This is a genomic window from Ruegeria sp. A5 (assembly GCF_056543005.1).
This window is the reverse complement of sequence record NZ_JBQGAV010000005.1, coordinates 113245-224332: the sequence shown is the minus strand read 5'-3', so window position 1 is coordinate 224332 and position 111088 is coordinate 113245. Positions and strand designations below refer to the sequence as shown.

Below are 111088 nucleotides of genomic sequence, written 5' to 3'. Positions count from 1 at the left end.
ATTATCGCGCCGGTCCCATAAATCCGCCACCCGCTTAAACAGTGCTTTGTTTGATGAGATGCGCGAGTAGTGTGCCGCCAGTTTGGGCGAAAATTCGCGTTGCAGTTCTTCACGCTTGGGGTTGCTGTCCGCACCTGCAACGGTGAAAAAGACCGACAGAACCTTATCCATCTGCTCGCCTGTAGCCTCCAGCGCTTCGATCGTATTGGCGAATGTGGGCGTGTCCGGACTCGCTGCTATCGCCTCAATCTCGGCATCATGTGCGTGCATCGCCTGATCCAGCGCAGGGGCAAAGTCATCATCCGTGATCGTTGCAAAGGGCGCGATTTCGAAGGGCGTGTTCCAGTCGGACAGGATCGGGTTGGTCATTGAGGTCTCCTTTGACCTCATAGCTAAGACCGTCCGTCGAAATGATCCAGAGCTACCCGAGAATTTGAGCCCGCCTTAATGAGATGCCCCGCAGATCGGGCAATCGGTGCGACGCGCCAGGGTGATCTTGCGGCTTTCGCCGTATAGCGCATCGTAGATCAACATCTCACCTCGCAATGCCTGCCCGGCGCCGGTGATCACCTTGATCGCCTCAACCGCCATCATCGAGCCGACCACACCCGGCAGTGGGCCGATTACTCCAGCCTCGGCGCAAGAAGGCGCAAGGCCGGCGGCAGGCGCTTCGGGGAAAATGCACTGATAGCACGGGCCGGTTGTGGCGGGATCGAACACACTCAGCTGCCCTTCCCATTGCGAAAGCGCCCCCGAGATCAGCGGTTTGCCCAACGCAACGGCCGTTCGGTTGGCCAGGTAGCGGGTATCGAAATTGTCAGTGCCATCAAGGATCAAATCGAAATCAGCAAACAGATCTGTTGCAATCTCTTCAGTCAGACGGCGATGATAAGGCAAGACAATCACATTGGGATTCTGCGCCAACATAGACTGCTGGGCTGAAAACACCTTGGGCATACCGATATCAGCATCGCGGTGAATAACCTGCCGCTGCAGGTTCGCGTTCTCGACTTCGTCATCGTCGATAACACCGATGGTGCCCACCCCTGCGGCGCCCAGATATTGCAGGGCCGGCGCGCCAAGGCCCCCGGCCCCGATCACAAGCACCCGCGCCTGTTTCATTCGCTTCTGGCCGGGACCGCCCAGTTCACGCAGAACGATGTGGCGGGCATAGCGTTCAAGCTCGGTCTCGCTGAACTGATCGGATGGCTTGGCGGGCTCCGGCGTCTGGCCGGGCGCGGCGCGATTTCGCAACGCCTTCAAACCCCGCCCATAAAGTAGCACCAGCACAGCCGCTCCAGCAAGGATCAGCCACATCGCTGCCGACCCACCGGTCGCCTGACGCAACGGGTTTCCCTCAGGCAGCAGAAGTTGAGCAATAATCACGCCTGTCAAGAGCGCGCCAACAGAAACCAGCCGCGCGCTGCGCGACACCCCGGCAATATAGCCAACACCCCAAAGCCCGGCAGCAAGGATCAGAACCAGCAGCATCAGCCGCGCCCGGTCGAGCCGAACCCGCCCGCGCCGCGATCAGTCTCGGTCAGTGCCTCAACGTCCTGGAACATGGCCTGCACCACCGGTGCAACGATCAGTTGCGCGATACGTTCGCCATGCGCAATCTCGAACGGTTCCTGACCCGCATTCATCACGATCACGCCCAATGGCCCGCGATAGTCGCTGTCGATTGTACCCGGAGTGTTGGGCAAGGTGATCCCGTGTTTCAAGGCAAGGCCCGATCGTGGACGCACCTGAACCTCGAACCCCTGCGGAATTTCGATCCTAAGGCCTGTCGGTATCAGCGCACGACGGCCCGGTTCCAGAATAATAGACGTACCATCCGGCAGATTGGCGCGCACATCCGCCCCGGCAGCACCCGCGGTTTCGTATGAAGGCAATGGCACCAACGGGTCAGCCCCCTCCTCTCGGATCACGCGAATTGCCACCATACCTGTACCTCTTGTCTTTATGGCTGCTATCTGGTCAACGCGCCAGCGATCTTGGCTGCCAACCGCTTTGCCACATCATCCTTGCCCATACGCGGCCATTCTTCGGCACCTTGCTCTGAGATCAGGATCACCGCATTCTCAGAACCGCCCATGATACCTGTCGCGGGGCTGACATCATTCGCAACGATCCAGTCACAGCCCTTGCGGGCACGTTTGGCTGTAGCATGTTCGATCACGTTGTCTGTTTCGGCGGCAAAACCCACCACCAAAACGGGCCTGCCACTTCCCATTCGCGCAATGCGCTTCAAAATGTCGGGATTCTCGGCAAACTCTAGCGCGGGCACCCCGTCGCGGCTTTTCTTCAGCTTCTGGTCCGAGGCACTGGATACCCGCCAATCGGCCACTGCAGCTGCAAATACCCCCGCATCCACCGGAAGCGCTGCGTCGACCGCATCCGACATTTGCAGCGCGGTCTCTACACGCACGACCTTCACGCCGTCTGGAGGAGGCACGTCAGCCGGACCCGTGATAAATGTAACATCGGCCCCCAGCGCAGATAGCGCGCGTGCGACAGCTGTCCCCTGCGCGCCCGACGATCGGTTGGCGATGTAACGTACCGGATCAATTGGTTCATGTGTCGGGCCCGAGGTCACCAGAATACGTTTGCCAGCCAAAGGCCCATCCCCGAACTGCGCCTCGATCGCAGCTACAATTTCAAGTGGCTCCGACATGCGGCCCGGACCGTATTCACCGCAAGCCATATCGCCTTCGTTGGGGCCGACAAAACGCACGCCGTCTGCTTCCAGTTGCGCATGGTTACGCCGGGTTGCGGGATGCTCCCACATGCGGACATTCATCGCAGGCGCACACAGAACCGGCGTATCGGTCGCCATCAATAGGGTCGAGGCCAGATCATTAGCTAACCCGCCTGCCATCTTACCCATCAGATCGGCCGTTGCCGGAGCAACCACGATCAGATCAGCCGAACGGGAAAGCTGAATATGACCCATCTCAGCTTCATCGGTCAGATCAAAGATATCTCGATAGACCTTTTCACCGGCGAGGGCAGACACGGATAACGGAGTTACGAATTCTTCGGCAGCACGCGTCAAAACCGGCGTGACCGCCGCACCACGTTCCCGCAACCGCCGGATCAGGTCCAGCGACTTGTAGGCCGCAATCCCACCGCCGATAATCAGCAGAATACGTTTCGATGACAGCATGGCTCGCCCTTCCCGTCCCGGTCGGCCCTGACATTAGGCAACGCTGGCGGGCAGTTCCAGCAGTTAATTCTGCACCTCAAAGGCTTTGCAGGGGTCTTCTCGCTCGACTGTGGGGCTATCGATAACAGCATCAAAATCCCCGCTCACGACCCCATCTTCGGATTGTCCAAGTACAAAGACCTTCAAACCGGGGCGCAGTCGCGACAGAAAAGTCGGAATTCCGCGATCCTTACGGGCATGGCCATTGCCAGTGATGACCGCGACAGGCCCACCAGTTTCGTCGGTGGCGCGCAGAATGGCTCGGGTCAACACAGCGTCCCTCAGACGTTGAATGGCTACCATTTGCGGTAGAACTTCAGCGGGCAATGCGTCGCAATGTGCCGCCAGTTGATCAGCCTCGCGTGCGGCTTGATCTTCATCCGACAGGGGTACAGTCAATCCATATCTGGCCGCATCAGCCCCCAACGCTGTGGCCGCCCCGCGTTCCATAGCAGCGCGGGCCGCTTCACGCGGAACCATCGCGCCATACACCGGCACATCCGCGGCCTGAAAAATGGGGTAGTACATTCTGAGAGGCGGCCAGCCGGATTCTGCCCAGCGCAGAATTCGGGACAGCTCCTCGGGATTGGTTGCCGCTTTTTGAGCCAACCGCTGAGCACCTTCTTCGGTCACCATTTCCCAGACAACCGCCGTGGGTGTGATTGCCTCAACTGCTTCGGCTTGGACCAGATGATGCTGAGGGTTGTCATGTATCTCGCCCAGAATGACGACATCCGCGGCCCGCATGTCGGCCAACACGTCCTGAGGGATAAATTCAGCAGCTCGAACCGTTTGAGGCAAAGTGGCGAGCAACACAAAAGCTGTAAGAATCGCAAGAGGTTTCATGCGAAGAAGTGTTGCACCTCGCGCGATTGCGCTTCAAGGTTCTTGCGCATCTTTGTGAACGCTGCCGCCTCGAGCTGGCGCACACGCTCTTTCGACAGGCCAAGCTCTTTCCCAAGACTTTCCAGCGTCCGGGCAGGCTCACGCAGTTTTCTTTCGCGAACGATAAACCGCTCGCGATCGTTCAAAGCTTGCATCGCCGCCACCAGCCATTCGCGCAGTTGCTGGTTGTCGTGGCTGTTCTCTACTACCTCGGCGGCTTGTTCGCTGTCATCTTCCAGCGCATCAATCCACTCGCGCCCGTCCTCATCTGCAGACTGCACCGCATTCAGCGAGAAATCGGACCCTGCCAGACGGCCTTCCATCATCTCGACATCACGCAGCGGGACTCCGATTTCGGCGGCAATCTTCTGATGCAACTGATGGCGATCCAGCTCCAGCCCCTCAGTCGCGGCTTCGCGCTCCAGACGCGCCTGTACCCGACGCATGTTGAAGAACAGCGATTTCTGGGAAGAGGTCGAACCAGTGCGCACCATCGACCAATTGCGCATCACGTAATCCTGAATGCTGGCCTTGATCCACCACACTGCATACGTTGAAAACCGCACACCCCGATCCGGATCGAACTTGTCGGCGGCTTTCATCAAGCCCAGTCCCGCCTCCTGAATCAGATCATTCATCGGCGCGCCGTAGCGTTTGAATTTCGCCGCCATTGATATCGCCAGCCGCATATAAGCCGTAATGAGGCGGTGCAGCGCCTGCTCATCGCGTTCGTCGCGCCAGGCATAGGCCAGTTTCAATTCAGTCTCCGCATCCAGCAGCTCGGCCTTCATTGCCTGCCGGGACATCGAAAAATCATGTGCGTTGTCGAGTGCCATGCAATTCTCCCCTTTTATCACAGGCGGTGGGCCGGGCTTGCCTTGCCGACTTGTGGTCGATACGCAGGACAAAACCGGGTGGATCACCAGAAAGGTAATAAAAGTGCATGCCGATTTAACCTTTATCTTGGGCGGAGCGGCATCCGGAAAATCTGCTTTTGCGGAGCAACTTGCTGTTTCAACTGGGAAAAGCCGCGTTTACCTTGCGACATCACAAGTGTTTGATGACGAGATGCGCCTAAAAATCAGGCAACATATTGCACAACGCGGCAGCGGGTGGACGACGATCGAAGCGCCATTTGATCTATTGCCGGAACTCGCCAAGCTGACAAATGATCAGATTTGCCTGATCGATTGTGCAACCATGTGGCTGACAAATCACCTGCTGGCAGAGAATAACCTAGAGGAAGCACAGGCCGGACTGCTTGAGGCGATGAAGACCTGTGCCGCCCAGATCGTCGTGGTATCAAACGAAGTCGGCCACGGGATCGTCCCCGACAACGCCTTGTCCCGTCGATTCCGCGAGGCGCAGGGACGGCTGAACATCGCTCTGGCTGCGCAGGCAGATCGGGTGGTGCAGGTTACGGCCGGGCTGCCGCTGGTTCTCAAAGGGCAACCCCTATGACGCGCCTGCATTTGGTACGGCACGGCCCCACCCATGCTAAAACTATGGTAGGCTGGTCCGACCTTCCTGCCGACTTGAGTGATAAGGCCGCGATTGCACGGCTTGATGCGCATCTGCCTCCCAATGCCGTCGTAATCTCATCAGACTTGTCACGCGCCAGCGATACGGCCAGCGCCATTCAAGGCACGCGACTCCGCCTTCCGCACCACCGCGATCTGCGCGAAATTAATTTCGGCAACTGGGAGATGCGCCCCTTCGCCGAGATCGAGGCGGAAGATCCCGAGCTTTGCTTTGCCTACTGGGATAATCCGGGCGAGGTCAGGCCTCCAAACGGGGAAAGCTGGAATGAGGTCCGCGCGCGTGTCGATAGGGTCGTCGACACCCTGATCGCGGCCCATACCGGATGTGACCTAGTCCTGGTCGCCCATTTCGGAGTGATCCTGACTCAGGTCCAACGCGCTCTGGACGTGGACGCCCAACACGCGTTTGGTCACCGCATCGACAACCTGTCCGTCACCGAGATCACGCGCCATAACGATGGTTGGACCGTAGGTCGGATTAATCACCGACCGTGATAAGTGTGCGCACAAATCTCTGATTTACCGACGCGTCTCTGTCCGACATCGTTGCTGTATGACATATGATCTCTTTATCGGTGACCGGTTGTTCTCCAGCTGGTCCATGCGCGGATGGCTAATGCTTGAGAAATTCGGCCTGCCATACCGCACCCACATGATTGGCCTTTATTCCGGCACCATGGCGGCGGATATGGAACCACTGGGCCCGGCGCGCCTTGTTCCTGCGCTGCGTCTACCAGATGGAACCGTGGTCGGCGAAAGCCTCGCGATGGCAGAGACATTGGCCGAACGCCACCCCGAAGCAGGGCTTTGGCCGTCAGACCCTGCCGCCCGCGCCACAGCCCGGTGGCTTTGCGCTGAAATGGTTGCCGGTTTCACAGCGCTGCGGGGGCAATGCCCCATGCAGTTGAAACGTTGCTGGGAAGGGTTCAAACCTTCACCTGAAACGATGACTGATTTGCAGCGGATCGAAACCCTCTGGGCCCATGCACGGAAGGTCTCTGGCGCCGCGTCGGGCCCGCTGTTTGGTGCCTATTCTCTGGCTGATGTTTTCTACACGCCGGTCGCTGCACGGATTGTCGGCTATGGCCTGCCCGTGACCGAGGTCAATCGTGCATACTGCATGCACCTGCTCTCTGATATCGCAGTTCGACAATGGCGCGCCATGGGCATGACGGTCGCGTATGAGCCCTTCCCGTATCCGCAAGACCTTCCCGCACACAGCTGGCCAATTGGCGGGGATTCAGGGGCATTGGCAGTCAGCACAGGCCCCTCGGTCAACACAGCTTGCCCCTATTCCGGCAAGCCTGTACAAGACTATCTGGAACTCGATGGCAAGATTTGGGGCTTTTGTAATCCGTTTTGCCGAGACAAGACCGTTTCTGACCCTGAGGCGTGGCCGAAATTTACGGCGATGGTTGCTGACGTTAACGATTCTTAAACTGCAGCCATGGCAGCAACGTCCTGTTAACCAAGGACAGGATTGCCATGGTCGCCCGTGCTCACACCGTTGCCTTTCAAGGGGTCGATGCCCGCCCGGTCGAGGTGCAATGCGCCGTCTCACCGGGCCTTCCGGCCTTTTCCATCGTGGGATTGCCGGACAAGGCAGTCTCCGAAGCACGGGACCGTGTTCGTAGTGCGCTAAGTTCGATGGCGATCGCGCTGCCGTCGAAACGGATCACGATTAACCTTTCGCCTGCCGATCTGCCCAAAGAGGGCAGCCATTTCGACCTGCCTATCGCCGTCGCTTTGTTGACTGCGTTGGAAATCATCCCAGCGGATGCTGCCGAGGGCGCTGTCGCGTTGGGCGAGTTGTCTTTGGATGGTTCTCTGGTACCCGTCGTCGGCGCGCTGCCCGCTGCCATGACAGCAGCCGCCGATGATCGCAGCTTGCTTTGTCCCAGCGCCTCTAGCGCCGAAGCCGCGTGGGTTGACGCCACTCAGGTGATCGGAGCGGGCTCGTTGGGGGATGTGGTGCGGCACTTTACCGGTCAGTCTGCGCTGCCCGCTGCGACACCGGGCGAAGTGAAACTATCACCCAACGCACGGGACCTGCGGGACGTGAAGGGGCAAGAGCGCGCCAAACGCGCCTTGGAAATCGCCGCAGCCGGGCGGCATCATTTGATCATGATCGGGACACCGGGTTCCGGCAAATCCATGCTGGCGGCGCGTCTGCCGGGTATTTTGCCGCCTCTGAGCCCGGTCGAAGCTTTAGAGACATCGATGATCCAGTCGCTTTGCGGCTTACTGGACGAAGGGGGCATCAGCCGCGCCAGACCGTTTCGCGAGCCGCACCATACCGCTTCGATGGCGGCGATCGTGGGCGGTGGCAAAGGTGCGAAACCCGGTGAGATATCACTGGCGCATAACGGCGTCCTGTTCATGGACGAGTTTCCCGAATTTCCGCGCACAGTTTTGGAAACCCTGCGCCAACCTATTGAAACCGGCGAGGTAATGGTCGCCCGCGCCAACGCCCATGTGAAATACCCATGCCGCTTTATGCTGGTAGCCGCCGCGAACCCGTGCAAATGCGGATACCTGACGGACCCGTCCCGCGCCTGTTCACGCGCACCGGTCTGTGGCGAGGATTACTTGGGGCGTATCTCAGGGCCGTTGATGGACCGGTTCGATTTGCGCATCGAAGTCCCTCCGGTCGGATTTACCGATCTCGACCTGCCGCCTACCGGCGACAGCTCTGCGACCGTCGCAGAGCGGGTTGAAGCGGCGCGCGCCATACAAGCAGATCGCTTTCGCGACACGCCAAATATCCGTCAAAACGCAGATGTCGAAGGCAATGTGCTGGAAGAAATCGCCGCCCCTGATGCCCAGGGCAAAGAACTATTACTGAAAGCCGCGGAACGCTTTGGCCTGTCGGCCCGCGCCTTTCACCGCATCCTACGCGTGGCCCGCACCATTGCCGACCTCGAAGGTGAGCCGGATGTACGCCGCCCCCATGTCGCCGAGGCGCTGAGCTTTCGCATCAGCGCCAAAGCAGGAGCTTAAAGTTTCGCCTCAATCGCTTGCCAGATTTTCTCGGCGATGTTCACGCCATTGAACCGCTCAAGCTCCTGAATACCAGTGGGTGAGGTCACGTTGATCTCGGTCAGGTAGTCGCCAATTACATCGATCCCCACAAAGATCTGACCACGTTCCTTCAATAACGGTCCGATCGCAGCGCAGATTTCCATATCTCGCTCGGACAGGCCGATTTTCTCGGGGCGCCCGCCCACATGCATGTTCGAGCGGGTCTCGCCCTCAGCCGGAACGCGGTTGATGGCGCCCACCGGCTCCCCATCGACAAGTATGACCCGCTTGTCGCCATTGCGCACATCGGGCAGGAATTTCTGCGCGATCAGAGGCTCACGAGAAAAGCCGGTGAACAGCTCATGCAGCGACGTCAGGTTGCGGTCATTCGCATCAAGACGGAATACGCCAGCACCTCCGTTGCCGTAAAGCGGCTTGAGGATGATATCGCCATGCTTTTCCTTGAACGCCTTGATGGTTCGCAAATCCCGCGCAATCGTGGTGGGCGGAGTCAGTTCAGGGAAATCCAGAACCAGCAGCTTTTCGGGATAGTTTCGCACCCAAAACGGATCGTTAACCACCAGGGCCTGCCCCTTTAGCCGGTCAAGCAAATGGGTCGAGGTGATGTAGTGCATGTCAAACGGGGGGTCTTGGCGCAGCCAGACGACATCAAATTCAGCAAGGTCCACTTCACGCTCAGGGCCCAACACTGCCGGGTTGCCAGCGACTCGTTGCACCGTCATGTCATGGCCGCGCGCCGTGATCTTGCCTTCCTGGTAAGCCAGTTGATCCGGGCCATAAAAAAACAGCTGGTGGCCGCGCACCTGAGCCTCTTCTGCCAGACGGAAAGAGCTGTCGGCGTTGATATCCACGGCCCCGATTGGGTCCATCTGAAAGGCGATCTTCATGGTGTATCCCTCAATTCCACGCTCGATACATGGCGCAGAGGCTTGACGGGTTCAATGGGGGTCAGTCCAAACCAAAGGCGTTTTCGATGATTTGAACAGTTCCAGTGTCATCAACCAGTGCCGCATCAAACCGAGTATTTGTCAGTTGACCAGCAGGCTCCTGTTCAAGAAACTGGGCAGCGGATGCGCAAATTCGATCCATCTGTCGGCGACTAATCCGAGCGGCTGCACGGTCAAAACTACGGCTTTTCTTAACTTCAATGAAGACCAACCCATCTGCGTTGCGCGCGATCAGATCTATTTCACCGCCAGCACCGCGCCACCTGCGTCCTGCGATTGAATAACCCCGTCGCGCGTATTCGGCGGCCACGCAAAGTTCGGCGGATTGTCCAGCGTGATAAGATACAGAACCCCGAACGGATCTCTGTGCCATATCATCCCTTTCCCAGCTTCAGAGCCATCTGATAGATCGGGCGGCGCGGCAGGCTGAACATCTCTGACACCAAATCTGCCGCATCCCGCACCGAATGCGTTTGCAATGCTTTTATCAATGCCTCTTCTACGTCAGAGTCCTTAACAGATTGCGAATGGGCGCGATCCACAAGCAGAACCACCTCGCCCTTAACCGATGCGCCCTCGTACTCTGCTGCCAGATCAGCGAGCGTGCCACGACGCGTTTCTTCGAACTTTTTGGTGAGTTCACGGCACAGGGCCGCCTGTCGGTCTCCACCCAAAATATCCGCGAGATCAGAGAGGCAGGCAGCCACACGCTTCGGCGATTCATAGAAGACAAGCGTTCCGGGGACGCTGCGCAGGGATTCGATTCGTGAACGCCGTGCGCCAGAGGCATTGGGCAAGAACCCGGCAAAGAAAAATGCATCCGTGGGAAGCCCCGCCAACGTCAGCGCCGTCAAAACAGCAGACGGTCCCGGTGCACATGTCACGTTGTGCCCAGCTTCAGCCGCCTGGCGGCCTAAATCATAGCCGGGATCGGCGATCAGCGGCATTCCCGCCTCGGACGCGTAAGCCACCGATTGCCCTTGTTCCAGCGCCTCAAGTATTTTGCCCCGCGCGCCCGCGCCGCTGTGATCGTGGTAGGCCAAAATGCGGCGCCCTTCGAGCGGCACGCCGTGGATTTCCATCAAACGTCGCAAGCTGCGCGTATCTTCGGCAGCAATCATGTCTGCCGAGGCCAAAACATCGAGCGCCCTGAGCGTAATATCGCGTGCCGTCCCGATTGGGGTGGCAATAAAGTACAGCCCAGTGGCCAATCTGATCTTTTGGAAATTCAAAGCTGGACCCTCACAGCGTGACGTTTATTATCGCGGTTCAATAGACCAAGGTGCCCTCAGACGCCGGATCAGGGAGTTTTCTTTTAGATGTTTACCGTTTGCAAGCCCGCACGCAAACTGGCGAAATCCGCCATTGTACTGGCCACGGCCGCTTTTCTGGCCGCCTGTGAAGTCGGCGGCATCAGCGGAGGCCCCTCGATCGACACCTCTGACCCGGTTCCGGTGGCCCTGTTGGTCCCAAGCGGATCACCTCAGTCTGGCGATGCGGCCCTTGCCCGTAGCCTTGAGAACGCAGCGCGGCTGGCTATAGCGGATTTGCCGAACGTCAAGATTGATCTGCGCGTCTACGACACGGCCGGCAATGCCGGAACGGCCTCGGCGGTTGCACAGCAAGCTGTAGCGGACGGGGCCAAGATCATTCTTGGGCCAGTGTACGCACAAGCCGCAAACGCGGCAGGACTTGCGGTGCTAAACAACAATGTGAACGTGCTGTCCTTCTCGAACAACACCAGCATTGCGGGCGGCAATGTCTATGTGCTTGGCCCCACTTTCCAGAACACGGCCAACAGGCTGGTGAACTACGCCGGACAGCAGGGTAAAAACAGTACTGTCATTGTGCACAGCAATGACTCAGCGGGCCAGCTAGGCCAGTCTGCCATCGCTGCCGCGCTCAGCAACAGCCGCGTCAACAATGCGGGCACAGTTGGATATGACCGGTCTCAGCAGGGCGTGATCGATTCTGTTTCGGCGATTAAAGCAACGGTCGATTTGACCGGCGCAGATTCGATTTTCCTGACCGCGACAACCGCAGGCGCGCTGCCGCTTTACAGCCAGTTGTTGCCCGAGGCTGGTGTGTCTCCTGCGACAACTCAGTATATCGGCCTGACACGTTGGGACATTCCAGCCCAAACGCTGGAATTGCCTGGCGTACAAGGTGGCTGGTTCGCACTTCCCGATCCGGCAAAGGCACAGGCGTATCGCCAGCGTTACAACAACACCTACGGTGAGGCACCACACCCGATCAGCGGGCTTGCCTATGACGGAATCGCTGCGATCGGAGCCTTGGTCAGCCAGGGCAAATCGAACGCGTTGACAGGTGCAGCATTAACCCAGAACGCCGGTTTTCAGGGTGTCGGCGGTATTTTCCGCCTGCGGCCGAACGGTACGAACGAACGCGGTCTGGCTGTTGCCACGATCCAGAACAAACAGGTGGTTGTGATTGACCCTGCCCCACAAAGCTTCTCTGGCGCCGGATTCTAATCGACCGGCGCAGGGCTCTGCGCCCGATGTCAATCTGATCTGCGCGGCTGACGAGATTTTTAACAACGCCGAGGTCAATGCCAACCTGTCCGCCGCTGTTGAAATCAGTTCGGACAACGCAGCCTTGCGCGCCGAGACGGTGCGCATTCTGCGAGAGGCGCAAAAGACAGGCCGCAAGGCGATTGCGGACGCCTTTGCCGAGCGCCCATTTGATGCACTGCCGCTGACGCATTCCTATACCTATCTGACGGATCAGATGGTCGGGACAGCAATGCGCATCGCCAGCGAGCATCTGCATCCGCTGGCAAATCCAACGCAAGGCGAGAAAATCGCTGTGCTGGCAGTGGGAGGTTATGGCCGGGGTGAGATGGCCCCGTCATCCGATGTAGATCTGCTTTTTCTGACGCCGTACAAAATTACCGCCTGGGCCGAGAGCGTGATCGAATCCATGCTCTATATTCTCTGGGATCTGCGGCTGAAGGTCGGTCACTCTTCACGCACGATCAAAGATTGCCTGCGTCTGGGGGCCGATGATTTCACCATCCGTACCGCCATGCTGGAACAACGGTATCTCGTCGGGGATCAGCCCCTTGCGCAAGAACTTGAAGCGCGCCTGAAGACCGATCTTTTCAAAGGCACCGAGCGGGAATTTATCGAAGCCAAGCTGAAAGAGCGCGATGAGCGGCACCTGAAGCAGGGTGAACGCTATATGGTCGAACCCAATGTCAAAGAGGGCAAGGGCGGCTTACGCGACCTGCAATCGCTCTACTGGATCGCAAAATACATCTATGGCGTAACGGACGTGGCCGAACTGGTCCCTATGGGCCTCTTTACGCCCGAAGAGTTTGACGAGTTCGCGCAAGCCGAAGAATTCCTCTGGGCCGTCAGGTCTCATTTGCATCTGGTGACGGGCCGCGCGACGGAACAACTGACCTTCGATCTGCAGGTCGAGGTGGCCGATCGTATGGGATATCAAGACCGCGCCGGTCGGCGCGCCGTCGAGGTGTTCATGCAACGCTATTTCCGCGAAGCCACCCGTGTGGGCGAATTGACACGGATTTTCCTGACCAAACTGGAAGCCTCGCACATGAAGGGCGCGGCCTTGCTGGAACGTATTTTCCGCCGTCGCCCCCGCGTCAAGGCCGGTTACCGCGTGGTCCATGGCCGTCTGGATATCGCGGACCCTGACACGTTCCTGTCAGACAAGGTCAACCTGTTACGGTTGTTCGAAGAGGGTTTGCGCACGGGTATGCTGATCCATCCCGACGCAATGCGGTTGGTAACGGCCAACCTGAACCTGATCGACGATGAGATGCGCAACGACAAAGAGGCGCGGCGCATCTTTCTTGATCTAATGCTGAAACACGGCAACCCCGAACGTGCCCTGCGACGCATGAACGAGTTGGGGGTTCTGTCAGCCTTTTTGCCCGAGTTTGAGCACATCGTGGCGATGATGCAGTTCAATATGTATCACAGCTATACGGTGGACGAGCATACGATCCAGTGCATCGTCAATTTGGCGCAGATCGAGCGAGGAGAGTTAATCGAGGAACTGCCCTTGGCGTCATCCATCCTGGAGGGTGGTGTTAGCCGAAAGGTTCTATACGTGGCTCTGTTGCTGCACGACATCGGCAAAGGACGCCCCGAAGATCATTCGATTCTGGGTGCGCAAATCGCGCGCAAAGTGGCGCCACGACTAGGGCTGAGCAAGGCGGATTCGGAAACCGTCGAATGGCTTGTACGCTATCACTTGCTGATGTCCGATATGGCGCAAAAACGCGACATCTCAGACCCGCGCACAATCCGCGATTTCGCGAAAGCTGTTGCAACCGTCAAACGGCTGGACTTGCTGACTGTGCTGACAGTCTGTGACATCCGCGGTGTCGGACCAACGACCTGGAACAACTGGAAGGCTACATTGCTGCGCGCTTTGCATGCTGACACCAAACACGCACTGGAATCCGGGATGGAGGCGCTTAACCGAGCCAATCGTGGAGATGGGGCGAAAAAGCGGTTGCGGGCCGAATTGGAAAACTGGTCCAAATCTGACCTGAAAACCGAAACCGGGCGGCATTATGATCCGTATTGGCAGGGACTGAACCTTTCGACACATGTCGAATTCGCGGAAATGTTGAAATCGCTGGAGGACAGCGGCGATCCGGGTGCCGTAGAAATCCGTCTGCATCCGGATGAGGATCGCGACGCCACCCGCGCGTGTTTTGCCATGGGTGATCATCCGGGTATTTTTTCTCGCATAGCGGGGGCACTTGCCCTTGTAGGAGCCAACGTGGTTGATGCCCGCAGCTATACGACGAAAGACGGATATGTAACTGATGCGTTCTGGGTTCAGGACGCCGAGGGCCATCCCTTCGAGGCCACGCGCCTGCCTCGGCTGACCCAGATGATTCACAAGACACTCAGGGGTGAGGTTGTCGCACGGGACGCATTGAAATCCCGCGACAAGATCAAGAAGCGCGAACGCGCCTTCAACGTCCCGACCCATATCACCTTCGACAACGAAGGTTCAGAGATTTACACGATCATCGAAGTCGACACCCGCGACCGGCCCGGACTGTTATATGATTTGACGCGCACGATGGCAGCCGCCAATGTCTATATCGCGAACGCAGTGATCGCCACCTATGGCGAACAGGTGGTCGACACGTTCTATGTCAAGGATATGTTCGGCCTGAAATACCACTCTGAGGCCAAGCAACGCGGGTTGGAAGCCAAGCTGCGTGCGGCCATCACCGAAGGTGCCGAGCGGGCTGCATCATGAAGCCGATCCGCCTGATTTCGGGCTTTTTCACCGTTGGGTTCTGGACCTTGGCAAGCCGCATTCTGGGCTTTTTGCGGGAAATCCTGCTGACCGCTTATATCGGGCCCGGACCGGTGATGGACGCTTTCGTCGCAGCCTTCCGACTACCCAATATGTTCCGCCGCTTCTTTGCCGAGGGCGCATTCAACGCAGCCTTTGTTCCAATGTTTTCAAAACGCCTTGAAGGCGGTGAAGACGCCGAAGGTTTCGCACAGGATGCGTTTAACCTGTTGGCAGTGGCGGTGCTGGCGCTAGTCGGTCTGGCGATGGTCTTCATGCCCGCGTTGGTTTGGATAACCGCCGAAGGATTCTATGGTGATGAACGCTTCGATCTGGCGGTGGATTATGGTTACGTCGTGTTCCCCTACATCCTGTTTATGTCCCTCGCTGCGCTGTTTTCCGGAGTATTGAACGCTACCGGGCGCTTCGCCGCTGCAGCCGCCGCTCCTGTGCTGCTGAACATATTCGCCTGCTCCGCGTTAATCTTTGGCGCGATATCTGGTGGAGAAATCATACGCTGGCTCATCGCGGTCATCCCAGTCGCAGGCATCGCGCAATTGGCGCTTGTCTGGATTGCGACCGAACGCGCGGGAATTCGCATTCGGCCCGGTTGGCCAAAGCTCAGCCCGGAAATGCGCCGCATGGTGCGGATCGCGGTTCCTGCGGCGTTGGCCATGGGCGTAACGCAAGTCAATCTTGTAGTCGGACAGCTTGTGGCATCAAAAACCGAAAAGGCAGTCAGTTGGTTGTTTGCCGCAGATCGTTTGTATCAACTGCCGCTCGGAGTGGTTGGCATTGCCGTCGGCATCGTGCTGTTACCCGACCTGTCGCGCCGCCTGCGCGCAGACGACAAAGATGGAGCACGCAACGCCTTTTCAAGAGCCGGAGAGTTTACTCTGCTGCTGACCTTGCCTTCGACAGTCGCCTTTATGATCATCCCCGGCCCGTTGGTCTCGGTCCTGTTCCAACGTGGCCAGTTCAGCGCCGAAGATACAGCGGCGACCGCCTTGGCCGTGGCCATCTATGGTATCGGGCTGCCCGCATTCATGCTGCAGAAGCTGCTGCAACCGTTGTTCTTCGCCCGCGAGGATACCAAATCACCGTTTCGATACGCTGTGGTTGCAATGGTGGTGAATGCCGGGCTTGCCTTTGGGCTTTATCCCATTTTCGGGTGGATTGCGCCCGCAATCGCAGCGTCGACTGCTGGCTGGGCCATGGTTGCGCTGCTTGCAATCGGCGCGCGCAGAATGGGCGACGAAGCCCGATTTGATGACCGGTTCAAACAGCGGATCTGGCGGGTCGTGGCGGCATCGGCTGGCATGGGGGTGGTGTTGTTTACGGCCATTAACCTCTTCGGCTGGACGTTCGGCGTACCAGGCTGGCGTTACCTTGCGCTGATCGTGCTCATTGTAACTGCGGCGGTGGCCTACTTCCTTTTGGGGCACCTCTTGGGGGCCTTCAGGATTTCGGAATTCCGAACAGCGCTGCGCCGTAGCTAAGGCGCATCAATCCCGCCGGGTTTTGCTGAGGATACGCGCCCATCCACCCGGAGCCAGAAAGAAAGACAAACCAAACCCGGTGGCAAAACCGCCCAGATCGGCGACCCAATCCGAGGTCCCACCGAAGATCAGACCGAACAGCAACTGAATGCCCATAAGAACCGCGATCAGGCTGAATGCGCGCGATTGGTTTTCACCCACCAGAGAAAGCTTGCGCCATAGCAACCACGTGAACGCACCGATTAGCCCGTAGACCGGAGGAAACCCACCAACCAGTGGATATGGCGGGTTCAACAGCACTGCATAGGCCAACGCTCCGCCGACACCGGACAAGACGAATATGATCAGCATGGCGACGCTGCCAAAGACCTCAGCCACCATCTTCCCCATCGCCAGAACAAACACGCAGACGAACACAGCTTGTGTGAAATTGGCCTGAACAAAGGGATATGTGACAAAGCGGATCGCGTGTTCGAACGGCCAGCGCCCGTTCTGGACCATCCAATCGAATATATCGGGCGAAAACGTATAATGCTGCAACGCATCCAAGCGCCAACCAACAGCAGTCGGCCCTCCGACCAAGCCCCTGCTGCCAAGCAAGAAGATCAGTTCAATCCCGATGATGAACAGAACCAGCGCCACCACGACCGGCGGCAGAGGGTTCACGGGCGGTGTATAATGCTCACTGCTCATTGGGCTGGCCTTTCGCGGCTGTTGACGTCCCTTGGCCTCATGGGTAAGCGACGGGGGCTGATTTTTCCAGATAGGAGTTTCCTTCGATGACCGAGACCCAATTCACGCCGCGCGTGTTTTCCGGCATCCAGCCTTCAGGAAACCTGCACTTGGGTAATTACCTGGGTGCACTCAAACGTTTCGTGGATATGCAGGGACCGGAATACGAGACCGTCTACTGCATGGTCGACCTCCATGCGATTACTGTCTGGCAAGATCCGGATCGTCTGCGTGAAAAGACCCGCGAAGTTTGCGCGGGGTTCATTGCCGCTGGTCTGGATCCCGAGAAATCCATCCTGTTCAATCAGAGCCAGGTGCCCGAGCACACACAGCTGGCCTGGATTTTCAACTGTATCGCCCGGATCGGCTGGATGCAGCGGATGACGCAATTCAAGGACAAGGCCGGTAAGAATGCGCAGAATGCTTCGCTGGGTCTGTTCGCCTATCCTGCCCTGATGGCGGCAGACATTCTGGTCTATCACGCGACCCATGTGCCTGTTGGTGAAGACCAGAAGCAACATCTGGAACTGACGCGCGACATCGCAATCAAGTTCAACCATGACTATGGCGTCGATTTCTTTCCGGTAACCGAACCGGTCATCGGTGGGCCTGCGCCCCGTGTGATGAACCTGCGTGACGGGTCCCGGAAGATGTCGTCGTCAGACCCGTCTGATATGACGCGGATCAACATGACCGATGATGCCGACGCCATCGCCAAGAAGATCCGTAAAGCCAAGACCGACCCGGACGCTTTGCCATCGGAGGTCGATGGCCTTGAAGACCGTCCTGAGGCGCGCAATCTGGTGAATATCTATGCCGCGCTTAGCGACCAGACGGCCGCACAAGTGCTGGCTGAGGTTGGCGGGAAGCAATTCGGTGAGTTCAAGCCAATGTTGGCAGAACTTGCGGTCTCGAAACTCTCACCCATTTCAACCGAAATGGCGCGCCTGATGGGCGAAGAGGCCGAGATTGATCAGATTCTCGCCCGAGGTGCTGAACGGGCACGTGCAATCGCGGCCCCGATTCTGCAGCAGACCTACGAGATTGTAGGGATGGTCGGCGCGGGCAAGTCCTGACCACGCGATCGCAATCCAAAAAAGAACGCCGCCCTTTCTCGGGCGGCGTTTTTCGTTCCGTCGGCTCTTATGCCGCCTGCAGGCTCAGCATCTCGTGCACGATGGATTCCGCAACTTCGTGCGGGCTGACCGCTTCGGCTTTGGCCCGTGTCAGGATGCGATCCATCGTCTGCTCCAGCGCCTGCAACCTGCCGGCGACCCAAGCTTCACGCTCTGCGACACGCAGGATTTCCGTCGCCACATTCACGATACCACCGCCATTGGCGACGAAGTCAGGGGCGTAAAGAATGCCACGCTCGTGGAGCAACTGCGCGTCCCGATCGCTGGACAACTGATTATTTGCCCCTCCGGCCACAGCGCCGACTTTCAGTAATGGAATACTCGTTTCGTTCAGGATGCCGCCGATCGCACAAGGCGCAAAGATATCCGCTTCAACGCCGTAGATCGCATCGGGTGCAACGACCCGTGCCGCAAACCGTTCGGCCACGCGGGCCGCTTGCCGGGTGTCGATGTCAGTTACGATTAACTGCGCACCAGAATCGTGCAACAACTGGCACAAATGCTCGCCTACATGGCCAAGCCCCTGAACCGATACAGTCAGGCCTTTCAGGCCAGAAAATCCAAACCGGTGCTGCGCTGTCACCCGGATAGCATTGAATATCCCGCGCGCCGTTATCGGAGACGGATCACCGCTGGCGAACTCACCTTCCGCCAGCCCAGCCACAAATTCGGTTTCAGATCCGATATGCGCCATATCTGCAGGCGTCATACCCATATCTTCTGCCGTCCAGTACAGACCGTTCAAACCTTGAATCACGCGCCCAAAGGCCTGCAAAAGTTCAGGTGATTTATCCTCATGAGGATCCCCGATGATGACAGCCTTGCCTCCCCCGAGCGGCAGATCTGCCGCGGCGTTCTTGAACGTCATGCCCCTTGCCAGTCGCAAAGCATCGTCCAGGGCCTCGGCTGGGTGGCCATAAGGGCGCATGCGCACACCACCCGCAGCGGGGCCACGTTGCGTTGAGTGGATCGCGATGTATCCCAATAGACCAAGCGAGTTATCTTTGAATTCGACCACGCGCTCGTGCTCTGGCGCGTCTACGATGGTGATGTCCATTCTTCTCCTCCGGAATGCTTCCGAGAGTTTGCCACCTATCGTCGAGTGATTTTCACCCTTTTGTCACTATATTAGGGAAATTTTTGGTGCTAACATCTAAAATTGAAAACTTTTGTGGAGTTTTTCGCCATGGATGATATCGATTCCAAGATAGTCCGCGCCCTTCAAAACGATGGCCGTATGACTGTCATCGATTTGGCGGAGCATGTCGGGCTGTCCCCGACACCCTGCGCACGGCGTCTGGATCGACTGCAGCGGGACGGGATTATCACCGGCTACGCCGCACAGGTCGACCCCGAGCGGCTTGGATTCGGCGTTACAATCTTTGTGTCTGTCGAGTTGGAGAAACAAGATCGCAACGCCATAGATTCCTTCGAAAAGGCCATTCGTCGCTGCGACGAGGTGATGGAATGCTACCTCATGACCGGATCACGCGACATTCTGCTGCGCGTGGTTGCCAAAGACCTCAATGCGTTTGATGCATTTCTGGAGAACCGGCTTATGAAAATTTCGGGCATTCGAAACCTACGATCAAACTTCGCTTTGCGCACCATGGTCAAACGCGAAGCGCTGCCTCAGCACCACGGATAATCTGCTGGACCTTGCGTCAGCCCCAACCTAGGTTTCCCCGAAGCTTGAGGGAGGGCGCAATGGCAGTCGGCAAAAACATCCGCACCTATTTCAACGGCCAATGGCATGACGGGGACGCACCGATCATGCGTGCTGCTGACCATGGCGCATGGCTGGGCTCATCGGTGTTTGACGGAGCCCGCTTCTTCGATGGAATGACCCCGGATCTTGATGCCCATTGCGCCCGCGTAAACCGATCGGCCGAGGCGCTTATGCTCACACCATCTGTGACGACCGAACAGATGGTCGATCTGGTTCACGAAGGGTTGCAGAGTTACGCACCTGACACCGCCGTTTACATTCGCCCCATGTATTGGGGCATCGACGGGGATCACACCGCCATCGTCCCTCAGGAAAACAGCACTGGCTTTGCCATCTGTCTTGAAGAAATCCCAATGGCACCCGAAACCGCCTCGGCGACGCTGACAACCACTCGGTTCCGCCGCCCTGTTCTGGAATCCGCTGTGGTCAACGCAAAGGCAGGGTGCCTGTATCCGAACAATGCCCGGATGTTGCAGGAGGCACGCAGCAAGAGCTTTTCAAACGCCCTTGTGGCCGACGCGATGGGGCATGTGGCCGAGACTGCGACCGCAAATATCTTCATGGCGCGCGATGGTGAGGTTTTTACTCCAATCCCCAATGGGACATTCTTGGCCGGGATTACACGCGCGCGGCATATTAAAAACCTGCGCGCCGACGGGGTAACCGTGCATGAAACCGTGCTGAGTTTCGATGACTTTCACGACGCGGACGAAGTGTTCATGAGCGGTAACATGAGCAAAGTGACGCCCATCACCGCGCTGGATGACACCCAGTATCAGGTGGGCCCAATCGCCCGTCGCACACGCGAGATGTACTGGGATTGGGCTGCAAGCAATTGCTGATCTGCTCCTTTTCTGTTTCAGTTGCCACTGCTTACCCTGTGGGGCATGATCCCGAAAACAAACGAGGACAAACATGCGCAAGTTCCTAGTCGTTCTGGACGACAGCCGTGAATGCCTGAACGCCATGCGCTTTGCCGCTATGCGTGCGGCACATACTGGCGGCGGGGTTACGGTTCTTTCGGTAATTCCACCGGACGAATTCAACCACTGGATCGGTGTTGCCGAGGTGATGCGCGAAGAAGCGCGTGAACGTATTCACGCCCATTTCGAGGTGTTCGCCAAATGGATGCGCGACAAACAGGGTGTCGAGCCCGAATTGGCAATCCGTGAAGGCGATCCGGTGGCCGAAATCATTGAACATGTCCAATCCGATCCCGAGATCGGGGTATTGGTTCTGGGTGCAGGTACTGACAAAAAAGGCCCCGGACCGTTGGTGACACAACTGACCCGGAACTCTGGAAGCTTGCCCATTCCTATTACTATCGTGCCCGGCGATCTGAGCAAAGAGAAGCTGGAAGCCATCACCTGAGGTGAATTTATGTCCGCGAAGCTGCAGTTCTGGTTCGACTTCGCATCGACCTATTCTTATCTCAGCGCGATGCGTATTCAGCAGGCGGCTTCGGAATATGGAGTTGCCGTAGAATGGCACCCATTCCTTCTGGGGCCGATCTTTGCTGAACAGGGATGGAACAACTCGCCGTTCAACCTCTACCCAGCAAAAGGTCGGTACATGTGGCGAGACATGGAACGGCTTTGCGCCGCGCGCGATTTACCTTTTCGGCGGCCTGAGCCATTTCCGCAAAACAGCTTGAAAGCAGCAAGGCTAGCGCTGGCGATCGAACCAGCTGATCAACGGGCAGCCTTTGTACGCACTGTCTATTCTGCGCAGTTTGGTTCCGGTCGTGATATATCGAATCCGGCGGTTCTGGTTGAGTGCCTTACCAAATCTGGCGTTTCGACTGATCTGATGGATCGGATAAGCGACCCCGCGATCAAGGCTGCCTTGTTCGAGCAAGTTACTCAGGCCAAGGCTAAACACATCTTTGGTGCGCCGAGTTTCGTTATTGGGGACGAGCTGTTCTGGGGTGATGATCGTCTGGATGATGCGATTTCTTACGCCGCCGCAATTTAGAACGGTTCCAAATCTTGACTTCCCCCGCACGGACGCGCATATCAGGTGCATCTTAGACGGAGCCGCGCCATGTTCATTCAAACCGAATCCACACCCAACCCGGCCACACTAAAATTCCTACCCGGCCAGACGGTTCTGGAAGCAGGCACCGCTGATTTTCCAAGCGCCGACGCTGCAGAAAAATCTCCGCTCGCCAAACGCATATTCGGTGTAAACGGCGTAACAGGCGTGTTCTTCGGCAACGATTTTGTCACGGTAACCAAATCTGATGACGTGCAGTGGGATCACATCAAGCCCGCAATTCTCGGCGCTGTGATGGAGCATTACCAGTCCGGCCAACCGGTTATGGGCGCAGGCGCAGAGACCGCCTCGGGCCACGCTGAACACACCGGCGAAGATGCAGAGATTGTCAACCAGATCAAAGATCTGCTGGATAGCCGCGTGCGTCCTGCTGTGGCTCAGGACGGCGGTGACATCACCTTCCACGGCTTCGACCGCGGCGTTGTTTATCTGCACATGCAGGGAGCCTGCGCGGGCTGTCCTTCCTCGACCCTAACGCTGAAAATGGGGATCGAGAACCTGTTGCGTCACTACATCCCCGAAGTGACCGAGGTTCGCCCTGTTGCCGTCTGAACCGACGATTTTGGCATTCGATACATCGGCCGCGCATTGCGCGGCCGCTTTGCTGCGAGAGGGCAAGATTATCGCATCGCACGCCGAGGCGATGACTCGTGGGCAGGCGGAACGGTTGATGCCCTTGCTTGAAGAAATCCTGACCCGGAACAATTGCACATGGCGGCACCTTGATGCGATCGCCGTCGGAATCGGCCCCGGGAATTTCACCGGCATCCGAATCTCGGTATCCGCAGCGCGCGGGTTGGCGCTTGGGCTTGGTGTGCCGGCGGTTGGGGTGTCGGGGTTTGATGCAGTTGCGGAAATTGCGCCCGACGGGCATCTCCTGGCGATAGCTGCACCGCGCGATCAGGTTTATGTGCAGCCTAAGGGGCGCGCGCCTTACCTGACCTTACGTCATGCCGCTGACGATATTGGTCCCTTGTATTTCTGCGAGGACCCAGAACAGCAGGCCCGTGCGATCGCCCAGGTGGCTGCTGGTCGTTGGACGACAGTTCAAGCGCCACCTGCTCCGCTTTATGTCCGCCCTGCAGATGCGGCTCCCTCCAGCGATGTACCACCGGTGCTTTTGGACGAATGACACCACAGGACATGGCAGAAACCCACGCCGCAGCCTTCACACAGTCACGCCCGTGGAGCGCTGAAGAATTCAGCAATCTGATCGCCAATCGCTTTACCCATGTAGTTGGTGACAAACGGTCTTTCGCTCTCATTCAAGTGATCGGCGAAGAGGCCGAGCTGCTCACGATTGCGACACGTCCAGACTATCAAAGACGCGGGCTGGCGCGGCGCATCATGGCAGACTGGCACGCCAAGGCACGAGAACTCGGTGCAATCCGTGCATTTCTGGACGTTGCCTCAGATAACCATTCGGCGATCTCTCTGTACCAAACCTGCGGATACACGCCATGCGGCAATCGCGCAGCCTATTATCATCGCAAAAGTGGCCCAAACGCCGATGCGATCGTCATGGAACGCCCCCTGAGCGAAAAATATTCGCTTTTTTAGACCATATGGTCAAAAATGTGTTGACCGAAGCTGTTGCAAACAGCTTCAATTCCCGCCATCACAACAGGTATGCTCGCTCTGAGTGGGTACCGGGCGATTAAGCCCCGGACCGATAACAGCCAACGGGAGTAACAAATGACATTTATGAAATCCTTGATGGGCGCAGCCGCTGCGGTTGCACTAACAGCAGGTGCTGCTATGGCAGAACCGGCCCTTATCTTTGATCTGGGTGGCAAGTTCGACAAATCGTTCAACGAAGCCGCGCATAATGGCGCTCAGCGTTGGGCGGAACAGACCGGCAAAAGCTATCGCGAGATCGAGCTTCAGTCGGAAGCGCAGCGCGAACAAGCGCTTCGCCGCTTTGCCGAAGCGGGCGCAAACCCGATTATCACAATGGGCTTCGCCATGGCCGATCCATTGGCTGCAGTGGCAGGTGACTATCCGGATACCAAATTCGTTGCGGTCGACGTGACCTGGCTGGAAGCCCCGAACATTCGCCAGATAGGATTTGCCGAACATGAAGGATCATACCTGGTCGGCATGATGGCGGCGATGGCGTCCCAATCCGGCACGGTGGGCTTTATCGGTGGTATGGATATCCCTCTGATCCGCCACTTTGGTTGTGGTTATGCACAAGGCGCGAAGTCCGTGAACCCGGACATCAACGTTGTTGCCAATATGACAGGCACCACCCCTGCAGCATGGAACGACCCGGTGAAGGGCTCGGAGTTGACCAAAGCACAGATCAGCCAGGGTGCTGACGTGATTTACGCCGCTGCGGGCGGTACCGGTGTTGGCGTTCTGCAAACCGCAGCCGACGAAGGCATCCTGTCAATCGGTGTCGATAGCAACCAGAACCACCTGCACCCGGGCAAGGTCCTGACCTCGATGCTCAAGCGTGTGGACGTTGCTGTATATGACGCCATGAAAGCTGGCGAAGACGTCCAGACCGGTGTTTACACCATGGGTCTTGCACAAGATGGCGTTGGCGTTGCGATGGATGAAAACAACGCGGAACTGGTGAGCGAAGAAATGAGCTCGGCCATTGAAAGTGCCCGTCGCGACATCATCGATGGCAACGTAAGCGTTGTCAGCTACTACGAGAACGACAGCTGCCCTGCACTGCAGTTCTGATGTAACTGGGGGCGGGGGCCATGGCCTCCGCTCTGCACCACTCTGCCGCATGCGGCCCTTTCGGCAACCCAAGGACAAGATATGACCGTCCCCGCCATTGAACTCAAAGGGATTTCCAAAGCCTTTGGGCCGGTTCAGGCTAATAAAGATATTTCCATCAGCGTCGCCCGCGGAGCGATCCACGGGATCATCGGTGAAAACGGAGCGGGCAAATCCACGCTGATGAGCATCCTCTACGGATTTTACAAAGCCGACAAAGGCGAAATCTGGATCAACGGCACCAAGACCGACATCCCTGACAGTCAGGCGGCGATCGCCTCTGGCATCGGGATGGTGTTTCAGCATTTCAAACTGGTCGAGAATTTCACCGTTCTGGAAAACATCGTTCTGGGTGCGGAAGACGGTGGGCTGTTGGCTCCGTCGCTGGCGAAAGCCCGGAAAGAGCTGAAAGATCTAGAGGAAGAATACGAACTGTTCGTCGACCCTGACAAACGCATCGATGAGATCGGTGTGGGCATGCAGCAGCGGGTTGAGATTCTCAAGGCGCTCTACCGCAAGGCCGAAATTCTGATTCTGGACGAACCCACGGGCGTTCTTACCCCTGCCGAGGCGGACCAGTTGTTTCGCATTCTCGACCGGCTGCGGTCCGAGGGTAAAACAATCATTGTGATCACGCACAAGCTGCGCGAAATCATGGAGAACACCGATACGGTTTCGGTTATGCGCCGTGGTGAGATGACCGCCACCGTCAAAACAGCTGACACCAATCCGCAGGCACTGGCCGAATTGATGGTTGGCCGCAAGGTCTTGCTACAGGTTGATAAGGTGCCTGCACAGCCGGGCAAACCGGTTCTGGAAATCGAAAACCTCAGTGTCACCGATTCGGCCGGTGTCGAGCGTGTCAAAGGCATCGACCTAACCGTTCGCGCGGGTGAGATCGTTGGCATCGCGGGCGTTGCTGGCAACGGGCAGTCCGAGCTGCTTGAAGTTTTGGGTGGTATGCGACCCGGGGTAGGCTCGATCAGACTGAACGGCGAACCTCTGGCGTTGCACGGCCCCGGATCGGACGGGCAAGCGCGGCGCGCCCGACATATCGCTCATGTCCCCGAGGATCGGCAGCGCGAAGGTCTGATCATGGATTTTCACGCGTGGGAGAACGTGGCGTTCGGCTACCACCGCGACCCTGCTTACAAACGCGGGCTGTTCATGGACAACGCCGCCCTGCGCGCTGACACCGAAGCCAAGATCGAGAAGTTCGACGTGCGCCCACCCAATGGCTGGCTGACGGCGAAAAGCTTCTCGGGCGGCAATCAACAGAAAATCGTCGTTGCACGAGAAATCGAGCGCAATCCCGATCTGCTGCTGGTGGGCCAACCCACGCGCGGCGTGGATATCGGTGCCATCGAGTTCATTCATAAACAGATCGTCGCCTTGAGGGATCAGGGCAAGGCGATACTGCTGGTTTCGGTCGAGCTAGAAGAGATCTTCTCACTCTCGGACCGGATCGCGGTTATGTTTGACGGACATATCATGGGCGAGCGTCTGCCCGCCGAGACGGATGAAAAAGAACTGGGCCTGCTGATGGCCGGTGTTGCAGGAGAGGCCGCCTGAACCATGGAAAAAATGCCCAAATGGGCCGATGTGGTACTGATCCCGCTAATCAGTCTGCTTCTAGCCACAATCCTTTCGGCAATCGTGATCCTGGCCATCGGGGAGGATCCGCTTGAGGCGGTAAATCTGATGGTCACTGGGGCCCTAGGGTCAACCTACGGCTGGGGCTATACACTTTATTATGCAACGAACTTCATCTTCACCGGACTCGCGGTTGCAGTTGCCTTTCACGCGCGCTTGTTCAACATCGGCGGCGAGGGTCAGGCCATGCTGGGCGGACTGGGCGTTGCCATCGTCTGTCTATCGGTCCCTTGGCCGCATTGGACAATAGCTTTGCTGGCCGCCTGTGCTGCTTCGATGATCTTCGGTGCAGCCTGGGCCGCGATCCCGGCCTATCTGCAGGCGAAGCGGGGCAGCCATATCGTGATCACCACGATCATGTTCAATTTCATCGCTGCCGCTTTCCTGAATTACATGCTGGTCAACGTCATGCGCCCGCAAGGGTCGCAAGACCCAGCAACGGCTCGTTTCCCCGAGGCAGTGCATCTCCCGACTTTCCAGTCGATGTTCTCGAGCGCCGAAAACATCGTTTTCCGAGGTGCGCCTGCCAACATCTCGTTTTTCGTCGCAATCCTTGCGTGTTTTGTTGTCTGGGCGCTGATCTGGCGAACTCGGTTGGGCTATGAAATCCGCGCCTACGGCCATTCGGAAACCGGTGCCGTCTACGCCGGTATCTCGCCTGTACGCATCACGATTATTGCCATGCTGATCTCGGGCGCTCTGGCGGGCCTGATGGCAGTCAACAACGTGATGGGCGAAGCCGAGCGGTTGGTGCTGAACGCAACCGAAGGCGCGGGTTTCATTGGAATTGCCGTGGCACTGATGGGTCGGTCGCATCCATTCGGGGTATTTCTAGCCGCTATTCTGTTTGGGTTTCTGTATCAGGGCGGGGCCGAACTGGCGCTTTGGACATCGATTCCGCGCGAACTGATCGTGGTCATCCAAGCGCTGGTCATTCTGTTTACCGGAGCACTGGACAACATGGTGCGCATGCCGCTTGAAAAGCTGTTCATGGCGCTTCGGAAGGGGTCGGCCTGATGGATTTCTTCCTGACACTCATCCAGGTTCTGGATTCGACCATCCGACTGGCTACGCCTCTGCTGCTTGCCTGTCTGGCCGGACTATACTCCGAGCGCGCGGGCATATTCGACATCGGCCTTGAAGGCAAGATGCTGATGTCAGCATTCTTCTCGGCTGCCGTCGCCGCCGTAACCGGTTCGGTGTGGCTGGGATTGCTGGCCGGGATCGCGGCATCTCTGGTCCTTTCGGCGCTACACGGGTTTGCGTCGATCACGTTCCGGGGCAATCAGCTGATCTCGGGGGTTGCGATCAACTTTCTTGCCTCAGGTATGACCGTTCTTGTCGCCCAAAGCTGGTTCAAGCAGGGTGGTCGTACGCCATCACTGTTCGGTGAAGGGCGGTTTGAATCTGCAGAATTCCCTTATGCGATCGGTCCGGCTGACGCCGAACTGACAGGCCGTCCGGTTTCCGAGCTGATGTCTGAAACCAATCCCCTGCATATGGCCTATTCCGAGCTTCTGTCTGGCCATTCCATTCTGGTGTACGTGGCTTTTCTTATGGTGCCACTGACTTGGTGGATTCTGTTCCGCACCCGGTTCGGGCTGCGTCTGCGCGCGGTCGGAGAGAATCCTGCGGCGGTGGATACTGCTGGAGTTTCGGTTGTAGGTCTCCGCTACGCAGCGGTTGCGATTTGCGGCGTACTTTGCGGCATCGCAGGTGCCTACCTGGCCACCGCGCTGCAAGCAGGCTTTGTGAAAGAGATGACGGCTGGGCGCGGATTTATCGCACTGGCTGCTCTGATCTTTGCAAAATGGCGTCCGTGGCACGCGATGTGGGCTTGCCTGTTGTTCGGGCTGTTGCAGGCCATTGCCTTGCGGTTCCAGAACATCGATCTGGGCGGGGTCGTGATCCCGGTGCAGGTCATGGACGCCCTGCCCTATATCCTGACCGTGGTGATTCTTGCCGGGTTCGTCGGCAAGGCCATACCGCCACGCGCAGGCGGCGAACCATATGTAAAGGAACGCTGATAGAGCCAGTTCAGGACTGCCCCTCAGTCCTGTTTGCTGCAAAGCGGCATACAGAGTTGATTTTGTATGCCGCAACCGCTCTAAGGGGGTATGGACGTGTCCCGCATCAGTTCCGCAGCCATGCTATCGACTATTTTCAGGTTGAGCCACGGAAACAACTAGATGGCCCCACCTGGCACGCGCGCTTCGTCTGTTGAGATTTATGTTACCAATGGCTTTGCCACACCGCGTGGTACGGCCTCTCCTGTCTAGAAGAAGCCATGCAGATTTACCTCCCGATTGCCGAAGTATCCGTAAACGCGTTTCTACTGTTTGGACTGGGTGGAATGGTGGGCATTCTGTCTGGAATGTTTGGCGTTGGCGGTGGGTTTTTGATGACCCCACTGCTGTTCTTCATCGGCATTCCGCCTGCAGTGGCGGTTGCAACCGAGGCAAACCAGATTGTTGCTTCATCATTTTCTGGGGTGCTGGCGCATTTCAGGCGCCGAACCGTGGACCTTAAAATGGGTACAGTCCTTTTGGTCGGAGGGCTGACAGGCGCTGCGTTGGGTGTTGTTGTCTTCAACTATCTCAAGAGCCTCGGACAGGTCGATCTGCTGGTCAAACTTTGCTATGTCGTATTTCTAGGCATCATCGGCAGTCTGATGTTTGTCGAAAGCCTGAACGCGATTAGAAAAACGCGGAAAGGCGGCACGCCGCCTCCGAAACGACGCCAGCGCGGTTGGGTGCACGCCATGCCGTTCAAGATGCGGTTTCGGACGTCGGGCCTGTACATCTCGGTCATTCCACCGCTTGTCGTAGGCCTGTTTGTCGGTGTCCTGTCTGCTATCATGGGTGTCGGCGGCGGGTTTATCATGGTGCCCGCGATGATCTACCTATTGGGCATGCCGACCAAGGTTGTTGTCGGAACTTCGCTGTTTCAGATCATCTTTGTAACCGCCTTTACCACTATGCTGCACGCCACCACCAACTATACAGTTGATGTCGTGTTGGCGGTTCTTCTACTCGTCGGTGGCGTAGTTGGTGCCCAAATCGGAACAGTCATCGGTGCCCGAATGCCGGCTGAACAACTGCGCGTTTTGTTGGCGGCTCTGGTGCTTGTCGTCTGCGGCAAGCTGGCGCTTGATCTTCTGCTTCAACCCGCCGAGTTGTATTCGCTTGGCGATGCAGGAGGGCACTAAGATGCTGCGTCTGATTGCTCTTCTTTGTCTGATCTGTCTGCCAGCCTACGCAGCCGAAGAACAGGTTGTTCTGGGCCTAAGTCAGGATCGGGTGTCGATTACCGCCAATTTTGACGGGTCCGAAATACTGGTTTTCGGCGCGGTAAAGCGCGAAGCTCCGATCCCGGACGGTCCACCGCTTGAGGTCATCGTATCGGTGGTCGGCCCATCCGAACCTGTCACCGTACGCCGCAAAGAGAAACGGTTCGGGATCTGGGTGAATACCGACAGCCTTGTTGTTGATCTGGCTCCAAGCTTTTACGCCGTTGCCACCAGCGCCCCGTTTTCCGAGGTTCTGACCCAGACCGAAGACCTACGCTATAAGGTTTCGATCGAGCGTGCCATCCGGTCGGTCGGTGCGGACATGAGCATTCAGGGCGCACAGGATTTTTCCGAGGCGGTCATCCGCATCCGCGAAGATGAAGGGCTGTATTCGATCCGGGAAAACACAGTGGCTGTGGACGAACAGACGTTGTTCCGCACATCAATCGATATGCCATCGGACCTGACCGAAGGCGACTACAGCGCCCGAATCTTCCTGACGCGAGACGGAAAGGTGGTCTCAACCTTTGAAACCTCGATCGGAGTACGCAAAGTCGGGCTTGAGCGTTTCTTGTACGCGATGTCGCGTGAACAACCCATTTGGTACGGGCTTATGTCACTGGCCATCGCGATTGCCGCCGGTTGGGGCGCTTCGACAGCCTTCCGCCTACTGCGCGAGAACTGATCGTCACCCGCGACCGATATAGGGCATGGTCGTGGCCATAACGGTCATGAACTGCACATTCGCCTCAAGCGGCAGTTCGGCCATATGCAGTACCGAGCGGGCGGCATCCCCGACATCCATGGTGGGATCAGGGTCGCGGCCTTCGGCAAGCGCCTCATCGACCAACCCTTGCACCATCGGGGTGCGCGCATTTCCGATGTCGATCTGACCACAGGCAATTCCAAAACTCCGCCCGTCCAGAGACAGGCTGCGCGTCAGACCGGTAATCGCGTGTTTCGTCGCAGAATAATGCACCGAGTTCGGGCGCGGCACATGAGCAGCGATTGAACCGTTGTTTATGATACGCCCCCCTTGCGGCGCCTGAGCCCGCATCGCAGCAAATGCAGCCCGTGCACACAGGAACATGCCGTTCAGGTTCACATTGACCGAGCCGTACCAATCCTCAAGCGCGATCTCGTCGATGGTGCCACCAGGGGCAAAAATCCCGGCATTGTTGAACAGCACGTCCAGTCGCCCGGTCTGTCGGGTGAATGCAGTAAAGGCGTTTGCAACGGCATCCGGGTCAGTCACATCGGCAACCAGCGGGATCGCCGAGGCGTTATGCTGTGCCATAGCATGAAGTTTGTCAGCGCTGCGGGCCAGAAGCCCGACAGTCCATCCTTCTGACAGAAACAGCTCGGCGGTGGCGCGGCCTATGCCCGAGCTTGCGCCGGTCACGATGATCGTCTTCATGTCTCTTCCGCCTCCAATGTCAGGGATGGTGCCGCAACCGCACGCAGGTCATCCACACGCAACGGGTGGGTCGGTTTCGACAAGCGGTTCCGCACTACCCAGATTAGCCTCTCCTGTGCGCGAGTTATGGCGACATAAGCTAGGCGCTTCCACAACGGCTGCCCGGCCTCAGTACGGCCCATGCGGGCGGCTGCGTAGATGTCTGGCGCAAAGACCTGAACCGTGTCCCATTGCGACCCTTGCGCCTTATGGATCGTCACAGCGGCACCATGCAGGAACGTTGCCCCCATACGGGCAGCATAGGGAATGAACGGCTCCTCCTCATCGGGCTTTTCAATCTGCACGATCGACGCCGCCGAGACCTGAGGGTCTTCGGCCCCCATCACATGCAACCGCGAAAAACCCGGTTTGCGACCAGGGCCAAGGTAAATGACCTGCGCGCCTTTGATCAGCCCGCGCGCCTCAAGGTCCAGCCGCTTTTTGCGGTGCTTCAACGGCAGCTCAATGCCGTCACAAATCAACGGTTCCCCTTCCAGTAGTTCAGTTTCCGGCGCGCCATGTACGGTGCGGAACGCCTGAATCAGCCGGATTCGGGTCGCATTGCGCCAGACAAGAACCGGGCTGCGCGCCATCAGATCAACTTCTACCCGCTGTCCCCAGACAACGCGGTCATCCTTTCGGGCAGTGTCCTCGATCAGACGTTCGAAATCCTCAAACCCCATGGCCGGATCGGACAGAGCATGGGCGAGGTCTAGGATCGGGTTATCCGCAGTTTGCCGATGTACTCGATGCAGGATTTGCTTGCGCGGCTCTGGCAACCCGTCAAACACCATCGAGCCCGATTGGTTAACCGGCGCCAACTGCGCCGGGTCACCAAATAGCAACAAGGTTGGAAAGATTTCCTTTAGATCCTCGAATTGTCGGTCGTCTAGCATCGAGGCTTCATCCACAAAACCGATATCCAGCGGCTCTTCCCGACGTTTCCAGCCGGTGATGAAATCCGAACCGCGCAACCCAGCAGCGGCCAGCGCACCAGGGATGGATTTGTTGTTGGCATAGAACGCGGCTGCGCGGTCCAGCGCTTCGTCTGTCAGCCCTTCGATCTCGGGCCGTTCGTCATTGCCCGCGAGCCATTCGGCGATCCGCTCGTATTCAGGGTCGTAAACAGGCGTATAAAGGATGCGATGGATCGTCGTCGCGGGCACCCCACGCAGCCGCAATACGCTGGCGGCCTTGTTCGTCGGCGCGAGGATCGCAAGGCTGCGCTTGTCGCGGGATTTGCGGCTTTCGAAATCGCCCGAGATCAGGTTGACCCCCGTCTCGGCCAAAGCTTTGTAAAGCTCTGCCAGCAACAGGGTTTTGCCCGATCCAGCCTTGCCAATAACGGCCATAACACCAGACTTTCCGCTGCCGGGCAGTTTCAGCAGAGCGTCGTCTTCAAGGTCTACTCCGGCACCTCGCAACATCTCGGCAATGTTGTCAAAAGCGGCAGCCTGATCTTCGGAAAATGTGACTTGGGGCAAGGACATGGCGCGACCCTACAGGGACGCGCCGCGCGCTGCCAGATGCCGATTGGTTTTTCCGTATGCTTATGCCGACAAAGCGAACCGGTGCTGTGCGCCATGGCCAAATGCTGTCTTGAACCACAGGCGCGACAACTCTCGCGGGATGCCTGCGCGGGCTGCTACACGGTTGCAATCATCCGCTGAATAAGGCCACAGGCCGACCGAGATCTGATCGCGCCCTTTCCCTTCGGTGCCCAAAACCACCGGAGACGATCCGATCATACGGTAGATCCGGATCATGCGGGCATCAAAAACGCCCGCTATGTGGGTCAGGCCAAACCCTTCCATCACCTCACCGCCGCTCAGCATGATGGCCCCGGCGGTATGAGCGCTGGCGTTGCGCGAGAGGCAAAAGCGAGTGACCTCCCAGATTAGTGGGCTTCGGATCGGACTGCCCCCGGTGAGATGTCCGAATATGTCGTTCACCATGACCGGACCGGTCGTCGGTAGGATCCGCATGGACCCGCCATGGCTGCCATCTGCCTCTTCCCAAATCACATAGAGCGGGTTCAGGTCATCGTACTGATCCCGCTCTTCCTCCTTTTCATTAACCTTAACATCCCAGCCAAGGCGGGTTTTGAACTGATCCGCGCGATCCCTGAACATCCCCCTGGCCAATTCCGGAAAGTTATGCAGCTCATCGGCATACAAATAACGCAACATGACGTGTTCCCCTTATCGTCCATAGTTGGAACAAAGGGGGTACGAACACGTGGTTAATTTAAGGTGAGACCACCGTACGGTCGTTAAACGACTATTATTCCTCTACTGAGTGCAGTGGCGATTGCATGAGTCGTATTTTGCGCACCGAGTTTTGATCGTGCGCTTTCGATATAGGCCCTGAGCGTATGCTCAGAAATGGAAAGCGAGTGCGCCACCTGCGCTCGGCTATACCCCAGCGCCAGCAATGTCATTGCATCGATTTCGCGGGGCGAGAGCCCCCGCATGTTGTCCGGCTGCCGTTCTTTTGCAAATTCCAGCGCTTTTCGATTGAGGAAATGCGCCACCAATATGAGATCGCGGCCATACGTTTCGACAAATGCCTGCCATGCGATGTCATCGCAGCTGTTGTTGACCGTAAACAGCGCGAATTGCCCGCCTGGCCCCCGCAGCGGGATCGAATAGCCCTGATTGCCGACGCCATGTTCCTGCGCGTCCTGCAGGAAGGCCTTTACTGCTTTGCCCGACCAATTCAGCTGTTTCCAGTCCACAGCGTGAAATCGCTGAAAACAACCCAGAATAACCGGATCAATACGATGATAATTCCTGTCTCGATACCGTACATCCCAGGCATCCGAATAAGTCGTGAACCCGTATTGATCCCCGGCCCCATCAACCCAATGATATGTCATGTGGTCAATTTTCAGCTTGTCCCGCAACTGGACTGCTACGCTGGTCAGCTCGTCAAGCGTGCTGGTGCTTTCCAAATCCCCTAGGATCTGGCTCAAATCGAATTTTCTTCCCATTCGCGGGCGCGCAAGCCTCATCCTTTGAGGACGCAATCTCGGCCGCGGCGATCAGTCTTGTGTCGTCAAGCTGCTCGGCTAGCGCGCTCAACCCATTCGCCACAGCAAAGGCGTTGAGGTCCGACAGAACGTCCAAAATCCACTCATTTTGCGCCATCAGGGTGTCCCCGAAATAGTTAACGAAGGGTTAACACAACCATAACATGTGCAGACTAATTCGGCCTACTCGCTGCTTTCTACTCCCCAGAAATAGCGGGGTGCGATTTCTTAAAGCATTGAAAATGCATAATCATCGATAGAAACGATGAACACCCGCAAGGCGTGTTTGCGCCCTGCGGGTGTTGCAGCAGCTGTTTGCCTGAGACCGTTAGTCGCGGGCAGCCAATACTTCTTCAAGGGTGCGCATGCCTGTATGCGGAGCCTGAACCAGCACCGACATGTTGCCCGGCTTGTGTTCGTTGCGCATCATCTTCATGTGCGCCTCAGGCAGATCCTGCCAAGTGAACACTTCGGACATGCACGGATCCAAGCGGCGCTCGACCATTAGCTGGTTTGCAGCCGAGGCCTGTTTGAGATGCGCAAAATGCGAGCCCTGCAAGCGTTTCTGGTGCATCCACATGTAACGCACGTCGAAGGTCAGGTTGTAGCCAGTGGTCCCGGCGCAGATCACAACCATACCTCCCTTTTTCACGACAAAAGTGGACACCGGGAACGTGCTTTCGCCGGGGTGCTCGAACACCATATCGACGTTCACACCTTTGCCGGTAATATCCCAGATGGCCTTGCCAAACTTGCGGGCTTCTTTGAACCATTCAGCATATTCCGGAGTATTCACCGTGGGCAGCTGGCCCCAGCAGTTGAAATCCTTGCGGTTGATGACGCCTTTGGCGCCAAGGTCCATCACAAACTCACGCTTGCTTTCATCCGATATCACGCCGATCGCATTGGCACCCGCAGTGTTGATCAACTGTATCGCGTAAGAGCCCAGACCGCCCGATGCGCCCCAAACCAGGACGTTCTGGCCCGGCTTTAGATCGTGCGGTTCGTGCCCAAAAAGCATCCGATAGGCTGTTGCCAAGGTCAGCGTGTAGCAGGCGCTTTCTTCCCAGGTCAGGTGCTTGGGACGCGGCATCAGCTGCTGTGCCTGAACATTTGTAAACTGCGCGAACGAGCCATCAGGTGTCTCATATCCCCAGATGCGCTGGCTGGGCGAATACATCGGATCACCACCATTGCAGTGTTCGTCATCGCCATCGTCCTGGTTGCAGTGAATCACGACTTCATCGCCGACTTTCCAGCGCTTCACTTTGTCACCAACCGCCCAGACGATGCCCGACGCATCTGAACCTGCGATGTGAAAGGGTTGGCCGTGGCCATCAAACGGGCTGATCGGCTTGCCAAGCGATGCCCAGACGCCGTTGTAGTTCACACCCGCCGCCATAACGAGAACCAGCACTTCGTGGCTGTCCAGCTTCGGGACATCAACGACTTCTAACTGCATCGCTGTGTCTGGCTCACCGTGGCGCTCTTTCCGGATGGCCCAGGCATACATTTGCTTGGGAACGTACCCCATCGGGGGGATTTCACCCATCTCGTAGAGGTCCTTTTCCGGCGCCTCATACGACGCGATACCGCTGTCGACATCCAAAGCCATGCTGGCCTCCTTTTTCCAACTGTTGCCGCGCCGCAGAATCGCGGCTTTCCAAAGACGAAATATTAGCCCATGAGTAATATTGCAACCGTTTTTGGTATCTATTTTGTAATTTTATGACCCAGCAGTTGCAGAAATACTTTCTGCACTTGCATCATTCTCAGCCCGAACAACGGGTTCTGATGCTGCCGCGTAATAAGCAAGCAGCTCTGATCGCTCGCCTGATGGGCGCAACACTCCAGCCTCACGACGCAGGATCCGTCGCTCGACCAACTGATTGATGGCATCGTCAACAGCCTCTCCATCATCCTGGGCAACCGCGTCGCCGCCCAACGTCAGCAAACGCGCCTTCAACTCCTGCTCTGACATCTCACCTTCTTCCTGAACCAGCCGACACGCTGCAGGCACTGGAACAAAGGGAATTGCGGCGCCGATCCTGCGCATCAACTCGCGGGCCAGATCGGTCGTTAGGTCCCGTTCGTGCGCGACTCGAAATTCCTTCAGAGAAATCGGTGTCGCATACCGCACTGAGGCAATCCCGAATCTCTTGTAGCGCCCGACTAGCCTGCGCCAAATCTGCTTGAGCGACCAGCGGGTGATAACCCCGATCCGCGCGCGGAAGCGGCGTTCACTATCCTTCGCTGCCGCTGTTAATACGGTATCTTCAAGCACCCGATCATAGTTCAAAGCAACCGGAACAAACACCACATCCCGCCCCTGCGGTTCGACTCCGTCAAGGATATACTTCAACAATCCCAGCTTGGGGCGCCCCAGTTTGCCAGTCAGACTCAGCCCGCCCTCAGGGAACATGGCCTGCGTCACGCCCGCTTCGGTCGCGTGTCTTACATAGCTTGCAAGGACCTGTCGATATAGGTCGCTACCCGACTTGCGGCGAATGAAATAGGCCCCCATCGCGCGAATCAATCGACTTAGAGGCCAGACACGGGCCCACTCGCCCACAGCATAGGATAAGGTCGAATGGTCTGCCGCCAGATAGGTGACCAGCACGTAATCCATATTGCTGCGGTGGTTCATGACATAAACGACCGTCGCATCGGGATCGATACTGTCCAGCGCGGCTTTGTCCTCGTAACCCAACTGCACCTTGTAAAAGGCGTTGCTCAGCATGCGGGCAAAACGGATCGCGATGCTGAAATACGCCACTGTCGAGAATGAGGGCGCAATCTCGCGCGCATAACGCCGTGCCAATTCTGAGGCAACAGCGTCAGGCACACCTTCTTCTTTGGCATGCTGCTGCACCGCCCGGCTTACTTGCGGGTCATAGATAAGCCGTTGAATCATGTCATGCCGCCCCGCCAACTTGAACGGTTGGATCGGACGCTGCAGTCGCTTGTTCAACCGTGCAACGGCGCGCTCAAGGCGGCGGCGGAAAAACCAGCGCACCGACGGAAACAAAAAATGCGAGGCAAATGTGACCGCGGCAAACAGCACGATCAGCACAAACAGCCAAAGCGGGATTTCCACAGTCTGCATCATTCGGGCACAGTGCCATCAAACGCGACCACCCACAATCTGCAGAAACCGTCGATGCCGCAACGCAGCGAATTGACATGTACTGAAAATTACTATTTACCACCATAGAACGTAATTTTGTTACCCACCGATCCGCGAGGCCCGACCCATGACGCAGTTGCAGAAAGATCGCCCTTGGCTCATCCGTACATATGCCGGTCACTCAACGGCCAAAGCGTCAAATGCGCTTTATCGTGCGAACCTAGCCAATGGTCAGACCGGCCTGTCCGTGGCCTTCGATCTGCCAACCCAAACAGGGTATGACAGCGATCACACTTTGGCGCGCGGCGAAGTTGGAAAAGTTGGGGTTCCGATCTGCCATCTGGGGGACATGCGGGTTCTGTTCGATCAAATTCCGCTGGAACAGATGAATACCTCGATGACGATCAATGCGACTGCTCCTTGGCTTTTGGCGCTATATATCGCAGTTGCCGAGGAACAGGGCGCGGATGTCTCGAAATTGCAGGGGACCGTCCAGAACGACCTGATCAAGGAATACCTGAGCCGCGGCACTTATGTGTGCCCACCCAAGCCATCGCTGAAGATGATCGCGGACGTGGCCGAATATTGCTACGATAACGTGCCCAAATGGAACCCGATGAATGTGTGTTCGTACCACCTGCAAGAGGCAGGCGCGACGCCCGAGCAAGAGCTGGCCTATGCTCTGGCGACTGCCATTGCAGTGCTGGACGAACTTCGCCCGCGCGTTCCGGCTGAAGACTTCCCGGCACTCTGCGGGCGGATTTCGTTTTTTGTGAATGCGGGCATCCGGTTTGTCACCGAAATGTGCAAAATGCGCGCCTTTGTGGATCTTTGGGACGAAATTCTGCAGCAGCGCTATGGCATTGAAGACCCCAAGTTCCGCCGATTCCGTTATGGCGTTCAGGTAAACTCGCTGGGGCTGACCGAACAGCAGCCGGAAAACAACGTTTATCGCATATTGATTGAAATGCTTGCGGTGACGCTATCCAAACATGCCCGCGCACGTGCGGTGCAGTTGCCTGCATGGAACGAAGCGCTCGGCCTGCCTCGTCCCTGGGATCAACAATGGTCGATGCGGATGCAACAAATCCTCGCCTATGAAACCGATCTGCTGGAATATGGCGATTTGTTCGACGGCAATCCGGTTGTCGACGCCAAAGTCGAAGAACTTAAAAATGGCGCACGGGCCGAATTGGCTAATCTCGAATCGATGGGCGGCGCGGTAGCCTCGATCGAATACATGAAATCGCGGCTGGTCGAGTCCAATGCCGAGCGCCTGAACCGTATTGAACGCAATGAAACCGTTGTCGTTGGCGTAAACAAATGGACCGAGGGCGAAGCCTCGCCTTTGCAGACCGAGGATGGCGGCATCATGGTCGTCGACCCGGCGGTTGAACAGGAACAAATCGGGCGCTTGAACGACTGGCGTGCGGATCGGGATGACGCAGCAGTGGCCGCGGCGCTGCAAGCATTGCGCGAAGCAGCGCGATCCGGTGCCAACGTGATGGCACCTTCAATCGCTGCGGCCAAGGCCGGTGTCACAACTGGCGAATGGGCCGAGGAAATGCGCAAGGCCTACGGTACATATCGTGGACCAACCGGCGTCTCGGGATCTGTTTCGAACAAAACCGAAGGTCTGGAAGACCTGCGCGCAGCCGTAGATGCGGTAAGCGACCGACTGGGGCGCAGGCTGAAGTTTCTTGTTGGCAAACCTGGTCTGGACGGACACTCGAACGGAGCCGAACAGATCGCCTTCCGCGCACGCGACTGTGGCATGGATATCAGTTACGAAGGTATTCGTCTTACGCCCGAAGAAATCGTAACTGCGGCACAAGAAGACAAAGCGCATGTGATTGGTCTATCGATCCTCTCTGGCAGCCACCTGCCATTGGTGAAGGACGTGATGACACGGCTGAAAGCAGCAGGGCTAAGCGATATTCCCGTCATTGTTGGTGGGATCATCCCCGATGAGGACGCGGATCAATTGCGTTCCATGGGTGTATCGAAAATCTATACGCCGAAAAATTTCGAATTGAATGCAATCATGGGCGATATAGTCACATTGGTTGACCCAACGGAAATTGCGGCTGAATAGAGAAGCATATTACAGAAATCTCCATTTCTATTTCCGGTAAAATGGGAATAGATAGGTTCGGGTTTATTCAATTTCCCCTGCAATAAGTAGGGGAATAGCCGAAATGGAGAAGATTATGGCAATCGATCTTGAAAAAATGTCGCGCAAAGAACTGCTCGAATTGCGCAATCGGGTCGAAAAGGCGCTAAAAACCGCCGAAGTGCGTGAGCGAAAAGAAGCGTTGAAAGCTGCCGAAAAGGCGGCGGCGGTATATGGGTTTTCGTTGTCTGAATTGTCAGGAGACAGCGCTAAATCGGCAAAATCATCTAAAGCGAAATATCAAAATCCGAACAATCCGTCGCAAACCTGGACCGGGCGGGGCCGCAAACCGCAGTGGGTTCATGACGCAATCAAAGCCGGTACCGATATTACTGATCTGGAAATCTGATCGGGGGAAAGTGGCAAAATGACTATCCATATTGGAGCCCAAAAAGGCGAGATTGCCGAAACCGTTCTTTTGCCCGGCGACCCGTATCGCGCAAAATGGGCGGCCGAAACGTTTCTTGAAGACGTAAAGCTGGTAAACGAAGTGCGTGGCATGCTGGGGTTCACCGGCACCTGGAAAGGAAATCGTGTTACCATTCAGGGTAGTGGCATGGGGATGCCGTCTCTGTCGATCTACGTGAACGAATTGATCCGTGACTACGGCGCCAAAACTTTGATCCGGATCGGGTCCTGTGGCGGGATGCAAGACAGTGTGAATGTGCGTGATGTTATTCTGGCGATGACGTCGACCACACTCAGCACCCCTTCGCGCGGGATCATGAGAGAAATGAACTTCGCCCCTTGCGCGGATTGGGGTCTTTTGCAGTCTGCAGCATTGGCTGCACAAGCCAAAGGTACGCCAACCCATGTTGGCGGCATCTATTCATCCGATGTCTTTTATGACGAACGCCCGGACCTGAACGAACAAATGGTTCGGCACGGTATTTTGGGTGTCGAGATGGAAGCGGCAGAGCTTTACATCCTTGCCGCGCGTCACAAATGCCGCGCATTGGCGGTACTGACAGTCTCGGACCACCTGCTGACCGGCGAAGCCCTGCCCTCCTCGGACCGAGAAAGCAGTTTTGGCGACATGGTCGAAATCGCGCTGCAGGCGGCGTTCCCGGACAGCTGAATTGCGCGATATCTAGCGCCCGTGCGTGCGGTCATATCCGTTGCGCGCGGGGCTGCGCCATCCCTCAAGCGCACCTTCAGCCGGGGCAAAGGTTTCTACCAGCAGGGGATAACAGGCTGCGGTATCCGATGAATGCTCGGACGAGCAATCACCGCCCGGGCACGCGCTTAGATTTCCCAGCAGGTCAATCTCGGCGAAAAACTCAAGATAGTCTCCCGGACGGACAGGTGAGGCTTTCATGAAATACTGCCCGGTATCACGCGTGAAACCGGTGCACATGAACACGTTCAATACATCATGTACCGCAGGCTCGGCTTCGGCCGAAGAGACGCCCAAATGATCCGCCAGCGCGCGTGTCAGATTCGAATGGCAACAGTGATGGTACTGGGATCCAGCTAGCAGATTACCGGTATAGGGATCACATCGGGTCCCGATCACATCGTGCACCGACCCGCCGAAATCATCGATTCCGTACCACCCCAGCGTATCTGCAATGATTGTCGCCATCGGTCGCATATGTGGAAAGCTCGACCACATGCGCTCACCCACGGTGATATGTGTGCCATGCAACGCGCGCGTCTTGCCGGAATAGAACCGCTCGGAAAGGTCGTTGAGGTTCCACAGGTTTAGATCGCCAACTTGCGATCCTTCAACAGAAGTGATCCTAAAGAAATGCCCTGCAGGCACCTCAAAGCATCGCGCATCTCGCGGTGGCACCAACACCTCACCCGTTTTGTGCGCTATATCACGCCCAGTTTGATAGAGCCCTAGATCGGGTTTTGGTAGCCCTTCATTCGGGTAGCAAATAACGGGCGCAATCGCGCGGCGCGCATCTGCATCCATGGGTGGGCGGGGAGTATTCCGAGATTCTGACATGGGCCGAGAGTGGCGCAGTTCGGCCCGGTGGGAAACCCCCAACAGCAGCTACTGTCCTTTCAGACACTGCGTGGGCTCAACATCAGATTTTGACACCGCGCCACAGTAAGCACAGCGCCACTGGCCCTCGCTTCGATGTTGCCGCCACCTGCAGTCGCGCGTCAGAGACGACGTGCGGGACCGCCAGAAAAAATAGGCAAATACGCCAGCGGCGAGCAGAAGCAATAGAACGGGCATAGCTCTGCATTGCCTATTGTGTCGTAATTTTCAAGCCCGCGCGACACGGTCAGGCCGCGTTCGCATATTCAAACAATTCTGGTGTTTCGTCTTTGGCCGGAACTTTGGGCTCGGGCGTATAGTAGGCCCAGGCTTGCTCCAGAAATTCCAGCGCTTTGGCCGCGTCGTGTTTTTGGTTTTGCATGTTCATCGGAGTGACCTCTTTTCGAACTCATCACTCCTCCCTGCGCCAACTTTAGATCCGCGCTAGTACAAGCGCATCGCATAGTTTTGCAGAGGCGGCATGCACTTGCCGCAACCCGGCAAGTGCTTTGTTTTGGTGCGTGATCAGACCGCGCGGTCCACCATCATCTTCTTGATTTCTGCAATCGCTTTGGCAGGATTCAGACCCTTGGGACAGGTCTTGGCGCAGTTCATGATGGTGTGGCAGCGATACAGCTTGAACGGATCTTCCAGCTCGTCCAAGCGCTCACCGGTGGCCTCATCCCGACTGTCGATGATCCAGCGGTAAGCATGCAGCAGCGCGGCAGGGCCGAGATAACGGTCGCCGTTCCACCAGTAGCTGGGGCACGAGGTCGAGCAACTGGCACACATCACACATTCATAGAGACCATCCAATTTCTTGCGGTCTTCGATGGATTGCTTCCACTCTTTTGCCGGACGATTGGTCTTAGTCTCCAACCACGGCATGATCGAGGCGTGTTGGGCGTAGAAATGAGTCAGATCAGGGATCAGGTCCTTGACCACCGGCATATGGGGCAGCGGGTAGATCTTCACGTCGCCCTTGATCTCATCCATCCCATAGATACAGGCCAGCGTGTTAATCCCGTCGATGTTCATCGCGCAGGACCCGCAGATGCCTTCGCGGCACGAACGGCGGAAGGTCAGAGTCGGATCGATCTCATTCTTGATCTTGATCAGAGCGTCCAGAACCATCGGGCCGCAAGTATCCATATCGACGAAATAAGTATCGACGCGCGGGTTCTGGCCATCATCCGGGTTCCAGCGATAGATCTGGAATTTGCGCACATTGGTCGCGCCGTCGGGCTTGGGCCAGGTTTTACCGGTGGTAATCCGGGAATTCTTGGGGAGGGTCAGTTGTACCATGGGTTCCTCTCCTTAGAACGTCCGCGCCTTGGGCGCGATTCTTTTCATGCTGATGCCTCCCTCGTCTTCGGTCGTCAGCGGATCAACGATAACCGGACGGTAGCTAAGCTCTACTTTGTTGCCATCGACACGGCTGACCGTGTGGACGCGCCAGTTCTCATCGTCACGCTCGGTGAAATCTTCATGGGCGTGTGCACCGCGGGATTCCTTACGCGCTTCGGCACCAACGATGGTGGCGAGCGCGCTTGGCATCAGGTTGGTAAGCTCGAGCGTCTCCATCAGATCGCTGTTCCAGACCAACGATCTGTCAGAAACCTTCAGATCATCCATCTTGGCAGCGATCGCGGTCATCTTCTCGACGCCCTCAGCCATGGTCTTCGAGGTGCGGAAAACCGCCGCGTCCTCTTGCATGGTGCGCTGCATCTCAAGCCGCAGATCTGCGGTTGGAATTGCGCCGCTGGCGTTGCGCGCCGCATCGAATCTGTCAAACGCCTTATCGACAGAGGCCTGGTTCAGAACCGGGTTCGATGCGTCGGCATCCACAACTTTGCCCGCCCGGATCGCCGCTGCGCGGCCAAACACCACGAGGTCGATCAGCGAGTTTGAACCAAGACGGTTTGCCCCGTGAACCGAGGCACACCCGGCCTCGCCCACAGCCATCAGGCCAGGGACCACGGCGGTCGGGTTGTCGGCTGTCGGGTTCAGAACTTCACCCCAATAGTTCGTCGGGATACCGCCCATGTTATAGTGCACGGTCGGCAGAACCGGGATCGGTTCCTTGGTAACGTCAACACCGGCAAAGACGCGCGCAGATTCTGAAATGCCCGGTAGGCGTTCCGCCAAAGCTTCGGCTGGCAAATGGCTGAGGTTCAGATGGATGTGATCGCCGTTGTCACCGTGGCCGCGCCCTTCGCGAATTTCCATGGTCATTGAACGGCTAACGTAGTCGCGCGGCGCGAGGTCTTTGTACTGAGGCGCATAGCGCTCCATGAATCGCTCGCCTTCCGAGTTGGTTAGGTATCCGCCTTCACCACGTGCACCTTCGGTGATCAGGCAGCCCGATCCGTAGATGCCGGTTGGGTGGAACTGAACAAATTCCATATCCTGCAGTGCAAGACCCGCGCGGGCCACCATACCACCACCGTCGCCGGTGCAGGTATGTGCCGAGGTTGCACTGAAATAGGCGCGGCCATAGCCGCCGGTCGCCAGAACAACCATCTTGGCGTTGAAGACGTGCATCGTGCCGTCGTCCAACTTCCAGCACACGACCCCCTGACACTGTCCGTCCTCAGACATTATCAGATCAATGGCGAAATACTCGATGTAGAACTCGGCGTTGTTCTTCAGCGACTGACCATACAGCGTGTGCAGGATCGCATGACCGGTCCGGTCGGCGGCGGCACAGGTCCGCTGCACGGCGGGGCCTTCGCCAAATTCGGTGGTGTGGCCACCAAATGGGCGCTGATAGATCTTGCCTTCTTCGGTCCGGCTGAATGGCACTCCGTAATGTTCTAGCTCATATACGGCTTTGGGTGCTTCACGCGCGAGGTATTCCATCGCATCGGTGTCACCCAGCCAGTCCGAGCCCTTTACGGTGTCATACATGTGCCACTGCCAATGGTCTGGCCCCATATTCGACAAGGACGCCGCAATGCCGCCTTGGGCGGCCACTGTGTGTGAACGAGTCGGGAATACCTTCGTCACGCAAGCGGTGCGCAAACCCTGCTCGGCCATGCCCAATGTTGCACGCAGACCCGCGCCACCGGCACCGACAACCACCACGTCATATTCGTGGGTTTCGTATTCATATGCTGCTGTCATTGTTCTTGTTCCTTACTGCGCATATCCGAGGGCCAGACGCGCGAGCGCAAACAGACCCGCAGCAATGAGTGTGTATGCAAAAGCTTGCGCGGCCATCAGCGCCAGCTTTTCCGCGACGCCATGCACGTAGTCCTCAATCGCTTCCTGCGCTTCGCGCAACAAATGCGGGACGACAACAACCAGTGTCAGACCCATGATAATCGCCGGGAACGGGCGGCTGTAATAGGCCAGAGCCTCTTCGTAGGTTCCGCCTAGGGCGTGCCCGAAGGTAAATACAAACAGCGGAACAAGGATGACCAATGCCGCCGAGCTGAGCATCATTTGCCAGTGGTGATGTGTACCTGCACGTCCGGCCCCCATGCCCTGCGCGCGTTTACGGTCTGTGAGAAACTGCATCGCGAACCTCCCCTTAAAGCGCTACGGCTGTGATCAGAGCCAGAACAGTTGCCAGCACGAACATGCCAATGCCCATCTTCTCGGACACTTCAACATTCACGCAATATCCCAGATCCCAGATGACGTGCCGTAAACGGCCCAGCATGTGATAGAAAATGGCCCAAGCCGCGCCGAACATGATCAGATCACCCAGGAAACTGGTCATCAATCCATTGATCAGCTCAAAGGCGCTTTCCGATGTGGCCGCAGCAAGTAACCACCAGACGACCAACAAAGCCAAACCAAAAGACGCAAGACCCGTGATGCGCACCATAATCGAAGATATGGACGTCATCTGTGGACGATAGATCGTCAAATGTGGAGAAAGCGGGCGGTTGCCTCGATTTACATCGGCCATGTTGGCTCCTTTTCGGTTGGCTACCGAACGTTTTACTGTTTTTTACGACTCTGTCACGCGCTGCAGGCGCAAAATCCAGTAAATTTAACGCAAAATCGCTGATAAGCCGTGTTTGTGATCACACAAAATATTCTCGTGATCACAAATCACATTCGATACCGCCAATGTTAGCGTTTTCAATGAAAAAGCAATGTGATCACGAATCTATTATTGGAGCGGCGTCAGCCCTGCAGTCTGCTGTGTCACCTCGCGTAAAAGCTTCTTGCGAATACGTTCGGGATAATCCGCGAAGCCTGCTGCAGAGACGACAAAGGCCCCCTCGCCAACGATGACGTTCTCGAAGAAATAGGCTGTCAGATCGGGTTCACTTTCTTCTATCGCGATCGCGTTCACCGTGATGCCGCGATCCCGCAGTTTGGCGTGGATGGTCGACGGCTCGATTCCTTCATTCGAAATTCCGTCGCCCGAAAGATCAATAAGATGCCTTTCGCATTCGGGCACGTCGTCAAAGCTGGCAACCGTCATATCGAGCGCCTCACCTATCGCAGTTGAGAAGTTACGCCAGACACGAGGGTCAGCTGCGACCTGATCAGCAAAACGGTCCAGGGTGTTAAAACTATCGATCCGGGTCCAGGGGATCGTGATCCTCTGGCGAGAACTGCCTGTCCATTGCACAAGCATCAGCCGAGCCTGTCCGCGCACCAAGGCCTCGGATACGATAGGGTCCCGCAGACCTGCGGCAAGACCGTCCATTTGGATACGATATTCCTCGGAATCAACCGAGCCTGAAACGTCTACGGCCAAGGCCAGAGCCAAATCACAAGCATAGGCCTGAGATGCCAGATACAGGCTGGCGGCGAGCGCACGAAACATCATCATGCGCCAAGCGTAGCATGGATTTCGCGGACCGTGATCACATGAATGTCAGCCGCCAGAAGGCATTGGCTACATTGGCATAAGAGCCCAATAATCCAAATCTAACAGAACGTTAGACAGGTACTTACCCTCGTCATTGCGCAAAGTGAAAGGCTCGCCGCCTTTGGTCGCAACAAGGCGCAAGCGGATGGCACCGATTCCGGGAGTTCCGGTCTCGGCCTTGTCCAAAACCTCGGACCAGGCTTTGATCGTATCGCCCGAGAAACAAGGGTTGGCGTGGGCACCGCCGTTCAGGCCAACGATCATCTGCGCATTCGCCAGGCCATTAAACGACAAGGCACGCGCCATTGAGATAACGTGGCCGCCATAGATCAACCGTCCCTCTGGACGGAAGGTGAGGTCGAAATGCACTTTGGCGGTGTTCTGCCACAGGCGGGTGGCCAGCATGTGCTCGGCCTCTTCGACGGTCACGCCATCGACGTGATCAATCGTTTCTTCCGTGTTGTACGCATCCCAGCGGTGGTTTTCGCCGGATTGTACAAAATTGTATTTCGCGAAATCGAGCCCCGGTGGTACCACCAGATCGCTGACATCAAGCGCCTTTTTCAGATTGGGCACCACCGTCTCTGGTGCAGGCGCGTCGAGGTTTGATTTGCGCACCATGACCCAGCGAACATACTCGATCACCACTTCGTCGCGCTGGTTCAGCCCGCGGGTGCGGACCCAGACGACGCCGGTTTTGCCGTTTGAGTTTTGCTTGAGGCCGATCACCTCGGATTCGGCGCGCAAGGTATCGCCGGGATAGACCGGTTTCAGCCAGCGACCCTCGGCATAGCCCAGATTGGCGACCGCGTTCAGCGAGATATCGGGAACCGTTTTGCCGAATACCACATGGAACGCCGCCAGATCATCAATCGGGCTTTGCGGCAGGCCACAATTCCGGGCGAACTCATCCGAGGAATAGAGTGCGTGTCGCGCGGGATAGAGCGCGTGATAAAGCGCGCGCTCGCCATCCGTCACCGTGCGCGGCACGGCGTGATGCAGGATCTGCCCGACTGAATAATCCTCGAAAAAGTTACCCGGATTGGTTTTTGCCATTATTGCTGTCCCAGTTTCATGTCGGGGGTGTAATCAGCGGCGACCTCTTTGGTCACAGCCTGCGCGCAACGCATCACGTTATTTGCGGCGTCAAAGGCATAGGACGGGTCGCCATAAAGCTCCCATCCCTTTGCCAACGCGTCCGAGACCTTGTGGCAGAAGGCTGATGTGTCTTCCTCGGTCAACAAACGATAAAGTTTCGCCATTGATTAGGCCCCTTATCCACCAAACGGAGACGGACCAACCAGCCCGTGAATATAGCCCACAACGCCCAGCAGAACGATGGAGCCCACAAAGAACATGGCATCTTTGCCGTATGTGCCGGGTTCGCCCGGCGCCCAGTCTGGTTCGGATTTGTTGATCACGATCACTTCGACAATTGCCCAGGCCAGCAAGCCACCAAACAGGATGATCGAGGCCAGATCACCGTTCACCAACAGGTGCGCAAAGGCCCAGAGTTTAAAGCCACCCAGCATGGGGTGACGGACCTTGTTCAACAGGCGACCTTTGGTTCCCGCAGGGCTGGCCAGATAGAACGCGATCAACACCAGCAGGTTGTTGACGTGAATCAGAAAGGTTGGCGGCGCCCAGACATATATGAAATCGGTCATGCGATAACCGAAGATCATCAACAATACCGAGGCCACCAAGGCGAGCGCCACGACGCCCTTGCCCGCGTCGCCCATGGCGGCACGTCGTTCCGGCATCGCGCGCTTAAAAAGATGTGCGGCCCACCAAAGTGCCACACCAAGGATCAGAAGAACAAAGCCCATACTGGCTTACCCCGCTTGCAAAGCTACTATCGCCTCTGCTTTTGCCAGAGTTTCGCGGGCAGTTACAACGTGTAGGTTTTCAACAATCTTGCCATCGACAACGGCGACCCCCTGCCCCTGCGACTCGGTTTCCTCGAAAGCGGCAATCTGACGGCGAGCCAGATCAATCTCATCCTCGGAAGGGGCAAAGGCGGAGTTTGCGATGTCGACCTGGGCCGGGTGGATCAGGGTTTTGCCATCAAAGCCCATGTCGCGGCCCTGGGCACACTCGGCGGCCAGACCGTCGGTGTCCTTGAAGGCATTGTAGACGCCATCGACGATGATCAGCCCCTCTGCCTTGGCCGCCAACAGGCACAGGCCAAGCGAGGTCATCATCGGCAAACGGTCGGGGCGGAAGCGCGTCTGCAGCTCTTTCGCAAGATCGTTGGTCCCCATGACAAAGCCTGCCATCAGCGGATGTGCGGCAATTTCGGCTGCGTTCAGCATCCCGCGCGGCGTCTCCATCATCGCCCAGATCGGCAGGTCTCCGGTGATTGAGGTCAGCGCATCCACATCCGCAGCAGAACTCACCTTTGGTAACAGAACGGCATCCGCATCCATCTCGCGCACGGCTTCGGCATCCGCGCGCCCCCATTCGGTATCAAGCCCGTTGATCCGCACGATCTTGACCCGAGCACCATAGCCTCCGGCGGCCAAAGCCGCCTTGAGGGTCTCGCGCGCGTTCTCTTTCTCATCAGCCGCAACCGCGTCTTCAAGATCAAAGATGATGGCGTCCACCGGCAATGTGCGGGCCTTATCAAGCGCGCGTTCACGCGAGCCGGGGATGTATAGTACCGAGCGATAGGGGCGTTGGCGCGGGTCCACTGGACTCTCCCATTGAAATAATGTTGCGCGGAATGGGGCATTTTTTGACGGAAAGTTCAAGAACAAAATCGCCGCAGCGCAGCATACCCTGCGCTGCGCAACGTGCGTTGCCTTAACGCGATGTCCTTTTGCCTACGGCACGCTGCTTTGGGGAAGATCTTGAAAGGGGTGACCAATGAAAACGATTATGCTGAAAATGACGATTGGCTTGGGCATCATGGTATTGGCAGCGCAACAAGTCAGCGCACAGAATTGTGCGCCACGCGAAGACGTGATCAAGCGATTGACAAAGTCATATGGCGAAACCCGACGAGGCATCGGTATTGCGCGTCAGGGAGCGGTGATGGAGGTTTTTGCCTCGGACCAAACCGGCAGCTGGACCATTGTTGTGACCTTGCCGGAAGGTGTGACCTGCCTGATCGCCTCAGGCCAGTCTTATGAAACACTGGCCGAAACGCTGCCGCCCAACACCTAAACCAGCGCATCCCAAATAAGTTTGCTTCCCGTCAGGGTCAGCAAGACGTAGGCAATGTTGAAAAACAATCGTTCGGAGAGCATGAAATGCGCCCGGACGCCCAGCCAGGCCCCGAGGATCGCAAACGGAGTCAGCAAGAGGTCTGCCAAGGCTGTGTGCCAGGTGAAGAGGCCCAGATAGGCGAAGGGCACGAATTTGACGGCGTTGATCACCCAGAAGACCAGCACGGTCGAGGCTTGAAATTCGGTTTTCGTCAGGCGTTGTGACAGCAGGTACACGGCGGCGGGTGGGCCGCCCGCATGGCTGACAAAGCTGGTGAATCCGGCGATAAGCCCGGCAAACAAACCCGCCGATGGAGGCAATTGGTTGGCAAAGCCCCGCACCCAGCCTCTAGTCTGGGCAACGTGCCAGATCACGAAACCGACCGATATTCCGCCAATCAACAGACGTAGCAGATCGTCATCCGTCGCACGATAAAGCCACGCGCCCAGCGCGATACCTGGTACTGCGCCCAACATCAGAAGGCGCGAATCCGGCCAGCTCCAGCGTTTCCAATACGGCTTTAACGTCGCCAGATCGATCACCATCAGTATCGGCAGCATTAGCGCTAGCGCCTGTCCTGGCGTCAGTATCAGAGCCAGAATCGACGAAGATGCAAACGCCACTCCCGAGCCGAACCCACCTTTCGAGATGCCCGCGAAGATCACCGCCGGGATCGCCACTGCAAAAAACATCAGGTTCATGTCGAACATCAGGCACCCCGGAATTATGCATGATTCACAGGCGGTTTAGCGCAATCGGCGGGGTGGGTGCAAACGGTATGCGGTGGCATGCCGCGCCGCAGAAGGCTTGCGTGACGCCGCTTTTGCGACTAGCACAACCGCGATTTCAAAACCGACCGGAGATATTCCAAATGGCCAGACCCAAGATCGCGCTGATCGGCGCAGGTCAGATCGGCGGCACGCTCGCCCACCTCGCTGCAATGAAAGAACTTGGTGACGTCGTGCTGTTCGACATCGCCGAAGGCACCCCGGAAGGAAAGGCGCTGGACATCGCCGAATCCGGTCCCTCGGAAGGCTTCGACGCCAAGCTGAAAGGCACCCAGTCCTATGAGGATATCGCCGGTGCCGACGTCTGCATCGTCACCGCTGGCGTGCCGCGCAAGCCGGGCATGAGCCGCGACGACTTGCTGGGCATCAACCTGAAGGTCATGAAATCGGTCGGTGAAGGCATCGCCACAAACGCTCCGGATGCGTTCGTCATCTGCATCACCAACCCGCTGGACGCGATGGTTTGGGCGCTGCGTGAATTCTCGGGCCTGCCGCACAACAAAGTCTGCGGCATGGCGGGCGTTCTGGACTCGGGCCGTTTCGCACACTTCTTGTCGGAAGAGTTCAATGTGTCCATGCGCGACGTCACCGCCTTTGTTCTGGGCGGCCATGGCGACACGATGGTGCCTTCGGTACGCTACTCGACCGTTGCCGGTATCCCGCTGCCCGATCTGGTAGAGATGGGCTGGACCACGCAGGAAAAACTGGACGCCATCGTTCAGCGCACCCGTGACGGCGGCGCAGAAATCGTTGGCCTGCTGAAGACCGGCTCGGCTTTCTATGCACCGGCGACTTCGGCGATCGAAATGGCCGAAGCCTACCTGAAAGACCAGAAACGCGTTCTGCCCTGTGCTGCCTATTGCAACGGCGAACTGGGTGTCGACGGCATGTATGTCGGCGTGCCTACCGTAATCGGTGCAGGTGGCATCGAGCGCGTCGTCGACATCAAGCTGAACGAAGAAGAACAGGCCGGTTTCGACAATTCGGTCAATGCCGTTAAGGGCCTGATCGAAGCATGCAAGGGCATCGACAGCTCGCTGGCCTAAGTCACGAACCCTAGAACCAATGAACCGGCCCTCTTCACGGGCCGGTTTTCTTTTACACGGTGCCAAGCTGGCTAAAAGATGTTCGCGCAAACGTCGCAAAACTCATCTATGAATGTGTTTTGTGGGCATGATCCCGGATCATCGAATCAATTTCCACGCCCCGCAATTTTTGTGATCACACCCCAAAAACCTGTGATCACAAATACTGAAAATCTTCGACAATTTCCCGTGACCGGTCAAAAAACTCTTTAATTTTGGCGCTTAGACACCCCTATAACGGTGTAATCGTAGTCAGACGGGACAATTTCGATGAACATTCACGAATATCAAGCCAAAGCGCTTCTTCGCAGCTATGGCGCTCCGGTCTCCGATGGTCGCGCAGTTCTGCGCGCCGAGGAAGCCAAAACCGCAGCCGGTGAGTTGGACGGGCCGCTTTGGGTCGTCAAGGCGCAAATCCACGCGGGTGGTCGCGGCAAGGGTTCCTTTAAAGAGGCCGACGCCGGTGAAAAAGGCGGTGTCCGTCTGACCAAATCGGTGGAAGAAGCCGCCGAAGAAGCCAAGAAGATGCTTGGCCGCACGCTGGTCACCCATCAGACCGGCCCCGCAGGCAAGCAGGTGAACCGCATCTACATCGAAGCCGGTTCGGGCATCGAACGTGAACTTTACCTGGCCCTGCTGGTGGACCGCCAGACCAGCCGTATCTCATTCGTATGCTCGACCGAAGGCGGCATGGACATCGAAGAGGTGGCCGCTGCGACGCCTGAGAAAATCCTGTCCTTCTCGGTTGATCCCGCCACTGGTTATCAGCCCTATCACGGCCGCCGCATCGCGTTCTCGTTGGGACTGGAAGGCGCGCAGGTCAAACAATGCGTCAAGCTGATGAACCAGCTCTATAATGCCTTCGTCGAGAAGGACATGGAGATGCTGGAGATCAACCCGCTGATCATCTCGGACAAGGGCGACCTGAAAGTACTGGACGCAAAAGTCGGCTTTGATGGTAACGCGGTATACCGCCACCCGGATATTGCCGAGTTGCGCGACACGACCGAGGAAGACCCCAAGGAACTGGAAGCGTCCAAATACGACCTGAACTACATCGCGCTGGATGGTGAGATCGGCTGTATGGTCAACGGTGCCGGTCTGGCGATGGCCACGATGGACATCATCAAGCTTTACGGTGCCGAGCCTGCCAACTTCCTCGACGTCGGCGGTGGCGCCACCAAAGAGAAAGTGACCGAGGCGTTCAAGATCATCACCTCGGACCCCAACGTCAAAGGCATTCTGGTCAACATCTTTGGCGGCATCATGCGCTGTGACGTCATCGCCGAGGGCGTCGTCGCCGCGGTGAAAGAGGTCGGCCTGCAGGTTCCGCTGGTCGTGCGCCTGGAAGGCACGAATGTCGAGAAGGGCAAAGAGATCATCAACACCTCGGGCCTCGACGTGATCGCAGCGGACAACCTGAAAGACGGTGCCGAGAAGATCGTGAAGGCGGTTAAGGGCTGAGCTTTGTCTAATAGCGCGACCAATCAGCAAGCCTTAGAGATCGAGCGTTCAAAGGGTAGAACTTTGCTCGTTCTCGGTATTTGCATCTTGGCCTTTGTCGGCGGTACTTGGATGGTTCAAACCTCCGATACATATCACAACCCGACAAGAGCGTATGTTTCTGGTTGGTCTTGTGCATTGTTCTTTGGCGGGTATGGAATCAAGGAAATCATCAATCTGATTAGGTTTCCAAAGAATCTCTGCTGTATCTCGGATACTGGAATCACTTTCTTTCCAAGTTCCCCAGCCGAGGTTCCATGGAGAGACATAGTTTCCGTTTCGTCCAAGACTATTGGATTGAACAGCTACGTTGTCCTGAACCTGTCACCAGAAGCTTTGGTGCGACGGAACTTCTGGACGGGCCGAAGTCAGCTAAAGTTCCAGGCGACCCTTCTGAAGGCTAATTTCGATCAGCTCTATCGTGCTGTCTTCAACGCGCATTCAGCCTATCGACCGGCGGCCAAAACCACGAATTTATCTAATCAAGGAGACTCCTAAAATGGCAGTCCTCATCGACGAAAATACCAAAGTGATCTGTCAGGGCTTTACCGGCTCTCAGGGCACATTCCACAGCGAACAGGCCATCGCCTATGGCACCAAGATGGTCGGCGGCGTGACCCCCGGCAAAGGCGGGATGACACATCTTGACCTGCCCGTGTTCAACTCGGTCCACGAGGCCAAGCATGTGACCGAAGCCAATGCCAGCGTGATCTACGTGCCGCCGCCGTTTGCAGCGGATTCGATCCTCGAGGCGATTGATGCCGAGATGGAAGTGATCGTCTGCATCACTGAAGGCATCCCCGTTCTGGACATGATGAAGGTGAAACGTGCGCTGGAAGGATCGAACTCGCGCTTGATTGGCCCGAACTGCCCCGGTGTCATCACGCCCGACGCCTGCAAGATCGGCATCATGCCCGGCCACATCCACAAGCGCGGCTCGGTCGGCGTTGTGTCCCGTTCGGGTACCCTGACTTATGAGGCCGTCAAGCAGACCACCGATGTAGGTCTGGGCCAGTCCACCTGCGTCGGCATCGGCGGCGACCCGATCAAAGGCACCGAGCATATCGACGTGCTGGAATGGTTCCTGGGTGATGACGAAACCCAATCGATCATCATGATCGGTGAAATCGGTGGCTCGGCCGAGGAAGAAGCTGCACAGTTCCTGGCGGATGAGGCCAAGAAAGGCCGCAAGAAGCCCACGGCAGGGTTCATCGCGGGCCGCACGGCCCCTCCTGGCCGCCGCATGGGCCACGCGGGCGCCATCGTCGCCGGCGGCAAAGGCGGCGCCGAGGACAAGATCGAAGCCATGCGCTCGGCTGGTATTGTCGTGGCCGAAAGCCCGGCGCAGCTGGGTGAGGCTGTGCTGGAAGCCATCGGTTGACCAGAATTTGACTGCTTTGGGAGGAGCGGTAAACATGACTTTCGGCGAAGCCATTAAAACCTGTTTCTCCAAGTTTTTCACCTTTTCGGGCCGTGCCTCGCGGCCCGAATACTGGTTTTTTTTCCTGTTCATCGTGATCTGGAGCATCATTGCCGGGATCATCGACTGGCAGTTCTTCACTCAGGTCGCAGTGACTGAAACCGAAACATCCAAATCCGTCACGGCCACCTCAACAGGCCCGGTCCAAAGCATCGTCAGCCTGATCGTCTTTTTCCCGCATCTGGCCGTCGCGTGGCGGCGGATGCATGATACGGGGCGCAGCGGGCTTTATGCTCTGCTGCCGATCCTGCTGATCCTCGGTGCGCTGGCGGTTCTGATCTTTGGCATCGGCCTTGCCAGCCAGTTCCATGGCGGCACGTTGGATATCCTGTTCACCCGCGCAACTCTTCTTATTGTCATTCCGACACTTCTTGTCCTGTTTGTGTCGCCCCTCCTGGTTCTGTGGTGGCTGACCCGCCCCAGCGAACCAGGCACCAACCAATACGGTCCCAACCCATATGAGGTAGCCCAATGACCGAACACTCGCCCAACACCGCCTTTCATGCCTCAAGCTTCATGCAGGGGCATAATGCCGAATATCTGGAGCAGCTTTATGCCCAGTACACCGAGAACCCCGGTGCGGTCGACGCAGCCTGGGTCGAGTTCTTCAAGGCCATGGGCGATGACGCGCCGGATGTGCAGCGCGAGGCCGAGGGGCCTTCGTGGGCACGCAGCGATTGGCCTCCGATGCCTGCGGATGATCTGACCGGTGCGTTGACTGGCGAGTGGGCCGAGATCGACGCCAAGGCGGCAGGCAAGAAGATCAAGGGCAAGGCCGAAGCCAAGGGGGTCGAGGTCAGCGATGACCAGATCAAGCGCGCGGTGCTGGACAGCCTGCGGGCGCTGATGCTGATCAGGGCCTATCGTATCCGGGGCCATCTGGCAGCTGATCTGGACCCGCTGGGCATGCGCGCCGCCAGTACGCATCCCGAGCTGGACCCGAAGACTTACGGATTCACCGATGCTGACATGGATCGACCGATCTTTATTGACAACGTGCTGGGCCTGCAGATGGCCAGCATGCGCCAAATCGTCGAGATCGTGAAGCGGACCTATTGCGGCACCTTCGCGCTGCAATACATGCATATCTCGAACCCGGAAGAGGCCGCGTGGCTGAAGGAACGCATCGAGGGGTTCGGTAAGGAAATCGCCTTCACCAAGGAAGGCCGCAAGGCGATCCTGAACAAGATGGTCGAGGCCGAGGGGTTCGAGAAATTCCTGCATGTGAAATACATGGGCACCAAGCGGTTTGGTCTGGATGGTGGCGAGGCACTGATCCCCGCGATGGAACAAATCATCAAGCGCGGCGGCGCCTTGGGCCTCAGCGATATCGTCATCGGCATGCCACACCGGGGTCGTCTGAACATTCTGGCCAATGTGATGGGCAAGCCCTATCGCGCCATTTTCAACGAGTTTCAGGGCGGCAGCTTCAAGCCCGAAGACGTGGATGGATCAGGCGATGTGAAATATCACCTCGGCGCGTCAAGCGACCGAGAGTTCGATGGCAATAGCGTTCACCTTTCGCTGACCGCAAACCCAAGCCACCTTGAGGCGGTGAACCCAGTGGTTCTGGGTAAGGTCCGCGCCAAGCAGGACCAGTTGAACGACAAAGACCGCACCAAGGTGATGGGCATCCTCCTGCACGGTGATGCGGCCTTTGCCGGTCAGGGCGTTGTCGCCGAAGGCTTTGGCCTGTCGGGCCTGAAGGGGCACAAGACCGGCGGCACCATGCATATCGTGGTAAACAACCAGATCGGTTTCACCACCGCGCCACATTTCAGCCGTTCCAGCCCTTATCCCACGGATATCGCGCTGATGGTTGAAGCCCCCATCTTCCACGTGAATGGCGACGACCCCGAGGCGGTGGTGCATGCCGCCAAGGTGGCGACCGAGTTCCGCCAGAAGTTCCACAAGGACGTGGTGCTGGATATCTTCTGCTACCGCCGGTTTGGTCATAACGAGGGTGACGAACCCATGTTCACCAACCCGATCATGTACAAGAAGATCAAGACGCATAAGACCACGTTGTCGCTGTATACCGAGCGCCTTGTCAGGGACGGGCTTATCCCCGAAGGCGAGATTGAAGACATGAAGGCGGCCTTTCAGGCACATCTGAATGAAGAGTTCGATGCCGGGAAAGACTACAAGCCAAACAAAGCCGACTGGCTGGATGGGCGCTGGTCGCATCTGGACAAGCACAAAGACGAATACATGCGCGGTGAAACCGCAATTACACCAGAGACGCTGGCCGAGATCGGCACTGCTCTGACCAGCGCCCCCGAAGGTTTTGCGATGCACAAAACCGTGGGCCGGTTGCTGGACCACAAGAAACAGATGTTCGAAAACGGAACCGGCTTTGACTGGGCAACGGGCGAGGCTCTGGCGTTTGGCTCTCTGCTGACCGAAGGCTACCCTGTACGTTTGGCCGGACAGGACGCGACGCGTGGCACGTTCAGCCAACGCCATTCCGGATTTGTCCATCAGGAAACCGAGGAACGGTATTACCCGCTGAACAATATCCGCAAGGGCCAATCACATTATGACGTGATTGACTCGATGCTGTCCGAATACGCGGTGCTTGGGTTCGAGTATGGCTATTCACTGGCCGAGCCCAACGCGCTTGTTCTCTGGGAGGCACAGTTTGGCGATTTCGCCAACGGGGCGCAGATCATGTTCGATCAGTTCATCAGTTCGGGTGAATCGAAGTGGCTGCGGATGTCTGGTCTGGTCACGCTGCTGCCGCATGGGTTCGAAGGGCAAGGCCCAGAACACTCATCTGCACGGCTTGAGCGGTTTCTGCAAATGTGCGGTCAGGACAACTGGATCGTGGCGAACTGCACAACGCCTGCGAACTATTTCCACATCCTGCGCCGTCAATTGCACCGGACCTTCCGCAAGCCGCTTATCCTGGTGACGCCGAAGTCGCTGCTGCGCCATAAGCTGGCGGTCAGCAAGGCCGAGGAATTCACCACAGGCTCGAGCTTCCATAGGGTGCTGTGGGATGATGCTCAACAGGGCAACTCGGACACTAAACTGGTGGCAGATGACAAGATCAAGCGGGTCGTCATGTGCTCGGGCAAGGTCTATTTTGATCTGCTTGAGGAACGCGATGCGCGCGGCATCGACGACATCTACTTAATGCGGATCGAGCAATACTATCCTTTCCCTGCGCATTCGCTGATCAACGAGCTTGAGCGCTTCAAGGGGGCCGAGATGGTCTGGTGTCAGGAAGAACCCAAGAACCAGGGGGCTTGGACCTTTATTGAGCCCAATATCGAATGGGTTCTGACCCGCATTGGCGCAAAACACACCCGTCCGGTCTATGCCGGTCGCGCAACTTCGGCCTCGCCCGCGACGGGTCTGGCCAGCCAACACAAAGCCCAACAAGAAGCGCTGGTGAACGAAGCGCTGAGCATTGAAGGAAAGTAAACGATGACGATTGAAGTTCGTGTTCCCACGCTGGGCGAGTCTGTCACCGAAGCCACCGTTGCGACTTGGTTCAAAAAACCCGGCGATGCAGTCGCCGTAGATGAGATGCTATGTGAACTTGAGACCGACAAGGTCACGGTCGAGGTGCCCTCACCCGCTGCTGGCGTGATGGGTGAGATCGTTGCAGCCGAAGGTGAGACCGTGGGCGTCGATGCCCTGCTTGCCACGATAGCGGCGGGCGAAGGGGCTGCGCCTGCTCCAGCAGCGGCGGCCCCGGCCCCGGCGGCAGCGGCACCCGCAGCATCAGGCGGCAGTGTAGATGTGATGGTGCCGACATTGGGTGAATCCGTCACCGAGGCTACAGTCTCGACATGGTTCAAACAGGTCGGCGACAGCGTTGCACAGGATGAAATGCTGTGCGAACTGGAAACCGACAAGGTCTCGGTCGAGGTCCCTGCCCCGGCGGCAGGCGTTCTGGCTGAAATCGTTGCGCCTGAAGGCAGCACGGTCGATGCTTCTGCCAAATTGGCGGTGATCTCGGGCGCAGCCGCAGGTGCGGCAGCGGCTCCGGTGGCAGCCGTCGCCGCTCCGGCTGCAGCCAGCACAGGTAAAGACGTGTCCAACGCTCCATCGGCTGAGAAAGCGATGGCCGAAGCTGGTCTGTCTGCGGATCAAGTCACTGGCACCGGACGCGATGGTCGTATCATGAAAGGAGACGTGGCAAAGGCAGTTGCAGCAGCTACGGCCCCAGCGCCTGCGGCGGCTGTGCCCGCCCCCGCTGCCCAAGCTCCGCGCGCGCCTGTGGCTGCCGAGGATGCGAGCCGCGAAGAGCGCGTGCGCATGACCCGTCTGCGCCAGACCATCGCCAAGCGCCTGAAGGACGCGCAGAACACCGCCGCGATCCTGACCACCTATAACGAGGTGGACATGACCGAGGTGATGGCCCTGCGCAACCAGTACAAGGACCAGTTCGAGAAGAAGCATGGCGTACGTCTGGGCTTTATGTCCTTTTTCACCAAGGCCTGCTGTCATGCGCTGAAAGAAGTGCCCGAAGTGAATGCCGAGATCGACGGCACTGACATCGTCTACAAGAACTTCGTGCATATGGGTGTGGCCGCAGGTACGCCGCAAGGGCTGGTGGTTCCAGTCATCCGGGATGCGGACTCGATGTCTTTCGCAGCGATCGAGAAAGCCATCGCCGAAAAGGGCAAGCGCGCCCGTGATGGTAAACTCTCGATGGCGGAAATGCAGGGCGGCACTTTCACGATCTCGAACGGAGGCGTCTACGGCTCGCTGATGTCTTCACCGATCCTGAACCCGCCGCAATCGGGCATTCTGGGCATGCACAAGATCCAGGATCGTCCCATGGTCATCAATGGTGAGATCAAAATCCGCCCGATGATGTATCTGGCGCTGTCCTATGATCACCGTATTGTGGACGGCAAGGGTGCTGTGACATTCCTTGTCCGCGTAAAAGAGGCGCTGGAAGACCCGCGCCGTCTGCTGATGGATCTGTAAGATGGCGACTCATGTACTGTGGCAAGCCGATGTGGCCGATTTCGATGCCTGGCTGAAAGTGTTCCGCGAGGATCAACCGATGCGCAAGGCCGCGGGTATCCGCGACCTGCATGTCTGGCGCGATCCAGATCAGCGGGATCATGCGATAGCGATGTTCGAGGTTATGAATCTGGATAAGGCCAAAGCCTTTTTTGGGTCCGAAGAACTGGCGATGCACCATGAACGCGGCGGCATTGCACATATATCAATCAAGCTGCTGGAACCCGTTTGAAATATAGGTACCCGACCCGCCATACCGGATCGGGACGCTGCCGGATCAGCCGGTCGATTTAGGAGAATGTAATGGCAAATTATGACGTCATCGTAATCGGCGCCGGACCAGGCGGCTATGTCTGCGCCATCCGTTGCGCCCAACTGGGCCTTAAAACCGCAGTTGTCGAGGGGCGCGAGACGCTGGGTGGGACTTGCCTGAACGTGGGCTGCATCCCCTCGAAAGCATTGTTGCATGCCAGCCATCAGTTGCACGAAGCCGAACACAACTTTGCAAAGATGGGTCTGAAGGGGAAGTCACCTTCGGTCGATTGGAAGCAGATGCAGGCCTACAAGGACGAGGTCATCGATGGCAACACCAAGGGCATCGAGTTTCTGTTCAAGAAGAACAAGATCGATTGGCTGAAAGGCTGGGGCTCAATCCCTGCTGCGGGCAAGGTCAAGGTTGGTGATGAGGTCCATGAGACCAAGAACATCATTATCGCTTCGGGCTCTGAGCCATCGGCACTGCCTGGCGTCGAGGTTGACGAAAAGGTCGTGGTGACTTCGACCGGCGCGTTGTCTCTGGGCAAAGTTCCCAAGAAAATGATTGTGATCGGTGCCGGTGTGATCGGGCTTGAATTGGGCTCAGTCTACAGCCGTTTGGGCGCAGAGGTGACGGTGATCGAATTCCTCAAGGAAATCACGCCGGGTATGGACCCCGAGGTTCAGAAGACTTTCCAGCGCATCCTGAAGAAACAGGGTTTGAAGTTCGTCATGGGCGCTGCGGTGCAAAAGACCGAAGCCACCAAGACCAAAGCCAAGGTAACGTACAAGCTGCTCAAGGATGACAGCGAGCACGTCATCGATGCTGATGCCGTGCTGGTGGCCACCGGGCGCAAGCCCTATTCGGAGGGTCTGGGGCTGGATGCTTTAGGCGTCGAGATGACCCCGCGCGGCCAGATCAAGGTCGGCAGTGATTGGCAGACCAACGTGCCGGGCATCTACGCCATCGGCGACGTGACCGAAGGCCCGATGCTGGCCCACAAGGCTGAAGACGAGGGCATGGCCGCAGCCGAGCAGGTTGCAGGCAAGCATGGTCATGTGAACTATGGTGTCATTCCGGGGGTCATCTACACTTGGCCCGAGGTGGCCAATGTGGGTGAGACCGAAGCGACACTCAAAGAACAGGGCCGCGCCTACAAGGTCGGCAAATTCATGTTCATGGGCAATGGCCGGGCCAAGGCGAATTTCGCAGCCGACGGGTTCGTCAAGATTCTGGCAGACAAAGAAACCGATCGCATTCTGGGCGCGCATATCATCGGCCCCGCGGCCGGAGACCTGATCCACGAGGTTTGCGTCGCCATGGAATTCGGCGCATCAGCCGAAGATCTGGCCCTGACCTGTCACGCTCACCCGACCTATTCCGAAGCAGTGCGCGAGGCGGCGCTCGCCTGTGGTGACGGGCCAATTCATAGCTGACCCAACCTGAGCAGGTCCTCTACCTAGTCTCCTTGAGCGGCACCCCGTGTCGCTCAAAACCATTTGCGGCAGGTGATCAGACGCGGTTTACTGACTCCATTGCTTTTGGAAAGGAAGTCAGATGAGCGTCAGTTTACAGGTGATCTATCCCATAGGTACAGAAACACATTTCGATTTCGACTATTATGTCGACACACATCTTCCGCTTGTCGGCGAGCACATGGGGTCACATATCGAACGTACAGTCGTAACCAAAGGCATTGCGGGAGGCCCTGAAGCGCCAGCAGGTCATTACGCGATCGCAACGATCATGTTTGAAGATCAGGACGCCATGAACGACGCTATGTCAAAGGCAGGCCCTGTCCTGGCCGATCTGCCAAACTTCACCAATGTCAAACCGCAGATGCTGATCGGTGAGGTGATCGGCTGAATCAGAGCCATGTTTACCTACCACATGGTTTTTGCGGCGCGGGCACCCCATTCCTGATCATATTGCGCGCCGCCTTCTTCTCCTGACGTCATCTCCGAGAGGATCTCGCCGACGGTTGGCAGCCCATCGGATTCATCCCGCCCGCTCCATGTTTGCGCGCGCATCAAGGCGCGGGCACATTGGGTGTAGATTTCGGAAATTTCGATCACGATGACGGTCGCGGGGCGCTTCCCGTTTTTCTCGAACCGGGCGCGCAGGGCTTCATCAGCAGTCAGTTGAGCGTTACCATTTACCCGAACCACATTGTTCGAACCGGGCACCATGAACAACAATGAGACGCGTGGATCGAGTACGATATTTCGCAGGGAATCCAAGCGGTTGTTTCCCCGCCAATCCGGCAGTGCCAGGGTGCCTTGGTCCAGTTCCAACACAACTGGCCCTTCATCTCCACGCGGGCTGCCATCGACACCTTCGGAGCCGACGGTGCTGAGGATACACAGGCGTGAGGCCATAATCCATTTGCGGTAGAGCGGTGTTAGCCGCCGCGCCACTTTGCGTATGGAGGCTGCGCCGGGTGTGCCATACAGAGCCTCAAGGGCAGTGATATCCTTAACGAATTCCATCCGGGTCAAACCCCACTTCTCGCATCAGTTCGTTGGACCGTGTCTCAATCACGTTTTCCAGCCGTTCCAGAAAGTCATTCCGCGCAACGCCGGGTTCGATTGGATTTAGGAAATCGACAATCGCCGTGCCGGGCTTGCGCATGACACCGGTTCTGGGCCAGAAGACGCCCGCATTTGTGGCAACGGGTACGCACGGGAACCCGAGCCCTTCATACAGAACCGCCGTTCCAACCTTGTAGGGCTTGTGCACCCCAGGCGCGACGCGCGTACCTTGCGGGTAGATCACCAACTGACCGGGTTCGCTGAACTCGCGGGCGACATCCTTGACCATCTTCGCAACCGCCGCCCCGCGTTTGCCGCGATTGACCGGGATACATCCCAGACGGCGCGCATACATTCCGATAACCGGCGTCCACAGAAGCTCTCGCTTCATGATGAATTTGCCGTGTGGGATGGCGTCGAAGATTATGATGATGTCCAGAAACGACTGGTGCTTGGCGCCGATCACAACCTCGCCATGTGGGACTTCCCCGCGCACTTCGCAGCGAATACCAACCATCCAGCGGGCCAACCACTTGGTTGTGCGCGCATAGGTTTTGCATGCTCGCAATGCGCCACGCTTGGCGAACAGCGCATAGGGGGCAAAGACAAGCCCCAGCACCAGCATCCAGGCATAGATGGTGATCATAAAGATCAGCGACCGGACCCATTGAATAGCCATGAACATCACGAAAGCTCCTTCAACTTGCGCTGCGCGGCTGACCATGTGGCCAGAAACGCAACGGCCGCGCCCAATACCGGGATCAGCACGGGCAGGATCCAACCGATACCCTGAAACCCAAGGCCAGTGAGAAAACCACCCGCATCCGAGGCTTCAGGGAGCAACAATACACCCGTCATACCCAGCAAGGTGCCAACCGCTGCCCCAAACAGCGCCCGGAACGTAAAGCGGCGCACGAACGCTCCGGCGATGAACCGGTCCCGCGCGCCGACCTGACGCAGAACCTCGATTATCTGCGCGTTGGCGGCAAGCGAGGCGTTGGCGGCAAGCGTGATCATGGCGGCAGTGGCGCCACCGATCAGCAGGATCGAAATCCAGCCCAGACGCCGCAGTGAATTGGCCGCATCAACCAATGGCTCGCGCCAGCGAGTGTGATCATCCAGCACTGCGCCCGGCACCTCAGCCCCTAGCCGCAGCCGCAGGCCAGCCGCATCAAGACCCTGCTCACCTTCGATAATCTCTATCAGCTGCGGGATTGGTAAAGTGTCCAGAGGCAAGTCCGGTCCGAACCAGGGTGACAGCAGTGTGGCCTGCTCTTCGCTCGTCAACGCGCGAGCCGAAGCCACACCCGGCGTTTGCTGGAGGACATTCAAAGCAGCCTCGGTTTGCGCCGCACGTTGATCTGCAGGGGCATTGATCCGCAAGGTCGCTGCCCCCGCCAACTCTGAAGCCCAACGATCCGCCACACGGCCCGAGGCTAACGAAAGAGCCAGCGCAAAAACCGCCAGAAAGGCCATTGCACCAGACACGAACAGGGTCAATTGCGCCGTAAAGCCCGTGGGTGGCACCACCCGGTCGGCGCGGCTGTCACGGCGCAGCAAATTGCTGATCGTGCCCTTGCTCATAGATCCGCCCCCGCAAGCTGCACCCGGCGCTGCGCGATACGCAGAACGCGAGCCTGAACCTGGCTTTTGGCGGCGCGGATCAGGCTTAGGTCATGGGTGGCGATCAGCACGGTTTTTCCCATCCTGTTCAATTCAACCAGCAGGCGCAGAAGTCGTTGCGACATCTCCCAGTCCACATTGCCGGTGGGTTCATCCGCAAGCACCACATCGGGCGATAGAATGACTGCGCGGGCCAATGCGGCACGCTGGCGTTCGCCCCCCGATAGTTCAGGCGGGTGCGCCTCAAGCCTGCTGCCAAGCCCGACCCAGCCCAGCAGTTCGGTCAGATCGTCCTGCTGCCCATTTTCAGAGCGCCCCGAGACCATCAGCGGCAACGCGACATTCTCGGCCAGCGTCATGTGATCCAAAAATCGGCAATCCTGATGCACCACGCCAATTCGGCGGCGCAGCAGCGCCATCTGATCACGGTCCATGCGGGCGATATCCTCGCTAAAGGCCATCAACCTGCCCGAGGTTGGCAACAACGCGCCATAACAGAGTTTCAGCAATGTGGTCTTGCCCGCACCCGAAGGCCCGGTCAGAAAGTGGAACGATCCGGGCTGCAATTGCAGCGAAACATCGCTTAGCAACTCACCACCGCCGTAGGTATAGCTGATATTCTCCAGCTCGATCACGCCTGCCCCCTTTGTTCTGCTCACCTCTTGCCCGAGCGCAGCGGTGGATTCAATGCCTTGGGCGGGGCCAATTGGCGACACTTGGCCCGCGAAACCGAAAACACGCTTTGCTGTTGGGTCTTAACGGAATATCATCCCTGAAAAAACTATTATCAGGCCAGCCTTGAAGGCCAGGAGGCAGAATGCGTTTAACGTGTCCGAATTGCAGCGCCCAGTACGAAGTCCCGGACGAAGTGATCCCCGAGGACGGGCGCGAAGTTCAATGCTCGGCTTGCGAAGAGACCTGGTTTCAGGAAAAGTATCCAGTCGCCAGCAAAGCAGAGCCGGAAGCGAAATCTGCGACTGCAATCCAGGCAGCCTTTGCCGAACCGGAAGATGTTAAGTCAGAGGATGCGCCAGAACCCGATGCGGCCAAGGCCGAGCCAGAAAAGGTTAAGGCAGAAGACATACCAGAACCCGATGCGCCCGAGGAATTGAGTGTTGGAAACGTAGACCCAGCGGTATCCAGCATCCTCAAGGAAGAGGCTGCACGCGAGGCAGAGCTGCGCGAGCGTGAAGGCAGCAATCTGGAAAGCCAACCTGATCTGGCATTGGATCCGCCTGAGGAGCCCAAGGTCAAACCGAAACGGCCCTCGGCCACTGAAACCGCAGCTGACGCAGGTCAGAAAGATGAGCTGCCGGATGTTGAGGCGATCAACTCGGGTCTGCGCAGCGACTTGACATCGGACGAAGCTGAAGCCGTTGCTCCGGCCCGCAAATCCGGTGGGTTTCTGCGTGGCTTTGCCTTGATCATTATCATCGGCGTCATTCTGTTTCTGATATATGGAAACGCCAATCAGATCAGCGAGGCGGTTCCTCAGGCTGATCCGATGCTGAAATCATATGTCTCACTGGTTGATCAAGCGCGCCTTTGGCTTGAGACACAGACCGGGGGCGCAGGGCAGAACTAGAACCTTTCGAGCAATCGCTTGAGGTATTCCAACTCGATCTGAGGCCGATCCTGTTCACCGGTCCTACGGCGGATTTCATCCAGCAACTCGCGCGCACGGCGATATACATCTTCGCCTTGCAGCAAGTTGTCGTCGGTCGAGATTGATCCCGCGGAACCTGGCGTACGACCCAATGGATCGCGGTTATCGGCCTGCATGTCGCCGGCCTCGGTCCCTTGACCCGGCTGGTTCTGCTGGTTCTGCGCCAGGGCTTCGCCCAGTGAACGCATGCCTTCGCGCAGGGCTTCCATCGCCTCGGATTGACGGTCAATCGCCTCGGCCAGATCATCGCTGCGCAAGGCGTCTTCGGCGTCGTCCATGGCCCGGCCCGCACGGCCCAATGCTTCGCGCGCAGCGTCGCCTTCGGGTGTACCACCGCCGGGCAGACCCTGTTGCTGCCGATTCAACTCATCCCGCAGCGCCTGCTGCCGATCCGCCAGTGACCCCTGACCTTGCTGGCCTTCACCAGCCTCATCCTGACCCTGGCCCTGGCCGCCCTGGCCTTCATGGCTCTGGCCGCGTCCCAGACCACCGTTGCGACCCTCATTGCCCTGACTTTCGCCCGCTTGCGCACCGGGGTTGAACTGTTCCTGCAGGTCGCGGAATGCCTGATCGCTGAGGCCCTGTTGTTCGCGCAGGGTTTCTGCCAGCCCTTCCATAGCCTGCTGTCCTTCGGACTGGCCACCTTGGCCCTGCCCTTGTGTGACGCGCATGTTTTCCATCATTTGCTGGAACTCTTCCAATGCCTGCTGCGCCTCGGCCATGCGGCCTTGTTCCATGAGCTCCTGAATGCGGTCCATCATTCGCTGCAGGTCATCCTGCGACATCTGCAGGGTTTCGCCGTTCTGGCCCTGCTGTCCTTGCTGCGTCTCACCGTTTTCCTGCGCCAGACGCTGGAGTTGCCGCATGTAATCCTGTGTCGCTTCGCGCAGCTCCTGCATCAGTTCGGCAATCTCTTCGTCGCTGGCACCGTTCTGCATCGCTTCGGTCAGACGCTCCTGCGCACGGCGCATCCGTTCCAGTGCGTCGGCCAGCGTGCCATCCTCGATCAGAACCGCCAGATCCCACAGTGCTTGCGCAATTTCTTCCTGCTGTTTGACGTTCAGTGCGCTGTATTTGTCGAAGGTCTCCAGCCGCCGCAGGATCACACGCAGACGCAGATACGCTGTATCTGAGCGGAACAGGTCCTCGGGTAGGTGCGAAACCGCGCGCAGCAATTGCGATACACGCAGCGCGTTTTCGCGCGACCAGAGCAGATCGCGCCGCTGTTCGATCACCGCAGCAGCCAATGGGTCAAAGAACCTACGGGCGGGCAGTTCTGTCAGATAAGGTTCTGCCACCGTCTCTTGATCCGCCGCATCGATGGCCATGAGGGTTATTTTCACTGGCAAATGTGCCCAAGGGTGCTGCGAGAAATCCTCGATCAAGTCTTCGGTGAAATCGGTCCGATCGCCTGTAATCGGCATTGGCAACTCGACCGTAATGATCTCGCGCGGTTCTGGCTCGGTCGCAAGACCGAATTGACGGTTGACCGCTAGCAGGTCCAATTCGATCCGGGCTGTGCCGGAGACGATTCCATAGTCATCCGCAGCAGCGAAGGGCAGCTTCATCTGTCCGCCAGCCTCTGATTGCGCCACTCCTGCCGTCGCGATCCTGGGCGCAGTGTCTGGAAGGATCTCAAGCGCCCAATCGCGCCCGGCCGGGCCATCGATCCGCATCTGACCCGAGCGTTCGGCAACAAATTCCTGTTCCGGTTCTGTCGCGGCTTCGGTGCCCAGAGGTGTCGAAGATTCTGTCAGGCTGTGCGCGCCGACCTCGCCATAAAATCGAAGCGTGATGCGGCTGCCTTTAGGCACCGTCAACGTCGGATCGGTCTGATCGGCAAGGTAGAGCGTTGGCCGCCCGGTGTAGCGCGGCGGTTCAATCCAACCCTCCCAAGTCGGGCCCTGCCCCGCCTGAGCGGTCCCCGGCGTCATGTCAGCGACCGAGCCTATCCGCCAGAACGAGCCGAACAGAGCCGCAACGACGAGTGCCAATAAGGCAGCATAACGAAGCGCATAGGGATCGCGAGACGCCAGCCGCAAGTCGGGTTTCACCGGATCGGCCTTTGATGCACGATCTGCCATGCGCGTCTGGTGCGCATGCCACAGTGCCACCGAATCCGCATCCATCGCACCGATTGCCTGATCGTCCATCAGTGCTTGTATCGGGCGTCCGGGCAGGGTTTCATCCAGCCGAACCAGCGCCTCGGCCCGGGTCGGCAGGTGGAACCGTCTGATTCCCAAAACCGCTGTCGCAATTAAAGCAATCAATCCGACCGCAGCAGAAATCCAAACGGCTTCAATGCGCACAAGATCGTGCAGACCCAGCATCAGGGCGGCCAGCAGCGCCATAAGAATAGAAAAGAACGGCCAGAAGGCGCGCATCACCTGCTCAGCCAGCATACCCCCGTGCGTCAGCCACAGGGACAGTCTTGGAATTGGCAAGCTCTGGTTGTCGCGCAAGGCGGGCCTCCTGATCGGCCCGACGCGCCTATCGCGTCAAAGCCACTCTGGTATGGTATCGCGGTTTATGATTTCGTCAAAGCTTGGGCGTTCACGAATTACGGCAAATTGATCCCCGTTCACCAGAACCTCAGGGATTAGGGGCCGCGTATTGTATTCGCTGGACATGACAGCACCGTAGGCACCTGCACTGCGGAATGCGATAAGATCGCCCGATTTCAAAGCCGGCATGTTGCGTTGTTTTGCAAAGGTATCCCCGGATTCACAGACCGGACCAACGATATCATACGGGCGCTGTTCGACCCCTGCGGCAGGTTCTTCGACCGCCACTATATCATGATACGCCTCATACATCGCGGGGCGGATCAGGTCGTTCATCGCGCCATCGAGGATCAGGAAATCGCGGTCTTCGCCGGATTTAACATAGATGACCTTGGACACCATCAGACCCGCATTGCCAGCGATCAGCCGACCGGGCTCAATCTCGATCTCGCAGCCCAGATGGCCCAGTGTTTTCTTGACCATCGCACCATATTCAACCGGCAGCGGCGGCGCGTCGTTGGAACGGGCATAGGGAATACCCAAGCCACCGCCCAGATCAAGGCGGCGGATGTTATGTCCCTCAGCGCGCAGACGCTCGGTCAGCTCAGCAACCTTGTTATAAGCCAGCTCAAACGGCTCCAACTCGGTTAGTTGTGAGCCGATATGGACGTCGATCCCAATCACCTCCAACCCCGGCAGGCTGGCGGCCAGCGCATAAACCTCGGACGCGCGCGAGATCGGGATGCCGAACTTGTTTTCAGATTTGCCGGTGGCAATCTTGGCGTGGGTCTTTGCATCCACGTCCGGGTTCACCCGGACGGTGATCGGCGCAACCTTGCCCAATTCTTGTGCAACCGCGTTAATCACCTGCATTTCGGGTTCAGATTCGACGTTGAACTGACGAATGCCACCAGTCAGAGCGGTGCGAATCTCATCCGCCGTTTTGCCGACGCCCGAAAAGACGATCTTGTCTCCGGGCACGCCCGCGGCTTTGGCGCGCAGATATTCCCCGCCCGAAACCACATCCATTCCCGCACCTGCCTGCGCCAGCGTCTTCAGGATCGCCTGATTGCTGGCCGCCTTCATCGCATAGCAAACAAGGTGATCGGTACCCTCAAGCGCGTCATCGAACAGCTTGAAATGCCGCTGCAGCGTCGCCGTCGAATAGACATAGAACGGGGTTCCGACCGCGGCTGCGATTTCGGAGATTGGCACATCCTCGGCGAAAAGCGCGCCGTCGCGGTAGAGAAAATGATCCATGCCTGCGCGCTTAGACCAAAAGAGGTATGTGGATCAAATGATTCCGGTAGCGTTGTGGTCACCGTCGCGGTTCAGAACGTCTTTGACGCGCCAACCCTCGCATATCCTGAAACCGAGACCCCGGACCCGCTAGGTGCGGCCGTTGGTTCCGTTCGGGGTGCGCCTGACGGGTCGCAAGCTGCAAGTACGGCGAGGCAGAGGATCAGGCCGGCAGGTCTCATGCATTTTCTCTTTGTCATTCAGGACGTGTCAGATGCAGATGGGTGTGCAATCGGTAAATTGCAATTTTGGAGTTCAGAGCCCCAGATAAACACCCAGCCCACCGCGTCTGAGACCAACTCCAACACCGCCATAGGTGCCGCTGCTGCCTACGCCGACGCTTGCGCTCATGGTGGGCTGTATGGGTTCGCCATCGGCACCACACCCGGCCAAGGCCGCTGCGACCGCAATCAATAGCACCACCCGTCGTATCTGCATTACACCAGCGCCTTCCATCGCTTGATCTGGGCCCGCACCTGATCCGGTGCGGTGCCGCCATAGGATTGGCGAGAGTTTACCGAATTTTCGACGGTAAGAACAGAATAGACGTCGTCGGTGATGTCCGCGTGGACAGATTGCATATCCTCCAGCGTCAGATCCGGTAGGTCGCAGCCCTTGCTTTCAGCCATGGCCACCAGCGATCCAGTCACATGGTGCGCGTCGCGGAAGGGCAGGCCCAGCACGCGGACCAACCAGTCGGCTAGGTCGGTCGCAGTTGAAAAGCCAGACCCGGCAGCGGCAGCCAGGCTTTCGCGATTGGCGGTCATGTCCTTGACCATGCCTTCCATCGCAGCAAGTGCCAGCATCCAGTTATCTGCCGCATCAAATACCTGCTCTTTGTCTTCCTGCATGTCCTTGGAATAGGTCAGCGGCAGCCCCTTCATCACCATCATCAGGCCAGTATTCGCACCAAATATGCGGCCAACCTTGGCACGGATGAGCTCAGCTGCATCGGGGTTCTTCTTTTGCGGCATGATTGATGAACCAGTCGAGAAGCGATCAGACAGTGATACAAACCGGAATTGGGCCGAGGACCAGATTACCAGTTCCTCGGCAAAGCGCGACAAGTGCATGGCGCAAATCGAGGCGGTCGACAGGAACTCCAATGCGAAATCGCGGTCGCTGACAGCGTCCAGTGAATTGGCTGCGGGGCGGTCGAAGCCCAGCGCCTCAGCTGTCATCTGGCGGTCGATTGGGAAAGAGGTCCCGGCCAACGCGGCTGCGCCCAAGGGGGATTCGTTCATCCGGGCACGGGCGTCGCGCACGCGGGACAGATCGCGACCAAACATCTCGACATAGGCCATCATGTGGTGGCCCCATGTCACCGGCTGCGCGGTTTGCAAATGGGTGAAACCGGGCATGACCCAATCCGCCCCGGCCTCGGCCTGCGCCAAAAGCGCGCGGATCAGGGCCAGCAGGCCCGTCTCGGCGGCGTCCAACTGATCACGGACCCAGAGCTTGAAATCGGTCGCCACCTGGTCATTTCGCGACCGGCCCGTGTGCAGACGGCCTGCGGGCTCTCCGATCACCTCTTTCAGTCGCGCCTCGACATTCATGTGAATGTCTTCCAGCGCAGTCGAGAACTGAAATTCTCCGTTCTGAATTTCTGACAAAACGGTGAGCAGGCCTTCCCGAATGGCGTGCGCATCACTATCAGTAATAACGCCTGTGGCAGCCAGCATGGCGGCATGGGCGCGCGAGCCTGCGATGTCCTGGGCTGCCATCCGCTGATCGAACCCGATCGAGGCATTTATCGCCTCCATGATCGCGTCTGGACCAGCGGCAAAGCGGCCGCCCCACATCTGGTTCGAAGATTGATCGGTCATGAAAGAAAACCCGGAGTTGATATGCGCCTGTTACGTCTGATCCCCCTTTATATGGCCCTAGCGCTGGGTGCAAACGCCGCTTTGGCAACAGATGCGGCAACGCTTGGCCCATTGCGTGAGGGCAGCCTGAAGCGGCTGATCCTGCATAGTGAGCCCAAGCCGGTCAAAGTGGTCGATTTTGAACTAGAAGATGATGGCGGCACCGGATCGCTGGCCGACTACAAAGGCAAGTATGTGCTGCTGAACTTCTGGGCCACATGGTGTGCGCCGTGCCGCAAAGAAATGCCTCAGATCGCTGAACTGCAACAGGAGTTTGGCGGTGACAAATTCGAGGTTCTGACCCTGGCGACCGGTCGCAACACACCTGCCGGGATCAAGAAGTTCTTTGACGAAAACGGCATCGACAACTTGCCGCGTCATCAGGATCCGAAACAGGCGGTTGCACGCGAAATGGGAGTGATTGGCCTTCCGATCACTGTGATCATCGACCCCGATGGCAATGAGATCGCACGCCTGATCGGTGATGCAGAATGGAACTCAGACAGTGCCAAGGCGATAATTTCAGCGCTTGTCGAAGGCAATAGCTGAGGTCCCGCGCGCTCTTGCAGAAAATCTGTGTTAGAATGAGACCGGCCCCAACGGGCCGGTTTTCGTTTGCGACCGGAAGAAAGGGAGACTCCGATGAAACCGGTAGTTCTGTTGATTGGGCGGTTGCCGAATGTAATCGGCAACGTGGCACAACAACTGGATCACCTGCCGATTCAGTGGCTGGGCGCGCATGATCAGGATGAGGTGCGGCGGCAGCTGGACGCGGAACCGCGCATCGCCTGTGCGATCATGGGCGCGGGCCTTGATGACAAGATACGCGGAGAAATGGTTGGCATCATCGCCGCGCGAAGGCCCGATATCTGCATCCATCTCAAAGATCGGGCCTCTGGCCCTGACGGGTTAATGCCGTTTGTCGCGCGCATCGTCCAGCATGAGATTCTGGAAAGCCTGGAAAGCGGCTGACGCCACGCCACCTTTGACAGACAAATCGCCCGCTTGCAGGTTATCTGCAGGAGGATGGAATGCCGCTGGAAATACTATTGATCCTCGTCGTCGGCGGCATTGCCGGGGTCGCCTTGCTGCTGCATCTGACGGGCAAGTCACGCTTGCAAGTGCTGACGCCCGAGACAGCGCACGAACAGTGGCTGCGTCACTTTCCAGATGATTCCATCATTGACGTAACCGTTGCCCATGATGGTCACGCCGCCCTTATCCGAACCGAAACCGGAGCCGGTCTGCTGTGGTCCTTTGGTGCCGATACCGTGGCCCGCCATTTGCGAGATTTCGATTGGCTGGATCATCCCGAAGGCTTTGAAGTCCTGTTCCACGATTTCAGCACTCCTCGGGTCATCGTCCACCTTGATGAGACCGAACGCCAGCACTGGCAAAATCTGATGGATCCCGCATGACCGATCACATGAGTTTTCCTGACGCGGTGCAATGGGCCGTGCCCTTCTTCATCGCGGCCATTCTGGCCGAATTCCTTTGGATCGCGATCAAAGGCCGGGGCGGTAGGTACGAAACCCGCGATGCCTTGACCTCGCTGATCATGGGGGCAGGCAATATCGCCTCGGGTTTTTTGCTGGGCTTCATCGCATATGCGTTTTTCATGTGGCTGTCGCAGATCACACCGCTCAACCTAGGGACCTCGATCCCGGTCATCATCTTGTGCTTTGTACTGGACGATCTGCGGTATTACTGGGTGCACCGCTTTGGGCACCGCATTCGCTGGGTCTGGGCCAGTCATGTGAACCACCACAGCTCACAGCATTACAACCTGACAACGGCGCTGCGGCAGACCTGGACCTATACATTCACCTTCATGATGGTGGTACGTGCGCCGCTAATCTTACTAGGCTTTCACCCGGCGATGGTGCTGTTCGTCGGAGGTCTGAACCTGATCTACCAATTCTGGATCCATACCGAAGCGATCGGCAAAATGCCGCGCTGGTTCGAAGCCGTCATGAATACGCCCAGTCACCACCGCGCCCATCATGGGCGAAATGCGCGATATCTTGATTGCAACTATGCGGGTGTCTTTAACATCTGGGACAAGATGTTCGGCACATTTGTCCCCGAGCAAGAAGATGACAAGGTCGACTATGGGCTTGTCCACAATATCGGCACGTTCAATCCGCTGCGCGTGGCGTTTCATGAATGGGTTGGAATCTGGCGGGACGCCACCCAACCGGGCCTGTCCTTGCGCCAACGTCTGGCTTATTGTTTTGCCCCTCCGGGCTATAGCCACGATGGAAGCCGCGACAATTCCCAACAGATCAAGGCCAAGCACCTTGTCCGCCATCCGCAAGATCACGGCACACCGGGATTCGAGCAGTTCGGCACCAAATCACCTGCTTCCACAGCCAAGCGGGCCTAGGTCTCAAAAAGACCTTTTCTTTGCTTGAAATTTGGCACAAGCGCTCCATATCCCCTGAGATGTTTTAAGAGTGCATTTCCGGAGGTCCGCATGTCAAAGCTGATGAGAATTTCTACGATCACAGGTTTGCTGGGCCTCGTCATCACAATGACCGCCGCACTCAACGGAGCAATGCCCGCGCTATTGGGGCTGGGATTTGTCATGGCCGCGCTGGGACTTTTAGGAGCGCTTATCGGTGCAGCTGCTTCGCTGCGTCATGCATGGCAATCAACACACTGATCTTCCGCCCCACCACCTGCGATAAAATTTTGAGCGTTAACCCCGGTTTTACCTGTCTTCCCTGAAACTGGCCCCGGCCAAAATCATCGGGATCAGGGGAACGGTACGTCATGGGAAACAGGAAACGCGCAGACCTGCCCGAGGGATCGGACGACCCTTTGAGCGCCGCCGTCACTTCACGGGATCGATCGGTGGTACAGATGGCGACCGAAGCCGTAAAGCATAGACAATGCAGGCTGGCGTTCCAGCCTGTCGTTCAAGCACATCCTCCTCAGGGAATCGCGTTCTACGAAGGGTTCATCCGTGTATTGGATGAAACCGGCCGCGTCATCCCCGCGCGCGAGTTCATGCCACAGGTTGAGAACACGCCAATTGGCCGGGACCTTGATTGCGTCGCGCTTGAAATGGGGCTGCGCACTCTGATCCGCAACCCTGGCATCCGCCTGTCGATCAACATGTCCGCGCGGTCCATCGGTTATTCCAACTGGTCGCGTGTGCTGGATAGGTTTCTGAAAAAAGACGCAAGCTTGGGCGAAAGGTTGATTCTGGAAATCTCAGAATCTTCGGCGATGCAGGTGCCCGAACTGGTGGTAGATTTCATGGATCGCCAACAAGCCCGCGGTATCGCCTTTGCGCTGGATGATTTTGGGGCCAGTAACTTTGGCTTTCGCCACTTTCGTGAATTTCTGTTCGATGCCGCCAAGATCGATGGGCAGTTCATCAGGGGCATCAGCAGCAATCCCGACAATCAATCGCTGGCGCGCGCACTGATTGCAGTTGCGCGGGAATTCGAAATTCTTGTTACCGCCGAATCGGTCGAAAGTGACGAAGATGCTCATTTCCTGATCGCAAACGGTGTCGATTGTCTGCAGGGCTTCCTATATGGGGCGCCTTCAGTCACTCCGCCCTGGAGCTCGGAAAAAGCCGCAAAAACGGGCAGTTGATAGCAGCTGGTCGCGCGGAACACCGCCAAGGCTCACTCTGAGACAAGCTGTCCGTTGCTGCAGATGCAGCATTGCGTTATTGCAGAAGATGCTTGAGCGGGGGATCACGAGGCGCTCTTGCACCCGGAGAAGACTTCTCCTCAAACCGCGCCGTCAGATTTCCCACAGGACCATGACGGTAAAGGATTGACTTTATGACCAACGTAGTAATCGCATCCGCCGCACGTACGGGCGTCGGTAGCTTTAGCGGTTCGTTTGCGAACACCCCCGCACATGATCTGGGCGCTGCCGTCCTTGAAGCAGTTGTCGAACGTGCCGGGATCGACAAGGGCGAAGTAAGCGAAACCATCATGGGCCAGGTCCTGACTGCCGCCCAAGGTCAGAACCCAGCGCGCCAGGCGCATATAAATGCGGGCCTGCCGCAGGAAAGCGCGGCTTGGGGCATCAACCAGGTCTGCGGTTCGGGTCTGCGTGCTGTTGCTCTGGGTGCACAGCATATCCAATTGGGCGATGCCGACATCGTTGCGGCTGGTGGACAAGAAAACATGACCCTGTCGCCCCATGCCGCCGCCCTGCGCGCCGGTCATAAGATGGGTGACATGAAATACATCGACACGATGATCCGCGATGGTCTGTGGGATGCCTTCAACGGCTATCACATGGGTCAAACGGCTGAGAACGTCGCCGAGAAATGGCAGATCAGCCGCGATATGCAGGATGAATTTGCGGTCGCCTCGCAAAACAAAGCCGAAGCGGCCCAGAACGCTGGCAAGTTCGCCGATGAAATCGTGCCCTTCACCATCAAGACCCGCAAGGGCGACATCGTGATGGACAAGGACGAATACATCCGCCACGGCGCGACAATCGAAGCCATGGGCAAACTGCGCCCCGCCTTCGCCAAGGACGGTTCTGTCACGGCCGCAAACGCTTCGGGCCTGAATGACGGTGCCGCTGCCACCCTGCTGATGTCGGCTGAGAATGCCGAAAAGCGTGGGATTGAGCCCTTGGCCCGAATTGCATCCTACGCGACCGCCGGACTTGACCCGTCGATCATGGGCGTTGGCCCGATCTACGCTTCGCGCAAGGCGCTGGAGAAAGCTGGATGGTCGGTCGATGATCTGGATCTTGTCGAAGCAAACGAAGCCTTCGCAGCGCAAGCCTGCGCTGTAAACAAAGACATGGGTTGGGATCCGTCGATCGTAAACGTCAATGGTGGTGCAATTGCCATCGGACACCCAATCGGCGCGTCCGGCTGCCGGGTTCTGAACACCCTGCTGTTCGAAATGAAGCGCCGGGATGCCAAGAAAGGTCTCGCGACCCTCTGCATCGGCGGCGGCATGGGTGTCGCCCTGTGTGTGGAGCGTGACTAAGTGCGCTGAAAACTAAATACAAAAGGGCGTCCACTGGGCGCCCTTTTTTGTTACAATCGGATCATACCCCATAGATGCGACAATATCGCCGGACAGAAAGACAAGATCGATCACGAAACGATATTGCGCATCCTTAACGCTCAGAGTAACAGAATTACCAAGACGACTAAATTTGGAGGAGTCCTAAATGGCACGTACAGCACTCGTAACCGGCGGTTCCCGCGGCATCGGCGCAGCAATTTCCAAGGCGCTGAAGGCCGAAGGATACAATGTTGCCGCCACTTATGCAGGCAATGACGAAGCCGCCGCAAAGTTCACCGACGAAACCGGTATCAAAACTTATAAATGGAATGTTGCGGATTACGACGAATCCAAAGCGGGCATCGAAAAAGTCGAGACCGAGGTTGGCCCGATCGACATCGTGGTCGCCAACGCCGGTATCACCCGCGACGCACCGTTCCACAAGATGACACCTGAACAGTGGCATCAGGTCATCGACACCAATCTGACTGGTGTTTTCAACACCGTGCACCCGGTATGGCCGGGTATGCGCGAGCGTAAATTTGGTCGTATCATCGTGATCAGCTCGATCAACGGTCAGAAAGGCCAGTTTGCGCAGGTCAACTATGCCGCAACCAAAGCGGGCGATCTGGGCATCGTGAAATCTCTGGCGCAGGAAGGTGCGCGGGCCGGTATCACGGCCAACGCGATCTGCCCCGGTTATATCGCGACCGAAATGGTTATGGCGGTGCCGGAAAAAGTACGCGAATCGATCATCGGCCAAATCCCGGCTGGTCGTCTGGGTGAACCGGAAGAAATCGCGCGTTGCGTCGCCTTCCTGGCATCGGACGATTCGCAGTTCATCAACGGCTCGACCATTTCCGCAAACGGTGCACAGTTCTTCGTCTAAACCGACGACCTGAGAATGAAAACGGGCCGGTCCATCAAGGACCGGCCCTTCTTTTATCCCGTAAGATCACGCGCGCTGCGATCAGCGGGAACCGAATAGCCAGGACCAGAATCCTACAACCGCCTTGCCGCGCTCTTCATGCGCGCGGTGAATGGCGTTCTGAATGGCTGGGTTTGTTGTCATCTCGATCATGCTGAACCCTTCTCAATCAAGTTGGTTTTGTCTTGCCATTAACATGGCCTTTGATTTTAAATTGCACAAACGAGAGTTTTCGATCCTTCAGTTCAGAAAAACTTAACCGTCATGACCGACCGCCTGCCTCCGCTGACTGCTTTGCGCGCCTTCGATGCCGCCGCACGACATATGTCGTTTGCCAAGGCGGCGGAGGAGCTGAATGTGACACCTGCGGCCCTGTCCTTTCAAATTAAGTCGTTAGAAGAGCATCTGGGCCACCCCGTGTTTCGCCGGCTCAATCGCGCCGTCGAGCTGACCGAAGCTGGGCGCACATTGGCACCCGGAACAGCAGATGGCTTTGCCGCCCTGCAAGCCGCGTGGCAAGCGACGCGGAGGCTGCAGGATGAAACAAGCCTCACGGTTACAGCAGGCCCTGCCCTGACAGCAAAATGGCTGGCTCCGCGCCTTTATGAGTTCGCCCGTGCAAATCCGGGGATTGACCTGAAATTCTCGGCCACTCTGCGCAACATGGACCTTGAACGCGATGACGTGGACGTGGCGATCCGCTTTGGCTATGGGCCGGATGAGGGGCTCTATTCGGTTCCCGTCCGCAAGGAATGGCTGACACCGGTTATGACCCCGGAGCTGGCCGAACAATTCCCCACGCCTGCGTCGTTGCGCGACGCCCCCCTGATCCACGACGATTCGATCAGTTTCCTCAAGCCGCGTTGCGACTGGCCCGCGTGGTTCCGTGCGGTTGGATTGGATTTCACTCCGACCCATGGGGCGCATTTTTCGAACGCCGATCACGCCATCGACGCTGCCGTGGCCGGGGTGGGCGTGGTTCTGGGGCGGCGCGCCATGATCCTGAAAGACCTGACCGAAGGGCGACTGGTCGCGCCGTTCAAAGTGGCACTGGAGACCGCCGGGCGATTTCGTTTCCTCTGCCTGCAAGGGGCAGAGAAGCGACCGCAGATCGCAGCGTTCCGCGACTGGTTCATTTCCGAGATTGAAAAGACCGCGCATATATCGGATGAGTTTGAAATCATCCCTGTTGAGAAGGTAGCTGGTGAATGAGCAGAATGGGCGCGACCGCGATTGGTTTTGTCGCCGTTTTGCTGTGGTCTCTGCTGGCGCTGTTCACTGTGGGTTCGGCCCCGACGCCGCCTTTGTTGTTGAACGCGATCTGTTTTACCATCGGCGGTACGCTGGGTCTGATTTGGACATTCGCCAGCGGCGGGCTGGTTCAACTGCGCCGGGTCGCGTGGACGACATACCTGCTTGGATCAATTGGCCTTTTTGGCTACCACGCGCTGTACTTTTCAGCCCTTCGCATGGCCCCTGCAGCCGAGGCTGGGCTTATCGCTTATCTCTGGCCTTTGCTGATCGTTCTTCTGTCAGGTCTGCTGCCCGGAGAACATCTGAAACCTGGTCACCTTATCGGAGCCTGCCTTGGCTTTGCTGGAGCCGCCGTCATCATCACGGGTGGTGGCAGCGCAGGGTTTCAGGTCCAGCATCTGCCCGGCTACGGGCTGGCCTTGCTGTGCGCGCTTACATGGTCCAGCTACTCGGTTCTATCGCGACGGCTGGGTGATGTGCCGACAAGTTCGGTCGCGGTGTTCTGCATTTTGACGGCGATCGCCTCATGGGCCTTGCATTTCACGGTGGAAGAAACGATCTGGCCGCAAGGCACATTTGGCTGGGCCTCGACCTTTGCACTTGGCCTGGGACCGGTTGGGCTGGCGTTCTATGTCTGGGATATCGGCGTCAAGCGCGGGGACATTCAAATACTGGGCACCGCCTCATACGCGGCACCTTTGCTATCGACGCTTGTGTTGGTTCTGGCCGGGATCGCCGCCCCGTCCTGGGGCCTGGCGATCGCGGCCTTGTTTGTCACCGGTGGCGCTGCCATCGCGGCCCGCGCCAGCCTGAAGGCCTAGAACCTTAGGTCGACAGGCGCTCGATCTCTTCTTTTAGCTTCAGCTTTTGCTTCTTCAGCTGTGCGATATGGAGATCGTCAATACCAGGTGAGCGTTGCGCTTCTTCCACTTCAAGACCGAGAATTTCGTGTTTTTTCTTCAACTCCGTCAGATGTGCGCTCACGCTCATGGCGGTCCTCCTTCTCTGGTTTGTAAGTGTCACGTAAGAAGTTGATCACATCATTTCCAGCCTGTCACGCTGCAGACGCACGAAATCTATAATAAATCCGACAAATTCGGCTGGTCATTGCCGATCAGGCAAAGTGCCCGGTCAAATCCGCCCGATCGCGCAACACCGCCGAAACCTTTGGGGTATAGCTTTCGCCGTCTTCTACGTGCCGGTCACCGAGGTGCAGAATCAGCGGTGCGTGTAGCCGAAAGGCGGCGCGCCCGCCCTTTCTGGCACGCAAAATCACCAGCTCGGACGCGCGATCCGCACGGGGGGCCAGAGGTAGCACCTGAATCGAGCCCAAGCGGCCCGCGCACCCCGCAAGCATATCGGGCAGCCGGTCTGCCCTCTGGATCATGTGAAGATAACCGCGCGGCGCCAGACGTCGGGCGGCGACATTGATCCAGTCCTCAAGCGGCGTGTCTTCACCCAGTGCGATCTGCCGTCCCGCATCGGTGGCAGGGCTGTGCGCGCCTGCCCGGTAGTAGGGCGGATTGGCGATCACATGATCGAACTGTTCTTGTCGCAGATCATTCGGTAGTGCGTTCAAATCCGCCTCAACCACGGTGATCGCTGCGTTTTGTTCCGAATTGCGGCGGGCCAGATCTGCATAGCCAGCCTGCAGTTCAACCCCAGTTGCCTTCAGGTGCGGCACTCGCGCCATTAGGCACTGAATAGCAGCCCCTGCCCCGCAGCCCAATTCCAGCACCGACTGGCCAGCTTGTGCCGGCACCGATGCCGCCAGTAAGACCGGATCGACCCCTGCACGATATCCTGAGCGCGGCTGCCACAGACGCACACGCCCGCCCAGAAAATCATTGCAGGTCAGATCACTGTCGGAAAAGCTGCTCATCGCCCTAGCGGGATCTCGTTATCGCGCATGACCCGTTCGGCGCGGGTCAGATCATCTGCCCGCACCATCAGGCGACGGGGAAAGATTCCGATGCCACCTTCTAGGATGCTCATATTTACGTCCATCTGAAAGCAGTCTATATCCTCGCCCTCAAGGAGAGCCGTTGCAAAGGCTAGGATTGTCGGATCGGTGCTGCGCAATAGTTCTTTCATGGGGATGGATGTAAGGGCAAGGTGACAGGGATGTCGAGCCTTGTATCAGGAGAGTGATGAACGTCAGCACGATCTCGAAACCGCATGAGCGTCTGGCAGAGATGCTTGCGGGCGAAATGGCAGCAGTAAATACGCTGATTCGGACGCGTATGGCGTCGGAACACGCCCCGCGCATTCCCGAAGTGACCGCGCACCTGGTCGAGGCGGGCGGCAAGCGTCTGCGCCCGATGCTGACCCTGGCGGCGGCGCAGCTGTTCGGCTATTCAGGCGACCATCACGTCAAGCTGGCTGCAACGGTTGAGTTCATTCATACCGCAACCCTGCTGCATGACGATGTCGTAGATGAAAGCGGGCAGCGGCGCGGGCGACCGACGGCAAACCTGCTATGGGACAATAAATCCAGTGTTCTGGTTGGCGATTACCTGTTTTCCCGCAGCTTTCAGTTGATGGTCGAAACCGGTTCGTTGCGGGTTCTGGATATCCTTGCAAATGCGTCGGCCACAATCGCCGAAGGCGAGGTGCTGCAGATGACAGCGGCCACCGATCTGGGCACGGATGAAAGTGTCTACCTGCAGGTTGTGCGCGGCAAGACAGCGGCACTGTTTTCTGCTGCAACCGAAGTGGGTGGTGTGATCGCAGGCGCGACTGAGGCTCAGGTCAAGGCGCTGTATGACTATGGCGATGCGCTTGGAATCGCGTTCCAGATCGCAGATGATCTTTTGGATTATCAGGGCGATAGTGCGGCCACAGGCAAAAACGTCGGCGACGACTTCCGTGAACGCAAATTGACCCTGCCAGTGATCAAAGCCGTGGCTCAGGCAACTGCCGAGGAACACGCGTTTTGGGAACGGACGATCGGTCGCGGACGGCAGGAAGAGGGCGATCTGGATCACGCTTTGTCACTGATGGCCAAATACAGCACGCTGGACGCAACCCGCACGGATGCGTTTGGTTGGGCGGCCAAGGCCAAGGCTGCGCTGGCGCCTCTTCCGGATCACGAAATCCGCACCCTGTTAGGCGATCTGGCCGATTACGTCGTATCGCGCCTTAACTGAGCGTCGTTGCGCGGCACCACCAGCCGGGTTGGGCCGCGCCGATCTCATAGGCGGCAAAATGGGCTGCTTTGAGCGTTGGATAAAGTGCGAAACAGGTTGAGCCTGAACCCGACATACGAACCATCAACGCGTCTCGGGTGTCTTCCAACGCCGCTATGACCTCCGCAATATCCGGCGCTACAGATATTGCAGGTGCCTCTAAATCATTCCGCTGAACCTGCAACCACGTGGCGCAGTCTTCCGGAGTTTTGAATGCAGGGATCTTAGCAGGCATCGGTGCGTTGTCTCTGCTGTGCAAAGCGGAAAACACCGGGCCGGTGGGAACTTCAATACCCGGATTGACCAAAAGCGCCGGGAGGGGCGGCAACGCCATCGGCTCAATCTGTTCACCAATCCCGCGCATACGCGCTGCCGCGGCGTGTACGCATACCGGGACATCCGCGCCGAGCGACAGCGGCACGCTATCGGGCCACTCTCCCCCCTTCGTCACGGTGCGCAAAACCGCCGCAGCATCCGAGGAGCCGCCCCCGACACCGCCACCGTGCGGCAGTTGTTTGTTCAGATGAATGCGACCGGTCCAGCCTGCGACCTCGGCGGCCTGCCAGACCAGATTGCGATCATCGGTCGGTACGCCATTCGAAAACTCACCCGTGACCGACAGAGACAGCTCGGGGCCGGAACTGAGGCTCAACTGATCCCCAACATCGGCAAAGGCAACCAACGAATCAAGCAGATGATAGCCATCCGCGCGTTGGCCGGTCACATGCAGGGTCAGGTTGATCTTGGCGGGGGCAAATGCCTCAGCCTTCATTGGCGACCTTCAGGGGTTCTGCACCTTCCTCGGCCAGAACCGCATCCAATCCGACTTCAATCTTGCGGCGGATGCGTTCAGGATCGGCTTCGCCGTCGGTATCTTCAGGATCAATGAAAGACAGGGCTCGTTTCCACTGGAACTCGGCTTCACGCCCGCGACCTACGGCCCAGTAAACATCGCCCAGATGGTCATTTACCACCGGATCGACCGGCATCAGCTCAACGGCGCGCTCCATGTGGTCGACTGCTTCGTCGTACCGGCCCAGGCGGAACAACACCCAGCCCAAGCTGTCAACGATATAGCCGCTGTCAGGGCGCGCTGCGACGGCGCGTTCGATCATATTCAACGCTTCGTCCAATTTCTCGCGCCGCTCGACCAGCGAATACCCGAGATAGTTCAGCACCTGTGGTTGGTCCGGGTTCAACTCAAGCGCGCGGCGGAAATCGGCCTCGGCCTCTTCCCAGTTCTTCAGGCGTTCATGTGATATCCCGCGGGCATAATGCAGGAACCAATTTCCACCTGCACCCTCTTCCGTCAGGCCAATCGCCTTGTCGTAAGAGGTGACCGCTGCCGCGTAGTCCTCTTGCTGGCGCCGCAGGTCGGCCAAAGCTACATGCACACCGGGCAAATCAGGGCTTTGAGCGGCAAGGTTTTGCAGGACCTCGGCGGCAGCTTCTTTTCTGTCAGAGCGACTTAGGACCTCGGCGCGCCCCAGCTCGGCGGCATGATAATCGCTGCTGTCCGGAGGCACCTGCCGATAGACATCAACCGCCAGATCATATTGTTCCAGCCCATCCAACAACTCAGCGCTTAGCAAAAGCGCATCAATATGGTCAGGCCGCAGAAAGGCCGCGACGCGGGCATATAGCAGAACATAATCCTGCGCGGCCTCGGCACTCAGCGCAGCGCCAACGGTGAAGAAAACCTCGGCCATGCCATCCTGTGCAGAACGGACATGGGTAAAGGGCAGCGTTTCGCCATCAGACAGCCGGGTGACGTAACCTTCGATGGTCGGATCACTGCCGGCGGCAAAGACGTTATCCAGAAATTCCAGCGCATCGTCGTTGCGATCCAGCTGCGACAGCACTTCGGCACGCGCCAGCGCAGCCCGGCGTGAAAAACGGGCGACCAGGCCATCATCTGCGGCAAGGATCGCCTCGGCCCCCTCAAAGTCTCCGACTGACGCCAACGCCATGGCCTTGTGATAAAGTGCAAATTCTTTCAGACCTTCCTGCGTGGTAACAACGTCAAATTGTTCGATCGCTTTGGTCATGGCGCCTTGCCCCATATGAGCCCAAGCAATCATCAGGCCATCAACCAGCGGTCCAACCCCTTGCGTTTCAGGATCGCGGGCCAGAAATTCATCCAGCTTGCCATCTGCCACCAGATTGGCGGCGATCACCATCCGAGCGGCCTGGCTGGGCAGTTCATTTTCCTCGATAACTTCGGCGACGGTCAGGGCCCGCTCAATCTCACCCAAGGCGAGCCGGGCGACGACCACGTTTTCCAGCAGTTTCGGGTTTTGGGGATCAGCGCGAAGCGCCTGCGCATAGTAACGCTCGGCAGCGGGATAGTCGCTCTCATAAATCGCCTGACGCCCGGCCAGATACGACCCCGATCCGGTATCCGATACCGCAGGAAACGCGATTGAAGAACTGAGGATCACGGCCAGAGCCGCGCGTCGAACCAGGGAAACCACTGATAATCTGCCTTGCTGTCGTTGACTGACCGACAAGCTAGGGCTTTGCTGGGCGAGAGGCAATGGCAGAGCCTTCACGACCCTGCCAACGCCCGTGTTCTTGCCTACATATTGGGGTAGTTCGGCCCGTCGCCGCCCTGCGGTGTAGTCCAGGTGATGTTCTGGCTGGGATCCTTGATGTCACAGGTCTTGCAGTGAACACAGTTCTGGAAGTTGATCACGAATCGCGGCCCGTCTTCATCCTCGACCATCTCATAGACGCCTGCGGGGCAGTAACGCTGTGCCGGCTCGTCGAATTTGGGCAGGTTGACCTTAACCGGGATGTCCGGGTCGGCCAGTTTCAGATGGCAAGGCTGGCTTTCCTCGTGATTGGTGGCCGCAAACGATACGTTCGTCAGGCGGTCAAAGGACAGTGTGCCATCGGGTTTCGGGTAGTCGATGGGTTGATGCTTGCTGGCATCTTCGGTCGATTCCGCGTCGTTCTTGCCGTGGCCCAGCGTGCCCAACAGCGAGAAGCCCAGCGTATTGGTCCACATGTCCATACCGCCCAGTACCAGGCTGGCGGTCAGGCCGTATTTCGACCAAAGAGGTTTGACGTTGCGCACCTTCTTCAGATCCGAGCCGATTGCACCATCGCGAACGTTGGCCTCATAAGCGGTCAGCTCATCACCCGAACGCTCGGCCTTGATGGCATCATAGGCGGCCTCGGCCGCGGCCTTGCCTGACAGCATCGCGTTGTGGTTGCCCTTGATGCGCGGCACGTTGACCATGCCCGCCGAGCAACCCAACAGCGCAACACCCGGTGCGACCAGTTTCGGCATCGACTGGTAGCCACCCTCGGTGATCGCGCGGGCACCATAAGCCACACGCTTGCCGCCCTTAAGCAGGTCAGCCACCATCGGGTGATGCTTGAAGCGCTGGAATTCCATGTAGGGGTACAGGTGCGGGTTCTTGTAGTTAAGGTGGACCACAAAACCGACATAGACCTGATTGTTTTCAAGGTGATAGATGAACGACCCGCCACCCGCGTTGCTGCCCAGCGGCCAACCCATGGTGTGCGTGACCGAGCCTTCTTTGTGCTTGGCTGGATCAATCTCCCAGATCTCTTTCATGCCAACGCCGTATTTCTGCGGCTCTTTACCGGCAGACAGGTCGTATTTGGCGATGACTTCCTTGGACAGTGAGCCGCGCACGCCTTCCGACAGAAAGACATATTTACCATGCAGTTCCATGCCCGGTTCGGTGTTGGGGCCGTAGGATCCGTCTGGCTCCAGACCAAATACACCGGCTACAACGCCTTTGACTTCACCGTTCTCACCGTAGACCAGCTCGGAACAGGCCATGCCGGGGAAGATTTCGACGCCTAGTTCTTCGGCCTGCTCTGCCATCCAGCGGCAGACATTGCCCATCGAGACGATGTAGTTGCCGTGGTTGTTCATCAGCGGCGGCATCGGGAAATTGGGGATGCGGATCTTGCCAGCCTCGCCCAGCATGTAGAAATTGTCTTCATGCACAGGCACGTTCAGCGGGGCACCCTTTTCCTTCCAATCGGGGATCAGAGCATCCAGACCACAAGGGTCCAGCACCGCACCCGACAGGATATGCGCACCCACTTCTGAACCCTTCTCTAGAACCACGACGTTCAGGTCGGCATCCAGCTGTTTCAGACGGATGGCCGCAGACAGTCCCGCAGGGCCAGCACCCACGATCACCACGTCATATTCCATCGCTTCGCGTTCAATCTCGGCCATCGCGGGCTCCTTAGCTAACTTTCCGAATTGGCGCTTTCTTTATGCGGTCGGCGCAATATTGTTTCACGGCTGATTACATGGTCATAAAGACTTTGGTCAATCGAAACACGGCGTAACAACGCCGCTATTCGACACTTCAGGCTTCGGGTGCGTCCCCCATGAGGTATCTGGGACCGCTACCATGGGATTTGGCCCTGTCATCGGGGTTGTAAAGCTTGCATTTCGGCAGGCTGAGGCAGCCGCAACCAATACATCCATCCAGATTGTCGCGCAGTCGCATCAGCGTATCGACTCGCTGATCCAGATGCGTGCGCAGCCGTTCGCTGATACTCTTCCAGTCCTGAGGCGTCGGTGTGCGGTTCCCTGGCAAGCCCGACAATACCTCGCGGATCTCGGGCAAAGTCAGACCGAATTGCTGCGCGATCATCACAAAGCTTAGCCGTCGGATATCGGCGCGCTGATAACGCCGCTGCCCACCCGCGTTACGCCATGGAGATATCAAACCTTGCGCCTCGTAGTATCGGATCGCCGACACCGCCAACCCGGTGCGCCGGGCCAATGCTCCAATCGCCAGACCTTCCGAAACAACCATTACATCCTCCCAAAGAAATCTCTTGACCTAAAGTTAGGTTTAGAAATTACAGTGAGTCGGGACAAGCCTCAAATTGGAAGGAGAATCCCATGATGGCGACGCTGGAACATACTAATTTCACGGTCCGCGACCCAAAGGCATCTGCGGCGTGGATGCAGAAAGTCTTTGACTGGAAAACACGCTGGGAAGGCCCTGCCATTGCCGGTGGCTATACGGTGCATGTGGGCAGCCCGCATACCTATCTGGCACTCTACGCCCCCGGCGATCCCAAGCCATCAGGCGAAAGCAGCTATGATTACGTGGGCGGCTTGAACCATGTAGGTGTGCTGGTCGAGGATATCGACGCCACCGAGGAAAAGGTCCGCAAAGCGGGATTTGAACCGCACAACCACGCAGACTATGAGCCAGGCAAGCGGTTCTATTTCGAAGATGACAATGGCATCGAATTCGAAGTGGTTCAGTATGATTGAGATGCTTTGGCTTGGGCACGAAGCCAGCCGTTGGCGAAGTGGAGAATTGTTGGGACAGCGCCACAGGCGCACCCGCCCCCCGGAACGGCGGCGCTAAGTTGCGAGTTTACTGACAACGCACACCTCCCCTCTTGCAATTCACGCCTCATTTGGGTCAGGTAATTGCCAACCCATCCTTCGCCCCGACGCTATTGTGCGGCGGGGCGTAACAATTTCTGCGTGGACGACAAGACAATGGAAAAGATCCCCATGACGCCTTCGGGCAATGCCGCGCTCGAGGCAGAGCTGAAGAATCTGAAATCCGTCGAGCGCCCGGCGATCATCGAGGCGATTGCCTCAGCCCGCGAACTGGGCGACCTGAAAGAAAACGCCGAATACCACTCGGCGCGCGAAAAGCAGGGCTTTATCGAAGGCCGCATCAAAGAGCTTGAAGGCATCCTGTCGCTGGCAGATGTCATTGATCCGGCCAAACTGTCAGGGGCTATCAAGTTCGGCGCGAAGGTCACCTTGGTGGATGAAGATACCGACGAAGAAAAGACCTGGCAGATCGTGGGTGAGTATGAGGCCAATATCGAAGCGGGCCTTCTGAACATCAAATCCCCCATCGCCCGCGCCCTGATTGGCAAAGAAGAAGGCGACAGTGTCGAGGTCCGCACCCCCGGAGGCGTGCGCTCTTATGAAGTTCTGAATATCGAATACGCCTGACCGGAGCGTTTGTCATGTCAGGGTCTGAACCTGAGCAAGAACCCGAGAAACCCACCTCGCTGGGTATCTACGACCGTCCGGCGCACCGTTCGGTCACCGAGATCGAGATTGCAGCAGTTGTTCTCAGCCTGATCTGGCTGGTGGTGTCGGTCGTGTTTCTGGTACTGCCCGGCGGGCAACAAGGAGGGTTCATCGTCACCTTCCTGGCGGTGTTCATGCCGGTCGCAATGATCTGGGTCGCAGCCCTTGCGATGCGCGCCAGCCGAGTGATGCGCGAAGAAAGCGCCCGCCTGCAGACAGCCATCGATGCGATCCGCAACAGCTATGTCGTTCAGCAACAACGCGCGGCCAGCACGTATGAGCCGACGGTCGGCAAGAAACTGGATGAAATCGCCGAAAGCGCAAAAAAGACCGAGAGCGCGCTGGCGACATTCTCGACCAATCGCGGTGAACCCGGGCGCACCCAAAGGCCCGCGCCGGACATGGCCAATCAGACTTCGTTGGAACTTGGCACCTCAGCGGAAGAAATTGCGCCCCCGTTGCCCACCGACATCTTTATCCGCGCCCTGAACTTCCCCGAGACGCAAAGCGATGCCGAGGGATTTAACGCGCTGCGGCTTGCATTGAAAGATCGCAAGACCTCGAAACTTGTGCAGGCCTCACAAGATGTTCTGACCCTTCTCAGCCAGGAAGGCATCTATATGGATGACCTGCGCCCCGATATGGCCCGACCCGAAGTCTGGCGGCAATTTGCCCAAGGCGCGCGCGGGCGGTCGGTGGCTGCCTTGGGTGGCATTCGGGACCGTTCGTCACTGGCGCTGACTGCGGCGCGGATGAAACAGGATCCGATCTTTCGCGATGCCGCACACCATTTCCTGCGCCGCTTTGACCATATGATCGTCGAGTTCGAACCTAATGCCAGCGATGCCGAGCTTACAGCCCTGGGCGAAACCCGCACAGCGCGTGCCTTCATGCTGGTGGGACGTGTCGCAGGGACGTTCGATTAAAGCCCAAAACTCCCGTAGGGTATGAACCTCACCAGATCGCCGGGCTTGATATCGCGGGCACCGTCCTCGATTTCGACCAAGCCTTCGGCCCAGCTCAGCCCGCTGATCCGGCCAGATCCTTCCGAATGGAATACCTCGGCCTGTCCTTCACGGATGCGCGCCCGCAGATATTCGCGACGCCCTGGTTTCTTGCGCTTTTCGAACGTGGCGGGCACGTCGAAGCCTTGCGGCTCTTGCCAGCCTGCACCGGCCAGCAGGTTCAGTGCTGGGCAGGCAAAGATCAACGTGCAAACCAGTGCTGCCACCGGATTGCCCGGCAAGCCAAACACCGGCGTCTGATCCCACATGCCCAGCGCCAAAGGCCGCCCGGGTTTTAGTGCGATGCGCCATTCCTGCATCGCCCCGGCCTCTCGCAACAATGCCGAGACGTGATCTTCATCGCCGGCGGAGGCGCCGCCACTGGTAAGGATTACATCCACTTGCTGAGCTGCGCGATCCAAATGCTGTTTCAGCGCTGCGCGATCATCCTCGGCGCGCCCAAGATCAACCGATTTGAATCCAATCCGCTCGGCCAGTGACAGCAGCATCGGACGATTGGCATCATAAATCTGCCCCAGTCCGGCGCTGTCACCCGGCTCGACCAGCTCATCCCCGGTCGATAGCACTCCGACCCGCAAAACCTTGCGGACGGAAACCTCAGCCAGTCCAACCGCCGACAAAAGCGCCAGATCCGTTGGTGTTAAACGCCGCCCAACTGGCAAGGTCAGCGCGCCTTCAACCACGTCTTCGCCTGCCTTTCGCGTGTTCGCGCCCTGTTTTAACGGACCTCGGAATGCAATGTGCCCCTGATCAAAGGTCACATCCTCTTCCAATATGACCGTATTAACACCCTTTGGCAGTGCAGCTCCGGTAAGAATGCGTATCGCATGGCCCTCTGGGACCTCACCGTCAAAGGGTACACCCGCAGCCGCCCGGCCCTCTACCAAAGGCATGACACAGGGTCCGTCCGGCACCGGACCGGCAAATCCGTACCCATCGACAGCGGTGTTGGGCTGAGGCGGGTTTGATCGTTTGGCCGACACGTCCACCGCCAGAACTCGGCCCGCCGCCCGCATCACGGGCACGTTTTCAACCCCAGCTACCACCGACAATCTGTCTCGCAAAAGCGCCAGAGCCTCATCAACGGGTGTCCAGTTCACCCCTGCAGGCAAGGCGAAACAATCATTGCGCAAGGGCGGAGGTGAGATATCCGGCGTGCTCATAATCCGACCTCTTCCAGGATAAAATCTGCAATGGCCGCCGTATCATCCAGATCAAACACCGGGCAATCCAATTCCAAAGGCGTATCACTTGCAACCGCGCGAACCGTGTCATCATCCGTGGCGATCAGCGGATTTTCGGGTTCAGCGCGAAACGCTTCGATCTTGGGGTGACGCTCGCGTTTGAAGCCTTCGATCAACACCAGATCGACCGAAGACAAACGCGATAGCAAGGTGTCCAGCTTCGGCTCGGGCGCACCGCGCAACTCCTGCATCAGTGCGATCCGCTGGCCGGATGCCAACAGCACTTCGGACGCACCCGCCGCGCGATGCCGCTGGCTGTCGGTACCCGGCTGGTCGACGTCGACGGAATGATGCGCATGTTTAACGGTGGAAACGGTATACCCACGTCCGGTGATTTCAGCCACCAGCCGTTCCACTAGGCCGGTTTTGCCCGCGTTTTTCCAACCGGTGACGCCGTAGACCCTCATACCTGCTCCAACAAGGTTTCAGCGCGGGCCAGATCATCGGGAGTGTTGACGTTGAAGAACGGATCAAACGGCAGGGCCGAAAACAGCGCCTCTCGCCCATCATGCTGGTCAGTCCACAGGACAACCTTGCGCAATCCAGCGTTCAACGCCTCCCTCAGATCATCGCGCAATGCCACCGGCCAGAGCCCAAAGGTCGGGTGCCGATTGACCCGCTTGCCGCCGCCGGATTTCAAAGCCTCGTCACCCGTGCGCGGGGTGGTTGCCAGAACAAGGGGGTATTTCTGACCTTCGGATGCGTGCACCAGTTGCGCCACAAGATCATGCGGAAAGAACGGAGTATCCGCCGCAACCGACACGATAGATTGAGCGCCCTGTTCAGCGGCCCAATCAAGCCCGGCCAAAACACCGGCCAGCGGTCCTGCAAAGCCCTCGATCGAGTCCGAAACAACCGGCAAGTTCAAGCGGGCAAACCGTTCGGCATCGCCGTTGGCGTTCAAAGCCAGCCCGCCGACCTGAGGGCGCAGCCTGTCTATCACCCGATCCAGCAGGCTCTGCCCGCCGATCTGCAACAGCCCTTTATCACCGCCTCCCATCCGCGTAGCGAGGCCGCCTGCCAGAATAACCCCCAGCGGTTTTTGCGACTGTTCAGCCATCGGCACTTTTCCTGCGATGTTTTTTGTCCTCAATCGCCACGCTCGACGGATCAACATCGCGCACCAATCGGTCTTCGCCCGACAAACACACGAACCGCTGCCCGCGCATCCGGCCGATCAGAGTCAAACCGACCTCGCGCGCGATCTCGACACCCCAGGCGGTGAATCCCGATCGCGAAGCGAGAACAGGGATGCCCATCATTGCCGTTTTGATCACCATTTCCGAAGTCAAACGACCGGTCGTATAGAGGATCTTGTCAGACGCAGTCGCACCCTCGGAGAGCATCCAGCCTGCGATCTTGTCGACCGCGTTATGGCGGCCCACGTCTTCCATATAAACCAACGGGTGGCTTTCATGACAAAGCACCGTGCCATGGATGGCACCCGCCTCAAGGTACAGAGACGGGGTGCGGTTGATCTTCGACGCCAACTCATACAGCCACGAGGTGCGCACCGAGACCTGTGGCAGGCGCACGTCCTCTAGCCCCTCCATCATGTCTCCGAACACAGTGCCTACTGCGCAACCGCTGGTGCGAGTCTTCTTCTTTAGCTTGTCCTCGTATGAGGTCTCACGCGCGGTACGCACGACCACGGTTTCCAGATCGTCGTCATAGTCGACCCGAGTAATTTCATCATCTGCAAGCAGCATCCCCTGATTACGCAGAAACCCGAGCGCAAGGTATTCGGGATAGTCGCCGATGGTCATTGCCGTCACGATTTCCTGCGAGTTGAGGAAAATGGTCAGCGGGCGTTCCTCGACCACCGAGATCTGACTGATCTCACCATACTGGTCCACACCCTCGACACCGCGCGTCAGGCGGGCAGCCCCCGGATCGGGCGCAATGAGGTAGTCTGACAGGTCGATCTCCGTGGCCAATTGCAACCCCTTCCCAAGACGGCTACTGCTGCTCGCGTCACCATAGGATTTAGCCATGGCCTCTGCCACATCCAAGTCATACTTCTGGAAAGGTTTTCGCGACGGGACGCCGTTTATCTTCGTCGCCATGCCCTTTGGCCTTCTGTTTGGTGTTTTTGCCACAGAAGCAGGGCTGGATATCATCCAGACGATGGCCTTTTCCGCCACGGTGTTTGCCGGCGCCGCTCAGTTCACCGCATTGCAATTGCTCCAGGACAATACACCAACGGTTATCGTTCTGATCTCGGCCCTAGCTGTGAACCTGCGGGTGGCCATGTATTCGGCTTCACTGACCCCTTATCTGGGGGCGGCTCCGCTGTGGCAACGGGCCCTTGGAGCCTATCTTATTGTTGATCAGTCTTACGCCTGCTCGATTGTCCGGTTCGAGAAAGAACCGGATATGTCCGTGCCTCAGCGCATGGCGTACTTTGTCGGCTCGGTCACGCCGATCACGCCGCTTTGGATACTCGCCACTTATCTGGGTGCTGTTCTGGGGGCGCAGATTCCGGAAAGCTGGGCTCTGGATTTTGCGCTGCCGATCACGTTCTTGTCCATGATCGGACCGATGATGCGCACCATGGCGCATGTTGTAGCCGCGCTGGTGGCGATTGTTGTCGCCCTGCTGTGCGTGGCAGTGCCGTTCAATCTTGGACTGTTGATCGCAGGGATAGCCGGGATGATGGCAGGTGCACGGGCTGAATTGATGTTAGAGCGGAAAAAGTCATGACGCAGATCGACCCGACAACCATGTGGATCATCATCGTAGGTCTGGCGATAGGCAGCTACCTTCTGCGCTTTACCTTTATCGGGCTGGTTGGCGACCGCCCGATGCCGCCCTGGCTTCTGCGGCACCTGAGGTACACAGCAGTGGCGATTCTGCCTGCCCTGATCGCACCTTTGGTAGTCTGGCCCACGGCCACCGAAGGACAACCGGATATGCCGCGCATGGCGGCTGCGGCAGTTGCGTTGACGGTGGGAATTGTAACGAAGAACGTCATAGCGGCCATCTTTTCAGGGGCCGCCACGCTTTACGGTCTGCTGTACCTAGTTGGTTGAGATCGCTTCAAGCTGATTGAGGCGCGCATTGTTTTCCGCCAGCCCCTGCTGAAGATCAGCCGAGTCATTCTCACGATAGTCCGTGGTGACAACGCCTGGAATCTGACCAAACTGATCGGATAGCTTCACCGGGTAGAATGTTGTTTTGAATTGCTCGAACCCCGGGACCTGTTGCAGCAATTGCGAGGTCGAATTTGCACAAAAAGCCTGCGAAACCGGGCCCATCTGCTTGGCCAGTTGCAGCGCGATCTCGGCCTGCTGTGGCGTCACTTCGATCGTCTGAATACGGGCATAATGCGTCTCGCGCGCATGACTGCTACGATAGGCGCGTTCGACATTTGGCGTGATGCCATAAAGGACATCATTCTTGATCGGCACCACATCCGCCCGGAACGATCCGGCAGGATCAAATATGACCCGCTCGCTGCCGCTGATCATCAGCGACGTGTGTGCCCCCGATCCGGTGCGCGTGCTGATCATCGTATAGAGCGTCAGTGTCGATGGCCCCGGATCACGATAGGACCGGGCCACGATTTCCGAGGGATCAGCCTGCGGGCGCTGCGATCCCGCGCAACCCGCAACTGTCACTGCCAGCAGGCAGGCAATCAGAATCCTGAACAAGAGATGCGCCTCGTGTACCGTTTAGGCCGCAAAGACCGCCAGGAACAGGCAAAGGAGTACAATTGCCACCACGCACCACGTGGTGAATTTGATGAAACCGTCAAAGGTTTTTGTTTGAACGGTGATGTCCATCTCGCCGTGCTTGTGATCAGCCATGTTTATTAGAATCCCAATTCGCGTGTTTGAAATGTTGGATAATGCAAAATTCAGGGCCTGTCACGACGTCATTCGCGCGCAGTTGGGCCAAAGATGGTGCAGCCCGGATAACCGAACCCCCAGCGCCACGGCAGCCCGCTACAGGGACCGCCCCCAAAACGTACCGCCATGTACATCGCTTCAGACGTGATCGAATGGACCGAGCGGATTTGATCCGGCGTCATATCATAGCGTTCGGCATATTCATCAGCATGGCTTTCGCCGTGGGTTTTGACACAGGCGCGCAAGGTGTCATCGGCAGCGAGGCGGGCGTTATAACTGGCCCCAGCCTGCGACGCGCCACCTGCGTTGTGATAGGCGCGATCGTGAGTAACGCAGCAGTACTCCCATGGCGGGTGTTCTTCATAAAGCAGGCTGAACTTTGGAAAGGTCTCGGCCACCAAGCGCCAGCTCGACGACAACCCGCCCGAACAGCCATCCGTTTCAAAGGGGGTCAGTTCAGCACCTTCCATCGTGTCGGCCAATGCCCGATGAGCGGGCATTTCCACGCTACGCATCAGGTCCTGCGCGGCTGCAGGCAGCGCGCAACAGGCCAGAAGGGCGACCAGTTTATGGTTCCGCATCACGCATCTCAGCAGTATCAATGGACAACCCGAATGTCGTCGCCAACCATAGCATCAGACGCTCGCCCGGTCCCATCTCGGCACGAACACGCAGTACTTCGCGAGCCATGGCAGGACGATCGGTGATCAGCCCGTCGACCCCCATCGATGCCATGGCCGACATCTGTAGCGGGTCATTCACCGTCCATACATAGATGTCCTTGCCCGCCTCATGGACCGAGCGGATCAGACCCGGAGACACCGTCGCCGCATTTACGGCCACAAAATCGCCCTCAAGCCCCGACAGATTGCCGATGGCGGTCGCGGCCAGAACGCCTGCCCGCCAATCGGGGCGCAGCGCTTTCATCTTCTGTACTGCCGGGTATTTCAGCGACATGGTGGCGATGTCGTCCTGCATCCCCATCTCTTCGACAATTGTGGCGACTCGGTTTTCCAGGTCGACGTCATGGCCATAGTATTTCAGCTCGATGATGACCTTGGATTTGCCCTTCGCAGCTTCCAGAACATCGCGCAGCGTGGGCGTCCGTTCCGAGGCATATTCGGGGCCGAACCAACTGCCGATATCGATCTCGGCCACATCCTCCATGGTCGCGTCCCAGACCTTGAGCGGCACACCAGCCAGTTTCATGAAATCGCTGTCATGCGCGATGATGACCACACCATCCGCGGTCTCCTGAACGTCGATCTCAACCCAATCGGCGCCATCTTCGATAGCCTTCAACACTGCCGCCATGGTATTTTCCGGCCTTATCGCCGCCGCACCTCTATGACCAATGACATCCGCATGATCGGGGGCCTGAATGCGGACCAGCAACTCCTGCCCGGACCAGAGCCCGATCAGCAGGGCGATTGCCGCGCCACCGACCACAGCGTAAAGCGGCGCGCGCAGGTTGCCTGGTTCGGGATGAGGGACCTCTCGGCCTTGTGTGTCGAAGAACCCATCCAGCAGAACCGCCAATGCTCCCAGAGCGACGGCTGCAAGCACAAGCCCAGCCAGCGACCAGAGGCCCGCTACGATCATACTGAAGATCAGCGCAAAGCGCAGGTTCGTGCTTTCCTGCAACGGTACCAGATCGAACAACAGTCCGGCCACAAAGGCAATCAGCGCGGCGATCACGAGACGCATCGCAAGCCAAAGGCCAAGCTCGATCTTGAGGCGACCGCGTTTGCCTTCCATTCGATCCGTGCTGGCGGAGAAGGCCTCGGCGGGTTTGCAGCCCTCAAATAATACAAGATGCAGCGACAGCGCCCAGGCCGAGAGCCTGCGGATCAGAACCCAAGCCAGACACAGCACCACAAATCCGATCAGCACTACCGCCACCCAGAATGAAGGCGGGTGGAAGGTGAGGTAATAGTTGATGTCGTATTCAGTCAGCATCCACCAGGCGATCAGGCCAGCCACGGCGACAAAAGGCAGCGCAAGTACCAGCACACGCAAAATGAACCGTGCGGCAAAGCCGAAAAGCGCAGGTAAACGCGTCAGGATCAACCGGATGGAAGCACTGCCCGCGCGCCAAGGGTCACGCTCACCCATCCGCAATGATCCGGCCATGACCGAGAAGACAAAGACCTCGGCCAGTAAGAACAGGCTGAGAACTACAACCGCCGCGATGAAGCCCGCTGGTGACAGCAGGAACATCGCAATGTCCTGATCCGTCAGCGCCGATTGATCAGACAATGAGACAGCAAGATTGACGGCGATGGCAACGCCCGGAGCGATCAGTGCAACCAGCAGCAACCGGACGGCGACATAAACAGGCACAAACACGCGCCGCCGCGCCCATGCGCCCCGGTAGGCAGTTGTAACGGCTGAGAAATTGGTCACGCGGTTGCCTCCTGAATGGTCTATCCATTCAAGGCTGCGTAAGTGTGAATTGCAAGAGTGGGCGTCAGCTTTCTTCCAGATCAGCCGCCAGCCGGAAACCAATGCGGTTGGCTGGTTTATCCTCGATCGATTTCGGCAAGGCACGCAGCATCACATTCAACTGGCTGACATGCTGGACGAGCTGCGTTTTGGCGCCGCCTCCGTCCGAGCCATAGAAGGTAATCACATCCGGATCGAAATAGCCCATGCCCTCGATCCGCATTACACCGGCATCACCACCGGTAAATCCCATGGCAACCTCGTGATCGCCATCCAGAGTCTTCTCGAAATTCTGAATATACATGATCAGCCGCTCATAGGCCCATTGAGCAGGGCTTTTGCTTTCGACCGGCTTTTGCAATGGCTTGGGCAAATCCTTGTTCCCCGATGCCGCTTCAGGGTTGGCGTGCACCTCATAGCACCGCGGCAACGCCGCAGATTCCGCTGCCTCGGCTGAGGTTTCGATCTTGTCCATTGCTCTACCCTTTGCGCTGATATTCCCAAGCTCCGTCCGCGCGCCGCGTCCGGGCGACAGCTCCAATGTGGTAGAGATGGTTCATATGTGCAACCGCCTCGACCAGCGCGAGGCCGTATTCCCCGCCCCTGATCTGGCGCTTGAACAGCGGGGCAAAGCACTCGGCGGCGGTTTTGGGTTGATCGAGATCGTTCAGCAGACGCTCCAGCGCGCCGTGGTGGTTATCGATCAACTGCCGCATGCGGATCGGCAACCCGGTGAACGGCAGTTTGTGCCCGCCCAAAACCAAATGATCGGGCCGGGCCAGCGGTTGCAGGCGTTCGCACGCCTCCAACCAGTCGGCCACCGGATCGGCCATCGGCTCGGTGGCATAGACGCCCAAGTTGGAACTGATCGAACTGAGGATCTGATCGCCGGTCAGCACCAGATTGTCCTCGCGGCTCCAGAAGGTGCAATGCTCGGGCGCATGGCCGTTGCCCATGTGAACATCCCAGTCGCGGCCACCCATGCGGATCACGTCGCCCTGTTTGACACGGGTAAATCCCAGCGGCATAGGGTACACGGCGTCGGCAAAGTTGAACGGACGCTCGGCCATCCGACCGGCCAGCACGTCCGGATCCATCCCCGCGCTGCGGTAGTAATCCAGCGTTTCCTTCGGCCAATTCTCTTGCACATCCAGCGTCAGCATACGCGCGAACAACCATGCGGTACGACTGGTGACCAGTTCTGCACCATGCTCGGACTGGAACCAGCCCGCATTGCCGACATGGTCAGGATGGTGATGACTCACAACAACGCGACGGACGGGGTTGCCAGCCAATGGCCCTTCCATCAGGGCCTGCCAGATTCCCCGTGTTTTCTTTGAAGAAAGCCCTGTGTCGACGATGGTCCAGCCGTCGCCATCATCAAGTGCATAGACATTCACATGATCCAGCGCCATCGGCAAAGGCAGCCTGATCCACAGAACTCCTTCTGCAACTTCGACCCATTCGCCAGGAGCGGGTGGTTCCTCCCACGGATATCGCATCACTTGCGGAGCCTCGCCATCCATCAAACCGCCAGTTCCTCTGGGCTGAGGGCATAGAGGTCATCCGCCCCGTTCTGCGCCTGCGCAAGCAAGCCTGTATGTTCAGGCAGCAGCACATTGATATAATAGCGTGCCAACTTGGCGCGCGGTCCATCGGGATCGGCCAGAGCCGCTGACAAATGGTAATGCCCGCCCAGAACCCGCGCGAACGCTTTTAGATACGAAGCCGCGCCAGCAAACCGGTTGTTCATATCCGATTGAGCAACGAGCCACTCCGTCGCTTCCCGCAGCGACTCGGAAGCTTCCCAAACAGGACCAGCAAGTTCAGGCATCGTGGCGCGCGCCTTCTCGGCTTGATCCTCGATCTCATCCAGAAGGTTCGAGGCCGCCTCACCCCCATCCATCATCTTGCGCGCTACGAGGTCCATGGCCTGAATACCATTTGTGCCCTCGTAGATCGCGGTCACACGGACGTCGCGATAGTATTGTGCAGCACCAGTTTCTTCGATGAAGCCCATGCCGCCATGCACTTGAACGCCGGTCTCGGAAACGCGCATGCCGGTCTCGGTGCCAAAAGCCTTGCAGATCGGCGTCAGCAGCGCCGCACGTGCCGCCCAATCGGCCTCACCCGTGGCCTGTGCCATGTCGATTGCAGCTGCATTGGCCAGCATGATCGCCCGCGCCGCAAACACATCTGCGCGCATCGACATCAGCATCCGCCGCACATCCGCATGGTCGATGATCGCGCCCGAGGGCGTCTTGCCCTGTTTACGCTCCAACGCATAGGCCAGCGCATGCTGGTAGGCCCCTTCGGCGACACCCACACCTTCGCCACCAACGCCCAAACGCGCGTTGTTCATCATGGTGAACATCGCGGCCATGCCGCCATGTTCCTTGCCGACCAGCCAACCCTTGGCCCCGTCATACTGCATCACGCAGGTGGGCGAGCCGTGCAGACCCATCTTGTGTTCCAGCGAGACCACCTTGAGGTCATTGGCCACGCCGGGGTTGCCGTTCTCGTCGGGGATGTATTTCGGCACCAGAAACAGCGAAATCCCCTTGGTCCCCGGCACGCCGTCGGGCAGACGGGCCAGTACCAGATGGCAGACATTCTCGGCAAAGTCGTTGTCGCCCCAAGAGATATAGATCTTCTGCCCGGTCACCGAATAGGTGCCGTCGCCATTGTCTTCGGCCTTCGAGGTCAGCGCGCCCACATCCGATCCGGCCTGCGGTTCGGTTAGGTTCATGGTGCCTGACCATTCACCCGCCATCATCTTGGGCAGATAGAGCGCCTTCAACGCATCGCTTGCGTGATGCTCCAGCGCCTCGATCTGGCCTTGGGTCATCAGCGGGGCCAGTTGCAGCGACAGGCAGGCCGCGCTCATCATCTCATTCACGGCAGTGGTCATGGTCATGGGCAGACCCATACCGCCATATTCGGGATCGCCGCTCATCCCGATCCAGCCGCCTTCGGCAATTGCTTTCCAACCTTCGGCATAGCCTGGAGACGTTCGCAGCACGCCGTTTTCCAATCGGGCCGGTTCCAGATCGCCGGGGCGCTGCAGCGGGGCCATGACCTCTTCGCACAGCTTTCCGGCTTCGGTCAGAATGGCGCTGACCACATCCTCGCTGGCTTCCGAGAACTTTTCGGTCGCGGCGATCTGGTCAAAGCCGATCACGTTGCGGAACAGGAATTCATAGTCTGAGATCGGGGCGCGATAGGGCATGGTTTCCCTCTGGTTCTGGCAAGTTGTCAGCGTGGGGTTGGAATCCCGGCCCCACGCCGGTATTCATCTGGGCTGGCACGATTACCTACCGTTACCTGAACTGCAAGCAACCAAAACGCGGCGTCACGATCCATGACCCTTCTCGGTACTCAAGACTTACCAGCAAACGCCGACGGGCTCGCCAAGGCCGCTGACCTGTTGCGACAGGGGCTGCTGGTCGCTTTCCCGACCGAGACCGTCTATGGACTGGGTGGCGATGCACGGAACGGCGAGGCTGTGGCCGCGATCTATGAAGCCAAGGAGCGACCCAGTTTTAACCCACTGATCGCCCATGTCGCCTCAACCGAGACCGCCAAACGGTTTGTCCAATGGACCGATCAGGCTGATTTGTTGGCTGATGCCTTCTGGCCCGGACCGTTAACTCTGGTCCTTCCTCTGCGCCTCGATCACGGGATTTCGTCGCTGGTCACAGCTGGCTTGGATACTCTGGCCGTTCGTGTGCCTGCGCATCCCACAGCGCAGGCTTTACTGGCCGCTTTTGACGGTCCTGTGGCAGCCCCATCGGCCAACCCCTCTGGTCAGATCAGCCCAACGACGGCGGCCCATGTCCGAGCGGGGCTGGAGGGACGCATAGCCGCAGTTCTGGACGATGGGCCGTGCGGTGTCGGGCTTGAGTCCACTATTGTGGGTCTGGCCGGCACCCCTGCCTTGTTGCGTCCAGGTGGTCTCGCATTGGAACAAATCGAAGAGGTTCTAAAGGCAGAACTGCATCACCACCAACCCGGCGATCTGCTTACTGCGCCGGGGCAGTTGCAATCCCATTACGCGCCGGACGCGCCGGTGCGGCTGAACGCCCGGTCACGGCAGGGGGACGAGGTGTTGCTGGGTTTTGGCCCCGTTGATTGTGATCTGAACCTCTCCAGCACCAGCAACTTGCCCGAGGCCGCTGCCAACCTGTTTGCCGCCCTTCACAAACTTAACGATACCGGTCGGCCAATCGCCGTATCACCAATTCCCCATCACGGATTAGGTGCGGCCATCAACGACCGTCTACGCCGCGCAGCAGCCCCTCGCGATTAGGCGCGGCCTGCACTGGCTGATAGGGTCAGCGGATCAACACCAAGCGTAGCCAAAGCCGCCTCCCATTTCTCGTCATCAGGGACATCAAAGACCAGTTTCGACGACGCATCAGTCGTTAACCAACCATTCATCGCGATCTCATCTTCCAACTGACCCGGCCCCCAGCCGGAATAACCTAAAGTCAGCATCGAATTCAGCGGGCCCTTGCCCGAGGCCAGATCCTCGAGCACATCCAGCGTTGCGGTCATGCTGAAATCTTCGGAAATCTGCATAGAATGCAGATTCGCCTCATAATCTGCGCTATGCAGGACAAAGCCACGCGACATCTCGACCGGGCCGCCAAACTGCACCAGCCGTTCGCCAATTACAGGTATCCGACACGGTATGTTGAGCTGTTCCAGCAAGGTCTTGATCCTCAAGTCCGAAGGCTTATTCACGATCAATCCCATCGCGCCGTCATCACCATGGCTGCAGATATAGACGACCGAATGCTCGAATCGCGGGTCGCCCATTCCGGGCATCGCAATCAACAGTTTTCCCGTAAGGTCCATCAGCAGATATCTCTTGCGCCATAGGATATCCCTAGAATGACCCTGTGAACCGGGGAATGGCAAGGGATCAGCCGGGATTTCCGTGCATTTCACAGAAGTGACCGGAACGTGACTTGGCAATCCCGACCGGAATGCGCATGTTCTGCATATGAAAGCGCTTTGCAAATCTGCTGCAGCCGTGTTGGCCGTTAGCCTTTGTTTTGGTGCCCCCGCCATTGCGCAGGGGGTTGATAATCTGGTTCAGCTTGAGGTGTTGGACGGCGGCAAAACCGCCGAAGGTACCTATCAGGGGGCCTTGCGCCTAAAGCTCAAGGACGGGTGGAAGACCTATTGGCGCGCACCCGGCGATGCGGGCATTCCGCCACAGTTTGATTGGAAAGGCTCTCGCAATATTGCAGACATAGCCTTCACATGGCCCGCGCCGCATGTGTTTGATCAGAACGGGCTGCGCTCGGTCGGGTATGAGGATCAACTTGTACTGCCCGTCGAAATCACGCCTAAGAACCCTGCCAAACCCGTGCGTTTGCGCGGCGAGATGGACTTGGGCGTGTGTAAGGATGTCTGCGTGCCGGGTCGGTTGGAATTCGATCACACAATGGATGCCGACGCTGCACGCAATCCGGCCATCGCCGCAGCCCTCGCCCAGCGCCCGTTTTCCGAACGCGAAGCTGGCGTGGCGGATGCGACGTGCCAATTGACTCCCACTGCAGACGGAATGCGGATCGAGGCGCGTATCACCATGCCTTCAGCGGGCGGGTCCGAATTCGCCGTCATTGAACCAGGAAACCCGGCACTTTGGGCATCGCAGCCCGATACACGCCGTCAGGGCAACACCCTGATCGCAAGCTCAGAGATTATCGGCGCCTCCGGCGGGCCATTTGCGCTGGATCGGTCCGAAGTGCGCATCACGGTTCTGGGGGCAAACCACGCTGTCGATATCCAAGGATGCAGCGCAGGCTGACCGGATGAGCCAGACCCCAAAGATCGGTGCCTTGGCTGTCGTGCTGCACGATGGCCAGGTACTTATGGTGCAACGCAGCAAGCAACCCGATCAGGGGTTGTGGGGCTTTCCAGGCGGCCATGTGGAATGGGGTGAAACGGTTCTGGACGCCGCCACCCGCGAGCTGCGGGAAGAGACCGGTGTGATTGCTGAGCCTTTGGTCTATCTCGACAATCTCGACCTTTTGCTGCGCGATGATAGCGGGCAGACCCGGGCGCACTACCTGCTGGTCGGAGTTGCGTGTCGCTATGTAACCGGCACGCCTGTCGCTGCAGACGACGCGCAGGACGCTCAGTGGTTTCCGGTGGACCAGATCACCAGCGGCGACCTGCCAATGAGCGACCGCGTTCCCGATCTTTTGCGGCGTGCTTTAGAGATGGATCAAGCCTCGACCCGATCCGACAAGCGTGCATAAAGCACGCTGGACAGCACGACACCTACCAGCAGGATCACGGTCGCACCCGCTACGAAAACGCCAAAGCCCATTTGCAACACACTTGGACCTTCGGCGGCTGGGTAGAGACCCGAGAGCAGCGCCAACGGCGCACCTGTCACTACGGGCCAGATCATCGAGGCCCCCAGCCAGATCGCCAACGCTGCGCCCGTTGCGCGCACGGCATTGCGCACCACCCTGTCCGGCGCTCGCAAGGCCCGTCTCATCGATGTCATCGGGCGTGAGATATCGTTCAGGATGGCCAGCAACGCAGGCACCAGCAGCAGGATCAGGGCCATGCCAAAGCCCAGCCCATAGACCAGTGTGATCACGGTCGGTTTCAAAAACTGCGCCTGCTGCGAACTTTCATACATCAAGGGCGTCAGCCCCAGTACCGTGGTCAGCGTGGTCAGCATCACAGGCCGCAAACGATCTGCCGTACCTTCTACGATTGACGGCACCAACCCGCGCTCTTTCCGGTATCCGTCGATTGTGGTCACCAGAACAATCGAGTCGTTGATGATGATCCCGGTCATGCCCAACAGGCCGACGACGGTGAACATGCTTAACGGCACGCCCCACAGGTAATGCCCCCAGATCGCGCCCACGAGGCCAAAGGGAATGATCGCCATGACCACCAAGGGCCTTGTCCAACTGGCAAAGACCCAAGCCAATACCAGATAAATTCCGGTCAGACACAGGATCAGGCCTGTGCGGGCCTCGGACAGGAATTCATCCTCCTGCTCACTCAGGCCAGCCATGCGCCATTCGACCTGCCGTTCGGCGGCGATGTTTGGCAATATCTCTTCGCGCATGACGCGGGCGATTTCGGCAGCCTGCGCCGGGTCGTCCTCGGAAATATCACCATTCACCGAGATGACCCGCAGACCATTTTCGCGCCGGACGGTCGAGAAACCCGATTTACGCTCGACCGAGACGATATCGGCGAGCGGGACATAAACGCCATCCGGAGTCCGCATCAATGTGCGTTCGAGAAAATCAGCAGTCAGTTCGCCCTCGGGCAGTTCGATCCGAATCTCGGTGCTACGCGGACCATCCGGGAAGGTCGCGGCCTCAATCCCGTTCAGCCGGTTTCGCAACACGCGGCCCAGTGTTTCGATGCGGAAACCCAGCGCCTGGCCCTGCGCGGTGAGGTCCAGAATGAACTCTTCCTTGTCATAGGCGAGGTTATCCTCGAGCGCTGAAACTTCAGGGTATTTCGCGAGTTCCGCCTGGAGGTCCTCGGATGCAGATTTCAACGTGTTCACATCCGCACCGTAGAACTGCACGTCAATCGCATCGCCACCGGGCCCTGAACGCCAACCACGGAAGCTAAGCAGCTCAACCTTCGGGTGGCGCGGCACGAAATCCTGCAGCTCGCCCACAAATTCAAAGCTGGAATAGGGGCGCAAGTCGGCATCGATCAGCTCGATCGAGATGCCGCCCAGCAAATCGTCATCCTTGCCGTCCGCCGCGCGCAGCCCCCATCCGGCCGAACCGCCAACCTCGGCTAGAACGTATTCGATCGGGTTGCGGCCATGGCGTTCTTCGTAAACCTGACCCAGTTCTTCCGTGGCTTTCTGGACCATGCGCATCATTTCCAGCGTCTCAGCGCGCGTCGCCCCTTCGACCATGATGAAATTGCCAGTGACCGAACCGCGTTCCGGTGCGTTGAAGAACCGCCAATTCACATCGCCCCGGATAAACAGAGCAATCTGGCTGGCCAGGATCACCACCATCAGTGCAACAACCACATAGCGTGCCCAGACCACCCACGCGACCAGCGAGCGGAACAGGTGGTCGCGCACCCAGCGGAAGCCCTTGTTTACAACCCGGTTAGGCCAGTCATACCAATGCTCCTTAGCCGAATGCGCGATGGCATGGGCCATATGGTTCGGCAGGATCAGGAAGCATTCGATCAACGAGGCAATCAAGACAGCGATAACGGTGAACGGGATGTCTCGGATCAGCTCTCCGAAGCGGCCACCGATTGCGGTGAGGCCAAAGAAGGCGATGACCGTGGTCACTGTTGCAGCAAACACCGGCATCGCCATTCGGCGGGCAGCGCGTTCTGCGGCGACGATTGGCGCTTCGCCCAAACGGCGGGCACGGAAATCAGCGTGCTCTCCCACGACGATGGCGTCATCAACCACGATGCCCAAGGTAATAATCAGACCGAACAGAGACACCATGTTCAGCGACAACCCGCCCAGATACATCAGCGCAATCGCCGCAGACATTGCCACCGGAATACCGGCAGCCACCCAGAAAGCGATGCGGGCGTTCAGAAACAGGAAGAGTAGACAAACCACCAGCCCAAGCCCAACCAGCCCATTGTCGACCAGAATATCTAGTCGGTCGGTGATCGCTTGTGCGCGGGTGCGAATCAGCTCAATCGTGATACCTTCGGGCAGGCTGGCCTGCATCTCGGCCACGACATCCTCGACATCGCGCTGGATACCTATGGCATCGCCCAAATTGGACCGGTCGACGCGGATCGACATCGCCGGATTGTCACCAACGAAATAGCTGCGGTTGCGCGTGACCCCTTCGACCCGAATTTCAGCCACATCGCCCACAACCAGCTTTGAACCATCGGCAAAGTTGCGCAGGGCGATACCTTCGATCTCTTCCGGGGTGCGTTTCTCAACGCCTGTCCGAATACGCGCATTGGCACCTGTGACATCGCCCGCGGGGTTCGCGGTGACTTCTGCCGCAATGGCCTCGGCAATATCCGAAAGCGAGATATCATTGGCGATCAACTGTGCGGTGGGGACTTCGACCACCACACGCGGCGCGGCCAGTCCCCGGATCGTTGTCCGCGTGACACCAACCGCAAACAGGCGGCTTATCAATTCATCGGTGAATTTGGCCAGTTGTTCAGCTTCGATGGGCCCCGTGATGACCACATCCGTGACACGATCCCGCCAAGCGCCGCGCCTGATGGTTGGTTCCTCGGCCTCTTCGGGCAGGTTGGTGACGCTATCGACGGCGGTCCGGACCTCCTCAACCGCGCGAGACATGTCCCAGTTCGGCTCAAACTCCAGCCGGACCTGCGCCGTTCCCTCGCGTGAGGTCGATTCCGTGCTGGCAACGCCCTCAACCGCCAAAAGCGCAGGTTCCAGCAATTGGATGATGCCATTGTCGACATCCTCGGGGCCTGCGCCGTCCCATTGGACATTCACATCGACGCGTTCGAGAATCACATCAGGAAAGAACTGTGCCCGCATGTTGGGGATCGCGGCGGCCCCCAGCACCAGCATGATCAGCAGCAACAGATTGGCCGCAGTCCGGTGCCGGGTGAAATAGCTGAGGATACCGCCCGCCGCGTTGGGAATGTCGCGGATCATCGCGCTTAGCCCCCGGCCCGATTGTCATCAAGACGGCGTATTAGGGTGGCGGGCACTTTGGCCTCGCTCAACTGGCCCAATACTTGGGCTTTGTCTTCCTGAGACATGGCATCACTGGCCTCGACCTGAGCCACAAGCTGAGCGCGCTTTTCGTCCGAAAGCTCGACCATGCCCGGATCAGCTTCGGCATTCGCCTCAATCCGTAGGGGCCGCACACGTACACCCGAACCCAGCAGAGGCGTCCGGCCAATCACAACCTCGCGGCCTTCCAGGCCTTCACCACGCAAAAGCACCTCATCGCCCTGACGACGGATCAATTGCACAGCCAACGGTTCCAGCCGGTCATCGGGGCCGAGAACAAGCACATTGCCCGTGGCGTCCAGAACCGAGGATGGCAGACGGACCACATTATCGAGCGGCTGTTCTTCAATCGAAACGGTGACAAAATCCCCCGGCTTGAATCCCGGCGCGTCGTCGAGACGCGCATAGATCAGACGCCCGGTTTGCCCTTCACCCGCCGCGCCACTATCGCGACTGATCCGGCCGGTGGCAGTGAGATCGGTCCCCGTGACCTCAAGCGATACAGTCACCGGGGCTGAGATCAGATCACCTTGCGCGTCCAGCAACCGCACGAATTGCGCGGTGGAAACCCGAAACGCGACCTCAAGCGCATTGGGGTCGACGAGTTCGGCCAGCTTTTCGTTGGCCGCGACCAAGCGGCCTTCAACCAAAGTGACCTCGGTCAGCGTCCCATCAAACCCGGCATGGATCGTCATATCCTCCAGGTCACGCTCGGCCCCTTCCAACGCGATACGAGCCCGCGCAAACAAGGTTGCTGCCTGATCCACACGAGATTCGGCCTGCGCCAAAGCGATCCTGCGCGCGAGAACTGCCTGATGAGCCGATGTTGCGGCCAGTTCCGCTTCTTCGACGCTTGCAGCAGCCCCGACACCACGTGTCTGCAGATCCTGCTGGCGCTGCAGCGCCCGGTCACGCAGTTCGGCCTGTGCCTCGGCTGATTTCAACTCATCCTGCGCCAACAGCAGCGAGCGTTCGGCGTCCCGCTCTTCAAACTGGGCATCCAGAAGATCGGATTTGGCACGGTCCAGAGCAGATTGCATATCGGCTGGGTCCAGTTCGACCAGCAATTCTCCCGCCGTTACAGTACCGCCATCTTCAAAATCTTCGGCCAGTGATACAACGCGCCCACCCAAGGCCGCGCGCAGCTCTAACCGGCGGCGGCTTTGAATCTGGCCAAACGCTTCCAGATAAGGAGTGACGGTTTCCGGCTCGGCGGTTCGTACGGTAACGGCGAATATGCGTTCCCGCGCCTCAGGTGCCTGATTGTCCCGCGTCAGCACATCCTGAACCGCGCCCGAGATCATCTGTGCGGCAACGATCAACAGGCCCAGCGTCAGAAACGCCAGGAAGACCCCAACAAGGCTTTGCCGCAGAAATCGCATCGGTCACTCACCTTTGGTCGCACACGCTGCCTTCCGCAAAGGTAGCCGGGTCGCAAAAAATGCCAAGCCACAAAGCGGTTATGATCCGTTAAACGCAGAACCAGTCTACTTCCGTCGCAGGTGTTCGTCCAATCTGGGCATTATTTCAACGAAATTACAGGGCCGGTGGCGATAATCGAACTGCTTCTCCAGAATCGCATCCCAAGCGTCTTTGCAGGCACCCGGGCTGCCCGGCAACGCAAACAGATAGGTTCCGCCTGCAACTCCGCCTGTGGCGCGTGACTGCACGGCAGAAGTACCTATCTTTTCCATGGACACGATGGTGAAAACGGTGCCAAACGCTTCGATCTCTTTTTCATAAACGTCCCGGTGCGCCTCGACTGTAACATCGCGACCCGTCAGACCTGTGCCGCCGGTCGAGATCACGACGTCGATTTCAGGATCCGCGATCCAACTGCGCAATTGCTCGGCAATCTGGGCGCGTTCGTCCTGAATGATCTTGCGGTCCACCACTGAATGTCCAGCCGTTTCGATCCGGTCGACAAGCGTCTGGCCCGAGCGGTCGTCGTCCAGCGAGCGAGTATCCGACACAGTCAGAACCGCAATGCGGACGGGGATGAACTCAATGCTTTCGTCAATGCGCGACATATGTCGTCAAGCCCTTTCCATAATGGCAAGCCGGATGGCAAGAGCCGCGAATATCCCGCCCGTGACCCATCCAATGATACGTGAAGCGCGTGGGTTTGAGATCAAAATGCGCCCTGCTCCGCCCGCAAAGATACCGACCACCCCGTTCACCAGAATGCTGCCTAAGGTGATAATTGCACCAAAGGTTAGGAATTGCAGCAGAACCGGGCCGTTTGCTGGGTCCACGAACTGAGGGATAAAGGCCAAAACAAACAGAATGACCTTGGGATTGGTCAGGTTCACCAGCAACCCCTCGCGAAACGCGAAATGAGCAGGCTTGATTGCTGCATCGTCCGACACTGCCCCTTTCCGGATTGCGCCCCATGCAAGAACCAATAGATAAGCAACGCCCATCCACCGGATAACGTCAAACAGCCAAGGCACGGCTGATACCAACGCCCCAAGTCCAAGCCCCGCCAGCAAAACTTGCACCATCAGACCCGTCGAAACACCGAGGCTGGCCATCATCGCTGGGCGTGACCCAGACCGTAACCCTTGCCCGAAACAGAACATCATGTCAGCGCCGGGTGTGAAATTCAGCACCAGTGCGGCTGGGATGAAGGCCATCAATGTCACTGTGTCGATCACGTTGTTACCTCGAACCAATGTGGTTTTGGGCCCAGATTGGCGATCTGAGACCGCCCGAGCATGCCGCGGTATCCCCAACTGTCGTGGATATGACCGCAAAAGACAAAATCGGGCTGGATGCGTTCAACCGCGTCCCGAACTGCGGTCGAGCCGACCGACACATCTTGTGATGTCACATCCCCATATCCTTTTGGCGGAGAGTGCGCGATCAGAACATCCGCAGCCTCGCACCGGTCCAGCAGTTCCGATGCTTCAGCTTCAGTAAGATCGCAGGACCAGTCTCCAAAAGGCGTCACCGGCACGCCGTAGCCCAGCCCGAACAGGCGCAGACCATCCAATGTCATGCCCGTCCCGTGCAGAACATGCGCGCCTTCGGGCGCAGCGGCTGTCAGTTCCTCGGCGCTCTCAGCGTTGCCCGGCACCAGGATCAGCGGCGCTGCAATGCCCGACAGCATCTGCATCGCTTCATTCAGGCCCCGCCGCGCATTGCAAAAGTCCCCCGCACCGATGACAAGATCAGCCTCGGCGCTAGCGACCACCAGATCAGCGGCCCGGTTGCGCGCCATATGAAGATCGGAAAACGCCAGAACTCTCATCCCGCGCCCCTCAGCCTTGCTTGCAAATCCAGCAAATCGGCCCAGGCCTGACGTTTCATCTGCGGTTGACGCAGCAGGTAGGCCGGGTGGAACATCGGGATGACCGGCAGGTTCAGCGCCTGATCCCATTTCCCGCGCAGCCGCGTGATACCGCGTTTGCCCAGCAAGGCCTGACAGCTAATATTGCCCATCACCACGAGCACCTCGGGCTTGGCCAACGCCACATGCCGTTCCAGAAACGGCTTCATCATGCCAATCTCTTCCGGCTTGGGATCGCGATTCTGCGGGGGCCGCCACGGCAACACGTTGGTAATGTAGACATTCTCGCGCCGATCCAGATCAATCGCGGCCAGCATCCGGTCCAGCAATTGCCCAGCGCGCCCGACAAAGGGCTTACCTTCGCGATCCTCATCACGGCCGGGCGCTTCGCCGATGATCATTACCCGTGCACCGGGGGTGCCATCGGCAAACACCAACTGCCGCGCGCCGCGTTTGAGGTCGCAAAGATCAAACGCCTCCATCGCCGCACGCAAATCGACGAGCGATCCAGCGGTTTTCGCCGCCTGTTTTGCAACAGCTGCGGCATCGACCGGCTCTGGTTTTTTCGCAGGTTCAACCGCAGCTGGTTTCTTAGCCTTGGCCGCTTTGTCCGGCAACGCATAGCGATCTACCGGCGCGTCGCCGATCGCCTCGGTTGCGCCCAGCTCGATCTGCCATTCCAGCAGCGCCCGCGCGGTATGATGGTCCAAGCCCGATTCCATAACCCTCAATCTAACCAGCTTTTGACCGAGGGAAAGCGAATAGACCTTGCCATGGCACAGGGTCGCACCGACCATGGCAGGGTCATGCTGTCATTTCTGCGATTCCTTCTGATTGCTCTATTGCTGGCAACCTCTGGCGGTTCGGCGAGTGCGCAGCTGTTTGATCGGGATACACAATGCCGCGCCGGACAGTTGCAATGCGGGCGCGGTTGTTGCCCCGCAGGCCAGCGCTGCAGCTTTGATGGCCGCTGTATCCCGCCGGGACACACCTATTGTGGAGGTGGGCGCACCTGCGGCCCGTTCGAGCGCTGCGTGGCAGGAGGAACCCGTTGCGCCCCTGCTGGGGCGAATAAGTGCACCTCGCGCTTGGATTGCCCCGGTGGTAGCTTCTGCAACGGACGCGGTGAATGCGAGCGCAGCAGACCGGATTTGGTCCCCGCTCCACCCACAACCTGCGCCGATGGCAGGAGTTGCGGAGCCGGTTCATCCTGCTTGCCGGGCGGCGGATGTTCGCGCCCCGGCTGGTTTCTGTGTGAAGAAACCGGTTCGCAATGCCGACCCGGCTTTAAATGCTCTGCTCATCAGGGCTGCGTTCCGATCAAGGCTATCGATTGCGGCTACGGCAAGTGGTGCAAACCCGGCGAACAATGCCTGCCCGAAGGTGGATGCGAGAAACTGCCCGAAGGGTCGGAACCTTAGGTTGCCTTGGCCTGCATGGCTTCCTATAAGCGGTCCGATTGTCAGACAGGAGCCCGCCCATGCGTTTCGCCCATCGTCACCTTCTTGGCATCGAGCATCTGTCGCAATCCGATATCACCGCTATCCTTGATCTGGCCGAAACCTATGTCGATCTGAACCGGCAATCGACTAAGCATTCCGATGTGCTGTCGGGCCTGACTCAAATCAACATGTTCTTTGAAAACTCGACCCGCACGCAGGCGAGTTTCGAAATTGCGGGCAAGCGATTGGGCGCGGATGTGATGAACATGGCGATGCAGGCCAGTTCGATCAAAAAGGGCGAGACGCTGATTGATACAGCAATGACGCTGAACGCAATGCATCCCGATCTGCTGGTGGTGCGGCATCCTCATTCCGGCGCGGTGGACCTGCTGGCGCAGAAGGTAAACTGCGCCGTGCTGAACGCAGGTGACGGGCGGCATGAGCACCCGA

118 protein-coding genes (2 of these 118 running past the window's edge) are annotated in these 111088 nt (G+C 58.1%); 56 read left to right on the top strand and 62 right to left on the bottom strand.

Annotated features, from left to right (window positions below; genetic code table 11):
- From ACR0AY_RS13575 to ACR0AY_RS13550, 6 genes are all read right to left on the bottom strand, one after another.
- Positions 1 to 369 carry the 5' portion of a M3 family metallopeptidase gene (locus ACR0AY_RS13575; protein ID WP_170513988.1) on the bottom strand. The gene continues 1647 nt to the left of window position 1, outside the view, so only the first 369 of its 2016 coding nucleotides appear in the window; its start codon is at positions 367 to 369; the stop codon falls past the left edge of the window.
- 75 nt (positions 370 to 444) lie between these two features.
- A complete protein-coding gene (locus ACR0AY_RS13570) occupies positions 445 to 1491 on the bottom strand; it encodes a molybdopterin-synthase adenylyltransferase MoeB (protein ID WP_170513985.1) in 1047 nt (348 codons plus the stop codon).
- The gene (dut, locus tag ACR0AY_RS13565) at positions 1491 to 1946 is read right to left on the bottom strand and encodes a dUTP diphosphatase (RefSeq protein WP_170395884.1); all 456 of its coding nucleotides are present in this window, start codon (positions 1944 to 1946) and stop codon (positions 1491 to 1493) included. Before dut ends, ACR0AY_RS13570 begins: the two co-directional genes overlap by 1 nt.
- 26 nt (positions 1947 to 1972) lie before the next feature.
- The gene (gene coaBC / locus ACR0AY_RS13560) at positions 1973 to 3169 is read right to left on the bottom strand and encodes a bifunctional phosphopantothenoylcysteine decarboxylase/phosphopantothenate--cysteine ligase CoaBC (protein WP_170395882.1); all 1197 of its coding nucleotides are present in this window, start codon (positions 3167 to 3169) and stop codon (positions 1973 to 1975) included.
- A 63-nt stretch (positions 3170 to 3232) separates the two neighbouring features.
- On the bottom strand, positions 3233 to 4054 hold the full coding sequence (locus ACR0AY_RS13555) for a ChaN family lipoprotein (protein WP_170395880.1): 822 nt from the start codon (positions 4052 to 4054) through the stop codon (positions 3233 to 3235).
- Positions 4051 to 4929, bottom strand: coding sequence for an RNA polymerase factor sigma-32 (locus tag ACR0AY_RS13550; RefSeq protein WP_170423772.1), 879 nt, complete (start codon positions 4927 to 4929; stop codon positions 4051 to 4053). Before ACR0AY_RS13550 ends, ACR0AY_RS13555 begins: the two co-directional genes overlap by 4 nt.
- 103 nt (positions 4930 to 5032) lie before the next feature.
- Here ACR0AY_RS13550 and cobU point away from each other — a divergent pair, with 103 nt between their 5' ends.
- Genes cobU through ACR0AY_RS13530 form a run of 4 tightly spaced genes read left to right on the top strand, consistent with a single transcriptional unit; the run spans position 5033 to position 8634 of the window.
- Positions 5033 to 5554: a bifunctional adenosylcobinamide kinase/adenosylcobinamide-phosphate guanylyltransferase gene (cobU, locus tag ACR0AY_RS13545; protein WP_170514161.1), complete on the top strand. Its 522-nt coding sequence runs from the start codon at positions 5033 to 5035 to the stop codon at positions 5552 to 5554.
- Positions 5551 to 6129, top strand: a complete 579-nt coding sequence (locus tag ACR0AY_RS13540) for a histidine phosphatase family protein (protein WP_170513981.1) — start codon at positions 5551 to 5553, stop codon at positions 6127 to 6129. The genes cobU and ACR0AY_RS13540 overlap by 4 nt, the downstream gene beginning before the upstream one ends.
- Positions 6130 to 6187: 58 nt before the next feature.
- Positions 6188 to 7072: a glutathione S-transferase gene (locus ACR0AY_RS13535; protein WP_170513978.1), complete on the top strand. Its 885-nt coding sequence runs from the start codon at positions 6188 to 6190 to the stop codon at positions 7070 to 7072.
- Between the two features lie 47 nt (positions 7073 to 7119).
- Positions 7120 to 8634 (top strand): YifB family Mg chelatase-like AAA ATPase, encoded by a 1515-nt coding sequence (locus ACR0AY_RS13530; RefSeq protein WP_170636857.1) that lies wholly within the window; start codon positions 7120 to 7122, stop codon positions 8632 to 8634.
- Here ACR0AY_RS13530 and gshB read toward each other — a convergent pair.
- The 3 genes from gshB to rsmI all read right to left on the bottom strand — a co-directional run bounded on the left by gshB (position 8631) and on the right by rsmI (position 10855).
- Complete coding sequence (gene gshB, locus ACR0AY_RS13525; protein WP_170513972.1) at positions 8631 to 9563, bottom strand: glutathione synthase; 933 nt, start codon at positions 9561 to 9563, stop codon at positions 8631 to 8633. The two genes, ACR0AY_RS13530 and gshB, sit on opposite strands and share 4 nt — an antisense overlap.
- A 61-nt stretch (positions 9564 to 9624) precedes the next feature.
- Positions 9625 to 9996 (bottom strand): YraN family protein, encoded by a 372-nt coding sequence (locus tag ACR0AY_RS13520; RefSeq protein ID WP_170423764.1) that lies wholly within the window; start codon positions 9994 to 9996, stop codon positions 9625 to 9627.
- 1 nt (position 9997) lies between these two features.
- Positions 9998 to 10855, bottom strand: coding sequence for a 16S rRNA (cytidine(1402)-2'-O)-methyltransferase (rsmI, locus tag ACR0AY_RS13515; protein ID WP_170513969.1), 858 nt, complete (start codon positions 10853 to 10855; stop codon positions 9998 to 10000).
- Positions 10856 to 10942: 87 nt separating this feature from the next.
- Here rsmI and ACR0AY_RS13510 point away from each other — a divergent pair, with 87 nt between their 5' ends.
- The 3 genes from ACR0AY_RS13510 to murJ are packed head-to-tail and all read left to right on the top strand — an operon-like array spanning position 10943 to position 16432.
- On the top strand, positions 10943 to 12115 hold the full coding sequence (locus ACR0AY_RS13510; protein WP_170513006.1) for a penicillin-binding protein activator: 1173 nt from the start codon (positions 10943 to 10945) through the stop codon (positions 12113 to 12115).
- Complete coding sequence (locus tag ACR0AY_RS13505) at positions 12075 to 14894, top strand: [protein-PII] uridylyltransferase (RefSeq protein WP_170395863.1); 2820 nt, start codon at positions 12075 to 12077, stop codon at positions 14892 to 14894. Before ACR0AY_RS13510 ends, ACR0AY_RS13505 begins: the two co-directional genes overlap by 41 nt.
- Positions 14891 to 16432 carry a murein biosynthesis integral membrane protein MurJ gene (gene murJ / locus ACR0AY_RS13500; RefSeq protein WP_170395861.1) on the top strand — a complete coding sequence of 514 codons (1542 nt, stop codon included), beginning with the start codon at positions 14891 to 14893 and terminating at the stop codon, positions 16430 to 16432. The genes ACR0AY_RS13505 and murJ overlap by 4 nt, the downstream gene beginning before the upstream one ends.
- 6 nt (positions 16433 to 16438) lie before the next feature.
- Here murJ and ACR0AY_RS13495 read toward each other — a convergent pair whose 3' ends face one another.
- A complete protein-coding gene (locus tag ACR0AY_RS13495) occupies positions 16439 to 17125 on the bottom strand; it encodes a rhomboid family intramembrane serine protease (protein WP_170513966.1) in 687 nt (228 codons plus the stop codon).
- A gap of 86 nt (positions 17126 to 17211) precedes the next feature.
- Here ACR0AY_RS13495 and trpS point away from each other — a divergent pair, with 86 nt between their 5' ends.
- A complete protein-coding gene (gene trpS / locus ACR0AY_RS13490) occupies positions 17212 to 18240 on the top strand; it encodes a tryptophan--tRNA ligase (RefSeq protein ID WP_170423755.1) in 1029 nt (342 codons plus the stop codon).
- 67 nt (positions 18241 to 18307) lie between these two features.
- On the opposite strand, the gene ACR0AY_RS13485 is transcribed toward trpS, so the two are convergent.
- On the bottom strand, positions 18308 to 19357 hold the full coding sequence (locus tag ACR0AY_RS13485) for a Glu/Leu/Phe/Val dehydrogenase (RefSeq protein WP_170513963.1): 1050 nt from the start codon (positions 19355 to 19357) through the stop codon (positions 18308 to 18310).
- A gap of 129 nt (positions 19358 to 19486) precedes the next feature.
- Between ACR0AY_RS13485 and ACR0AY_RS13480 the strand changes: the two genes are divergently transcribed.
- The 13 genes from ACR0AY_RS13480 (at position 19487) to ACR0AY_RS13420 (ending at position 30444) form a co-directional block, all read left to right on the top strand.
- On the top strand, positions 19487 to 19948 hold the full coding sequence (locus ACR0AY_RS13480; RefSeq protein ID WP_170408315.1) for an Lrp/AsnC family transcriptional regulator: 462 nt from the start codon (positions 19487 to 19489) through the stop codon (positions 19946 to 19948).
- Positions 19949 to 20007: 59 nt separating this feature from the next.
- Complete coding sequence (locus tag ACR0AY_RS13475; RefSeq protein ID WP_170513959.1) at positions 20008 to 20871, top strand: branched-chain amino acid aminotransferase; 864 nt, start codon at positions 20008 to 20010, stop codon at positions 20869 to 20871.
- 73 nt (positions 20872 to 20944) lie between these two features.
- Complete coding sequence (locus tag ACR0AY_RS13470; protein WP_074736907.1) at positions 20945 to 21400, top strand: universal stress protein; 456 nt, start codon at positions 20945 to 20947, stop codon at positions 21398 to 21400.
- Between the two features lie 9 nt (positions 21401 to 21409).
- Entirely contained in the window at positions 21410 to 22003 is a 594-nt protein-coding gene (locus tag ACR0AY_RS13465; RefSeq protein ID WP_170423747.1) for a 2-hydroxychromene-2-carboxylate isomerase, read from the top strand.
- Positions 22004 to 22072: 69 nt separating this feature from the next.
- On the top strand, positions 22073 to 22636 hold the full coding sequence (locus ACR0AY_RS13460) for a NifU family protein (RefSeq protein WP_170395847.1): 564 nt from the start codon (positions 22073 to 22075) through the stop codon (positions 22634 to 22636).
- A complete protein-coding gene (tsaB, locus tag ACR0AY_RS13455; protein WP_170513956.1) occupies positions 22626 to 23216 on the top strand; it encodes a tRNA (adenosine(37)-N6)-threonylcarbamoyltransferase complex dimerization subunit type 1 TsaB in 591 nt (196 codons plus the stop codon). The genes ACR0AY_RS13460 and tsaB overlap by 11 nt, the downstream gene beginning before the upstream one ends.
- Positions 23213 to 23644: a GNAT family N-acetyltransferase gene (locus ACR0AY_RS13450; protein WP_170423743.1), complete on the top strand. Its 432-nt coding sequence runs from the start codon at positions 23213 to 23215 to the stop codon at positions 23642 to 23644. Before tsaB ends, ACR0AY_RS13450 begins: the two co-directional genes overlap by 4 nt.
- Positions 23645 to 23779: 135 nt before the next feature.
- Positions 23780 to 24778: a BMP family lipoprotein gene (locus ACR0AY_RS13445; protein ID WP_170395841.1), complete on the top strand. Its 999-nt coding sequence runs from the start codon at positions 23780 to 23782 to the stop codon at positions 24776 to 24778.
- An 81-nt stretch (positions 24779 to 24859) separates the two neighbouring features.
- Complete coding sequence (locus ACR0AY_RS13440; protein ID WP_170513953.1) at positions 24860 to 26389, top strand: ABC transporter ATP-binding protein; 1530 nt, start codon at positions 24860 to 24862, stop codon at positions 26387 to 26389.
- A 3-nt stretch (positions 26390 to 26392) separates the two neighbouring features.
- Complete coding sequence (locus ACR0AY_RS13435) at positions 26393 to 27487, top strand: ABC transporter permease (protein ID WP_170513031.1); 1095 nt, start codon at positions 26393 to 26395, stop codon at positions 27485 to 27487.
- On the top strand, positions 27487 to 28497 hold the full coding sequence (locus ACR0AY_RS13430) for an ABC transporter permease (protein WP_170408321.1): 1011 nt from the start codon (positions 27487 to 27489) through the stop codon (positions 28495 to 28497). Before ACR0AY_RS13435 ends, ACR0AY_RS13430 begins: the two co-directional genes overlap by 1 nt.
- 260 nt (positions 28498 to 28757) lie before the next feature.
- Positions 28758 to 29678, top strand: coding sequence for a sulfite exporter TauE/SafE family protein (locus tag ACR0AY_RS13425; protein ID WP_170395834.1), 921 nt, complete (start codon positions 28758 to 28760; stop codon positions 29676 to 29678).
- A 1-nt stretch (position 29679) separates the two neighbouring features.
- Positions 29680 to 30444, top strand: coding sequence for a TIGR02186 family protein (locus ACR0AY_RS13420; protein ID WP_170395832.1), 765 nt, complete (start codon positions 29680 to 29682; stop codon positions 30442 to 30444).
- Between the two features lie 3 nt (positions 30445 to 30447).
- Here the strand turns inward: ACR0AY_RS13420 and ACR0AY_RS13415 are convergent, their stop codons facing one another.
- The 6 genes from ACR0AY_RS13415 to ACR0AY_RS13390 all read right to left on the bottom strand — a co-directional run bounded on the left by ACR0AY_RS13415 (position 30448) and on the right by ACR0AY_RS13390 (position 37355).
- A complete protein-coding gene (locus ACR0AY_RS13415; protein WP_170408323.1) occupies positions 30448 to 31176 on the bottom strand; it encodes an SDR family oxidoreductase in 729 nt (242 codons plus the stop codon).
- On the bottom strand, positions 31173 to 32705 hold the full coding sequence (locus ACR0AY_RS13410; protein ID WP_170513040.1) for an AAA family ATPase: 1533 nt from the start codon (positions 32703 to 32705) through the stop codon (positions 31173 to 31175). Before ACR0AY_RS13410 ends, ACR0AY_RS13415 begins: the two co-directional genes overlap by 4 nt.
- 60 nt (positions 32706 to 32765) lie before the next feature.
- Entirely contained in the window at positions 32766 to 33404 is a 639-nt protein-coding gene (locus ACR0AY_RS13405; RefSeq protein ID WP_170513947.1) for an acyl-homoserine-lactone synthase, read from the bottom strand.
- 83 nt (positions 33405 to 33487) lie between these two features.
- The gene (locus ACR0AY_RS13400; RefSeq protein ID WP_480454261.1) at positions 33488 to 34207 is read right to left on the bottom strand and encodes a helix-turn-helix transcriptional regulator; all 720 of its coding nucleotides are present in this window, start codon (positions 34205 to 34207) and stop codon (positions 33488 to 33490) included.
- 367 nt (positions 34208 to 34574) lie between these two features.
- Positions 34575 to 35861 carry a crotonyl-CoA carboxylase/reductase gene (ccrA, locus tag ACR0AY_RS13395; RefSeq protein WP_170395824.1) on the bottom strand — a complete coding sequence of 429 codons (1287 nt, stop codon included), beginning with the start codon at positions 35859 to 35861 and terminating at the stop codon, positions 34575 to 34577.
- 111 nt (positions 35862 to 35972) lie between these two features.
- Entirely contained in the window at positions 35973 to 37355 is a 1383-nt protein-coding gene (locus ACR0AY_RS13390; protein WP_170513941.1) for a 1-acyl-sn-glycerol-3-phosphate acyltransferase, read from the bottom strand.
- Between the two features lie 145 nt (positions 37356 to 37500).
- Here ACR0AY_RS13390 and ACR0AY_RS13385 point away from each other — a divergent pair, with 145 nt between their 5' ends.
- From ACR0AY_RS13385 to deoD, 3 genes are all read left to right on the top strand, one after another.
- Positions 37501 to 39468, top strand: coding sequence for a protein meaA (locus ACR0AY_RS13385; protein WP_170513938.1), 1968 nt, complete (start codon positions 37501 to 37503; stop codon positions 39466 to 39468).
- 115 nt (positions 39469 to 39583) lie between these two features.
- Positions 39584 to 39895, top strand: coding sequence for an H-NS histone family protein (locus tag ACR0AY_RS13380; protein ID WP_170513935.1), 312 nt, complete (start codon positions 39584 to 39586; stop codon positions 39893 to 39895).
- Between the two features lie 18 nt (positions 39896 to 39913).
- Complete coding sequence (deoD, locus tag ACR0AY_RS13375) at positions 39914 to 40624, top strand: purine-nucleoside phosphorylase (protein WP_170395810.1); 711 nt, start codon at positions 39914 to 39916, stop codon at positions 40622 to 40624.
- A gap of 12 nt (positions 40625 to 40636) precedes the next feature.
- Here the strand turns inward: deoD and ACR0AY_RS13370 are convergent, their stop codons facing one another.
- The 11 genes from ACR0AY_RS13370 to ACR0AY_RS13320 all read right to left on the bottom strand — a co-directional run bounded on the left by ACR0AY_RS13370 (position 40637) and on the right by ACR0AY_RS13320 (position 49069).
- Positions 40637 to 41500 carry a DUF1989 domain-containing protein gene (locus ACR0AY_RS13370; protein WP_170514158.1) on the bottom strand — a complete coding sequence of 288 codons (864 nt, stop codon included), beginning with the start codon at positions 41498 to 41500 and terminating at the stop codon, positions 40637 to 40639.
- Positions 41501 to 41786: 286 nt separating this feature from the next.
- Positions 41787 to 41927, bottom strand: a complete 141-nt coding sequence (locus ACR0AY_RS13365; protein WP_170395806.1) for a hypothetical protein — start codon at positions 41925 to 41927, stop codon at positions 41787 to 41789.
- 137 nt (positions 41928 to 42064) lie between these two features.
- Positions 42065 to 42844, bottom strand: coding sequence for a succinate dehydrogenase iron-sulfur subunit (locus ACR0AY_RS13360; protein WP_170408332.1), 780 nt, complete (start codon positions 42842 to 42844; stop codon positions 42065 to 42067).
- 12 nt (positions 42845 to 42856) lie between these two features.
- On the bottom strand, positions 42857 to 44665 hold the full coding sequence (sdhA, locus tag ACR0AY_RS13355; RefSeq protein WP_170395802.1) for a succinate dehydrogenase flavoprotein subunit: 1809 nt from the start codon (positions 44663 to 44665) through the stop codon (positions 42857 to 42859).
- A 12-nt stretch (positions 44666 to 44677) separates the two neighbouring features.
- A complete protein-coding gene (locus ACR0AY_RS13350; RefSeq protein WP_170395800.1) occupies positions 44678 to 45061 on the bottom strand; it encodes a succinate dehydrogenase, hydrophobic membrane anchor protein in 384 nt (127 codons plus the stop codon).
- Between the two features lie 13 nt (positions 45062 to 45074).
- The gene (gene sdhC, locus ACR0AY_RS13345; RefSeq protein WP_170395798.1) at positions 45075 to 45458 is read right to left on the bottom strand and encodes a succinate dehydrogenase, cytochrome b556 subunit; all 384 of its coding nucleotides are present in this window, start codon (positions 45456 to 45458) and stop codon (positions 45075 to 45077) included.
- 207 nt (positions 45459 to 45665) lie between these two features.
- Entirely contained in the window at positions 45666 to 46337 is a 672-nt protein-coding gene (locus ACR0AY_RS13340; protein ID WP_480454258.1) for a DUF1194 domain-containing protein, read from the bottom strand.
- Positions 46338 to 46403: 66 nt separating this feature from the next.
- Positions 46404 to 47432, bottom strand: coding sequence for a MaoC family dehydratase (locus tag ACR0AY_RS13335; RefSeq protein ID WP_170513932.1), 1029 nt, complete (start codon positions 47430 to 47432; stop codon positions 46404 to 46406).
- Positions 47432 to 47638, bottom strand: coding sequence for a DUF1737 domain-containing protein (locus ACR0AY_RS13330; protein WP_170408336.1), 207 nt, complete (start codon positions 47636 to 47638; stop codon positions 47432 to 47434). Before ACR0AY_RS13330 ends, ACR0AY_RS13335 begins: the two co-directional genes overlap by 1 nt.
- 12 nt (positions 47639 to 47650) lie before the next feature.
- A complete protein-coding gene (locus tag ACR0AY_RS13325) occupies positions 47651 to 48205 on the bottom strand; it encodes an NnrU family protein (RefSeq protein ID WP_170395794.1) in 555 nt (184 codons plus the stop codon).
- Positions 48206 to 48211: 6 nt separating this feature from the next.
- On the bottom strand, positions 48212 to 49069 hold the full coding sequence (locus tag ACR0AY_RS13320) for an HpcH/HpaI aldolase/citrate lyase family protein (protein ID WP_170395792.1): 858 nt from the start codon (positions 49067 to 49069) through the stop codon (positions 48212 to 48214).
- Between the two features lie 175 nt (positions 49070 to 49244).
- On the opposite strand from ACR0AY_RS13320, the gene ACR0AY_RS13315 reads away from it, so the two are divergent.
- Positions 49245 to 49544: a hypothetical protein gene (locus tag ACR0AY_RS13315; RefSeq protein ID WP_170513929.1), complete on the top strand. Its 300-nt coding sequence runs from the start codon at positions 49245 to 49247 to the stop codon at positions 49542 to 49544.
- On the opposite strand, the gene ACR0AY_RS13310 is transcribed toward ACR0AY_RS13315, so the two are convergent.
- Positions 49541 to 50296, bottom strand: coding sequence for a sulfite exporter TauE/SafE family protein (locus ACR0AY_RS13310; RefSeq protein ID WP_170423717.1), 756 nt, complete (start codon positions 50294 to 50296; stop codon positions 49541 to 49543). The genes ACR0AY_RS13315 and ACR0AY_RS13310 overlap by 4 nt on opposite strands.
- A gap of 161 nt (positions 50297 to 50457) precedes the next feature.
- Between ACR0AY_RS13310 and mdh the strand changes: the two genes are divergently transcribed.
- The 10 genes from mdh to ACR0AY_RS13260 all read left to right on the top strand — a co-directional run bounded on the left by mdh (position 50458) and on the right by ACR0AY_RS13260 (position 61550).
- Positions 50458 to 51420 carry a malate dehydrogenase gene (gene mdh, locus ACR0AY_RS13305; RefSeq protein WP_170513925.1) on the top strand — a complete coding sequence of 321 codons (963 nt, stop codon included), beginning with the start codon at positions 50458 to 50460 and terminating at the stop codon, positions 51418 to 51420.
- 309 nt (positions 51421 to 51729) lie between these two features.
- A complete protein-coding gene (gene sucC / locus ACR0AY_RS13300; RefSeq protein ID WP_170513922.1) occupies positions 51730 to 52923 on the top strand; it encodes an ADP-forming succinate--CoA ligase subunit beta in 1194 nt (397 codons plus the stop codon).
- A 3-nt stretch (positions 52924 to 52926) separates the two neighbouring features.
- Positions 52927 to 53460, top strand: coding sequence for an STM3941 family protein (locus ACR0AY_RS13295; RefSeq protein WP_480454255.1), 534 nt, complete (start codon positions 52927 to 52929; stop codon positions 53458 to 53460).
- Between the two features lies 1 nt (position 53461).
- Positions 53462 to 54343 (top strand): succinate--CoA ligase subunit alpha, encoded by an 882-nt coding sequence (sucD, locus tag ACR0AY_RS13290; RefSeq protein WP_170513919.1) that lies wholly within the window; start codon positions 53462 to 53464, stop codon positions 54341 to 54343.
- 34 nt (positions 54344 to 54377) lie between these two features.
- Complete coding sequence (locus ACR0AY_RS13285) at positions 54378 to 54917, top strand: DUF805 domain-containing protein (protein ID WP_170408341.1); 540 nt, start codon at positions 54378 to 54380, stop codon at positions 54915 to 54917.
- Entirely contained in the window at positions 54914 to 57871 is a 2958-nt protein-coding gene (locus ACR0AY_RS13280; RefSeq protein ID WP_170513916.1) for a 2-oxoglutarate dehydrogenase E1 component, read from the top strand. The genes ACR0AY_RS13285 and ACR0AY_RS13280 overlap by 4 nt, the downstream gene beginning before the upstream one ends.
- Before the next feature lie 3 nt (positions 57872 to 57874).
- The gene (odhB, locus tag ACR0AY_RS13275) at positions 57875 to 59389 is read left to right on the top strand and encodes a 2-oxoglutarate dehydrogenase complex dihydrolipoyllysine-residue succinyltransferase (protein ID WP_480454253.1); all 1515 of its coding nucleotides are present in this window, start codon (positions 57875 to 57877) and stop codon (positions 59387 to 59389) included.
- 1 nt (position 59390) lies between these two features.
- Positions 59391 to 59660, top strand: a complete 270-nt coding sequence (locus tag ACR0AY_RS13270) for a hypothetical protein (protein WP_170395780.1) — start codon at positions 59391 to 59393, stop codon at positions 59658 to 59660.
- A 71-nt stretch (positions 59661 to 59731) separates the two neighbouring features.
- On the top strand, positions 59732 to 61120 hold the full coding sequence (gene lpdA / locus ACR0AY_RS13265; protein WP_170408344.1) for a dihydrolipoyl dehydrogenase: 1389 nt from the start codon (positions 59732 to 59734) through the stop codon (positions 61118 to 61120).
- 121 nt (positions 61121 to 61241) lie between these two features.
- On the top strand, positions 61242 to 61550 hold the full coding sequence (locus tag ACR0AY_RS13260) for an EthD family reductase (RefSeq protein WP_170513910.1): 309 nt from the start codon (positions 61242 to 61244) through the stop codon (positions 61548 to 61550).
- 17 nt (positions 61551 to 61567) lie between these two features.
- Here ACR0AY_RS13260 and ACR0AY_RS13255 read toward each other — a convergent pair whose 3' ends face one another.
- From ACR0AY_RS13255 to ACR0AY_RS13240, 4 genes are read right to left on the bottom strand one after another with little or no spacing between them, the layout of a single operon-like run.
- A complete protein-coding gene (locus ACR0AY_RS13255; RefSeq protein ID WP_170513907.1) occupies positions 61568 to 62173 on the bottom strand; it encodes a pyridoxamine 5'-phosphate oxidase family protein in 606 nt (201 codons plus the stop codon).
- Entirely contained in the window at positions 62160 to 62900 is a 741-nt protein-coding gene (locus tag ACR0AY_RS13250) for a lysophospholipid acyltransferase family protein (RefSeq protein WP_170513904.1), read from the bottom strand. Before ACR0AY_RS13250 ends, ACR0AY_RS13255 begins: the two co-directional genes overlap by 14 nt.
- Positions 62900 to 63799 carry an FtsX-like permease family protein gene (locus ACR0AY_RS13245; RefSeq protein ID WP_170513902.1) on the bottom strand — a complete coding sequence of 300 codons (900 nt, stop codon included), beginning with the start codon at positions 63797 to 63799 and terminating at the stop codon, positions 62900 to 62902. Before ACR0AY_RS13245 ends, ACR0AY_RS13250 begins: the two co-directional genes overlap by 1 nt.
- Positions 63796 to 64473 (bottom strand): ATP-binding cassette domain-containing protein, encoded by a 678-nt coding sequence (locus ACR0AY_RS13240; RefSeq protein WP_170396090.1) that lies wholly within the window; start codon positions 64471 to 64473, stop codon positions 63796 to 63798. Before ACR0AY_RS13240 ends, ACR0AY_RS13245 begins: the two co-directional genes overlap by 4 nt.
- A gap of 182 nt (positions 64474 to 64655) precedes the next feature.
- Here ACR0AY_RS13240 and ACR0AY_RS13235 point away from each other — a divergent pair, with 182 nt between their 5' ends.
- Positions 64656 to 65423 (top strand): zinc-ribbon domain-containing protein, encoded by a 768-nt coding sequence (locus tag ACR0AY_RS13235; protein ID WP_170513898.1) that lies wholly within the window; start codon positions 64656 to 64658, stop codon positions 65421 to 65423.
- On the opposite strand, the gene ACR0AY_RS13230 is transcribed toward ACR0AY_RS13235, so the two are convergent.
- From ACR0AY_RS13230 to argH, 4 genes are all read right to left on the bottom strand, one after another.
- Entirely contained in the window at positions 65420 to 67906 is a 2487-nt protein-coding gene (locus ACR0AY_RS13230; RefSeq protein ID WP_480454297.1) for a TIGR02302 family protein, read from the bottom strand. The two genes, ACR0AY_RS13235 and ACR0AY_RS13230, sit on opposite strands and share 4 nt — an antisense overlap.
- 96 nt (positions 67907 to 68002) lie before the next feature.
- Positions 68003 to 69268, bottom strand: coding sequence for a diaminopimelate decarboxylase (gene lysA, locus ACR0AY_RS13225; RefSeq protein WP_170513892.1), 1266 nt, complete (start codon positions 69266 to 69268; stop codon positions 68003 to 68005).
- Positions 69269 to 69562: 294 nt separating this feature from the next.
- Positions 69563 to 69745, bottom strand: coding sequence for an argininosuccinate lyase (locus ACR0AY_RS13220; RefSeq protein WP_170395762.1), 183 nt, complete (start codon positions 69743 to 69745; stop codon positions 69563 to 69565).
- Complete coding sequence (gene argH, locus ACR0AY_RS13215; protein WP_170513889.1) at positions 69745 to 71133, bottom strand: argininosuccinate lyase; 1389 nt, start codon at positions 71131 to 71133, stop codon at positions 69745 to 69747. Before argH ends, ACR0AY_RS13220 begins: the two co-directional genes overlap by 1 nt.
- 21 nt (positions 71134 to 71154) lie before the next feature.
- Between argH and ACR0AY_RS13210 the strand changes: the two genes are divergently transcribed.
- The 10 genes from ACR0AY_RS13210 to yddG all read left to right on the top strand — a co-directional run bounded on the left by ACR0AY_RS13210 (position 71155) and on the right by yddG (position 79175).
- Positions 71155 to 71721, top strand: coding sequence for a TlpA disulfide reductase family protein (locus tag ACR0AY_RS13210; protein WP_170395758.1), 567 nt, complete (start codon positions 71155 to 71157; stop codon positions 71719 to 71721).
- A 93-nt stretch (positions 71722 to 71814) separates the two neighbouring features.
- Entirely contained in the window at positions 71815 to 72144 is a 330-nt protein-coding gene (locus tag ACR0AY_RS13205; RefSeq protein WP_170395756.1) for a hypothetical protein, read from the top strand.
- Between the two features lie 59 nt (positions 72145 to 72203).
- Complete coding sequence (locus ACR0AY_RS13200; RefSeq protein WP_170408353.1) at positions 72204 to 72590, top strand: hypothetical protein; 387 nt, start codon at positions 72204 to 72206, stop codon at positions 72588 to 72590.
- A complete protein-coding gene (locus tag ACR0AY_RS13195) occupies positions 72587 to 73558 on the top strand; it encodes a sterol desaturase family protein (protein ID WP_170513886.1) in 972 nt (323 codons plus the stop codon). Before ACR0AY_RS13200 ends, ACR0AY_RS13195 begins: the two co-directional genes overlap by 4 nt.
- A 90-nt stretch (positions 73559 to 73648) precedes the next feature.
- Positions 73649 to 73837 (top strand): hypothetical protein, encoded by a 189-nt coding sequence (locus tag ACR0AY_RS13190; RefSeq protein ID WP_170395750.1) that lies wholly within the window; start codon positions 73649 to 73651, stop codon positions 73835 to 73837.
- Between the two features lie 110 nt (positions 73838 to 73947).
- Positions 73948 to 74781, top strand: coding sequence for an EAL domain-containing protein (locus ACR0AY_RS13185; protein ID WP_170513107.1), 834 nt, complete (start codon positions 73948 to 73950; stop codon positions 74779 to 74781).
- 194 nt (positions 74782 to 74975) lie between these two features.
- Positions 74976 to 76151: an acetyl-CoA C-acetyltransferase gene (locus tag ACR0AY_RS13180; RefSeq protein WP_170395746.1), complete on the top strand. Its 1176-nt coding sequence runs from the start codon at positions 74976 to 74978 to the stop codon at positions 76149 to 76151.
- Positions 76152 to 76338: 187 nt separating this feature from the next.
- Entirely contained in the window at positions 76339 to 77061 is a 723-nt protein-coding gene (gene phbB / locus ACR0AY_RS13175; RefSeq protein WP_170513883.1) for an acetoacetyl-CoA reductase, read from the top strand.
- Positions 77062 to 77364: 303 nt separating this feature from the next.
- Complete coding sequence (locus tag ACR0AY_RS13170; RefSeq protein WP_170513880.1) at positions 77365 to 78312, top strand: transcriptional regulator GcvA; 948 nt, start codon at positions 77365 to 77367, stop codon at positions 78310 to 78312.
- Positions 78309 to 79175: an aromatic amino acid exporter YddG gene (yddG, locus tag ACR0AY_RS13165; protein WP_170423689.1), complete on the top strand. Its 867-nt coding sequence runs from the start codon at positions 78309 to 78311 to the stop codon at positions 79173 to 79175. Before ACR0AY_RS13170 ends, yddG begins: the two co-directional genes overlap by 4 nt.
- Before the next feature lie 4 nt (positions 79176 to 79179).
- Here the strand turns inward: yddG and ACR0AY_RS13160 are convergent, their stop codons facing one another.
- The 3 genes from ACR0AY_RS13160 to ACR0AY_RS13150 form a co-directional block, all read right to left on the bottom strand.
- Positions 79180 to 79344 carry a YdcH family protein gene (locus ACR0AY_RS13160; protein ID WP_170395738.1) on the bottom strand — a complete coding sequence of 55 codons (165 nt, stop codon included), beginning with the start codon at positions 79342 to 79344 and terminating at the stop codon, positions 79180 to 79182.
- Between the two features lie 124 nt (positions 79345 to 79468).
- Complete coding sequence (locus tag ACR0AY_RS13155; protein ID WP_170513877.1) at positions 79469 to 80236, bottom strand: methyltransferase; 768 nt, start codon at positions 80234 to 80236, stop codon at positions 79469 to 79471.
- Positions 80233 to 80448, bottom strand: a complete 216-nt coding sequence (locus tag ACR0AY_RS13150) for a putative signal transducing protein (RefSeq protein WP_008755664.1) — start codon at positions 80446 to 80448, stop codon at positions 80233 to 80235. The genes ACR0AY_RS13155 and ACR0AY_RS13150 overlap by 4 nt, the downstream gene beginning before the upstream one ends.
- 56 nt (positions 80449 to 80504) lie before the next feature.
- Between ACR0AY_RS13150 and ACR0AY_RS13145 the strand changes: the two genes are divergently transcribed.
- Positions 80505 to 81503, top strand: coding sequence for a polyprenyl synthetase family protein (locus ACR0AY_RS13145; RefSeq protein WP_170513874.1), 999 nt, complete (start codon positions 80505 to 80507; stop codon positions 81501 to 81503).
- On the opposite strand, the gene ACR0AY_RS13140 is transcribed toward ACR0AY_RS13145, so the two are convergent.
- The 4 genes from ACR0AY_RS13140 to soxR all read right to left on the bottom strand — a co-directional run bounded on the left by ACR0AY_RS13140 (position 81496) and on the right by soxR (position 86359).
- Entirely contained in the window at positions 81496 to 82314 is an 819-nt protein-coding gene (locus ACR0AY_RS13140; protein ID WP_170513871.1) for a 4-(cytidine 5'-diphospho)-2-C-methyl-D-erythritol kinase, read from the bottom strand. The genes ACR0AY_RS13145 and ACR0AY_RS13140 overlap by 8 nt on opposite strands.
- Positions 82304 to 84016, bottom strand: a complete 1713-nt coding sequence (locus tag ACR0AY_RS13135; protein ID WP_170513868.1) for a tetratricopeptide repeat protein — start codon at positions 84014 to 84016, stop codon at positions 82304 to 82306. The genes ACR0AY_RS13140 and ACR0AY_RS13135 overlap by 11 nt, the downstream gene beginning before the upstream one ends.
- Positions 84017 to 84120: 104 nt before the next feature.
- Positions 84121 to 85767, bottom strand: coding sequence for an electron transfer flavoprotein-ubiquinone oxidoreductase (locus ACR0AY_RS13130; protein WP_170513865.1), 1647 nt, complete (start codon positions 85765 to 85767; stop codon positions 84121 to 84123).
- Between the two features lie 136 nt (positions 85768 to 85903).
- On the bottom strand, positions 85904 to 86359 hold the full coding sequence (gene soxR, locus ACR0AY_RS13125; RefSeq protein WP_480454250.1) for a redox-sensitive transcriptional activator SoxR: 456 nt from the start codon (positions 86357 to 86359) through the stop codon (positions 85904 to 85906).
- A gap of 89 nt (positions 86360 to 86448) precedes the next feature.
- On the opposite strand from soxR, the gene ACR0AY_RS13120 reads away from it, so the two are divergent.
- The 3 genes from ACR0AY_RS13120 to ACR0AY_RS13110 all read left to right on the top strand — a co-directional run bounded on the left by ACR0AY_RS13120 (position 86449) and on the right by ACR0AY_RS13110 (position 88541).
- Entirely contained in the window at positions 86449 to 86829 is a 381-nt protein-coding gene (locus ACR0AY_RS13120) for a VOC family protein (protein WP_170513859.1), read from the top strand.
- A gap of 234 nt (positions 86830 to 87063) precedes the next feature.
- Positions 87064 to 87534 carry a transcription elongation factor GreA gene (gene greA, locus ACR0AY_RS13115; protein ID WP_170408364.1) on the top strand — a complete coding sequence of 157 codons (471 nt, stop codon included), beginning with the start codon at positions 87064 to 87066 and terminating at the stop codon, positions 87532 to 87534.
- A 14-nt stretch (positions 87535 to 87548) separates the two neighbouring features.
- Positions 87549 to 88541: a hypothetical protein gene (locus ACR0AY_RS13110; RefSeq protein ID WP_170513856.1), complete on the top strand. Its 993-nt coding sequence runs from the start codon at positions 87549 to 87551 to the stop codon at positions 88539 to 88541.
- Here ACR0AY_RS13110 and ACR0AY_RS13105 read toward each other — a convergent pair.
- Genes ACR0AY_RS13105 through ACR0AY_RS13090 form a run of 4 tightly spaced genes read right to left on the bottom strand, consistent with a single transcriptional unit; the run spans position 88538 to position 91878 of the window.
- The gene (locus ACR0AY_RS13105) at positions 88538 to 89803 is read right to left on the bottom strand and encodes a molybdenum cofactor synthesis domain-containing protein (RefSeq protein ID WP_170513854.1); all 1266 of its coding nucleotides are present in this window, start codon (positions 89801 to 89803) and stop codon (positions 88538 to 88540) included. The genes ACR0AY_RS13110 and ACR0AY_RS13105 overlap by 4 nt on opposite strands.
- Positions 89800 to 90291: a molybdopterin-guanine dinucleotide biosynthesis protein B gene (gene mobB, locus ACR0AY_RS13100; protein ID WP_170513851.1), complete on the bottom strand. Its 492-nt coding sequence runs from the start codon at positions 90289 to 90291 to the stop codon at positions 89800 to 89802. Before mobB ends, ACR0AY_RS13105 begins: the two co-directional genes overlap by 4 nt.
- Positions 90288 to 90944, bottom strand: coding sequence for a molybdenum cofactor guanylyltransferase MobA (gene mobA / locus ACR0AY_RS13095; protein ID WP_170513848.1), 657 nt, complete (start codon positions 90942 to 90944; stop codon positions 90288 to 90290). Before mobA ends, mobB begins: the two co-directional genes overlap by 4 nt.
- Positions 90937 to 91878 carry a formate dehydrogenase accessory sulfurtransferase FdhD gene (locus ACR0AY_RS13090; protein ID WP_480454248.1) on the bottom strand — a complete coding sequence of 314 codons (942 nt, stop codon included), beginning with the start codon at positions 91876 to 91878 and terminating at the stop codon, positions 90937 to 90939. The genes mobA and ACR0AY_RS13090 overlap by 8 nt, the downstream gene beginning before the upstream one ends.
- Here ACR0AY_RS13090 and ACR0AY_RS13085 point away from each other — a divergent pair.
- Positions 91877 to 92587 (top strand): AzlC family ABC transporter permease, encoded by a 711-nt coding sequence (locus ACR0AY_RS13085; protein WP_170408370.1) that lies wholly within the window; start codon positions 91877 to 91879, stop codon positions 92585 to 92587. The genes ACR0AY_RS13090 and ACR0AY_RS13085 overlap by 2 nt on opposite strands.
- On the top strand, positions 92584 to 92916 hold the full coding sequence (locus ACR0AY_RS13080; RefSeq protein ID WP_170395711.1) for an AzlD domain-containing protein: 333 nt from the start codon (positions 92584 to 92586) through the stop codon (positions 92914 to 92916). Before ACR0AY_RS13085 ends, ACR0AY_RS13080 begins: the two co-directional genes overlap by 4 nt.
- On the opposite strand, the gene ACR0AY_RS13075 is transcribed toward ACR0AY_RS13080, so the two are convergent.
- The 7 genes from ACR0AY_RS13075 to ACR0AY_RS13045 all read right to left on the bottom strand — a co-directional run bounded on the left by ACR0AY_RS13075 (position 92905) and on the right by ACR0AY_RS13045 (position 99409).
- Positions 92905 to 93537: a hypothetical protein gene (locus ACR0AY_RS13075; RefSeq protein WP_170513845.1), complete on the bottom strand. Its 633-nt coding sequence runs from the start codon at positions 93535 to 93537 to the stop codon at positions 92905 to 92907. The genes ACR0AY_RS13080 and ACR0AY_RS13075 overlap by 12 nt on opposite strands.
- A 21-nt stretch (positions 93538 to 93558) precedes the next feature.
- Positions 93559 to 93693 carry an aa3-type cytochrome c oxidase subunit IV gene (locus ACR0AY_RS13070; RefSeq protein WP_170395707.1) on the bottom strand — a complete coding sequence of 45 codons (135 nt, stop codon included), beginning with the start codon at positions 93691 to 93693 and terminating at the stop codon, positions 93559 to 93561.
- A 68-nt stretch (positions 93694 to 93761) separates the two neighbouring features.
- The gene (locus ACR0AY_RS13065) at positions 93762 to 94316 is read right to left on the bottom strand and encodes a hypothetical protein (protein ID WP_170513842.1); all 555 of its coding nucleotides are present in this window, start codon (positions 94314 to 94316) and stop codon (positions 93762 to 93764) included.
- Positions 94303 to 96141, bottom strand: coding sequence for a glycerophosphodiester phosphodiesterase (locus ACR0AY_RS13060; RefSeq protein WP_170513839.1), 1839 nt, complete (start codon positions 96139 to 96141; stop codon positions 94303 to 94305). The genes ACR0AY_RS13065 and ACR0AY_RS13060 overlap by 14 nt, the downstream gene beginning before the upstream one ends.
- Before the next feature lie 64 nt (positions 96142 to 96205).
- Entirely contained in the window at positions 96206 to 96655 is a 450-nt protein-coding gene (locus ACR0AY_RS13055) for a DUF6173 family protein (RefSeq protein ID WP_170395701.1), read from the bottom strand.
- A 4-nt stretch (positions 96656 to 96659) separates the two neighbouring features.
- A complete protein-coding gene (locus tag ACR0AY_RS13050) occupies positions 96660 to 97706 on the bottom strand; it encodes an MBL fold metallo-hydrolase (protein WP_170513836.1) in 1047 nt (348 codons plus the stop codon).
- Complete coding sequence (locus ACR0AY_RS13045; RefSeq protein ID WP_170513834.1) at positions 97706 to 99409, bottom strand: acyl-CoA dehydrogenase family protein; 1704 nt, start codon at positions 99407 to 99409, stop codon at positions 97706 to 97708. Before ACR0AY_RS13045 ends, ACR0AY_RS13050 begins: the two co-directional genes overlap by 1 nt.
- A gap of 132 nt (positions 99410 to 99541) precedes the next feature.
- Here ACR0AY_RS13045 and ACR0AY_RS13040 point away from each other — a divergent pair, with 132 nt between their 5' ends.
- Positions 99542 to 100489 carry an L-threonylcarbamoyladenylate synthase gene (locus ACR0AY_RS13040; RefSeq protein ID WP_170513828.1) on the top strand — a complete coding sequence of 316 codons (948 nt, stop codon included), beginning with the start codon at positions 99542 to 99544 and terminating at the stop codon, positions 100487 to 100489.
- Here ACR0AY_RS13040 and ACR0AY_RS13035 read toward each other — a convergent pair.
- A complete protein-coding gene (locus ACR0AY_RS13035) occupies positions 100486 to 101040 on the bottom strand; it encodes a YqgE/AlgH family protein (protein ID WP_170395693.1) in 555 nt (184 codons plus the stop codon). The genes ACR0AY_RS13040 and ACR0AY_RS13035 overlap by 4 nt on opposite strands.
- Before the next feature lie 148 nt (positions 101041 to 101188).
- Here ACR0AY_RS13035 and ACR0AY_RS13030 point away from each other — a divergent pair, with 148 nt between their 5' ends.
- Both ACR0AY_RS13030 and ACR0AY_RS13025 read left to right on the top strand, forming a co-directional pair.
- Positions 101189 to 102001 (top strand): protein-disulfide reductase DsbD domain-containing protein, encoded by an 813-nt coding sequence (locus ACR0AY_RS13030; RefSeq protein ID WP_170513825.1) that lies wholly within the window; start codon positions 101189 to 101191, stop codon positions 101999 to 102001.
- Between the two features lie 4 nt (positions 102002 to 102005).
- The gene (locus tag ACR0AY_RS13025) at positions 102006 to 102455 is read left to right on the top strand and encodes an NUDIX hydrolase (protein WP_170513822.1); all 450 of its coding nucleotides are present in this window, start codon (positions 102006 to 102008) and stop codon (positions 102453 to 102455) included.
- On the opposite strand, the gene ACR0AY_RS13020 is transcribed toward ACR0AY_RS13025, so the two are convergent.
- From ACR0AY_RS13020 to ACR0AY_RS12995, 6 genes are all read right to left on the bottom strand, one after another.
- Positions 102422 to 105823, bottom strand: coding sequence for an efflux RND transporter permease subunit (locus ACR0AY_RS13020; RefSeq protein ID WP_170513819.1), 3402 nt, complete (start codon positions 105821 to 105823; stop codon positions 102422 to 102424). The genes ACR0AY_RS13025 and ACR0AY_RS13020 overlap by 34 nt on opposite strands.
- Before the next feature lie 5 nt (positions 105824 to 105828).
- Positions 105829 to 107286: an RND family efflux transporter gene (locus ACR0AY_RS13015; RefSeq protein ID WP_170513816.1), complete on the bottom strand. Its 1458-nt coding sequence runs from the start codon at positions 107284 to 107286 to the stop codon at positions 105829 to 105831.
- A 105-nt stretch (positions 107287 to 107391) separates the two neighbouring features.
- Positions 107392 to 107934: a molybdenum cofactor biosynthesis protein B gene (gene moaB / locus ACR0AY_RS13010; RefSeq protein WP_170513813.1), complete on the bottom strand. Its 543-nt coding sequence runs from the start codon at positions 107932 to 107934 to the stop codon at positions 107392 to 107394.
- A 6-nt stretch (positions 107935 to 107940) separates the two neighbouring features.
- The gene (locus ACR0AY_RS13005; RefSeq protein WP_480454244.1) at positions 107941 to 108561 is read right to left on the bottom strand and encodes a LysE family translocator; all 621 of its coding nucleotides are present in this window, start codon (positions 108559 to 108561) and stop codon (positions 107941 to 107943) included.
- On the bottom strand, positions 108558 to 109157 hold the full coding sequence (locus ACR0AY_RS13000; protein WP_170423648.1) for a metallophosphoesterase: 600 nt from the start codon (positions 109155 to 109157) through the stop codon (positions 108558 to 108560). Before ACR0AY_RS13000 ends, ACR0AY_RS13005 begins: the two co-directional genes overlap by 4 nt.
- A complete protein-coding gene (locus ACR0AY_RS12995; RefSeq protein ID WP_170514155.1) occupies positions 109154 to 109918 on the bottom strand; it encodes a uracil-DNA glycosylase in 765 nt (254 codons plus the stop codon). The genes ACR0AY_RS13000 and ACR0AY_RS12995 overlap by 4 nt, the downstream gene beginning before the upstream one ends.
- A 758-nt stretch (positions 109919 to 110676) precedes the next feature.
- On the opposite strand from ACR0AY_RS12995, the gene ACR0AY_RS12990 reads away from it, so the two are divergent.
- Positions 110677 to 111088, top strand: the beginning of a protein-coding gene (locus ACR0AY_RS12990; RefSeq protein ID WP_170423645.1) for an aspartate carbamoyltransferase catalytic subunit. Its footprint extends 524 nt past the window's final position; the window shows 412 of its 936 coding nt (coding positions 1-412); it begins with the start codon at positions 110677 to 110679; its stop codon lies off the right edge, out of view.

What these genes read in the sequence shown, in the direction of transcription:
- ACR0AY_RS13330 (WP_170408336.1), bottom strand. Translation starts at nt 47,638, where the DNA reads ATGGCGAAACTTTATCGTTTGTTGACCGAGGAAGACACATCAGCCTTC.
- ccrA (WP_170395824.1), bottom strand. Translation starts at nt 35,861, where the DNA reads ATGGCTTTGGATGTCGACAGCGGTATCGCGTCGTATGAGGCGCCGGAA.
- ACR0AY_RS13365 (WP_170395806.1), bottom strand. Translation starts at nt 41,927, where the DNA reads ATGAACATGCAAAACCAAAAACACGACGCGGCCAAAGCGCTGGAATTT.
- ACR0AY_RS13450 (WP_170423743.1), top strand. Translation starts at nt 23,213, where the DNA reads ATGACACCACAGGACATGGCAGAAACCCACGCCGCAGCCTTCACACAG.
- ACR0AY_RS13335 (WP_170513932.1), bottom strand. Translation starts at nt 47,432, where the DNA reads ATGGCAAAAACCAATCCGGGTAACTTTTTCGAGGATTATTCAGTCGGG.
- sucC (WP_170513922.1), top strand. Translation starts at nt 51,730, where the DNA reads ATGAACATTCACGAATATCAAGCCAAAGCGCTTCTTCGCAGCTATGGC.
- ACR0AY_RS13550 (WP_170423772.1), bottom strand. Translation starts at nt 4,929, where the DNA reads ATGGCACTCGACAACGCACATGATTTTTCGATGTCCCGGCAGGCAATG.
- ACR0AY_RS13130 (WP_170513865.1), bottom strand. Translation starts at nt 85,767, where the DNA reads ATGGCCGAGATTGAACGCGAAGCGATGGAATATGACGTGGTGATCGTG.
- ACR0AY_RS13045 (WP_170513834.1), bottom strand. Translation starts at nt 99,409, where the DNA reads ATGCCCTATCGCGCCCCGATCTCAGACTATGAATTCCTGTTCCGCAAC.
- ACR0AY_RS13210 (WP_170395758.1), top strand. Translation starts at nt 71,155, where the DNA reads ATGCGCCTGTTACGTCTGATCCCCCTTTATATGGCCCTAGCGCTGGGT.
- ACR0AY_RS13065 (WP_170513842.1), bottom strand. Translation starts at nt 94,316, where the DNA reads ATGCGGAACCATAAACTGGTCGCCCTTCTGGCCTGTTGCGCGCTGCCT.
- ACR0AY_RS13420 (WP_170395832.1), top strand. Translation starts at nt 29,680, where the DNA reads ATGCTGCGTCTGATTGCTCTTCTTTGTCTGATCTGTCTGCCAGCCTAC.
- ACR0AY_RS13030 (WP_170513825.1), top strand. Translation starts at nt 101,189, where the DNA reads ATGAAAGCGCTTTGCAAATCTGCTGCAGCCGTGTTGGCCGTTAGCCTT.
- ACR0AY_RS13530 (WP_170636857.1), top strand. Translation starts at nt 7,120, where the DNA reads ATGGTCGCCCGTGCTCACACCGTTGCCTTTCAAGGGGTCGATGCCCGC.
- ACR0AY_RS13315 (WP_170513929.1), top strand. Translation starts at nt 49,245, where the DNA reads ATGAAAACGATTATGCTGAAAATGACGATTGGCTTGGGCATCATGGTA.
- gshB (WP_170513972.1), bottom strand. Translation starts at nt 9,563, where the DNA reads ATGAAGATCGCCTTTCAGATGGACCCAATCGGGGCCGTGGATATCAAC.
- sdhA (WP_170395802.1), bottom strand. Translation starts at nt 44,665, where the DNA reads ATGACAGCAGCATATGAATACGAAACCCACGAATATGACGTGGTGGTT.
- ACR0AY_RS13105 (WP_170513854.1), bottom strand. Translation starts at nt 89,803, where the DNA reads ATGAGCACGCCGGATATCTCACCTCCGCCCTTGCGCAATGATTGTTTC.
- ACR0AY_RS13070 (WP_170395707.1), bottom strand. Translation starts at nt 93,693, where the DNA reads ATGGCTGATCACAAGCACGGCGAGATGGACATCACCGTTCAAACAAAA.
- ACR0AY_RS13180 (WP_170395746.1), top strand. Translation starts at nt 74,976, where the DNA reads ATGACCAACGTAGTAATCGCATCCGCCGCACGTACGGGCGTCGGTAGC.
- dut (WP_170395884.1), bottom strand. Translation starts at nt 1,946, where the DNA reads ATGGTGGCAATTCGCGTGATCCGAGAGGAGGGGGCTGACCCGTTGGTG.
- ACR0AY_RS13540 (WP_170513981.1), top strand. Translation starts at nt 5,551, where the DNA reads ATGACGCGCCTGCATTTGGTACGGCACGGCCCCACCCATGCTAAAACT.
- ACR0AY_RS13425 (WP_170395834.1), top strand. Translation starts at nt 28,758, where the DNA reads ATGCAGATTTACCTCCCGATTGCCGAAGTATCCGTAAACGCGTTTCTA.
- ACR0AY_RS13090 (WP_480454248.1), bottom strand. Translation starts at nt 91,878, where the DNA reads ATGGCTAAATCCTATGGTGACGCGAGCAGCAGTAGCCGTCTTGGGAAG.
- yddG (WP_170423689.1), top strand. Translation starts at nt 78,309, where the DNA reads ATGAGCAGAATGGGCGCGACCGCGATTGGTTTTGTCGCCGTTTTGCTG.
- ACR0AY_RS13150 (WP_008755664.1), bottom strand. Translation starts at nt 80,448, where the DNA reads ATGAAAGAACTATTGCGCAGCACCGATCCGACAATCCTAGCCTTTGCA.
- ACR0AY_RS13495 (WP_170513966.1), bottom strand. Translation starts at nt 17,125, where the DNA reads ATGAGCAGTGAGCATTATACACCGCCCGTGAACCCTCTGCCGCCGGTC.
- ACR0AY_RS13465 (WP_170423747.1), top strand. Translation starts at nt 21,410, where the DNA reads ATGTCCGCGAAGCTGCAGTTCTGGTTCGACTTCGCATCGACCTATTCT.
- ACR0AY_RS13235 (WP_170513898.1), top strand. Translation starts at nt 64,656, where the DNA reads ATGCGTTTAACGTGTCCGAATTGCAGCGCCCAGTACGAAGTCCCGGAC.
- ACR0AY_RS13025 (WP_170513822.1), top strand. Translation starts at nt 102,006, where the DNA reads ATGAGCCAGACCCCAAAGATCGGTGCCTTGGCTGTCGTGCTGCACGAT.
- ACR0AY_RS13110 (WP_170513856.1), top strand. Translation starts at nt 87,549, where the DNA reads ATGTCAGGGTCTGAACCTGAGCAAGAACCCGAGAAACCCACCTCGCTG.
- ACR0AY_RS13145 (WP_170513874.1), top strand. Translation starts at nt 80,505, where the DNA reads ATGAACGTCAGCACGATCTCGAAACCGCATGAGCGTCTGGCAGAGATG.
- ACR0AY_RS13380 (WP_170513935.1), top strand. Translation starts at nt 39,584, where the DNA reads ATGGCAATCGATCTTGAAAAAATGTCGCGCAAAGAACTGCTCGAATTG.
- ACR0AY_RS13185 (WP_170513107.1), top strand. Translation starts at nt 73,948, where the DNA reads ATGGGAAACAGGAAACGCGCAGACCTGCCCGAGGGATCGGACGACCCT.
- ACR0AY_RS13360 (WP_170408332.1), bottom strand. Translation starts at nt 42,844, where the DNA reads ATGGTACAACTGACCCTCCCCAAGAATTCCCGGATTACCACCGGTAAA.
- coaBC (WP_170395882.1), bottom strand. Translation starts at nt 3,169, where the DNA reads ATGCTGTCATCGAAACGTATTCTGCTGATTATCGGCGGTGGGATTGCG.
- ACR0AY_RS13570 (WP_170513985.1), bottom strand. Translation starts at nt 1,491, where the DNA reads ATGCTGCTGGTTCTGATCCTTGCTGCCGGGCTTTGGGGTGTTGGCTAT.
- ACR0AY_RS13190 (WP_170395750.1), top strand. Translation starts at nt 73,649, where the DNA reads ATGTCAAAGCTGATGAGAATTTCTACGATCACAGGTTTGCTGGGCCTC.
- ACR0AY_RS13340 (WP_480454258.1), bottom strand. Translation starts at nt 46,337, where the DNA reads ATGATGATGTTTCGTGCGCTCGCCGCCAGCCTGTATCTGGCATCTCAG.
- ACR0AY_RS13050 (WP_170513836.1), bottom strand. Translation starts at nt 97,706, where the DNA reads ATGGATGGCGAGGCTCCGCAAGTGATGCGATATCCGTGGGAGGAACCA.
- ACR0AY_RS13480 (WP_170408315.1), top strand. Translation starts at nt 19,487, where the DNA reads ATGGATGATATCGATTCCAAGATAGTCCGCGCCCTTCAAAACGATGGC.
- ACR0AY_RS13195 (WP_170513886.1), top strand. Translation starts at nt 72,587, where the DNA reads ATGACCGATCACATGAGTTTTCCTGACGCGGTGCAATGGGCCGTGCCC.
- ACR0AY_RS13470 (WP_074736907.1), top strand. Translation starts at nt 20,945, where the DNA reads ATGCGCAAGTTCCTAGTCGTTCTGGACGACAGCCGTGAATGCCTGAAC.
- ACR0AY_RS13445 (WP_170395841.1), top strand. Translation starts at nt 23,780, where the DNA reads ATGACATTTATGAAATCCTTGATGGGCGCAGCCGCTGCGGTTGCACTA.
- mdh (WP_170513925.1), top strand. Translation starts at nt 50,458, where the DNA reads ATGGCCAGACCCAAGATCGCGCTGATCGGCGCAGGTCAGATCGGCGGC.
- ACR0AY_RS13390 (WP_170513941.1), bottom strand. Translation starts at nt 37,355, where the DNA reads ATGATGCAGACTGTGGAAATCCCGCTTTGGCTGTTTGTGCTGATCGTG.
- ACR0AY_RS13485 (WP_170513963.1), bottom strand. Translation starts at nt 19,357, where the DNA reads ATGGACATCACCATCGTAGACGCGCCAGAGCACGAGCGCGTGGTCGAA.
- ACR0AY_RS13160 (WP_170395738.1), bottom strand. Translation starts at nt 79,344, where the DNA reads ATGAGCGTGAGCGCACATCTGACGGAGTTGAAGAAAAAACACGAAATT.
- ACR0AY_RS13435 (WP_170513031.1), top strand. Translation starts at nt 26,393, where the DNA reads ATGGAAAAAATGCCCAAATGGGCCGATGTGGTACTGATCCCGCTAATC.
- murJ (WP_170395861.1), top strand. Translation starts at nt 14,891, where the DNA reads ATGAAGCCGATCCGCCTGATTTCGGGCTTTTTCACCGTTGGGTTCTGG.
- phbB (WP_170513883.1), top strand. Translation starts at nt 76,339, where the DNA reads ATGGCACGTACAGCACTCGTAACCGGCGGTTCCCGCGGCATCGGCGCA.
- ACR0AY_RS13170 (WP_170513880.1), top strand. Translation starts at nt 77,365, where the DNA reads ATGACCGACCGCCTGCCTCCGCTGACTGCTTTGCGCGCCTTCGATGCC.
- argH (WP_170513889.1), bottom strand. Translation starts at nt 71,133, where the DNA reads ATGACCGATCAATCTTCGAACCAGATGTGGGGCGGCCGCTTTGCCGCT.
- sdhC (WP_170395798.1), bottom strand. Translation starts at nt 45,458, where the DNA reads ATGGCCGATGTAAATCGAGGCAACCGCCCGCTTTCTCCACATTTGACG.
- ACR0AY_RS13410 (WP_170513040.1), bottom strand. Translation starts at nt 32,705, where the DNA reads ATGTCCTTGCCCCAAGTCACATTTTCCGAAGATCAGGCTGCCGCTTTT.
- ACR0AY_RS13020 (WP_170513819.1), bottom strand. Translation starts at nt 105,823, where the DNA reads ATGATCCGCGACATTCCCAACGCGGCGGGCGGTATCCTCAGCTATTTC.
- ACR0AY_RS13080 (WP_170395711.1), top strand. Translation starts at nt 92,584, where the DNA reads ATGACGCAGATCGACCCGACAACCATGTGGATCATCATCGTAGGTCTG.
- ACR0AY_RS13255 (WP_170513907.1), bottom strand. Translation starts at nt 62,173, where the DNA reads ATGGAATTCGTTAAGGATATCACTGCCCTTGAGGCTCTGTATGGCACA.
- ACR0AY_RS12995 (WP_170514155.1), bottom strand. Translation starts at nt 109,918, where the DNA reads ATGGAATCGGGCTTGGACCATCATACCGCGCGGGCGCTGCTGGAATGG.
- ACR0AY_RS13415 (WP_170408323.1), bottom strand. Translation starts at nt 31,176, where the DNA reads ATGAAGACGATCATCGTGACCGGCGCAAGCTCGGGCATAGGCCGCGCC.
- ACR0AY_RS13040 (WP_170513828.1), top strand. Translation starts at nt 99,542, where the DNA reads ATGACCCTTCTCGGTACTCAAGACTTACCAGCAAACGCCGACGGGCTC.
- deoD (WP_170395810.1), top strand. Translation starts at nt 39,914, where the DNA reads ATGACTATCCATATTGGAGCCCAAAAAGGCGAGATTGCCGAAACCGTT.
- ACR0AY_RS13220 (WP_170395762.1), bottom strand. Translation starts at nt 69,745, where the DNA reads ATGCAGATACGACGGGTGGTGCTATTGATTGCGGTCGCAGCGGCCTTG.
- ACR0AY_RS13285 (WP_170408341.1), top strand. Translation starts at nt 54,378, where the DNA reads ATGACTTTCGGCGAAGCCATTAAAACCTGTTTCTCCAAGTTTTTCACC.
- greA (WP_170408364.1), top strand. Translation starts at nt 87,064, where the DNA reads ATGGAAAAGATCCCCATGACGCCTTCGGGCAATGCCGCGCTCGAGGCA.
- ACR0AY_RS13385 (WP_170513938.1), top strand. Translation starts at nt 37,501, where the DNA reads ATGACGCAGTTGCAGAAAGATCGCCCTTGGCTCATCCGTACATATGCC.
- ACR0AY_RS13085 (WP_170408370.1), top strand. Translation starts at nt 91,877, where the DNA reads ATGGCCTCTGCCACATCCAAGTCATACTTCTGGAAAGGTTTTCGCGAC.
- ACR0AY_RS13405 (WP_170513947.1), bottom strand. Translation starts at nt 33,404, where the DNA reads ATGTTGCGTTATTTGTATGCCGATGAGCTGCATAACTTTCCGGAATTG.
- ACR0AY_RS13230 (WP_480454297.1), bottom strand. Translation starts at nt 67,906, where the DNA reads ATGCTGGCTGAGCAGGTGATGCGCGCCTTCTGGCCGTTCTTTTCTATT.
- ACR0AY_RS13310 (WP_170423717.1), bottom strand. Translation starts at nt 50,296, where the DNA reads ATGTTCGACATGAACCTGATGTTTTTTGCAGTGGCGATCCCGGCGGTG.
- odhB (WP_480454253.1), top strand. Translation starts at nt 57,875, where the DNA reads ATGACGATTGAAGTTCGTGTTCCCACGCTGGGCGAGTCTGTCACCGAA.
- ACR0AY_RS13325 (WP_170395794.1), bottom strand. Translation starts at nt 48,205, where the DNA reads ATGGGCTTTGTTCTTCTGATCCTTGGTGTGGCACTTTGGTGGGCCGCA.
- ACR0AY_RS13555 (WP_170395880.1), bottom strand. Translation starts at nt 4,054, where the DNA reads ATGAAACCTCTTGCGATTCTTACAGCTTTTGTGTTGCTCGCCACTTTG.
- ACR0AY_RS13460 (WP_170395847.1), top strand. Translation starts at nt 22,073, where the DNA reads ATGTTCATTCAAACCGAATCCACACCCAACCCGGCCACACTAAAATTC.
- mobB (WP_170513851.1), bottom strand. Translation starts at nt 90,291, where the DNA reads ATGAGGGTCTACGGCGTCACCGGTTGGAAAAACGCGGGCAAAACCGGC.
- ACR0AY_RS13280 (WP_170513916.1), top strand. Translation starts at nt 54,914, where the DNA reads ATGACCGAACACTCGCCCAACACCGCCTTTCATGCCTCAAGCTTCATG.
- lpdA (WP_170408344.1), top strand. Translation starts at nt 59,732, where the DNA reads ATGGCAAATTATGACGTCATCGTAATCGGCGCCGGACCAGGCGGCTAT.
- ACR0AY_RS13510 (WP_170513006.1), top strand. Translation starts at nt 10,943, where the DNA reads ATGTTTACCGTTTGCAAGCCCGCACGCAAACTGGCGAAATCCGCCATT.
- ACR0AY_RS13140 (WP_170513871.1), bottom strand. Translation starts at nt 82,314, where the DNA reads ATGAAGGCTGAGGCATTTGCCCCCGCCAAGATCAACCTGACCCTGCAT.
- ACR0AY_RS13055 (WP_170395701.1), bottom strand. Translation starts at nt 96,655, where the DNA reads ATGGACAAGATCGAAACCTCAGCCGAGGCAGCGGAATCTGCGGCGTTG.
- ACR0AY_RS13400 (WP_480454261.1), bottom strand. Translation starts at nt 34,207, where the DNA reads ATGGGAAGAAAATTCGATTTGAGCCAGATCCTAGGGGATTTGGAAAGC.
- ACR0AY_RS13245 (WP_170513902.1), bottom strand. Translation starts at nt 63,799, where the DNA reads ATGAGCAAGGGCACGATCAGCAATTTGCTGCGCCGTGACAGCCGCGCC.
- ACR0AY_RS13270 (WP_170395780.1), top strand. Translation starts at nt 59,391, where the DNA reads ATGGCGACTCATGTACTGTGGCAAGCCGATGTGGCCGATTTCGATGCC.
- ACR0AY_RS13350 (WP_170395800.1), bottom strand. Translation starts at nt 45,061, where the DNA reads ATGCAGTTTCTCACAGACCGTAAACGCGCGCAGGGCATGGGGGCCGGA.
- ACR0AY_RS13520 (WP_170423764.1), bottom strand. Translation starts at nt 9,996, where the DNA reads ATGGCACAGAGATCCGTTCGGGGTTCTGTATCTTATCACGCTGGACAA.
- trpS (WP_170423755.1), top strand. Translation starts at nt 17,212, where the DNA reads ATGACCGAGACCCAATTCACGCCGCGCGTGTTTTCCGGCATCCAGCCT.
- ACR0AY_RS13035 (WP_170395693.1), bottom strand. Translation starts at nt 101,040, where the DNA reads ATGGACCTTACGGGAAAACTGTTGATTGCGATGCCCGGAATGGGCGAC.
- ACR0AY_RS13200 (WP_170408353.1), top strand. Translation starts at nt 72,204, where the DNA reads ATGCCGCTGGAAATACTATTGATCCTCGTCGTCGGCGGCATTGCCGGG.
- ACR0AY_RS13475 (WP_170513959.1), top strand. Translation starts at nt 20,008, where the DNA reads ATGGCAGTCGGCAAAAACATCCGCACCTATTTCAACGGCCAATGGCAT.
- lysA (WP_170513892.1), bottom strand. Translation starts at nt 69,268, where the DNA reads ATGGATCATTTTCTCTACCGCGACGGCGCGCTTTTCGCCGAGGATGTG.
- ACR0AY_RS13535 (WP_170513978.1), top strand. Translation starts at nt 6,188, where the DNA reads ATGACATATGATCTCTTTATCGGTGACCGGTTGTTCTCCAGCTGGTCC.
- ACR0AY_RS13430 (WP_170408321.1), top strand. Translation starts at nt 27,487, where the DNA reads ATGGATTTCTTCCTGACACTCATCCAGGTTCTGGATTCGACCATCCGA.
- ACR0AY_RS13120 (WP_170513859.1), top strand. Translation starts at nt 86,449, where the DNA reads ATGATGGCGACGCTGGAACATACTAATTTCACGGTCCGCGACCCAAAG.
- ACR0AY_RS13155 (WP_170513877.1), bottom strand. Translation starts at nt 80,236, where the DNA reads ATGAGCAGCTTTTCCGACAGTGATCTGACCTGCAATGATTTTCTGGGC.
- ACR0AY_RS13015 (WP_170513816.1), bottom strand. Translation starts at nt 107,286, where the DNA reads ATGCGATTTCTGCGGCAAAGCCTTGTTGGGGTCTTCCTGGCGTTTCTG.
- ACR0AY_RS13370 (WP_170514158.1), bottom strand. Translation starts at nt 41,500, where the DNA reads ATGTCAGAATCTCGGAATACTCCCCGCCCACCCATGGATGCAGATGCG.
- soxR (WP_480454250.1), bottom strand. Translation starts at nt 86,359, where the DNA reads ATGGTTGTTTCGGAAGGTCTGGCGATTGGAGCATTGGCCCGGCGCACC.
- ACR0AY_RS13440 (WP_170513953.1), top strand. Translation starts at nt 24,860, where the DNA reads ATGACCGTCCCCGCCATTGAACTCAAAGGGATTTCCAAAGCCTTTGGG.
- mobA (WP_170513848.1), bottom strand. Translation starts at nt 90,944, where the DNA reads ATGGCTGAACAGTCGCAAAAACCGCTGGGGGTTATTCTGGCAGGCGGC.
- ACR0AY_RS13000 (WP_170423648.1), bottom strand. Translation starts at nt 109,157, where the DNA reads ATGAGAGTTCTGGCGTTTTCCGATCTTCATATGGCGCGCAACCGGGCC.
- ACR0AY_RS13205 (WP_170395756.1), top strand. Translation starts at nt 71,815, where the DNA reads ATGAAACCGGTAGTTCTGTTGATTGGGCGGTTGCCGAATGTAATCGGC.
- sucD (WP_170513919.1), top strand. Translation starts at nt 53,462, where the DNA reads ATGGCAGTCCTCATCGACGAAAATACCAAAGTGATCTGTCAGGGCTTT.
- moaB (WP_170513813.1), bottom strand. Translation starts at nt 107,934, where the DNA reads ATGTCGCGCATTGACGAAAGCATTGAGTTCATCCCCGTCCGCATTGCG.
- ACR0AY_RS13250 (WP_170513904.1), bottom strand. Translation starts at nt 62,900, where the DNA reads ATGTTCATGGCTATTCAATGGGTCCGGTCGCTGATCTTTATGATCACC.
- ACR0AY_RS13260 (WP_170513910.1), top strand. Translation starts at nt 61,242, where the DNA reads ATGAGCGTCAGTTTACAGGTGATCTATCCCATAGGTACAGAAACACAT.